Annotated in this window: 87 protein-coding genes, 2 tRNA genes and 1 pseudogene (2 of these 90 only partly in view); 34 read left to right on the forward strand and 56 right to left on the reverse strand. The window is 42.4% G+C overall.

Features of this window, described 5'->3' with window-relative positions; translation table 11 throughout:
- Both HMPREF9009_RS20065 and HMPREF9009_RS20070 read right to left on the reverse strand, forming a co-directional pair.
- On the reverse strand, window positions 1-316 hold the 5' portion of the coding sequence (locus tag HMPREF9009_RS20065) for a DMP19 family protein (RefSeq protein WP_008021714.1). The gene continues 185 nt to the left of window position 1, outside the view; the window shows 316 of its 501 coding nt (coding positions 1-316); its start codon is at window positions 314-316; the stop codon falls past the left edge of the window.
- A 436-nt stretch (window positions 317-752) separates the two neighbouring features.
- Window positions 753-1,157 (reverse strand): HsmA family protein, encoded by a 405-nt coding sequence (locus tag HMPREF9009_RS20070; protein ID WP_049703110.1) that lies wholly within the window; start codon window positions 1,155-1,157, stop codon window positions 753-755.
- A gap of 237 nt (window positions 1,158-1,394) precedes the next feature.
- On the opposite strand from HMPREF9009_RS20070, the gene HMPREF9009_RS20075 reads away from it, so the two are divergent.
- The 6 genes and pseudogenes from HMPREF9009_RS20075 to HMPREF9009_RS20100 all read left to right on the forward strand — a co-directional run bounded on the left by HMPREF9009_RS20075 (window position 1,395) and on the right by HMPREF9009_RS20100 (window position 5,402).
- Window positions 1,395-2,096 (forward strand): iron-sulfur cluster assembly scaffold protein, encoded by a 702-nt coding sequence (locus HMPREF9009_RS20075; protein WP_007759112.1) that lies wholly within the window; start codon window positions 1,395-1,397, stop codon window positions 2,094-2,096.
- Window positions 2,097-2,115: 19 nt separating this feature from the next.
- Complete coding sequence (locus tag HMPREF9009_RS20080) at window positions 2,116-3,126, forward strand: GGGtGRT protein (RefSeq protein WP_008021709.1); 1,011 nt, start codon at window positions 2,116-2,118, stop codon at window positions 3,124-3,126.
- Window positions 3,127-3,434: 308 nt separating this feature from the next.
- Window positions 3,435-3,734, forward strand: a complete 300-nt coding sequence (locus HMPREF9009_RS20085) for a nucleotidyltransferase family protein (RefSeq protein ID WP_008021707.1) — start codon at window positions 3,435-3,437, stop codon at window positions 3,732-3,734.
- Window positions 3,727-4,065, forward strand: a complete 339-nt coding sequence (locus HMPREF9009_RS20090) for a HepT-like ribonuclease domain-containing protein (RefSeq protein ID WP_049703111.1) — start codon at window positions 3,727-3,729, stop codon at window positions 4,063-4,065. The genes HMPREF9009_RS20085 and HMPREF9009_RS20090 overlap by 8 nt, the downstream gene beginning before the upstream one ends.
- A gap of 142 nt (window positions 4,066-4,207) precedes the next feature.
- Window positions 4,208-4,381 (forward strand): annotated as a pseudogene (locus HMPREF9009_RS25440) (GGGtGRT protein); the annotation flags it as partial.
- 658 nt (window positions 4,382-5,039) lie between these two features.
- The gene (locus tag HMPREF9009_RS20100) at window positions 5,040-5,402 is read left to right on the forward strand and encodes a DUF1622 domain-containing protein (protein WP_049703112.1); all 363 of its coding nucleotides are present in this window, start codon (window positions 5,040-5,042) and stop codon (window positions 5,400-5,402) included.
- Between the two features lie 152 nt (window positions 5,403-5,554).
- On the opposite strand, the gene HMPREF9009_RS20105 is transcribed toward HMPREF9009_RS20100, so the two are convergent.
- The gene (locus tag HMPREF9009_RS20105; RefSeq protein WP_008021699.1) at window positions 5,555-5,956 is read right to left on the reverse strand and encodes an FKBP-type peptidyl-prolyl cis-trans isomerase; all 402 of its coding nucleotides are present in this window, start codon (window positions 5,954-5,956) and stop codon (window positions 5,555-5,557) included.
- Between the two features lie 99 nt (window positions 5,957-6,055).
- On the opposite strand from HMPREF9009_RS20105, the gene HMPREF9009_RS20110 reads away from it, so the two are divergent.
- The 7 genes from HMPREF9009_RS20110 (at window position 6,056) to HMPREF9009_RS20140 (ending at window position 18,951) form a co-directional block, all read left to right on the forward strand.
- The gene (locus tag HMPREF9009_RS20110) at window positions 6,056-11,686 is read left to right on the forward strand and encodes an alpha-2-macroglobulin family protein (protein WP_049703113.1); all 5,631 of its coding nucleotides are present in this window, start codon (window positions 6,056-6,058) and stop codon (window positions 11,684-11,686) included.
- Between the two features lie 149 nt (window positions 11,687-11,835).
- On the forward strand, window positions 11,836-14,280 hold the full coding sequence (pbpC, locus tag HMPREF9009_RS20115; RefSeq protein WP_049703114.1) for a penicillin-binding protein 1C: 2,445 nt from the start codon (window positions 11,836-11,838) through the stop codon (window positions 14,278-14,280).
- A gap of 26 nt (window positions 14,281-14,306) precedes the next feature.
- Entirely contained in the window at window positions 14,307-15,482 is a 1,176-nt protein-coding gene (locus HMPREF9009_RS20120) for an MFS transporter (RefSeq protein WP_004315999.1), read from the forward strand.
- A 46-nt stretch (window positions 15,483-15,528) separates the two neighbouring features.
- Window positions 15,529-15,963, forward strand: a complete 435-nt coding sequence (locus HMPREF9009_RS20125; protein WP_008018526.1) for a hypothetical protein — start codon at window positions 15,529-15,531, stop codon at window positions 15,961-15,963.
- Window positions 15,964-16,117: 154 nt separating this feature from the next.
- Window positions 16,118-17,545, forward strand: coding sequence for a Na+/H+ antiporter NhaC (gene nhaC, locus HMPREF9009_RS20130; RefSeq protein ID WP_049703115.1), 1,428 nt, complete (start codon window positions 16,118-16,120; stop codon window positions 17,543-17,545).
- A 67-nt stretch (window positions 17,546-17,612) separates the two neighbouring features.
- Window positions 17,613-18,203 carry a DUF4251 domain-containing protein gene (locus HMPREF9009_RS20135; RefSeq protein WP_004305931.1) on the forward strand — a complete coding sequence of 197 codons (591 nt, stop codon included), beginning with the start codon at window positions 17,613-17,615 and terminating at the stop codon, window positions 18,201-18,203.
- 88 nt (window positions 18,204-18,291) lie between these two features.
- Complete coding sequence (locus tag HMPREF9009_RS20140; RefSeq protein WP_032811826.1) at window positions 18,292-18,951, forward strand: LuxR C-terminal-related transcriptional regulator; 660 nt, start codon at window positions 18,292-18,294, stop codon at window positions 18,949-18,951.
- 70 nt (window positions 18,952-19,021) lie between these two features.
- On the opposite strand, the gene HMPREF9009_RS20145 is transcribed toward HMPREF9009_RS20140, so the two are convergent.
- The 3 genes from HMPREF9009_RS20145 to mnmA form a co-directional block, all read right to left on the reverse strand.
- Entirely contained in the window at window positions 19,022-19,363 is a 342-nt protein-coding gene (locus tag HMPREF9009_RS20145; protein ID WP_008643242.1) for a type II toxin-antitoxin system RelE/ParE family toxin, read from the reverse strand.
- Complete coding sequence (locus tag HMPREF9009_RS20150; RefSeq protein ID WP_004316007.1) at window positions 19,353-19,607, reverse strand: hypothetical protein; 255 nt, start codon at window positions 19,605-19,607, stop codon at window positions 19,353-19,355. Before HMPREF9009_RS20150 ends, HMPREF9009_RS20145 begins: the two co-directional genes overlap by 11 nt.
- Before the next feature lie 88 nt (window positions 19,608-19,695).
- The gene (gene mnmA, locus HMPREF9009_RS20155; RefSeq protein ID WP_008021685.1) at window positions 19,696-20,763 is read right to left on the reverse strand and encodes a tRNA 2-thiouridine(34) synthase MnmA; all 1,068 of its coding nucleotides are present in this window, start codon (window positions 20,761-20,763) and stop codon (window positions 19,696-19,698) included.
- 180 nt (window positions 20,764-20,943) lie between these two features.
- On the opposite strand from mnmA, the gene HMPREF9009_RS20160 reads away from it, so the two are divergent.
- Together HMPREF9009_RS20160 and HMPREF9009_RS20165 are read left to right on the forward strand one after the other, a co-directional pair.
- A complete protein-coding gene (locus tag HMPREF9009_RS20160; protein ID WP_049703116.1) occupies window positions 20,944-22,422 on the forward strand; it encodes a S41 family peptidase in 1,479 nt (492 codons plus the stop codon).
- 6 nt (window positions 22,423-22,428) lie between these two features.
- The gene (locus tag HMPREF9009_RS20165; RefSeq protein ID WP_049703117.1) at window positions 22,429-23,223 is read left to right on the forward strand and encodes a DUF4595 domain-containing protein; all 795 of its coding nucleotides are present in this window, start codon (window positions 22,429-22,431) and stop codon (window positions 23,221-23,223) included.
- Window positions 23,224-23,631: 408 nt separating this feature from the next.
- Here HMPREF9009_RS20165 and HMPREF9009_RS20170 read toward each other — a convergent pair whose 3' ends face one another.
- Window positions 23,632-24,450 carry an alpha/beta hydrolase gene (locus tag HMPREF9009_RS20170; RefSeq protein ID WP_049703118.1) on the reverse strand — a complete coding sequence of 273 codons (819 nt, stop codon included), beginning with the start codon at window positions 24,448-24,450 and terminating at the stop codon, window positions 23,632-23,634.
- Between the two features lie 26 nt (window positions 24,451-24,476).
- Complete coding sequence (locus HMPREF9009_RS20175) at window positions 24,477-24,911, reverse strand: putative signal transducing protein (RefSeq protein ID WP_004319568.1); 435 nt, start codon at window positions 24,909-24,911, stop codon at window positions 24,477-24,479.
- A 181-nt stretch (window positions 24,912-25,092) separates the two neighbouring features.
- On the opposite strand from HMPREF9009_RS20175, the gene HMPREF9009_RS20180 reads away from it, so the two are divergent.
- The 4 genes from HMPREF9009_RS20180 (at window position 25,093) to HMPREF9009_RS20195 (ending at window position 30,345) form a co-directional block, all read left to right on the forward strand.
- A complete protein-coding gene (locus tag HMPREF9009_RS20180; RefSeq protein WP_049703119.1) occupies window positions 25,093-27,471 on the forward strand; it encodes a TonB-dependent receptor in 2,379 nt (792 codons plus the stop codon).
- A 33-nt stretch (window positions 27,472-27,504) separates the two neighbouring features.
- A complete protein-coding gene (locus HMPREF9009_RS20185) occupies window positions 27,505-28,290 on the forward strand; it encodes a M48 family metallopeptidase (protein WP_004296962.1) in 786 nt (261 codons plus the stop codon).
- 231 nt (window positions 28,291-28,521) lie between these two features.
- Entirely contained in the window at window positions 28,522-29,814 is a 1,293-nt protein-coding gene (locus tag HMPREF9009_RS20190) for a hemolysin family protein (RefSeq protein WP_049703120.1), read from the forward strand.
- A 57-nt stretch (window positions 29,815-29,871) separates the two neighbouring features.
- Window positions 29,872-30,345 carry a copper resistance protein NlpE N-terminal domain-containing protein gene (locus HMPREF9009_RS20195; protein ID WP_008021672.1) on the forward strand — a complete coding sequence of 158 codons (474 nt, stop codon included), beginning with the start codon at window positions 29,872-29,874 and terminating at the stop codon, window positions 30,343-30,345.
- A gap of 90 nt (window positions 30,346-30,435) precedes the next feature.
- Here HMPREF9009_RS20195 and HMPREF9009_RS20200 read toward each other — a convergent pair whose 3' ends face one another.
- The 20 genes from HMPREF9009_RS20200 to HMPREF9009_RS20295 form a co-directional block, all read right to left on the reverse strand.
- Entirely contained in the window at window positions 30,436-30,993 is a 558-nt protein-coding gene (locus tag HMPREF9009_RS20200) for a TlpA family protein disulfide reductase (protein ID WP_004296965.1), read from the reverse strand.
- A 64-nt stretch (window positions 30,994-31,057) separates the two neighbouring features.
- Entirely contained in the window at window positions 31,058-32,278 is a 1,221-nt protein-coding gene (locus HMPREF9009_RS20205; RefSeq protein WP_008021668.1) for a glycoside hydrolase family 88 protein, read from the reverse strand.
- A gap of 66 nt (window positions 32,279-32,344) precedes the next feature.
- Window positions 32,345-33,994 (reverse strand): glycoside hydrolase family 43 protein, encoded by a 1,650-nt coding sequence (locus HMPREF9009_RS20210; RefSeq protein ID WP_049703121.1) that lies wholly within the window; start codon window positions 33,992-33,994, stop codon window positions 32,345-32,347.
- A 249-nt stretch (window positions 33,995-34,243) separates the two neighbouring features.
- Window positions 34,244-35,647, reverse strand: coding sequence for an alginate lyase family protein (locus HMPREF9009_RS20215; RefSeq protein ID WP_004316018.1), 1,404 nt, complete (start codon window positions 35,645-35,647; stop codon window positions 34,244-34,246).
- 5 nt (window positions 35,648-35,652) lie between these two features.
- Entirely contained in the window at window positions 35,653-37,191 is a 1,539-nt protein-coding gene (locus tag HMPREF9009_RS20220; protein ID WP_008021663.1) for an Ig-like domain-containing protein, read from the reverse strand.
- A 31-nt stretch (window positions 37,192-37,222) separates the two neighbouring features.
- Complete coding sequence (locus HMPREF9009_RS20225; protein ID WP_032811730.1) at window positions 37,223-38,956, reverse strand: RagB/SusD family nutrient uptake outer membrane protein; 1,734 nt, start codon at window positions 38,954-38,956, stop codon at window positions 37,223-37,225.
- Window positions 38,957-38,959: 3 nt separating this feature from the next.
- Window positions 38,960-42,259 (reverse strand): SusC/RagA family TonB-linked outer membrane protein, encoded by a 3,300-nt coding sequence (locus HMPREF9009_RS20230; RefSeq protein ID WP_053095322.1) that lies wholly within the window; start codon window positions 42,257-42,259, stop codon window positions 38,960-38,962.
- 69 nt (window positions 42,260-42,328) lie between these two features.
- The gene (locus HMPREF9009_RS20235) at window positions 42,329-42,844 is read right to left on the reverse strand and encodes an RNA polymerase sigma-70 factor (protein ID WP_008021654.1); all 516 of its coding nucleotides are present in this window, start codon (window positions 42,842-42,844) and stop codon (window positions 42,329-42,331) included.
- Between the two features lie 680 nt (window positions 42,845-43,524).
- Window positions 43,525-46,359 carry a ligand-binding sensor domain-containing protein gene (locus HMPREF9009_RS20240; protein ID WP_049703122.1) on the reverse strand — a complete coding sequence of 945 codons (2,835 nt, stop codon included), beginning with the start codon at window positions 46,357-46,359 and terminating at the stop codon, window positions 43,525-43,527.
- Window positions 46,360-46,546: 187 nt separating this feature from the next.
- Window positions 46,547-49,702: a glycoside hydrolase family 2 TIM barrel-domain containing protein gene (locus HMPREF9009_RS20245; protein WP_053095328.1), complete on the reverse strand. Its 3,156-nt coding sequence runs from the start codon at window positions 49,700-49,702 to the stop codon at window positions 46,547-46,549.
- Between the two features lie 97 nt (window positions 49,703-49,799).
- Window positions 49,800-51,065 carry an alginate lyase family protein gene (locus HMPREF9009_RS20250; RefSeq protein WP_232313644.1) on the reverse strand — a complete coding sequence of 422 codons (1,266 nt, stop codon included), beginning with the start codon at window positions 51,063-51,065 and terminating at the stop codon, window positions 49,800-49,802.
- Between the two features lie 50 nt (window positions 51,066-51,115).
- Window positions 51,116-52,582, reverse strand: coding sequence for an Ig-like domain-containing protein (locus HMPREF9009_RS20255; protein WP_049703124.1), 1,467 nt, complete (start codon window positions 52,580-52,582; stop codon window positions 51,116-51,118).
- Between the two features lie 34 nt (window positions 52,583-52,616).
- A complete protein-coding gene (locus HMPREF9009_RS20260; protein WP_008021648.1) occupies window positions 52,617-54,338 on the reverse strand; it encodes a RagB/SusD family nutrient uptake outer membrane protein in 1,722 nt (573 codons plus the stop codon).
- Between the two features lie 27 nt (window positions 54,339-54,365).
- Window positions 54,366-57,575, reverse strand: coding sequence for a SusC/RagA family TonB-linked outer membrane protein (locus HMPREF9009_RS20265; RefSeq protein WP_049703403.1), 3,210 nt, complete (start codon window positions 57,573-57,575; stop codon window positions 54,366-54,368).
- A 44-nt stretch (window positions 57,576-57,619) separates the two neighbouring features.
- A complete protein-coding gene (locus HMPREF9009_RS20270; RefSeq protein ID WP_008021644.1) occupies window positions 57,620-58,135 on the reverse strand; it encodes a sigma-70 family RNA polymerase sigma factor in 516 nt (171 codons plus the stop codon).
- A 186-nt stretch (window positions 58,136-58,321) separates the two neighbouring features.
- Entirely contained in the window at window positions 58,322-61,093 is a 2,772-nt protein-coding gene (locus HMPREF9009_RS20275; protein ID WP_049703404.1) for a two-component regulator propeller domain-containing protein, read from the reverse strand.
- A gap of 101 nt (window positions 61,094-61,194) precedes the next feature.
- Window positions 61,195-63,474, reverse strand: coding sequence for a heparinase II/III domain-containing protein (locus HMPREF9009_RS20280; RefSeq protein WP_049703125.1), 2,280 nt, complete (start codon window positions 63,472-63,474; stop codon window positions 61,195-61,197).
- A gap of 44 nt (window positions 63,475-63,518) precedes the next feature.
- A complete protein-coding gene (locus HMPREF9009_RS20285) occupies window positions 63,519-65,441 on the reverse strand; it encodes an alpha/beta fold hydrolase (RefSeq protein WP_008021636.1) in 1,923 nt (640 codons plus the stop codon).
- A gap of 127 nt (window positions 65,442-65,568) precedes the next feature.
- Complete coding sequence (locus HMPREF9009_RS20290; RefSeq protein ID WP_049703126.1) at window positions 65,569-67,491, reverse strand: glycoside hydrolase family 127 protein; 1,923 nt, start codon at window positions 67,489-67,491, stop codon at window positions 65,569-65,571.
- An 82-nt stretch (window positions 67,492-67,573) separates the two neighbouring features.
- Window positions 67,574-69,184, reverse strand: a complete 1,611-nt coding sequence (locus tag HMPREF9009_RS20295) for a hypothetical protein (protein WP_049703405.1) — start codon at window positions 69,182-69,184, stop codon at window positions 67,574-67,576.
- Window positions 69,185-69,337: 153 nt separating this feature from the next.
- Here HMPREF9009_RS20295 and HMPREF9009_RS20300 point away from each other — a divergent pair, with 153 nt between their 5' ends.
- Together HMPREF9009_RS20300 and HMPREF9009_RS20305 are read left to right on the forward strand one after the other, a co-directional pair.
- The gene (locus HMPREF9009_RS20300) at window positions 69,338-70,120 is read left to right on the forward strand and encodes a HipA family kinase (protein ID WP_004316035.1); all 783 of its coding nucleotides are present in this window, start codon (window positions 69,338-69,340) and stop codon (window positions 70,118-70,120) included.
- Entirely contained in the window at window positions 70,098-70,481 is a 384-nt protein-coding gene (locus HMPREF9009_RS20305) for a DUF3037 domain-containing protein (RefSeq protein WP_004316036.1), read from the forward strand. The genes HMPREF9009_RS20300 and HMPREF9009_RS20305 overlap by 23 nt, the downstream gene beginning before the upstream one ends.
- 217 nt (window positions 70,482-70,698) lie before the next feature.
- Here the strand turns inward: HMPREF9009_RS20305 and HMPREF9009_RS20310 are convergent, their stop codons facing one another.
- On the reverse strand, window positions 70,699-72,648 hold the full coding sequence (locus tag HMPREF9009_RS20310; protein WP_008021629.1) for a glycoside hydrolase family 97 protein: 1,950 nt from the start codon (window positions 72,646-72,648) through the stop codon (window positions 70,699-70,701).
- 72 nt (window positions 72,649-72,720) lie between these two features.
- Window positions 72,721-73,602, reverse strand: a complete 882-nt coding sequence (locus HMPREF9009_RS20315) for an AraC family transcriptional regulator (RefSeq protein ID WP_008021627.1) — start codon at window positions 73,600-73,602, stop codon at window positions 72,721-72,723.
- Window positions 73,603-73,722: 120 nt separating this feature from the next.
- Between HMPREF9009_RS20315 and HMPREF9009_RS20320 the strand changes: the two genes are divergently transcribed.
- From HMPREF9009_RS20320 to HMPREF9009_RS20330, 3 genes are all read left to right on the forward strand, one after another.
- Window positions 73,723-74,538: an SDR family oxidoreductase gene (locus tag HMPREF9009_RS20320; protein ID WP_049703127.1), complete on the forward strand. Its 816-nt coding sequence runs from the start codon at window positions 73,723-73,725 to the stop codon at window positions 74,536-74,538.
- Between the two features lie 29 nt (window positions 74,539-74,567).
- The gene (uxuA, locus tag HMPREF9009_RS20325) at window positions 74,568-75,755 is read left to right on the forward strand and encodes a mannonate dehydratase (protein ID WP_008021624.1); all 1,188 of its coding nucleotides are present in this window, start codon (window positions 74,568-74,570) and stop codon (window positions 75,753-75,755) included.
- A gap of 77 nt (window positions 75,756-75,832) precedes the next feature.
- Entirely contained in the window at window positions 75,833-76,678 is an 846-nt protein-coding gene (locus HMPREF9009_RS20330) for a pilus assembly protein N-terminal domain-containing protein (RefSeq protein ID WP_049703128.1), read from the forward strand.
- 209 nt (window positions 76,679-76,887) lie between these two features.
- On the opposite strand, the gene HMPREF9009_RS20335 is transcribed toward HMPREF9009_RS20330, so the two are convergent.
- The 3 genes from HMPREF9009_RS20335 to HMPREF9009_RS20345 form a co-directional block, all read right to left on the reverse strand.
- Window positions 76,888-77,262: a hypothetical protein gene (locus HMPREF9009_RS20335; RefSeq protein WP_049703129.1), complete on the reverse strand. Its 375-nt coding sequence runs from the start codon at window positions 77,260-77,262 to the stop codon at window positions 76,888-76,890.
- A gap of 270 nt (window positions 77,263-77,532) precedes the next feature.
- On the reverse strand, window positions 77,533-78,945 hold the full coding sequence (locus HMPREF9009_RS20340; protein WP_049703406.1) for a glycosyl hydrolase family 28 protein: 1,413 nt from the start codon (window positions 78,943-78,945) through the stop codon (window positions 77,533-77,535).
- A gap of 130 nt (window positions 78,946-79,075) precedes the next feature.
- The gene (locus HMPREF9009_RS20345) at window positions 79,076-81,844 is read right to left on the reverse strand and encodes a heparinase II/III family protein (protein WP_049703130.1); all 2,769 of its coding nucleotides are present in this window, start codon (window positions 81,842-81,844) and stop codon (window positions 79,076-79,078) included.
- A gap of 160 nt (window positions 81,845-82,004) precedes the next feature.
- Between HMPREF9009_RS20345 and HMPREF9009_RS20350 the strand changes: the two genes are divergently transcribed.
- Genes HMPREF9009_RS20350 through nuoE form a run of 3 tightly spaced genes read left to right on the forward strand, consistent with a single transcriptional unit; the run spans window position 82,005 to window position 86,185 of the window.
- Entirely contained in the window at window positions 82,005-83,912 is a 1,908-nt protein-coding gene (locus tag HMPREF9009_RS20350) for an NADH-quinone oxidoreductase subunit NuoF (protein WP_049703131.1), read from the forward strand.
- A gap of 11 nt (window positions 83,913-83,923) precedes the next feature.
- Window positions 83,924-85,690, forward strand: a complete 1,767-nt coding sequence (locus tag HMPREF9009_RS20355; RefSeq protein WP_049703132.1) for an NADH-dependent [FeFe] hydrogenase, group A6 — start codon at window positions 83,924-83,926, stop codon at window positions 85,688-85,690.
- Window positions 85,691-85,708: 18 nt separating this feature from the next.
- Window positions 85,709-86,185 carry an NADH-quinone oxidoreductase subunit NuoE gene (nuoE, locus tag HMPREF9009_RS20360; RefSeq protein WP_008021615.1) on the forward strand — a complete coding sequence of 159 codons (477 nt, stop codon included), beginning with the start codon at window positions 85,709-85,711 and terminating at the stop codon, window positions 86,183-86,185.
- Between the two features lie 79 nt (window positions 86,186-86,264).
- On the opposite strand, the gene HMPREF9009_RS20365 is transcribed toward nuoE, so the two are convergent.
- Both HMPREF9009_RS20365 and HMPREF9009_RS20370 read right to left on the reverse strand, forming a co-directional pair.
- A tRNA-Ser gene (locus HMPREF9009_RS20365) sits at window positions 86,265-86,352 on the reverse strand.
- 78 nt (window positions 86,353-86,430) lie between these two features.
- Window positions 86,431-86,515: transfer RNA gene (locus tag HMPREF9009_RS20370), tRNA-Ser, on the reverse strand.
- A gap of 241 nt (window positions 86,516-86,756) precedes the next feature.
- Between HMPREF9009_RS20370 and pflB the strand changes: the two genes are divergently transcribed.
- Complete coding sequence (gene pflB / locus HMPREF9009_RS20375) at window positions 86,757-88,985, forward strand: formate C-acetyltransferase (RefSeq protein ID WP_004308785.1); 2,229 nt, start codon at window positions 86,757-86,759, stop codon at window positions 88,983-88,985.
- A 15-nt stretch (window positions 88,986-89,000) separates the two neighbouring features.
- Window positions 89,001-89,729 carry a pyruvate formate-lyase-activating protein gene (pflA, locus tag HMPREF9009_RS20380; RefSeq protein ID WP_004308786.1) on the forward strand — a complete coding sequence of 243 codons (729 nt, stop codon included), beginning with the start codon at window positions 89,001-89,003 and terminating at the stop codon, window positions 89,727-89,729.
- Between the two features lie 71 nt (window positions 89,730-89,800).
- Here the strand turns inward: pflA and HMPREF9009_RS20385 are convergent, their stop codons facing one another.
- Genes HMPREF9009_RS20385 through HMPREF9009_RS20395 form a run of 3 tightly spaced genes read right to left on the reverse strand, consistent with a single transcriptional unit; the run spans window position 89,801 to window position 90,925 of the window.
- Window positions 89,801-90,247 (reverse strand): N-acetylmuramoyl-L-alanine amidase, encoded by a 447-nt coding sequence (locus HMPREF9009_RS20385; protein WP_008774975.1) that lies wholly within the window; start codon window positions 90,245-90,247, stop codon window positions 89,801-89,803.
- Window positions 90,234-90,425 carry a hypothetical protein gene (locus HMPREF9009_RS20390; protein WP_004302306.1) on the reverse strand — a complete coding sequence of 64 codons (192 nt, stop codon included), beginning with the start codon at window positions 90,423-90,425 and terminating at the stop codon, window positions 90,234-90,236. The genes HMPREF9009_RS20385 and HMPREF9009_RS20390 overlap by 14 nt, the downstream gene beginning before the upstream one ends.
- Window positions 90,422-90,925 (reverse strand): HU family DNA-binding protein, encoded by a 504-nt coding sequence (locus tag HMPREF9009_RS20395; RefSeq protein ID WP_004305836.1) that lies wholly within the window; start codon window positions 90,923-90,925, stop codon window positions 90,422-90,424. The genes HMPREF9009_RS20390 and HMPREF9009_RS20395 overlap by 4 nt, the downstream gene beginning before the upstream one ends.
- A 193-nt stretch (window positions 90,926-91,118) precedes the next feature.
- Here HMPREF9009_RS20395 and HMPREF9009_RS20400 point away from each other — a divergent pair, with 193 nt between their 5' ends.
- The gene (locus tag HMPREF9009_RS20400; protein ID WP_004305834.1) at window positions 91,119-91,349 is read left to right on the forward strand and encodes a DUF4248 domain-containing protein; all 231 of its coding nucleotides are present in this window, start codon (window positions 91,119-91,121) and stop codon (window positions 91,347-91,349) included.
- Between the two features lie 87 nt (window positions 91,350-91,436).
- Window positions 91,437-93,554: a virulence-associated E family protein gene (locus tag HMPREF9009_RS20405; protein ID WP_008021582.1), complete on the forward strand. Its 2,118-nt coding sequence runs from the start codon at window positions 91,437-91,439 to the stop codon at window positions 93,552-93,554.
- A 238-nt stretch (window positions 93,555-93,792) separates the two neighbouring features.
- On the opposite strand, the gene HMPREF9009_RS20410 is transcribed toward HMPREF9009_RS20405, so the two are convergent.
- The 15 genes from HMPREF9009_RS20410 to HMPREF9009_RS20475 all read right to left on the reverse strand — a co-directional run bounded on the left by HMPREF9009_RS20410 (window position 93,793) and on the right by HMPREF9009_RS20475 (window position 110,783).
- Window positions 93,793-94,095: a helix-turn-helix domain-containing protein gene (locus HMPREF9009_RS20410; RefSeq protein ID WP_004302297.1), complete on the reverse strand. Its 303-nt coding sequence runs from the start codon at window positions 94,093-94,095 to the stop codon at window positions 93,793-93,795.
- Window positions 94,061-94,363, reverse strand: coding sequence for a type II toxin-antitoxin system RelE/ParE family toxin (locus tag HMPREF9009_RS20415; protein ID WP_049703407.1), 303 nt, complete (start codon window positions 94,361-94,363; stop codon window positions 94,061-94,063). Before HMPREF9009_RS20415 ends, HMPREF9009_RS20410 begins: the two co-directional genes overlap by 35 nt.
- Before the next feature lie 109 nt (window positions 94,364-94,472).
- Entirely contained in the window at window positions 94,473-94,718 is a 246-nt protein-coding gene (locus HMPREF9009_RS20420; protein WP_004315521.1) for a hypothetical protein, read from the reverse strand.
- An 8-nt stretch (window positions 94,719-94,726) separates the two neighbouring features.
- Window positions 94,727-94,861 carry a hypothetical protein gene (locus HMPREF9009_RS26330; protein ID WP_255353096.1) on the reverse strand — a complete coding sequence of 45 codons (135 nt, stop codon included), beginning with the start codon at window positions 94,859-94,861 and terminating at the stop codon, window positions 94,727-94,729.
- Window positions 94,862-94,987: 126 nt separating this feature from the next.
- The gene (locus tag HMPREF9009_RS20425; protein WP_008021578.1) at window positions 94,988-96,382 is read right to left on the reverse strand and encodes an MFS transporter; all 1,395 of its coding nucleotides are present in this window, start codon (window positions 96,380-96,382) and stop codon (window positions 94,988-94,990) included.
- A gap of 12 nt (window positions 96,383-96,394) precedes the next feature.
- Window positions 96,395-97,300 carry a glycerophosphodiester phosphodiesterase family protein gene (locus HMPREF9009_RS20430; protein ID WP_008021575.1) on the reverse strand — a complete coding sequence of 302 codons (906 nt, stop codon included), beginning with the start codon at window positions 97,298-97,300 and terminating at the stop codon, window positions 96,395-96,397.
- A gap of 11 nt (window positions 97,301-97,311) precedes the next feature.
- Window positions 97,312-99,075, reverse strand: coding sequence for a PKD domain-containing protein (locus HMPREF9009_RS20435; protein WP_049703133.1), 1,764 nt, complete (start codon window positions 99,073-99,075; stop codon window positions 97,312-97,314).
- 18 nt (window positions 99,076-99,093) lie between these two features.
- Window positions 99,094-100,245, reverse strand: coding sequence for a glycerophosphodiester phosphodiesterase family protein (locus HMPREF9009_RS20440; RefSeq protein ID WP_008021571.1), 1,152 nt, complete (start codon window positions 100,243-100,245; stop codon window positions 99,094-99,096).
- 12 nt (window positions 100,246-100,257) lie between these two features.
- Complete coding sequence (locus HMPREF9009_RS20445) at window positions 100,258-101,703, reverse strand: RagB/SusD family nutrient uptake outer membrane protein (RefSeq protein ID WP_008021570.1); 1,446 nt, start codon at window positions 101,701-101,703, stop codon at window positions 100,258-100,260.
- Window positions 101,704-101,722: 19 nt separating this feature from the next.
- Window positions 101,723-105,265 (reverse strand): TonB-dependent receptor, encoded by a 3,543-nt coding sequence (locus tag HMPREF9009_RS20450; protein ID WP_083444222.1) that lies wholly within the window; start codon window positions 105,263-105,265, stop codon window positions 101,723-101,725.
- A 171-nt stretch (window positions 105,266-105,436) separates the two neighbouring features.
- Window positions 105,437-106,996, reverse strand: a complete 1,560-nt coding sequence (locus HMPREF9009_RS20455) for an ATP-binding protein (protein WP_083444223.1) — start codon at window positions 106,994-106,996, stop codon at window positions 105,437-105,439.
- 76 nt (window positions 106,997-107,072) lie between these two features.
- Entirely contained in the window at window positions 107,073-108,053 is a 981-nt protein-coding gene (locus HMPREF9009_RS20460) for a FecR family protein (RefSeq protein ID WP_004314735.1), read from the reverse strand.
- 67 nt (window positions 108,054-108,120) lie between these two features.
- Entirely contained in the window at window positions 108,121-108,717 is a 597-nt protein-coding gene (locus HMPREF9009_RS20465; protein WP_049703134.1) for an RNA polymerase sigma-70 factor, read from the reverse strand.
- A 212-nt stretch (window positions 108,718-108,929) separates the two neighbouring features.
- Complete coding sequence (locus tag HMPREF9009_RS20470) at window positions 108,930-110,228, reverse strand: porin family protein (RefSeq protein ID WP_049703135.1); 1,299 nt, start codon at window positions 110,226-110,228, stop codon at window positions 108,930-108,932.
- A gap of 6 nt (window positions 110,229-110,234) precedes the next feature.
- A complete protein-coding gene (locus HMPREF9009_RS20475; RefSeq protein WP_049703136.1) occupies window positions 110,235-110,783 on the reverse strand; it encodes an RNA polymerase sigma factor in 549 nt (182 codons plus the stop codon).
- A gap of 176 nt (window positions 110,784-110,959) precedes the next feature.
- On the opposite strand from HMPREF9009_RS20475, the gene HMPREF9009_RS20480 reads away from it, so the two are divergent.
- Entirely contained in the window at window positions 110,960-111,682 is a 723-nt protein-coding gene (locus HMPREF9009_RS20480; RefSeq protein ID WP_004314739.1) for a NigD1/NigD2 family lipoprotein, read from the forward strand.
- 138 nt (window positions 111,683-111,820) lie between these two features.
- On the opposite strand, the gene HMPREF9009_RS20485 is transcribed toward HMPREF9009_RS20480, so the two are convergent.
- The gene (locus HMPREF9009_RS20485; RefSeq protein ID WP_004314740.1) at window positions 111,821-112,510 is read right to left on the reverse strand and encodes an MIP family channel protein; all 690 of its coding nucleotides are present in this window, start codon (window positions 112,508-112,510) and stop codon (window positions 111,821-111,823) included.
- Window positions 112,511-112,627: 117 nt separating this feature from the next.
- Here HMPREF9009_RS20485 and HMPREF9009_RS26035 point away from each other — a divergent pair, with 117 nt between their 5' ends.
- Entirely contained in the window at window positions 112,628-112,798 is a 171-nt protein-coding gene (locus tag HMPREF9009_RS26035; RefSeq protein WP_165450455.1) for a hypothetical protein, read from the forward strand.
- A gap of 24 nt (window positions 112,799-112,822) precedes the next feature.
- On the opposite strand, the gene HMPREF9009_RS20490 is transcribed toward HMPREF9009_RS26035, so the two are convergent.
- The gene (locus HMPREF9009_RS20490; protein ID WP_008643125.1) at window positions 112,823-113,749 is read right to left on the reverse strand and encodes a hydrogen peroxide-inducible genes activator; all 927 of its coding nucleotides are present in this window, start codon (window positions 113,747-113,749) and stop codon (window positions 112,823-112,825) included.
- Between the two features lie 138 nt (window positions 113,750-113,887).
- Here HMPREF9009_RS20490 and HMPREF9009_RS20495 point away from each other — a divergent pair, with 138 nt between their 5' ends.
- Window positions 113,888-114,364: a Dps family protein gene (locus HMPREF9009_RS20495; RefSeq protein ID WP_004314742.1), complete on the forward strand. Its 477-nt coding sequence runs from the start codon at window positions 113,888-113,890 to the stop codon at window positions 114,362-114,364.
- Window positions 114,365-114,674: 310 nt separating this feature from the next.
- On the opposite strand, the gene HMPREF9009_RS20500 is transcribed toward HMPREF9009_RS20495, so the two are convergent.
- A protein-coding gene (locus HMPREF9009_RS20500; RefSeq protein WP_008643122.1) for an AMP-binding protein crosses the window boundary here: on the reverse strand, window positions 114,675-115,343 show its 3' portion. Its footprint extends 468 nt past the window's final position; 669 of the gene's 1,137 nt are visible here — the last part of the coding sequence; its start codon lies off the right edge, out of view; it ends in the stop codon at window positions 114,675-114,677.

Here is a 115,343-nt window from a genome sequence, read left to right on the forward strand (position 1 = left end):
AGATTTTCTTAGCCTTATAAACTAATTTCGAAAACTCTTCCGCTCCCCACAAACGCATCACTTTCGCAAACGGATTATCAAAGATATAACCACCATAGCCATTCTGAATCAATTGACAGAACCCGCCAACCATCATCTCATCACGAAAAATCTGATAAGCCAGCAAAGAATGTTGTTCTCCCGTCAACAAAGGCATCGTCTCCGCAGTCAATTCACCACCGATTACCTCTTTATATTTATCTGTAAACGCCTGGATAAATTCATCCATTCCTTCACCCGCAGCCTTTTGTAAGGCTGATTCTACAACTTCGATCATAATCTTCTTTATATAATGATGCAGCAAAGCTACGAATTTTATTCTACATCCAGTAATAATCCCTCCATAATCTTGCCAATCTTAACTCCATTATCCGTCCTCCACGTTCTTCACACGATCCATATCATCTCATTTACAGACACTTCCTGTGAACAAATCATATAAAACACGGTATTCACATCCTTCACAGAATATGTATTTCACAGTTTCACCACATAGTGAGAACCAATACTTGCTATATTAATAGAAACAGGCAAATAGCATATATATCCCGAATGAAAAGCAACTGTTTAATAACAGACGACTCCAGTCGGCTATCCAGTCAACTCTAGTCGACTAATCAGACAACGATAGTTGTCCGAATGGCCGGCTAGAGTCAGCTGACAAGAATATTGTAAGGTGATTTATGAATTGCCGGCTCTATTCAGGCTGTTTATTATACATGTAATCGCATCCCCAAATAAACTCCTATTAGATAAGGTATAAGCCAAATGCACCAAACTACAATGCTGAAACGATTAAAATGTCTCTTTTCTATAGGCGTTCCCTTCACATAGGTCCATATCGCCCATAACGCATGTACAAACATCAGAAGAATAGCAATTGCCCCTATCACCGTATGCATTTCGTCATGCAAATGAGTCAGTTCGGCAATATGCTCCATCAGGCTTGTACCCACCGTGTCGGCCAGCAACCCGAGAAGAAAGAAAATGATATGCCAAAACTTTAATTTCCTTTGAAGACGTTCTACCCAAACACCTATCGTATAAAACACAAGCGCAGATGAAATAACGCAAATTGCCGCTATTAAATAATGTATATCTATCTGATTCAGTTCCATAAATTTTCTTTTTCTAATAACAACAAAGCACAGGATAGATAGTTCTCGCGGTCTCAATCTTTCACAAATGCAATCCCGACTTTACAAACGACGAAAAAACGTAAACAGATTTGTCTCTTTTCACAAAAAAGTAATAAAAGGCGATTTGCAGAAACAAATAAATCGACTACCTTTGTGGGCGATTTAGAGAATCGTGACTACGTATTTTTAATTATATCACTAAAAAAAGAGCTAATTATGACTTATTCACACGAAGTGGAACACATGTGTGTTGTAAAGAAGGGCCCTAACCACGGACCGGCTCCCATACCCGAAGAAGGCAAATGGGTAAAATCTAAAGAAATCGTTGATATTTCTGGTTTGACACACGGTATCGGTTGGTGCGCTCCTCAACAAGGTGCTTGTAAACTGACACTGAACGTTAAAGAAGGTATCATTCAGGAAGCTTTAGTTGAAACTATCGGATGTTCCGGTATGACTCACTCTGCTGCTATGGCTGCTGAAATTCTTCCGGGAAAAACGATCCTTGAAGCATTGAACACTGACCTTGTTTGCGACGCTATCAATACTGCAATGCGCGAACTTTTCTTGCAAATCGTATACGGACGTACTCAATCAGCTTTCTCTGAAGGTGGTTTGATTATCGGTGCAGGTTTGGAAGACTTGGGTAAAGGTCTTCGTAGCCAGGTAGGTACTCTTTATGGTACTTTGGCTAAAGGTCCTCGTTACCTTGAAATGGCAGAAGGTTATATCAAACAAATCTTCTTGGACAAGAACGACGAAATCTGCGGATACGAATTCGTACACATGGGTAAGTTCATGGACGAAATCAAGAAAGGTACTGATGCTAACGAAGCTTTGAAGAAAGTTACAGGTACTTACGGACGCGTAACAGCAGAACAGGGAGCAGTTAAATCTATTGATCCACGTCACGAATAATATAAGGAGGAAAGAAACAATGATTAGAGAAGTAAAATTCGAAAGCCAAGACCGTCGTATCAAACAGATTATCGCTGCTTTGAACGCTAACGGCATCAAAGATATCGAAGAAGCTAACGCTATCTGTGAAGCTCATGGACTTGATCCTTATAAAACGTGTGAAGAAACTCAGCCTATCTGTTTTGAAAATGCAAAATGGGCTTATGTTGTAGGTACTGCCATTGCTATTAAAAAAGGTTGTACAAACGCTGCTGAAGCTGCTGAAGCTATCGGTATCGGTCTGCAAGCATTCTGCATCCCGGGTTCTGTAGCTGACGACCGTAAAGTTGGTATCGGCCATGGTAACCTTGCTGCTATGTTGCTGCGTGAAGAAACTAAATGTTTCGCTTTCCTGGCAGGTCACGAATCTTTCGCTGCTGCTGAAGGTGCTATCAAAATCGCTGCTAAAGCAGACAAAGTACGTAAAGAACCGTTGCGTTGTATCTTGAACGGTCTTGGAAAAGACGCTGCTCAGATCATCTCTCGTATCAACGGCTTTACATACGTTCAGACTCAATTCGATTACTTTACTGGTGAACTGAAAGTTGTTCGCGAAATCGCTTACTCTGACGGTCCTCGTGCAAAAGTAAAATGTTATGGTGCTGACGACGTTCGCGAAGGTGTAGCTATCATGTGGAAAGAAGGTGTAGACGTATCTATCACAGGTAACTCTACTAACCCGACTCGTTTCCAACATCCAGTTGCAGGTACTTACAAGAAAGAACGTGTTCTTGCTGGTAAACCATATTTCTCTGTAGCTTCAGGTGGTGGTACAGGTCGTACTCTTCACCCGGATAACATGGCTGCCGGTCCTGCTTCATACGGTATGACAGATACGATGGGTCGTATGCACTCTGACGCTCAGTTCGCTGGTTCTTCATCAGTTCCTGCTCACGTGGAAATGATGGGCTTCCTGGGAATTGGTAACAATCCTATGGTAGGTTGTACTGTGGCTTGTGCTGTAGACGTAGCTCAGGCTTTGGGTAAGTAATTCAAATAATTACCATATAGTAAATCCCTGTAACTGATAAGGTTATGGGGATTTTTTATTTTCAGTATGTTCATAGATTGAACTGCTGATTTACCTCTCTCCTACCTTTCTAATATAGTTTAGTTTTGTATTCCTACCTAATACTGATTTCACTTTACTAAGATGGATATAGATACTACTTTAAACTAAAAAAGAAAGTATTTATTAGTCCAATGCAAAAAAAGTAGAGTATTAATACAACTATCCCTAATGATACCTTGTTAAAGTAAGAGTTATTAACTATCTTTGCATTGAAAGGAGATACACCTATGAAGCTGATTGAAAATAATATCCAAAAGATAATTGACCTATGCAAAAAACATAAGGTACATAAATTATTTGTCTTTGGTTCTGTTCTTACGAGTCGTTTTAATGACAACAGCGATGTTGATTTAGTTGTCGATTTCAATAAGGCAGAAGTAAGCGATTACTTTGATAATTTCTTTGATTTCAAATATGCTTTAGAAAATTTGTTTGGTAGAAAAGTAGACTTATTGGAAGAACAGACTATTAAGAATCCATATTTGAAGAAGAATGTGGATGCAACTAAAACTTTAATCTATGGATGAATTAATAAAGAAACACTTGCAAGATATTCTAACTGCCATTGAAGAAGTAGAAAGTTTCTTCGGCAATGCTCCTAAAGTTTATGATGACTTCTATGGTAACCTATGCCTTAGACGAGCCATTGAAAGAAACATAGAAATTATTGGTGAAGCAATGAATAGAATACTAAAAGTTGATAAAGATATAGCTATAACCAATTCTCGTAAAATAGTAGATGCCAGAAATTATATCATACATGGCTATGATAGTCTATCCGTAGATATACTTTGGAGTATGGTTATTAACCATTTACCAAAACTAAAAAATGAAGTAACAGCATTACTAAATATATAAGGTTTGTGACTTATTCACGACCATTTATTCAAAACAGAGAGATTTATAATCTGGAGCGTTCTTTAAAGCATTTCAATATTCACCTGTAAAACATTCATTTACGATTAATTTGATTGAATTATAGGGATGCAGTGTCGCTACTTCATACGGTATGACAGATACGATGGGTCGTATGCACTCAGACGCTCAGTTCACTGGTTCTTCATCTGTTCCTGCTCACGTAGAAATGATGGGATTCCTGGGAATTGGTAACAACCCGATGGTAGGTTGTACAGTAGCTTGTGCTGTTGACATAGCTCAGGCTTTGGGTAAGTAATTTATTACTTTTATACATAAGGAGAGTGTTCAATACAGCACTCTCCTATTTTTACTTAAAAACAAAAACTTTTGGAATAGCGTTTCCATTCTATATTTATTAAAAGATATTGGCATAAACACCAAAAAATTATTACACAACAATGCTAATTTATCAACTGAACTTTGTTGGATATAAACCTAATAACCATATCTGCATAAGCTCATAATCAATAAAATTATGGAATACATCAACGAATTTCACAAGCAATGGATAGAGCGTACTCGCAAGTCAATAGCATTATGGAGCAAGCAGCCAGCCTCATTAGAAGAAAAAAGGAAGCAACAAGAACGTTTGGACCAACAGAGAGCTATAAGAGAAGGCAAATTGAAGAGTTAATTTCATTTGCCAATTCAGACGATTTATGGATCCCCCCTCTAATTTGAATATAGAATTTTTAAGTAAAGGTGGAGAAAATGAAGTCTATACAGGAAATGAAGATATAGTTGTAAAGCTGAACAACTTTGAGTACGCAGGCGATGATTTATGGAATAGATGGAGATTTGTATTTTATTGATACACAAATTAGATTGAGAACTCAATCCTAACGAAAGATCTATTTGAGAACTAATATACAACTTCGCTTGTTTATATAACAGATACTAAACATTATACAACAATGCTACTCACATTCTTAAATACACTCGCTACTATCATCAGTGTCATCAGTTTACTGATTGTGACTTATGGCGTACTCGTCGGCTTCATTGCCTTCCTACGCAATGAGATAAAACGGTTCAACGGAACTTATACCATTAATAATATCCGGCAACTTAGAGCAGATTTCGGCAGTTACCTTTTGCTGGGACTGGAATTTCTAATCGCATCCGACATTCTGAAAACTGTAGTTGATCCTACTTTGGATGAGCTGGCAATCTTGGGCGGAGTTGTTGTAGTAAGAACTGTACTTTCCGTGTTTTTGAATAAAGAGATTAAAGAACTGGCAGAAGATGGTTCATCTAAGGAAATAAAGGAAATATAAGAAAGGTCAGCATTACTAACTTTCTCCAAAGCTGCATATTTTTATTACCGGATATTTCTACTTTTAGCTACCTTTGCAAAAGCAAATCCTTTATAAAGAAGCTAAAAGAAAAATATCCATGCATCTAATTATATATAGCTCATTTTTATACTCTATGCAACTCCAAGCAGTTCCACTTCGAATATCAATGTCGAGTAAGCAGGAATAGAATCAAAAGATTTAATACCATATCCCATTGCATAAGGTATATAGATAATCCATTTATCCCCAACATGCATTTTCTGAAGTGCTACCTGCCACCCTTCTATTACATCACTAAGACGTAAGGCATCGGGACAAGTACGTTCATAAGAATTATCAAATACCCGGCCATCAATCAGACTTCCTTTGTAATGCACGGTAACAATACTCCGCGCACCCGGAGAAATCGTACCTTCACCAGTTTCCAAAACTTTGTAATAAATTCCACACGGCAACGCAAAAACACCTTCCTGAAAAGACAGTTTTTTCAGAAATCGTCGATTGGCCTCTTTGTATTCTTTCTTTTTCCCCATAAATAAATTGATTAAGAACTTGCAAAAATAATCAGAATAACAAAGGATTTAGCATAAAAACTGTATATTTGTTTGTTGAACTATAAAAAACTCATCGCTATGGGACTAACAAAGACTACACGTAGCATTAGTGCTACCGGACTACTCCTACTTATCATGATGACTGTGGGCCTATATTCATGCACACGTACTCAAAAAGACATCATTCCTTCTGCCGATTATGCACCGTATGTAAATGCGTATACGGGAGGAGTTATTTCACAGAATTCAACCATACGCATAGAGTTGACCCATGACCAACCCATGGTGGATCTGAACAGTGAGTTAAAAAACAATCCGTTCAGCTTTTCCCCTTCATTAAAAGGAAAAGCATATTGGGTAAGCAACAACACCATTGAGTTTGTGCCGGAAGAAGGAACATTGAAACCGGGAACGCTCTACGAAGGAACTTTCCAACTGGGAGACTTCATCGAAGTGGACAAAAAACTAAAAGAGTTCAACTTCTCATTCCGTGTGCAGGAACGTAACTTCACTTTGCAGTTGGAGTCGTTACCAATTACAGCTACCCAACCGGATGAAATAAATATTAAAGGAGAAATACGCTTCAGCGATGTAGTGAAAAAAGAGGAAGTGGAAAAGATGCTGACTGCCAGCGATGGCAAGAAGAGTTATCCGGTAGAAGTCACCGCGACAGACAACCTTACCCGGTATCAGTTTAGCATCAGACAAATACCCAGAGAAGCTGATGATTACCCATTGACCATTACAGCCAATGGTAACCCGGCTGGCATTGACCGTAAACAAAGCGAAGAAGTGCTGATACCGGCTAAAGATTGCTTCCGTTTTATGTCTGCCGAACGCATTGAACAACCGGAAAACGGAATTGAGATTGTTTTCTCCGCTCCTTTATCCACTACCCAGGATTTAAAAGGACTGATTGAGATTCCGGAAGTCTCTTCATCTATCTTCCAAATCAGCGAGAACAGAATCTTCATCTATTTCGAAGCAAACACACAGAACAAACTGACGTTGAATATCCATGAAGGAGTCAAAGACAGTCAAGGTAAAGCGCTGGGAACTTCTCATACGATCTCGTTCAGTGAAGTAAGTCTGAAACCACAGGTAGAAATGTCTACCTCCGCCGCTATCCTGCCCGATTCGAAAAGTCTGATTATTCCTTTCAGGGCTGTCAATCTGTATGCCGTGGATTTGAGCGTGATCCGCATCTTCGAGAATAATGTATTGATGTTCATGCAAACCAATTCACTTGCTTCGGCCAATGAACTACGCCGCTCGGGAAGACTGGTTTACAAGAAAACGTTGTGGCTTGCCAAAGATGCGTCCAAAGACATTCATCATTGGGGAGATTACTCAATAGATCTTGCCGGGTTGATTCATCAGGAGCCGGGTGCCATATACCGTGTCATACTTTCATTCCGTCAGGAATACTCCGCTTATCCTTGTGGAGGAAACGAGAATCAGGATATGAAATTCGCCGACAATAACACACCCGACGGGTTGACCAAAGTAAGCGGAAGTGTCTTGTCTGAAGAAGATGAAGCCATTTGGAATACGCCCGAAGCTTACTATTATTACAACGGAGGAACAATGGACTGGAGCGTGTACCGATGGACGGAACGCGACAATCCATGCCATCCATCTTATTATATGAATTCAGACCGAATTGCTGCATGTAATGTATTTGCTTCCAATCTAGGAATGATTGTAAAACGGAATTCACTGAACAAACTATGGATTGCCGTAAGCAATATTTTGGACACCAAACCGATAGGAAAAGCACAAGTAACAGCATATAACTTCCAATTACAGCCCATAGGAAAGGGAGAGACCAATGGAGACGGGTTCGTTGAAATCACTCCGAAGGGTGTACCTTTCATTATCGTGGCAGAATCGGAAAAGCAAAAGGCATACGTGCGTGTCGTAGACGGTGAAGAGCAGTCCGTCAGCAGATTCGATGTAGGAGGAAAAGATATTCAAAAGGGATTGAAAGGATTCATATATGGCGAAAGAGGAGTATGGCGACCGGGAGACACATTGCACATTTCCTTTATATTGGAGGACCGCGAAAAGAGAATCCCCGACAAGCATCCCGTAGCACTGGAAATATACAATCCGAGAGGACAGTTCTACACCAAAATGATTTCAACGCAAGGAATGAACGGATTCTATACATTCGACGTTCCGACACAGGCTACAGATCCAACCGGGCTCTGGAATGCATATATTAAAGTAGGAGGAACCACCTTCCACAAAGGATTGCGCATCGAAACCATAAAGCCCAACCGCTTGAAAATAAACCTGGCATTGCCGAAGATTCTTCAAGCTACGGACAAGGATGTCTACGCCCCACTCACTTCAACCTGGCTGACAGGAGCCACTGCCTCCAAATTGAAAGCTAAAATAGAAATGTCTTTATCTAAAGTGAATACACAGTTTAAGAATTACGGACAATATATCTTCAATAATCCGGCCACGAATTTCACAACTATCAAAACAGATGTATTTGACGGTACACTGGATGCAGAAGGAAAAGCCAGCGTCACACTGAAAGTTCCGACTGCAACCGAAGCACCGGGTATGTTGAATGCAACTTTCACCACCCGTGTATTCGAACCGGGAGGAGATGCCAGCATCTACACCCAAACAATCCCGTTCTCGCCATTTACATCTTACGTCGGTATCAACTTGAACCAACCGAAAGGCAAATATATTGAAACGGACAAAGATCACGTATTCGATATTGTGACTGTAAACACGCAGGGACAGTTAGTGAACCGTACTAATCTGGAATACAAAATATACCGCATCGGCTGGAGCTGGTGGTGGGAGAACAGCGGTGAATCTTTTGGCACTTACATCAACAACAGTTCCATCACACCTGTTGCCAGCGGCAACTTACAGACAAGAGGCGGAAAAGCATCCTTCAAGTTCCGCGTCGATTATCCATCATGGGGACGCTACCTGGTTTACGTAAAAGACAAAGAGAGCGGACATGCCACCGGAGGAACCGTTTATATAGACTGGCCGGAATGGCGCGGACGTTCGAGCAAAACAGATCCCAGCGGCATCAAGATGCTTGCTTTCTCTCTGAACAAAGATTCATACGAAATTGGAGAAACAGCCACAGCCATTATTCCTGCGGCAGCGGGAGGACGTGCACTGGTATCCATTGAAAACGGTTCGACAGTTTTGCGTCAGGAATGGATAGAAGTCTCCAACGGAGGAGATACGAAATATACATTCAAGATTACGCCGGAGATGACTCCGAACGTATATTTGCATATCAGTCTGTTACAGCCTCACGCACAAACAGTCAATGACCTGCCTATCCGTATGTACGGCGTTGTTCCGGTATTTGTCACTAACAGTCAGACAGTATTGCAACCGCAGATACAGATGCCGGAAGTGTTACGCCCGGAAACCAACTTCAACGTGACCGTCAGCGAAAAGAGCGGTAAACCGATGACTTATACATTGGCGATCGTAGACGACGGTTTATTGGATCTTACCAACTTCAAGACACCGGACCCATGGAATGATTTCTATTCACGCGAAGCGCTTGGCATCCGGACATGGGATATGTATGATAATGTATTGGGAGCTTCTTCCGGAAGCTACAGTTCGCTTTTCAGCACAGGTGGAGACGCCACACTGAAACCTGCCGATGCTAAAGCAAACCGTTTTAAACCGGTAGTCAAGTTTATAGGTCCTTTCTATCTGGGAAAAGGAAAGAGCCAGACGCATACATTGAAACTTCCGATGTATGTGGGTTCGGTACGTGCCATGGTGGTTGCCGGACAGGACGGTGCTTATGGCAATGCGGAAAAGACTGCCTTCGTACGAACTCCATTGATGATGTTGTCTACTTTGCCCCGTGTGCTTAGTATTCAGGAAGAAATTACCGTTCCGGTCAATATCTTTGCGATGGAGAATCAAGTGAAGAATGTGACCGTATCACTTCAGGTATCCGGTGGAGGAGTACAGATTGTAGGAGCTAACCAACAATCGCTCAAATTCACCCAACCGGGAGACCAGCTTGTCTTCTTTACCTTAAAAACAGGCAGCAAAACCGGAAAGGCTACAATCCACCTGACAGCAAATGGCGGCGGACAACAAACCAAAGAAACCATTGAAATAGACGTACGCAATCCGAATCCGGTAGTAACCCTGCGCAACAGTCAATGGATAGAAGCCGGACAAAGCAAAGAATTGTCATACAACCTAAGCAGTTCTTCCGCAAATAATCAGATCAAGCTGGAAGTATCCCGCATACCTTCGGTAGATATCAGCCGTCGGTTCGACTTCTTATACAATTATCAGCACCATTGCACGGAGCAGTTGACTTCCAAGGCTCTGCCTCTTCTGTTTGTCGCTCAATTCAAGACGATAGATAAGACGGAAGCCGAAAAGATAAAGACGAATGTACAGGAAGCTATCCGGCAGATTTATGGTCGTCAGCTCCCCAACGGCGGATTTGTATATTGGCCGGGGAATGCTGTTGCCGACGAATGGATCAGTTCTTATGCAGGAATGTTCCTGACGCTGGCGCAAGAAAAAGGATATGCCGTTCATGCGAACGTACTGAACAAGTGGAAGCGCTTCCAACGTGCAGCCGCACAAAACTGGCGTATGCCGCAGGAAGCAAGCGGTTGGCAGCAATGGCAGTCGGAATTGCAACAAGCCTTCCGTTTATATACCCTTGCATTGGCAGGAGTACCGGAATATGGAGCCATGAACCGAATGAAAGAACAGACCGGATTATCTATTCAGGCCAAATGGAGACTGGCAGCCGCATACGCACTGACCGGAAAGATGAAACCGGCTGAAGAACTTGTGTATAATGTAGAAACAACGGTGAACCCCTACTCTTCCATGAATCAGATTTACGGTTCTTCCGATCGTGACGAAGCAATGATTTTGGAAACACTCATCCTGATGAACCGGGAACGGGATGCTTTACAACAAGCGAAAGTCGTTTCTAAGAATCTATCACAAGAGGATTGGTTCAGTACACAATCTACCGCTTTTGCTCTGATGGCAATGGGACGTCTGGCAGAAAAGCTGTCAGGCACACTGGATTTTGTGTGGTCATGGAACGATAAACAGCAGCCTGCTGTAAAATCAGCCAAAGCTGTGTTTGAAAAAGAGATCGCTACCACTCCAAAATCCGGCACTGTTTCTGTGAAGAATCAAGGAAAGGGAGCGCTTAGCGTAGACCTTATCACACGTACGCAGTTATTAAACGATACGTTACCGGCTATCAGCGATAACCTCCGCATGGATATAAGATATGCTAACCTGAACGGTACACCGCTCTCTGTCAATGACATCATACAGGGAACTGACTTTATGGCTATCACCTCAATATCCAATATCAGCGGTACTTCCGATTACACTAATCTGGCACTGACGCATATCATACCGTCCGGTTGGGAAATATACAATGAAAGAATGGTTGCTCCCAAAACGGAAAACGTAGCAGCCGACGGCTCCGGTCAATCAGTCAGCAAGTACAGCTATCAGGATATACGTGATGACAGGGTGTTGACCTATTTCAATCTGCGCCGCGGTGAGACAAAGGTATTCACTGTCAGGTTACAAGCGACCTATGCCGGTAACTTTATTCTCCCTGCCGTTCAATGTGAAGCGATGTATGATGTAAACGTACAGGCACGAAGCAAAGCAGGAAGAACAACTGTCAGTCGATAATATTAGGCACGGATTACACGGATTTCACGGTTCTACTCGTTCACTTAAACCGCGTAATCCGTGTAATCCGTGCCTAATTATTTCGTACCTTATTATTTCTTACTTAATTATTTGTCACAAAGATATGTCTCTTAGCTTTTAATATTTAAATGAATCCTATAAAATTCTTCAAACGATTATCTGTCACTAAGAAAGTAATGACTATAAGCATTACTCTTTTGATAATAGGATACATCTTTTGCCTTCCCCGGCAACTGTTTCATGTACCCTACTCTACCGTTGTGACTGATCGAAATGAAGAATTATTGGGAGCACGCATCGCCTCGGACGGTCAATGGCGGTTTCCTCCCCGAAAGACAACACCCGAAAAAATCAAGCAATGCCTCATTACCTTTGAAGACAAACACTTTTATCACCACTGGGGAGTTAATCCGTTAGCTACCGGAAGGGCACTCTATCAAAATTTAAAGAACAAACGTGTCGTAAGCGGAGGAAGTACTCTTACCATGCAAACCATTCGTCTCGCCCGGAACAAGCCCAGAACTCTCGGAGAGAAAGTCGTTGAAATGATATGGGCTACCCGTCTGGAATTTCGGGCTTCTAAAGAGGAAATCTTATCCATGTATGTCTCTCATGCGCCATTCGGAGGAAATGTTGTAGGATTGGATGCTGCTGCCTGGCGTTACTTCGGTCATTCTGCCGAAGATTTATCATGGGCGGAATCGGCTGTGCTGGCTGTCCTGCCCAATGCCCCCGCCATGATTCATCTATCCAAAGGACGGAAGACACTGCTTTCCAAACGCAACCGTTTATTAAAGCAACTTTTTGAAGAAGAGATTATCGATGCGTCCACCTACGAATTAGCTGTCAGCGAACCGTTACCCGACGAGCCGCATCCGCTTCCTCAAATAGCTCCCCACCTAGTCAGTCGTTTCTATCAGGAAAGAAACGGGCTATATACCCGTTCAACTATTGACAGAGGGATACAAACCCACATAGAGAGTTTGGCAGAACGGTGGAGCAACGAATTTAATCGAAGTGATATCCGCAACCTGGCAATTTTAGTTATCGACATTCCCACCAATCAAGTAGTAGCATACTGCGGAAATGTACATTTCGACCGTAAACAAGGAGGAAACCAGGTAGATGTGATCCAAGCTCCCAGAAGCACAGGCAGTATTTTAAAACCTTTTCTCTACAATGCCATGCTACAGGAAGGAAGTTTATTACCGAAAATGCTGTTACCGGATGTACCGGTTAATATCAACGGCTTTACTCCCCAAAACTTCAGTATGCAGTTTGAAGGAGCCGTTCCCGCTTCCGAAGCCCTTGCCCGTTCGTTGAATATCCCGGCTGTAACCATGTTACAAAGATATGGAGTACCCAAGTTTCACCATTTGTTGCAACAGATGGGATTCAAGACTATCAATCGGGCGGCTTCTCATTATGGTTTGTCACTGATTTTAGGAGGTGCAGAAGCAACATTATGGGATGTAACGAATGCCTATGCACAAATGGGACGAAGCCTTTCCAGCAATAGCCCCTCCCCGACCGTATCTCAAGGAAAGGAAGCACAGATACTACTGGAAACAGAAAATACAGAGCCAATAAACAATGATACGAAGCAAACAAGCCGTAATCATAAAAGCAATCATAACAAGCAGGAAAAACGAGAACAAAGTAACTCCAGTCCTATCTCCGTAGAAGAGGATTCGGAAGAAACCACTTCGGCTAATGCAGGAGCAGCCTGGCTTACCCTCTCCGCCTTAACAGAAGTCAACCGCCCCGAAGAGATTGACTGGAAATCAATTCCATCCATGCAGACCATCGCATGGAAAACCGGAACCAGCTACGGATTCCGTGATGCGTGGGCAGTGGGGGTGACTCCGCGCTATGCAGTAGGCGTATGGGTAGGCAATGCAACCGGAGAGGGAAAGCCCGGATTGGTTGGTGCACAAACAGCCGGTCCTGTATTATTCGATATATTCAGTTACCTCCCTTCTTCACCGTGGTTCGAACGTCCCACAGGCGTTTTCGTTGATGCAGAAATATGCCGCCAGTCCGGTCATCTGAAAGGACGTTTCTGTGAAGAAACTGATACCGTATTAATTCTTCCCGCCGAATTACGGACGGAGGCTTGTCCTTACCATCATCTCGTCACGCTATCCGCTGACGAAAGCCACCGCATCTATGAAAACTGTGCAAATACCGAACCTACCATTCAGAAATCATGGTTTGCCCTGCCACCTGTATGGGAATGGTACTATAAGCAGCACCATCCGGAATATAAACCACTGCCACCTTTCAAAGCCGGCTGTGGAGAAGATTCTTTCCAATCCATGCAGTTCATCTACCCTCCGATGAACGCCCACATCAAGTTACCCAAACAATTGGACGGCAGCAAAGGGTTTCTCACGGTCGAACTGGCACACAGCAACCCCAATGCGACTATCTTTTGGCATCTTGACGACACTTATCAGACACAGACGCAGGATTTCCACAAAATTTCCCTGCAACCCGCTCCCGGCAAACATTCCCTGACGGCAGTAGACGGAGAAGGCAACACAGTTTCCACTACTTTCTTCATCGAATAAACATCTTATTTTATTATCTTTGCCGCATGAAACAGCCATTAAAAGAAAACGGAGGACTACCGGCATCCATCCTCTGGACACTTGCTATTGTGGCAGGTGTCTCGGTAGCCAACATCTATTATATCCAACCTCTATTAAATATGATACGCCATGAACTTGGCATATCAGAGTTCAGAACTAACCTGATTGCCATGGTCACGCAAATAGGCTATGCAGCAGGACTGTTGTTCATCACCCCCTTAGGCGACTTATATCAACGAAAGAAAATCATCCTTGTCAATTTCACCGTCCTGATCTTCTCCCTCTTGACGATTGCCCTGACACACAGCTTCCATCTGATACTCATCGCTTCATTCCTCACTGGAGTCTGTTCCATGATTCCACAGATATTCATTCCCATAGCCGCGCAGTTTTCCCGTCCGGAACATAAAGGCAGAAACGTAGGAATTGTCTTATCAGGACTATTGACCGGTATTCTGGCTTCACGTGTCGTCAGCGGATTTATCGGTGAACTGATTGGCTGGCGGGAAATGTATCACATTGCTGCAGGCATGATGTTTATCTGCGCGATTGTTGTATTAAAAGTCCTTCCCGATATTCAAACCAACTTCCAAGGAAAATATAGCGACCTGATGAAATCTCTGTTAGCCTTAGTGAAAGAATATCCGCAACTACGCATTTATTCGATTCGGGCGGCACTGAATTTCGGTTCCCTCCTTGCCATGTGGTCCTGTCTGGCTTTTAAAATGGGACAAGCTCCGTTCTTCGCCAACAGCGATGTAATCGGTATGCTGGGACTTTGCGGAGTAGCCGGTGCACTGACTGCTTCTTTTGTCGGAAGATACGTAAAACGGGTAGGCGTACGCCGCTTCAACTTTATCGGCTGCGGTTTGATTCTCTTTGCATGGTTGTTGTTCTTCGTCGGTGAAAACACCTTTGTCGGTATCATCGCCGGTATCATCATCATTGACATAGGAATGCAATGTATTCAGCTAAGTAACCAGACAAGTATCTTCGAACTAAATCCGCGTGCTTCGAACCGTATTAATACAGTTTTCATGACTACTTACTTTATCGGTGGTTCTATGGGAACATTTCTGGCAGGCAGCTTTTGGCAACTGTATGGCTGGCACGGAGTTATCAGTACCGGAGTTGTTTTAACCGGGATTTCTTTATTAATTACGATTTTCTACAAGAAATGAGTCAACAAAACGAACACTCAAACCGTTTATTATAAAAAAAACGCCAATGAAATACGGAGTTAACAGACAAATCTTACTTATCACAGCCGGTGCCGTCTGGATTATAGCCGGTGCCAATATTCTGCGAATAGGAATTGTGACCTGGTTAAACACTTCCCAAGATTGGATGTTCAAAATAGGAGAAGCCACCGTGGTTTTCTTATTATTCTTCGTATTGGTTTTCAGAAGGCTCTACTATAAACATACCCAGCGAATCGAGCAAAAGAAAGAACGCCGGAATTGTCCGTTCTCCTTTTTCGATGTGAAAAGCTGGATTACAATGATATTCATGATTTCCCTGGGAATCACCATCCGTAGCTTCCACCTCCTGCCCGAAACGTTCATTTCTGTTTTCTATACCGGATTATCCATCGCCCTCATCCTGACAGGAGTGCTTTTCATCCGTTACTGGTGGATCAGGCGCAAGACTTTTGCCAGTTGAGCCGTCTCCTACATATTCCGATTAAATATAAACATCTAATAATTTTTATTACCTGATGTTTTGAAGCAAAAGATTTCATTCTTTTTTGTTGTATCTTTGCGCGGCTATCAACAAGCAGTAGCCGGAAAATAAATAAAAGGTTATAAGAATCAAGATGAAAAAAGCTCCCTCTCCCCTCGTATCGTTGATACCGATTGTTGTACTGGTGTTATTATTGTTTGCCACTATCCGTACCTTTGGCAGTGATGCCCTAAGCGGCGGAAGTCAAGTGTCATTGCTTACCACTACAGCCATTTGTATCCTGATTGGTATGGCGTTTTATAAGATTCCCTGGAAAGATTACGAGCTCGCCATCACCAACAATATTGCCGGAGTGGCAACAGCCATCATCATTCTGTTGATAATCGGTGCGTTGAGTGGCATTTGGATGATTAGCGGAGTAGTGCCGACCTTAATCTATTACGGGATGCAAATTATCCATCCCAGTTTCTTCCTGGCATCGACCTGCATCATCTGCGCGTTGATTTCTGTAATGACCGGAAGTTCGTGGACCACTATTGCCACTATCGGTATTGCATTGATGGGTATCGGAAAGGCGCAAGGCTTTGAAGATGGATGGATTGCCGGAGCTATCATTTCGGGGGCATACTTCGGGGATAAAATATCTCCTTTATCCGAAACCACTATCCTGGCGTCTTCCATCACAGACACTCCCCTGTTCCGTCACATTCGTTATATGATGATTACTACGGTACCGTCTCTTATCATCACGCTGATTATTTTCACAGTGGCAGGACTTTCCCATGATGCCAGCAATACACAACATATTGCGGAGGTGGCAACCGCTTTGAACGAAAAGTTTCATATCACTCCGTGGTTGTTAATAGTCCCTGTTGTAACCGGAATACTGATAGCACGGAAAGTACCCTCTATCGTTACGCTGTTCCTATCCACTCTGCTAGCTGGTGTCTTTGCTTTGATATTTCAGCCGGAGTTGTTGCAAGAGATTTCCGGAGTTGCCGTTTCCGGATTCGATTCTTTGTTCAAAGGACTGATGATGACCGTCTATGGAGCGACAAATTTACATACAGACAATGCCGTTCTGACAGATTTAATCGCTACACGTGGGATGGCGGGAATGATGAATACGATTTGGCTGATTCTGTGCGCCATGTGTTTTGGCGGGGCAATGACAGCAAGCGGTATGCTGGGAAGTATCACTTCCATCTTCGTCCGCTTCATGAAGAAAACAGTCAGCGTGGTTGGAGCGACAGTCTGCTCCGGCCTGTTTCTTAATCTGACAACTGCCGACCAATACATCAGTATCATTCTGACGGGAAATATGTTTCGCGATATTTATGCCAAGAAAGGGTATGAAAGTTGCTTACTAAGCCGTACGACGGAAGATGCAGTAACCGTTACATCCGTATTGATTCCGTGGAATAGTTGCGGAATGACACAAGCTACTATCTTGAGTGTACCCACACTTGTGTATCTACCTTATTGTTTTTTCAACATTATCAGCCCCTTAATGAGTATCACTGTGGCAGCCATCGGATATAAAATTGCAAGACGTTCGTGAACAATCTGGCATACACTTTGTTTTTGCAATAAACGAACAACGTATTAAACCTAAACAAAAAAAAGTTATGAAAAAGTTTATTGCATTAGTAGCATTAGTATTAGTAAGTGCAAGCACAATGATGTATGCACAAGAAAGTAACGCAGCAGCACGCCGCGCAGAAAGAAAAGCTCAAAGAGATGCAGAAAGAGCAAAACTCCGTGCCGAAGAAGAGGTGCAGGACATGGCAGCCTATCAACAAGCTGTACAGGCTTTGAAGAACAAGCAATTTGTATTGGAAGCTAATCAAGTTGTCTTCCGCAACGGTATGAGTGCTTTTGTTACTTCAAACACCAACTTCGTCTTGATGAACGGCAACAGAGCTACCGTACAGACTGCTTTCAACACTCCTTACCCAGGTCCTAACGGAATCGGTGGTGTTACAGTAGATGGTAATTCTTCGGATATGAAGATGAATATCGACAAAAAAGGAAATGTGAACTGCTCATTCAGCGTTCAGGGTATCGGCATCTCCGCTCAAGTATTTATCAATATGAGCAGCGGAAACAATACTGCTTCGGTTAGCATCAGCCCGAACTTCAGCAACAATAACCTGACATTGAACGGAAATATCGTTCCGCTTGACCAGTCAAATATCTTCAAAGGACGTTCCTGGTAATCCGGATACAAGAATCTTATCATAACTCCGCTACAAATCACGCAAAATGCGTACATTTGTAGCGGAGTTTTTTTATTCATCGTTGCTTATGAGAGAATTTATCATCGCAGACAATCAGGATATCAGTAAGGCAGGAATGATGTTCCTGCTAAGTAAACAAAAGGAAGTGTCCCTCCTTTTAGAAGCTGATAACAAGGCTGAACTGATTCAGCAGCTACGATTGCATCCGCAAGCGGTGATTGTATTGGATTATACACTGTTCAATTTTGCCGGGGCGGATGAATTGATTGTCTTGCAGGAAAGATTCAAGGAAGCCGACTGGATTCTATTCTCTGACGAACTTAGCCTGAACTTTCTCCGCCAGGTACTGTTCAGCAGTATGGCTTTCGGGGTAGTGATGAAAGATAACTCGAAAGAAGAAATCATGACTGCCATTCAATGTGCCACCCGCAAACAACGGTATATTTGCAATCATGTCAGCAATCTGTTGCTTTCAGGCACTTCTTCTCCGCTGGCTGCCTCAAGCGTAGACGATCATCTATTGACACAAACGGAGAAGAATATCCTAAAAGAAATTGCATTGGGAAAAACGACGAAAGAGATTGCAGCAGAGAAAAATCTTAGTTTCCATACGATAAACAGTCATCGTAAGAATATCTTTCGCAAATTGGGAGTAAATAATGTACATGAAGCTACTAAATATGCGATGAGGGCTGGGATTGTGGATTTAGCGGAATACTACATCTGAGATGCCGCCTTATAAGAATTACCCTACACATCCTATTAGCACAAACTAGTGAACAGTGCCTTTCTCTATTCTATTTCAATCCATTCTGTTTCAGAAGTTGTTCTATTTCCTTTTCTGATATAGACGCTCTATCTGCTTTATCATAAATATAGAGAAGATTCAAAACTGCATCTTGTTGAGAAACGACTAAAGTAAATGTTATAACCCTTGCTCCTCCACTTTTACCTTTTCCTTTTGAAGTTATTTTCATACGAACTTTGCGCAGTCCATGTCCCAAGTCCGTTCCTAGCAGAGGATTCTGTTCTAAATCATCAATCAATGAAACAAAATCCTCCTTAAAAGAGGAATAGTGTTTCGCCAGCCTTTTAGCCTCCCGCTGAAATGTCGGCTTAACTATAATTTCATAATTCATTAATGAACTCTCTTGCAGTCTTTACCTCCAACTTACCTTCCATTGAAAGTTTTACCTCTTTCAGTCCGGCGTCAATCCCTGCTAGAACTTCTTCTTTCGTGATTTCTTCCTCTTCTTTTTCAGCTTCCATTTTTTTCAGTCGTTTCAAATAGTTCTTCACTCGATTGAGCATCTCTTTGTCATTCAAACTCAGGAGTTCCTCCACCAAGTCCATCTTCAGACTTTTCAATTCCATCGTTGTCATAAGCAATCCTCCTTTATTTATATTCTACGAAACAAAAGTAGTGAAAAATCTCCTGATAATCCAATCTTCACCAATCAAAATAAACTATTTAACAGATGATTTCACCGCTCCCCACACAAACTTTTGCTTCTTCATCATAAATCACCCCAAACTGTCCCGGAGCAATGCCTTGCAACTTTTCGGACGACAAGATGTGAAACTGCTTCTCCCCTTCCTGTATCAGTTTTCCTTTTGTAAATTCGGGAGTGTGGCGAATCTTGAAAGTAATGTCTACCTCCTTCTCCTGACCTTTCCAAGGATTATCAGTAATGAAATGGAAATCATGCATCCGGAATTCATGACCGTATTGTGTCTCTACACCGTAGCCACGAGATACGTAGATAGTATTTTCCTCAATATCCTTCTTAACTACAAACCAGGGACCACCACTCAATCCGAGCCCTTTCCGCTGACCAATTGTGTGGAACCAATAGCCGCGATGTGTACCCACTTTCTTTCCGGTTTCCAGTTCAACAATCGCCCCTTCCTTTTCTCCTAAAAAACGACGAACGAAATCATTGTAGTTTATCTTTCCAAGAAAACAAATCCCCTGACTGTCTTTCCTTTTGGCACTAGGCAATCCGGCACGGTTTGCAATCTCACGTACCTCCTGCTTCATCAACCCTCCAATGGGAAACATGAGTTTGGAAACTTGCAGGTAATCAATCTGGGCGAGAAAGTCTGTCTGATCTTTCACGGGATCTTTTGCTGTGCCCAGCCAAGTTTTACCATCACATTGCAAGGTGGTGGCATAGTGACCGGTTGCCGTAAAGTCGAAATCTTTCCCGACACGCTGTTCAAAGCAGCCGAATTTGATAAGCTTATTACACATCACGTCCGGATTCGGTGTCAATCCCTGCCGAATTTTATCAATGGCATACGCCGCCACATTCTCCCAATACTCCTGATGCAGGTCCACCACTTCCAAAGACAGACCGTATTTACGTGCCGTTGCAGTAGATAATTCAATATCCTCCTCTGCCGAACAGTCCATATATTCCGCTCCGTCCATACCTATCTTAATGTAAAAAAGAGTAGGCTTATATCCTTGCTCACAAAGGAGATGTACAACAACCGAACTGTCGACACCTCCTGATAATAATGCAGCTATCTCCATGAATAAAAATCCGTCTATTAATAACTTTCTATATTTTAGCTAATACCTATCGAAAACTTTGATGTCACAAAGATAAGGCAAGATTCTCTAACACCCAATCACACATTGAAGGCATTTTTATACCATAAATGTGGTAGATAAGCAAAGTATTTCCTACATTTGCACAGTAAAAAGCTTTTTATGATGACGAAATTAAGAAAGATAATCCTCATACCTGCCCTGATCCTCGTATCTATCAGTGGTTTCTTCTCCTGTGGTGTCGACCGCTGGCCGGAGTATGCCCATCAAACTGCACTAGATACATGGATGCTGGACATTATGCAACAGAACTATCTGTGGTATCAAGATCTACCTTCCTACGATGATGTGAATCTGTTTCTAGAGCCTGCTTCGTTTTTATCTAAAGTGAAATCAAAAAACGACAGTTATTCGTTTGTGGACTCTGTGATGGAGACTCCGCTACCTACTTATGGATTTGATTATTCACTGGTTAGAAGTGCGGATATCGATACAGCTTATAATGCTCTGATTACTTATGTAATTCCCGGTTCACCAGCGGCAGACGCCGGATTGGTGCGTGGAGACTGGATTATGAAAGTGGACACTTCTTATATCAGCAAAAAATATGAGACTCAACTGCTACAAGGAATCCCAGCCCGAGATTTGGTGATGGGGGTATGGAAAGAAGTTCCTGTGGTAGAAGAGGAAGATAAAACAAAAGCCGATACGGAAGAAGGAGGAGAAGGAGAAACAGAATATGTGTACAAAGTAGTGCCTAACGGTAAAACCCTAAAACTACCTGCAGCACGAGTCGTTGAAGATAATCCGGTACATAAGTATACAGTACTTCCGGCAAAAGAGAATGGTCAAGAAATCGAAGTCGGTTATCTCATGTACAATAGCTTCACAGCCGGAACCAGCAGTGATCCAGAAAAATACAATAACGAACTACGCCAAGTTTCACAAGAATTCAAAACAGCAGGTGTGAAATATGTTATACTTGACCTACGTTACAACGCCGGAGGTTCATTGGATTGTGTTCAATTGTTAGGTACAATTTTAACTTCAGGGGAACGATATGACTCAAATGCCCCAATGGCTTATCTCGAATATAATGATAAAAACAGAGACAAGGATGCTACCATCCACTTTGATGGTGAAGTATTAAAGGGAGGAACTAACTTAAACCTCCCCGGTCTGTTTGTCATTACGAGTAGCACAACAGCTGGAGCTCCGGAAATGTTAATCAGAAGCCTTTATCTAAAAGATAGTTATCCCGTCGTAGCCATTGGTGGTGCTACTAAAGGACAAAATGTAGCAACGGAGCAATTCATTAATGAAGAATTTCTATGGTCAATCAACCCGGCAGTCTGCACGGTTTATGATTCTAATCATGATACCTACGGCTCTATATCACCTGCTACAGATCTTAAAGTCAGTGAGACAATCATTGATGGAATAACCAATTATAGCGAGTTTCTGCCATTCGGCAATAAAGATGAGAGACTGTTGAAAGTAGCTCTCGGTGTAATAGATGGAAGTTATCCACCAAAGGACGAGGAAACCGAAGAGACGACAAAAGCGCAATTCAAGATAGAGAAAAGCGTAATAAGTCCGGCAAGTAGACGTTTTAGTAGTAACGGATTACGATTAAAATAAGAAAGGATGAAAAAAATAGCTATTTTATTGCTGGCAATACTGACATTCAGTTGTTCGGATGATGACGAAAAGGGCACAGTAGAGGATAAAGGGCAATGGGCTATGATTTTCAATGAAACCGTCAAGAGCGATTCAAATCCTGTAGATAGAACAGAGAAGTTTATGTTCGATGGCGAGCGCCTGATTCAACATATTATAAAACAACGTTATTTCGAAGAAGAAATCAGTAACGAAGTAAACTTGAGCTACTCTGATAATCAGGTAACAGTTACCACTGACTATCTCACTTTAGTATATACATTAAATAGCGAAGGCTATGCCAGTCAATGTGTATGCAGTTTGTCTTCACAAAATCGTATTTATCAATTTTCTTACTCTGCAGAAGGATACTTAACCGGAATTGTCGAGAATATCGACGATATAGAATATTCATCAACATCACTTACATACGAGAACGGAGATATAACCTCTATCAGTTCCAAGATGAACGGCCTTGAAAACAAGTTCATTTATGAACCGGGAGAAGAAAGTTCGACATACCATTTGCCCTGCCTCGGTTTATTGGAAATACACCCTCTGACATTCCATATTGAAGCTCTTTACGCAGGGTTATTGGGTAAGGATCCGCACCATTTCACCATACGCAGTTGTCCTGCAGGAAGTAACGACGAAAAGACAGTCTATTCGTATGGGTTTGATAAAAAAGGAAATCCATCCAGGATGATTTGTCAGACGACCTACGCCGGAGGACAGGCCAGCTATTATCCATACACACGCAACATTTCGGTTTCTTTCGAATAATCTTTCATTCCGAACATCGAATTCTCTTTTAAAGTAGCATAATCACTCTATTTCTGTCAAGAGCAGAATTATAGATTCTTAACCTATAAAGATACTTTTCATGCCTCAACTTTGTTTATTCCGAAACAAAGGCTCTGATTTTACCTAACAAAGGCTCTAACTTCTCCTAACGCAGCGTTTAATGAGTCGTAACGCACCGTCTAATTTTCATAAAGCTGCGGTATAAAACACGTTAATCTCTGGTTTCATCCCTTTTATAAACCGGGATAAAGCTCACGACTCCCAAGGATACAACAAAAAAGGAGAAAGCTTCCGCTCCCTCCTTCTATCGTAGTTTAACCTCAATCTATTTTATGATTCTGTACCAAAGATACAACATTGAAAAGCCAAAGTCAAGTATTCCCGGTTTTATTTCTTGAAAAATTTATCGAAGAACAGAATCTGATAATCAATGGAGTTATTCCAATACTGCCCTGTATGTCCTCCCGGGCGGGTAATAAAATCATGATCGATCTTTCTTTCCAACAGGCGGTTATGCAAATCCTTGTTCACATTCAGGAAGAAATCTCCTTCTCCACAATCGACAATGATAGCCAAATCGCCATTCTCTATCTTATCAATCTGATTGATAACGGTGTGATTATCCCATACCTCCTTATTCGATTCATATTCTCCCAACTGCTTGGACATATCCCAGTTTTTAGGGAACGGGCGAATATCCATCCCTCCGCTTGTACTTCCACTGGCACCAAACGTATCTTTATGACGGATTGCATTCCACATCGCTCCGTGTCCACCCATACTCAATCCGGTGATGGCGCGTCCCTTACGGTCGGCAATCGTCTTGTAATGTTCGTCGATATACTTCACCAGTTCCGACGAAATAAAAGTTTCATAGCGGAAAGACGGGTTGACCGGACTATCCCAGTACCAGCTATTCTTTCCGTCCGGACAAACGAATATGATTCCTTTTTCGTCCGCAATTTGGGGAAGATTCGGTTTAATGCCAATCCATGTTTTAGCATTTCCACCATAACCGTGCAACAGATAAATAGTAGGACAAGCTACCGCTTTCTTTCCTGATGCAACATCCGGCGTAACAACGACCACTTGCACTTCCTTATTCATGGAAGGACTTTTAATTAACAAGGTATCTACTTTGGCAGCAAAAGAGGGAGCTACCCAAATTAAAAGAAGAGCAATTAATAGATTTTTTTTCTTTTCCATTGTGTGTTATAAATAGTTAGATATAATTATTCCTCTGGCTCTGCAGCAGGATTAAATTTAGCAACCGGCATTTCAAAGGTTTTATGACACTGTTTACAGGTATAGTTCCAGTGGTTGTCTCCCGGAGGAATGACCATTAATGCAGAAATGATAGCAGCCCCCATAGCACGCCAACGCTTTTCTTTTCTCAAAACCAACTGGATGTCCGATGAACCGCAGTACGGACAAAGCGTTAACTCTTCCGGCCAACTATCGTTATCCTTCAACACTTGGACAGCATTCTCGTAGTCTTCATCTGCCACCAATATATCCACCCCTGCTATACTACTCACGCAACTTTTATACAAAGTAGAGAAATTCTCATTGTGCAGAATAGACTCGATGCCTTCATTCTCCAATGCTCCCTGAAGGATATGTGCCTTCATCGCATCATTGCAAGTGATCAATTTTACAGTCTTCATAAGGAATCTGTTTTAATATGTCCCACAAAAATAAGATATAAAAATGAAATGTGAAACAAAACCCGACTAACTTTATCAGCAGGTAAAACGAACCAAATCAGAAGTGATTCTATTTTTATTCACGGAAGATATCATTATTTAATACTTTTTTCGTACTTTCGCAGCGACAATTGGCAATCACATGAAAAAACTATTGACACTGCTACTATTTTCCAACATCCTGTTTTCCCTGTTACAGGCACAACCTGTACATCAAATAAAGGGAACGGTGATTGAGAAAAACAGCCGTCAGCCATTAGAATTCATTAACGTAATGATTCTTGGGCTGAACAAAGGTGGTGTCACCAATGCGGAAGGTCATTTCACCATCGAACAAGTGCCTCCCGGCATCTACCGCCTACAAGCGACAGCCATCGGCTACAAGAGTGTCACTACTCCCGAATATATCTTATCTACCAAAGATCTGAACATTTCGATAGAAATGGAAGAGAACCTGACCGAACTCGCAGGAGTAACCGTCACCGCTTCTCCTTTCCGGCGCGACTTGGAAAGTCCGGTCAGCCTGCGCATCATCGGATTGCAGGAAATAGAAAAGAGTCCGGGAGCCAACCGGGACATTTCGCGTATTGTTCAGTCTTATCCGGGAGTTGCCTTCTCTCCTATCGGCTACCGCAATGACCTGATTGTACGCGGTGGTTCTCCTTCTGAAAACCGTTTCTATCTGGACGGAGTGGAAATACCCAATATCAATCACTTCAGCACGCAAGGAGCATCCGGCGGTCCGGTGGGAATCCTTAATGCCGACCTGATACGTGAAGTAAATTTCTATACAGGTGCTTTTCCCACTGACAGAGGAAACGCGCTTAGCTCCGTGCTTGATTTCAAATTGCGCGACGGAGACATGGAGCATAACTCACTAAAAGCTACCCTTGGAGCATCCGAAGTCTCTCTGGCCTCCAATGGGCATATTGGAAAAAAGACCTCGTATCTGGTATCCGTGCGTCAATCTTATCTGCAATTCCTGTTTGATATGCTCGACCTGCCTTTCCTGCCGACTTTCACCGATGCGCAATTCAAGTTGAAAACCCGGTTCAACGAACAGAACGAATTGACGGTATTGGGGCTTGGAGGAATCGACAATATGCGATTGAACACGAAAGCAGATAGCGAGGACAATGAATATATCCTTAGTTACCTGCCAAAAATCAAGCAGGAAACGTTTACCTTAGGTGCTGTATATCGTCACTATGCAGGGCCGCATGTGCAATCGGTGGTAGTCAGTCACAGTTATCTGAACAACCGCAATACCAAATACCGGCAGAATGATGAAAGCATTCCGGAGAATTTGATGCTCCGCCTCCGTTCTACCGAACAGGAAACGAAGTTCCGCTTCGAAAACAATTCTTCTTTCCGCAACTGGAAAGTCAATCTCGGAGTGAATCTGGATTATAGTCAATATACCAACACCACCTTTCAAAAGGCATATACCAATCAGGCACAAACGTTTGATTACCACACCTATTTGGGAATGATGCGTTGGGGACTTTTCGGCACTATCAGCTACTCTTCGATGGACGAACGTTTCACAGCTTCCTTGGGATTGAGAGCTGATGCCAACAATTATTCGTCGGCCATGAAGTCACTCTCCGATCAGCTTTCTCCCCGCATATCGCTTTCCTACCAACTTGCCGAGCACTGGTTCGTAAGCGGAAATGCAGGACTTTATTATCAGTTGCCTCCTTACACGGCACTCGGTTTTAAAGATAATAACGGAATGTATGTCAACAAATACAATCTGCGCTATATGAAAGTCAGCCAGGAAAGTCTGGGCATTAGTTGGCGCAAAGGAGATACGTTCGAAGTCTCCGTCGAAGGATTCTATAAAGACTATGACAAAATTCCGCTCTCCGTTGTAGACGATATTCCTCTTACCTGCAAAGGAAATGACTATGGAGTGATTGGCAATGAATTGCTGACTTCTACCGCTCAAGGACGTTCGTATGGCGCGGAGATTCTGGTAAAGTGGCTGATCGCCAAGAAACTGAATCTGGCTTCCTCCTTCACCATCTTTAAAAGTGAATACCGCAACGACAAAGAGAGCGAATACATCGCATCCGCATGGGACAACCGATATATTTTCAATTTACGGGGAACTTACAATCTGCCCCACCAATGGAGTGTCGGCATGAAAGTCAGTTGCATCGGTGGTGCTCCTTATACCCCATACGATGAAGAAAAGTCATCTTTGGTATCCGCCTGGGATGCACAAGGCAAAGCATATTACGACTATTCAAAATATAATAAGGAACGTCTTCCGGCCTTTGCACAGGTAGACCTCCGCATCGACAAGACATTTTATCTGAAACATTGCATGCTGGGATTCTATCTTGATTTGCAGAATATCACGGCCAGCAAACTGAAACAGCAGGATGTGCTGATGAGCACCGGCATCATCGAGAATCCGGAAGCTCCTGCCGACAGCCAACACTATAAAATGAAACGCCTCCAACAATCGAGCGGGACTTTGCTCCCCACATTAGGAATAACATTTGAGTATTAATTTATGCATAGAACATTAAACTAGAAAAAGAGTATGAAAAGAGAAATCGCTATGATTGCCTTCGTATTATTAGGCATGGGAATGACAGCTTCTGCACAATTCGGCAAGAAGATTAATTTAGGAAAAGCTTTACAAGCAGGTAAAGATGTAGTATCAGCCGTTACATTATCTGATGCGGACATTGCTAATATGAGTAAGGAATATATGGCATGGATGGACACTCATAATCCATTGACAAAACCTGATACCGAATACGGCAAACGTCTGGAGAAACTGACGGGACATATCAAAGAAGTGGACGGACTGAAACTTAACTTTGGCGTATATGAAGTAATAGACGTAAACGCCTTTGCCTGCGGTGACGGTAGTGTACGTATCTGCGCCGGTCTGATGGATGTTATGACGGATGAAGAAGTAATGGCAGTGGTAGGTCATGAAATCGGTCATGTGGTTCACACAGATTCCAAAGACGCTATGAAAAATGCCTACCTACGTTCAGCTGTGAAGAACGCAGCAGGTGCAGCCAACGACAAAGTAGCCAAACTGACAGACTCCGAACTGGGAGCCATGGCAGAAGCTCTTGCCGGTGCACAATTCTCACAAAAGCAAGAAAATGAAGCCGATGATTATGGTGTTGAATTCTGCGTAAAAAACGGCATCGACCCTTATGCAATGGCAAATGCCTTGAGTAAATTGGCAGAACTTGCAAAAGATGCTCCTAAAGCATCCTATGCACAAAGAATGTTCTCTTCACATCCGGACACTCAAAAGCGCATTGAACGTACAAAAGCCAAAGCAGACAGCTACGCTAAGAAGTAATAAACAAGACTTTCGTATGACTACTACCAGGCACGGAATTTTGTATAATTCCGTGCCTGAATATTTATCAATACAACCTATATTCAAATGCTTTAATATATCCCATATTCTCCTCCGTTTTGTAAAATACCGACATAGCGAAGCAAACAATTTTACCTAATTATCATTAATATATAAAGAGAGTATTCTTTTTTTATATAATTTCGAAGCAATAACCATTTTAATCCATTTATGGAATTTCTTATTATCGTTTTCTTACTTGTACTGAATGGCATTTTTGCCATGTATGAAATTGCGTTGGTATCATCCAGCAAAGCACGTCTTGAAACACTTGTCGCAAAAGGTAACAAATCAGCCCGAGGAGTTTTAAAACAATTGGAAGAACCGGAAAAGTTCTTGTCTACCATTCAGATTGGTATCACGCTGATCGGTATCGTATCCGGTGCGTATGGTGGTGTGGCTATTGCCGACGACCTCGTACCTTTCTTTTCTCTCATTCCGGGCGCAGAAGCATACGCACGCAACCTGGCAATGATTACTACCGTAGCAATCATCACCTATCTTTCTCTGATTATCGGAGAGCTGGTTCCTAAATCCATTGCTCTTAGTAATCCGGAGCGGTACGCCACTTTGTTCAGCCCGGTCATGATTTTGCTGACGAAGGTTTCTTATCCTTTTGTGTGGTTGCTAAGCGTCTCTACCCGGTTACTGAACAAACTTATCGGTCTGAAAAGCGAAGAACGCCCCATGACACAGGAGGAAATCAAAATGATCCTGCATCAAAGTTCGGAGCAGGGTGTGATTGACAAAGAGGAAACGGAAATGATACGCGACGTATTCCGTTTCTCTGATAAACGCGCCAACGAACTGATGACACATCGCAGAGATCTTATTATCCTTCATCCCGATGATACACAGGAAAAAGTGATGAAGATTATCGAAGAAGAACATTACAGTAAATATCTATTGGTAGATGAACGGAAAGATGAGATTATCGGTGTGGTTTCCGTAAAGGATATTATCCTGATGGTAGGCAACAAAAAGGTGTTTAACCTACGCGAAATTGCCCGTCCTCCCCTCTTTATTCCGGAAAGTTTGTATGCAAATAAAGTTTTAGAGCTATTTAAGAAGAACAAAAACAAGTTCGGAGTTGTTGTTAACGAGTATGGCAGCACAGAAGGCATTATCACACTGCACGACCTGACCGAAAGTATCTTCGGAGACATCCTTGAAGAGGATGAAATGGAAGAAGAAGAAATCGTCACTAGGCAGGATGGTTCAATGCTGGTGGAAGCTTCAATGAATATCGACGACTTCATGGAGGAAATGGGTATCCTATCCTACGAAGATCTGGAATCGGAAGACTTCACCACTCTGGGTGGATTGGCCATGTTCCTGATTGGTCGCATCCCGAAAGCTGGAGACATCTTCACCTACAAGAATCTGCAATTCGAAGTGGTGGACATGGACCGCGGACGAGTAGACAAACTGCTTGTCATCAAACGGGACGATGAACAGGAATAGGATAGCAAAAAACGAGCAATAGCTCACTATATTTATATTAACTTAAAGCACTTAACGATGAAAAAAGTAATTATGTTAGCAGCAGTCGTAGCTGCTTTGGCATCATGCCAATCAAAAGCAAACAAAGCCGCAGAGGCACAAGCAGACAGTCTAGCTCTTGCGATGACTCCGATTACCGAATTGACTGAAGTTTATGAAGGTACTCTTCCTGCTGCCGACGGTCCGGGTATTGACTATGTACTGACCCTGAACGCTGCAACTGACGGTGTGGATACTGCGTATACACTGGATATGACTTACCTCGATGCTGAAGGTCAAGGACAAAACAAGACTTTCACTTCAAAAGGAAAACAACAAACAGTACACAAGGTTGTGAACAAAAAACCTGTTACTGCTGTTAAGTTAACTCCGAAGGATGGTGAAGCTCCGATGTATTTCGTGGTTGTTAACGACACCACTCTTCGTTTGGTGAACGATAGCTTGCAAGAAGCTGTCAGCGATCTGAATTATGACATCATCAAGGTAAAATAATAAATAAGCCTAACCCTAACCAGTAAAAAAAGCTCTGTATAGAACCTTCGTTCTTGCAGAGCTTTTCCTTTTTGAGAGTCTTTCCTCATATTATTCCAAGTATTGTTTCAACTGATTCTTCAATTCCTCCGGATTGCTTGGTCTTTGTGCCTTATATTCTACAATAGTTCCCTCCCTATTAACAATAATAAACTGAGGAACTGAAAGCCCGGCGAAATTACCTTTCTCATCATAAGTGACAAACAACTTCTCCACTTCAACAGAAAATTTATTATTCTCAACACTATTCTCTGGTCGATGATAGGTGACAAAATACCCATTTAATAATCTTTCATCCAATCTTTTCAAACAGGCATTCCAATCCTTGGGTTCATCTATTGAAATAAAAAGTCTTACAATATCATTCTTTTTGAAAAAATCATCTGTTTTTTCATATTCTTTGAGTTCTGCCAGACAGGGTTTACACCAAGATGCCATTACATCAATATATACAATTTTTCCTTTAAAATGCCGAAGCAATAACTCAAACGAACTAGGATAATTCAAGCATTTGATATTAGACTGCACTGATTGCTCCTGTGCAGTAATGATTAATGATATCAAACAAAAAAAGAATAAAACCCCATTTGTTTTAATGCACTGTTTCATACAACATAGATTTATTGTTAAATAACTGTGATAAAGATAGTGTTTTATTCGATATAAATCTTCTTTATTTAATTACATTCTTTCCTTCTTGCAGACGTTTCAGCCTCAACAAGGCTTCGATATAATAATAATCTGCATAAATAATAGAAGCATCTATCTCGGAATGAGCCGGCCAATGTCCTACGCTATGAAGCAGGAAGGACGGTTTGCTCTTGCCACTCCGATAACTGTCAGAGTTCAGGCTTGCCAGCATTTCAATAGCAGCATCTTTATAACGTTTTCCTGTTCCATTCGGGAGGTAAGTGGATAATTCAAGCAAAGCAGAGGCCACCACTGCCGCAGCAGAAGCGTCACGCGGAGCATCCGGTATTCCCGGTGCACTGAAATCCCAATAAGGAACCTTGTCTTCCGGCAAACGTTCGAGATAGACATCTGTCACTTTCTGCGCGAAATCAAGATACTTAGGATCTTTCGTTTCACGATAAACTACCGTGTATCCATAGATTGCCCATGCCTGACCACGCGCCCACATGGTACTGTCGGCATAACCTTGGTGCGTTACTCCTTTTATCAGATTACCTGTAATGGTGTCGTATACCGCTACATGGTAAGATGTATAGTCGGGACGGAACTGGCATTTCATCGTTTTATCGGCATGAGAAACGGCAATATCATATAAATAAGGATTTCCACCATTCTTCGCTGCCCAGAAAAGCATTTCGAGGTTAATCATGTTATCCATGATGGTATTGTGCGGCCAGTTGCGGGGTTCCACTTCACGAGGCCATGAAAGGATGGTTCCTACGATAGGATTGAACAGAGTAGCCAACGTATCGGCTGTATCAAGAATCACTTGTTTGTAAGCCGGATTCTTGGTCAGGCGGTAACCATTTCCGTAGCTACAGAACACGAGGAAGCCCAAATCATGGTCGAAAGCCGGAGTCTTGGAAAGGAATTCTAGTGAGTTCGTGAACTTCTCCGCTTCTTTCTGAATCTGTTTATCTTTCGTATATTCGTAATCATACCACAATACTCCGGGCCAGAAACCGGCACACCATTCTTCCTTCGTCGCTTTCCGACAATTCCAATGATGTTCGTCAGTCATGATATTACGTGGCATCATTGTATAGTCGATGCCGGAGTCTGTTTTCAGTTCCGCAAGCGTACGTTGTGTCTGCTCTGCACAATAGTCCAATGCCTTATTCACATCCAATGTACCGGACGGCTGATGAACACACGTACAGAAACCTAACATCACAGCCAAACCTACTACAATCTTTTTCATCTTAATCTGATATCTTCGAGTTAATTCTTAATCTTTATTTCTCTTTGTCAATTATTGATTGGTCAATTACTTATTCATCCGAAACCAATCGACATCTGCCCATCCCCGATTGCCTTCATTCGGAGTCACACAGAATAGTCCGACTTTGGCTCCAATCCATTTGCCCTGACGGGCTGTGAAAGACTCTCCTACTGTCGTATATTTCTTCCCGTCCAGACTATAAGCAAATGTACAAACGGCTCCTTTCCGAACCTTTACTTGCAAGTAAACTGTTTGCCATTCATTATCTGCTACTCCCGGCATCTTTAGATATTTTACCGGAATGTTTGCCAATTCTTTTATCTGTTCGGGATTTTGCTGTTCCGCGTCCTTACAAACTGCCTGTTGCAGAATAAACTGATCCCCCGCTTTGCGAATAGAAAGATAACTATAATCCCATCCCATCACAATAATTCCGGCTTGTTCTCCATCCTGCTTGGCAGTAAATGTCAGCTTGGTCGTAGCTGTAAACTCTTCAGCCGGGAACTTTTGCATCAACAGATTAGGAACTTCCCAGAAGTTCACAAACTCTTTCGAAAGGCTGCCTGCATAAAGACGGATAAATCCCAAATCGGTAGTAAACCCGTAGGTGTCTTTTTTATTGGCATGCCATTGCCATTGTAATCCCAAATGCCGGGTATTGAATTCGTCACTCTCCGGCGGAGTAGCGATCGGATAGGTCTTTCCCACATTCGGTTTCTTATAAGTCGTTACAGGTTCACCGCAACCGTCTTTATCCTTGTCCACTCCAATTACAGGCCAGTCATTTACCCACATCATCGGATTCAGATGAATCACACGTCCGTAAGCACCTTTATCTTGAAAATGGACGAACCAGGATTCTCCTGTGTTGGTGTCTACCCAACCACCCTGATGAGGTCCGTTTATCGTTGTCTTTCCTTGTGCCATCACGATTTTCGATTCGTAAGGGCCATAGATGTTCTTTGAGCGAAGTACCAATTGCCAACCGGTTGCTACCCCTCCTGCCGGAGCAAAAATATAATAGTATCCGTTGCGTTTATAGAGCTTCGGTCCTTCTACGGTATGATTCTTTCCATCATTTCCGTCGAACACCATCACCGGATCGGAAATAACTTCTGTTCCTTCCGCATTCAGTTCGCAAATGACGAGGATACTGTTCACCCCACTACGGCTTCCGGCATAAGCATGTATCAGATATACTTTCCCGTCTTCGTCCCACAAAGGAGTTGCATCAATCATTCCTTTCCCTGCTTTTACCAATACAGGTTTGCTCCATTTTCCTTTCGGGTCTTTGGTTTTAATCATATAGATTCCATAATCCGGATCCCCCCAGTAAATATAAAATTCTCCGTTATGAAAACGAATGGCCGGTGCCCATACGCCTTTGCCATGCTGTGCCTTATCGAAGAAAGGTTCCGGCTCCTGAACCGGTAACGCATAGTTTACTAACGACCAATTAACCAAATCATTGGAATGAAGAATAGGAATTCCGGGAATACAATTAAAGCTGGATGCTGTCATATAGAAATCATCTCCGGCCGCACAGATATCCGGGTCTGAATAGTCAGCATGAAGAACCGGGTTCTGATAAGTTCCATTCCCCTTATCAGCCACCCAGGTCTTAGAAATTTCTTGTGCGCCTGCCAATGAACTGCAAGCCATCATTCCTGCTAAAAACAGAATCTTTTTACGCATATACCTTACTAATCAATTTCATTCAAAACTAGATTCGTTATTCCTAAAAACAGGTTCTTTCTACCTTATATAAAAACCAAACACTTTTAAAACTGAATCCTATCTCTGATTTCAAAACAATCTATTTACTGACCTATTTACTTATATATACGAAAGGGATTAGGTAAATACCTAATCCCTTTCCAACTTTTTTCTATTTATCTAAGATTATTGTAAAACAATCATGCTATATTACCAACAGCTTTTTCTTTACTCTTTTGCAAACATCAGGGTTCCGAAACCTAATTGGTCATAACCGCCGCTATTAGGTCCATAATCACCTGCCCCACCATCGGAATTTCCGCGTGATGCATTTTCACGCATTTTATCAACCCACATCTTAGCATAGATGCTTGATTTACCATAATCCTGCGCCAAACGATTCACCAGCTCCCACGCAGGACGCACTTCACCACGTGAATCCTTTCCCTCTCTTCTTTCCTGTGCAGAAATGGTATCCCAGCTTCCACTACAATTTGTATAAGTAGTATAAGGCAGATCATTATCTGTATACCTGAAACCGGTCATCTTCCAACTGGCACTTGAACTACCGGTTTCAGCACCACCGATATTGTATTTAGCCACATACTCACACATAGCCAATGCACGTCCGTCATCAAAGATGAAAAGGTCTTCACCTACATTCTTTGCCATCTGACAGAAAGCACCCAGCAGACTGACACACAAGGTAGCATGTCCCTGGTCACGACCTGATTCCTGACATTGTCCCAGCATTTCATTACTATCCGGATCTAAATGTATGAAAGGAACGCCATTTCCTATATTTCCCGAACCAATACCAAATTTGAAATATTGGATAGCTTCATTGATTTTAAAGTTATCATCCGCCAAAATACCGATAGAAAGTAAAGCTGTCATCGCAGATAAATCCCAATTGAGCCAATAATGAAGCGCACATTCATTTCCATTGTGCGTAGACAGGAATTTTGTGATATGAGGATAAAAGACATCTGCAATCCATGCTTTAAACTTAATGAAATCAGCTTCCTGCCATCCTGAATAAGAACGCATAATCTCCGCTGCATTTGCTATTTGATGTACCTGAATAAAAATCAAGAACTCGTTCGGATCTATAAATTCACCTTTATCATTCACGATAAATCCTGTACATGTTTTAGCCCAGTCATTCAAAATAGCAACAGCAGCATCTGCATACTGTGCACCGTCAGTCTCCGACAATTTCCATCGAAGGGCCAATTGATAGGCTGCGGCAGCGTCCTTCATCAACTTCGTGTAGTTATTCCAGTCATTGGGATATTTGCCTGCCCAATTATTTTGATCGAGACGCGCCAATAATTTCACCGGAGAAGCCTTATAATTTGATTGTGACAAGCTATTCCCACCACGACTTAAATGATCGAACGCATTTTTCCAAGGTTGCGCACCGGCTTGCACTTTTCCTTTTACAAACTCAAAATCCGTTTCTGTATGAAGCATACAAGGATGTTCCAAAGTCGTAACATAATCCTTCACTTCCGGCCAACTACTCATATCATTAGAGCCGTCTTCTATTTCGCTACATGCTAAAAGCGTGGTAGAAGTCAGGGCAAAAAGCCCTGCTCCTATTATTGTATATAATTTCATCTTATTCATGGTAGTTATTCGTTAGTATTGTTTTCACTATCTACAAAAGCTTGAAGTTCCTCTATGGATTTGAAAGAACGAATCCAGTAAAGATCATAAGTCTGAGCTGTTTCCGGGAAATCAGCAATTACAAACTTACATTGCGACAAATCAAAGACCTGATTCCAATCTGTAGGAGTCACTGTTTTATATCTTGCCTGCAAATCATAATACAACACATTAGGTTTTGTAATTGATATTTCACTTGTACCCAAAATGGCATACCTGTTATTTGCATCTCCAGCCGTACCCCAATATTCAGGACCAATTTTCTTAATGCCATCATCAAAAACTTCAAGTTTGATACAGCCCTGACTATTATTTCCAACATGTAATTGAGACTTAAATCCAATTTTAACAGCAAGATATCTATATTCAGCAGGAGTTATATTAACAACTTTTCCCTTACCGCTTCTCGCAAGCCATAAATCACCACGATACTTAACCTTACTATCAGGTCCACCCATCTGAACAGTGGTCTTATTTCCGTCAGATGAAACGACAGACGCATTGTTGCCATCCAAATACCAATTATTATCCAGTCCGTTACCCAAACCATTACCTAATGAATACCAGAAACGTCCATCGGCAACTGTGACAGTTACATTTTGTACAACAGGGCCATAAGAAGCTGTTATCACAGCAGAAGCGGCCTTAGTAGTATGTACTTTCAATTTACCAGTCTTATCCACACTAATCACCTCCGGATTATCACTCGTCCAAGTCAGCAGCGAAGCAGTAGCATCTACCGGTTCCAATGTGTACTTAACCTGATATTCCTGTCCATATCCCAATTGATTAAGTTCCGCATCTTCAGTAAACGTCATTCCGGTAATTGGAGTTACTATCTTAACCCCTATCTCGCAACTTGCAGACACCGGATTCGAACTGAAATCATCAGCCGTCACTATAATAATCGCATCCCCTTTGCTGATTCCGGTCACCAAACCTGTCTTTTCATCCACCGTAGCTACTTCCGGGTTACTACTTGTCCATTTATAACGCTTGAACGTAGTAGTTGCCGGTTCTGAAGAAACAGTTAATTGATATTCATCGCCTGCCGCAATCTCTTCTGCCGGAACATTAGTTATATTGATGGCTGACATATAGGTATATTCGTCCATAACTTCAACTGTTCTAGTGACGATCGTAGCCTCCGGACCGAAACCGATTTCCGGCGTTAATGTAATAATAGCTTTTCCTGCTTTATCCTTAGTCACGACCTTACCTTCCCGTGTAACAGCAACAATAGATTCATCCGACGAAGTCCATTGCACATTAGCATTGGTTGCATTTTCAGGTGCAATACTCCAAGAGAGTTGCAGTTCTTTGTTCTTCAGCAGACAAATTGTTTTATTCCCTGCATCATATTGAGTTTCGTTAAGAGTAATGGTGGATACTGTAATCATTTCGTCCATCTTTCCTCCTAAATCCTTATCATCATCACATGAAGTCAGACCTAAAAACGAACAAGCCGCCAGTCCAACAAAATATTTTATATAATCTCTTTTCATGATTCTTATTCTTTAAGTTATTCAGACTTGATTATTGCCATCCCGGATTCTGTCCTAAGTTCGGATTCAACTGACACTGATCTACCGGAAGCGGATACAGGTCATTTTTACCACCCCAGCGCCGACTATTTTCCAAGATCAAACAGCCATCGGAGTCTTTTGCCATATTAGAAGCGCCAGCCCATGAAGTCGCAAAATCAGTTCCTGTCCATTTCACTCCTAGAATAGGTTTAGGCATCTCTACAATAGCAGTATTCCAACGCTTCAAATCATCAACTCGGAAACCTTCATTGTACAATTCGATGGTACGTTCACGACGGATTTCCTCTCGCATATTCAAACTGTTTTCTGAAGCAAAAGACGTAGTCAGTTTAGGCATATCCGGGTTTACACGGAGACGAACCAAATTCAACGAGATATTCAAAGCATCATCCAAAGCTTTGCCGGTGGTTCCCAACTCATACATAGCTTCTGCATAATTCAATAAAACTTCTGCATAACGAATAATCGGAAAGTCGTAACCTTCAAATGTATCAGCCACCTTACGTTCCGTACCCCATTTTTGGTTTTGATAACCGGAACCTTGGAATACATTACATGTAATGGCATTGGTCGCATCTTCCCCATCCATACCTTTCCAGTCAATACGCGGTTTGTCGTTATCCCAATATTTAGTGCCATGAGCCAGAAGACAGTTCTTCATGCGATTATCACGATTTTCAAATTCCGTAGTCAGACCTCCATAACCTTTAAAGACATCAGCACTCTTGGCATGGTCAATAGGTAGCCCATTGCTACAAAGATACATATTCACAAATTTACGATTAATATATTGCACGTTCGCTACACAACCATGTGTGATATTAGTCCCGATCGGAGCAATCGTTTCATCATGACGACGATAGAATATATATTCTTTATTGGCACTCTTAGTCAGATTCGCAGGATTAGACTGTACATTCTCTAAAATGAACAGGTATTTATAAGCCATCTCTCCCAATGCTGCTGGTTTGAATAGCTCGAATTGCTTACTGTCGATAACTTTTTTCGCCGCATCCGCTGCAATACTCAACAATGCTTTGCCACGTTCTTCATTATTGCGGTTTTGTTGCCATGTGCCTTCATATAAAGCGACACGTGAAAGGAATGCATAAGCTCCCCATTTTGAAATACGCCCTTCATCGTCTGTCGTAATTGTTTCCGGCAATACTTCAGCCGCATCCTTCAAATCCTGAATCACGAAGTCAATCACTTCGCTACGGTCATTGCGGCTCATGCGTAACTCGGGTGAAGTAATATCCAACGGTTCTTTAGTGATAATCACATTGCCAAACAATTGCACCAAATCAAAATAAGAATAAGCACGGAAGAACTTCGCTTCTGCTACATAGCGACTAATATCACCGTTACCGGAAAAAGACGCCGCTTTTTGCAGCAACAAATTGCAACGGCGGATATGGGCATAATTGCTGGTATAGTTACCGTCTGAAGTAGGAATCGGATTACTACCATTGCTGTACATATTTACAGAACTGGAAGTCATCAAGTCCGAACGCCAGTCAGAATGTGCACCATCAGAAATAACAGACTTGAAATCACGGGTCCAACCATAGAAATTAGTTGCAAAATATTTAAAATCATCTGCTGCCCCCCATAAGTTGCCATCTGCCAGTTGGTCCTGCGGATCAAGATCCAGACACGAATTCAGTGTCAGACCAAGCGATAAAATTAAAAAAGCTTTCTTATATAGTTTCATATTCTTCATACATTAAAAAGTTAGATTTAATCCGAAAGTCACTGTACGGACAAAGGGGAAACGTCCTGCTGCTGATACCTTACGGCTAGCCTCCGGATCCCATCCGTCGTTAATTTTAGAATATTCCCAAAGATCAGCACCTGCTACATATACACGACAAGAACTAATTGCTTTCGTTTTAGCTAAAAAGGCAGAAGGTACATTGTATCCCAATGTCACATTTTTCAGACGAATGTAAGAACCATCTTCCACTGACCAGGAAGAAGCCTGATAGTTGTAGTCATTGATTTCATTCTTATTACTATATGTCGGATAATAAGCACCCCGGTTCTCCGGACTCCACGTGTTACCTACCGATTGATTCGAAGTGTTCAGATATAATGCTTTCATCGGTATACGCCAAATCTCATTACCGTTATTATCTCCCGTACGGAAGATTGTACGTTGAGCAGCACCCTGGAAAACCAATGATAAATCAAATCCCTTCCATTCTGCTCCTACATTAAAAGAGAAAGAGATTTTCGGATCATCTGTACCTAAATAAACAATATCATTCTGATCCAGTTTGCCGTCATTATTTACGTCAGCATACATATTATCTCCCAAACGGAAGTTTTGTTCTGTCAATCCGATAGTATTACCAGTCAGGAAGCGATATAGATATTTTTGACGTTCTTCTTCTGTCTGTGCTTTGCCGGCATAACGCAAACCAAAAATACTATTCAACGGATAACCTTGCTGTTTATCAACAAAACCGGATTTCAGAACTGAAACTGCACCAATATCCGTCAGTTTATTCGTATTAAAAGAATAAGTACCTCCTACATGATAAGTGAAGTCTTTTCCAATCTTATCAGACCAGTTTACCATGACTTCCCATCCATGTGATCTGAATTTTCCATTGTTTGACATACCTGCGTTATCACCCAGAACTCCCGGATAAGAAACATTAATCAACATATTATCATTACGTTTCATGTATACTTCGGCAGTACCTGTCAGACGGGAATTGAACAAGGAAAAATCCAATCCTAAATTATAGTTCTTAATGCGTTCCCATTCACGTCCCAGAGAAGCGATTTTACCATTCGTATCTATGATAGTGCCTTTGTTAGGACCGATATAAGCTCCGCTTTGAGATTCAAATTTATAGAATTGTGTACCATCATATCGATCAATACCACTCTGGTTACCAACTTCACCATAAGAAAGACGGATTTTCAAATCGTTCAACCATTTGATGTTCTTCATAAACGCCTCTTCCGTAATACGCCATCCACCGGATATTCCATAAAAGAAGTCCCAGCGATTTTCCGGTTTAAACTTGGAAGAACCATCATAACGCATATTTACTTCCAATAAGTATTTTGACTTATAATTATAGTTTAAACGAGAATAGTAGGACATCACAGCCTCATGCCACTTTGTACCATGTTTATCTGTCAGATTTACCAAACCTGCCCCATTTACAGTTTCCAACGAGTTCTGTATATCTTTCACCGATACACCAAAATAATCGTATTCTTTCAATTCATATTGAGCACCAACCATTGCACTTACATTATGATGCTGCGCAAATGTATTATGATAATCAACATAACCTGCCATAGAATAGAAGTCTGTACGCGAACTTGTTTTCTCGTAAGACGACTCTTCCTGTTTGTAACCGTCAGCCTTAGTGTTTATCTTGGTTCCCGCATAATTATAAGAAGTAATAGCCATCTTCTTTATATCACGTGAAGCTACTCCGGAGTTATAACCGAGATTTGCTACTACATCCAGATGTTTATTAATATTGTAAGTGAATTTCTCACTGATATTAATTTCAGATACTTTCAGTTTATTATCTCCACCCAGTTCGGCAAACCAAATCGGTGACAACCAAGTTCCCCACGAATAAGGTTTTCCATCAATCGTAGAAGCCGGAAGTCCCGGTTGCGGATAACTGGAAGTCAATGTTCTATTCAGTTGTGAAGGAGCCACCTGATCCTGACGGTTATAGGCTATCACAGATTCAATAGAAAAGTTATCAAAGACTTTCAGTTTATTAGTCAAACGAAGATTGAAACGCTGATTGTTATTATTTCCCCACTTCAAGTTACTGTCATCATACATATACCCTACGGACAAGCGATATAAATTCTTTTCTGTACCTCCGGAAACAGCTAAGTCATGTTGCGTAGAATAAGAATTGCCGAACAACACGTCTTGCCAGTTGGTATCCATGAACACGAAATCCATTACATCTGAATAGCTGGGAGCAAAAGGATTTGCACTGTGATCCAAATCAATGTATTTACCTTCATTAGCCAATGCCATTTTCGCATATTTCACCCATGAGTAAGAATCCGGCTGACCATCGTTCTGACAAGTCTGTAACACTGCATTTGCCCACTCGTTCATAGTCATCAGCTTCGGCTGCAATCCCACCATCTTGTAAGTGTATGAACCGCTATATTCTATTCTCGCTTTTCCTTCCTTTGCCTGCTTAGTGGTTACCAATACCACACCACCTGCAGCCCGGGAACCATAAATAGCAGCCGATGCATCTTTCAGAAAATTGATAGACTGAATATCAGAAGGGTTGATATTACGCAGTGCATTTACACCATCATAAGCAACTCCGTCAATAACGATCAATGGCTCCGCATTATTTGCAGAAACAGAACCACGCAATTTCAAGCCCCAGCTCTCATCTCCCGGAGCTGCCGAATTGCGAGTGATCGTAACACCCGGAACCTGACCTTGCATTGCCTGTAACGGACTTGACATCGTTCCTTTATTCTTCAACATTTTATCAGATACCACTGTTACAGCACCAGTCAATGTCTCCTTCTTTTGTGAACCGTATCCCACTACCACAACTTCGTCCAATACTTCGCTATCTTCCTGCAATTTTACATTTATCACAGTTTGTGCAGCCACATCTATAATTTGATCCTTATAACCAATATAGCTGAATTTCAACTTAGCTCCAGCAGGTACACCAATCGTATAATTTCCGTCAATATCCGTAATAGTTCCTTCTGTTCCTCCTATTACAGTAATATTCACACCAATCAATGGTTCGCCTGTTGCATCAACGACTTGACCTTTCACTTTCTTTTGAGCCTGTGCCACTACTTGACTATCTTTCATGTTTGTATCGGCCCACGCCTTTGAAACAGGACAAAGTCCCAGCATTAATCCTAACGCAAACACCGCTGTTTTGTTAGGTCGCGAATTAAATATTAATCCTCTTCGTTTCATAAAATTAAATTTGAGGTTTAAAAATAGTATTAAATTTTTGTTCTCTAAAATAAGGTGAGGCATACAAGTACCTCTTTGTAAATTCTGACTCCTTTTCCATAAGCACAAAGGGTTATTTATTAATGAATAAGATTATATACAATTCCGGAAAAACTCGCGCATTTCACGACGTCCCAGAAACAGATGGTTTTCCACCGTCCTGCAACTTAAATTCAGTTCATTTGCGATTTCCGGAGACGTTTTATTTTCGAAGCGGTTCAATGTATAAATTAACCGACGTTGTTCGGGCATAGCAGCCAAGCGGGTCCGTTCCATTGTCATTAAATCATCACCGATAATTTTTTCTTCGGTTTCATTGGTAGAAGTGGACATAGTATCATAGATGTAGCTGTCTATCTCCTGTTTCTTATAATAACGACGGATATAGTCGATCACAATATTGCGGGCAATGGTGAACAAGAAATATTTCACTGTGTCCGGACGGAGCATTTGCTTGTAGTCCAGCAGACGTACAAATACATCCTGGGTTAGATCCTCCGCTTCGTAGCGATGAGTGATACGATAAGTAATATAGGTAAGAATCACCTGATAATATTCTTCATAAGAACGGGTGATAATGTTGTCGGAAGTGTTAGCTGTTGTCTCCATAATACTATCTTTTTCGGTTTTGATCACGATGCAAATATAGAGGTGATTTTGGATATAACAGCCAGAAAATAAAGCAGATCAATCTCAATGAATCTAGGTAGACTCATTTAAACATACAATACTAATTATCAATATATTACGTTTACAAAAAGAGAGTATCACTTTATAAAATGAGACTCAAATCAACGTATCTTTGCTCCACTTATGCTCGTTTGCTCCCATCCTCTTCCCCTCTTCAATTTTATTATTTGATCGTTTCATTGTCACATCAAAGCTATTAATGAAGTACGAACATTAATAGATAAGTTCCGTTTCATTAAAGATAAACTTGCTTTGCACTTATTGCAAAGTTATGTTTGATTAAGGGCAAACTATAAATGAAAGCTTCAATTATATAATTGCAAGCTTTGTTTTTATAAACGAAAGTTTCATTTATAAAAACAAAGCTTGCGTTTATAGATTACTCCCTATAAAAAACAACTTTGCAATAGGACCAAAAGAAGTTTATATAGGGAGAAGAAGAACTTATCTATTAATAGATTACGAGAAAAAGACTAGTAAAAGGAAAATCCACTTGGTGAAGGGAGGTCCTTCACCCTCTAACCCCGATGAATAGGGCGGTGTGAAGGGTGAAAGGGATATGAGTATAAAATAGATTTCAGTGATAATAAGTCGAAAAGTTACTCTTCTTTGGCTGTTCCACCTATACTACGAATATATTCATTCGGAGTGACTCCCGTACTCTTTTTGAATGAGCGGAAGAAAGAAGCACGAGAACTGAAGCCGCAAAGTTCTGCCAGTGCAGTTAATGTATAGCGGGAATATTGACTATCCACCACCATTTTCTTGAATTGAGTGACGCGGTATTCGTTTATAAAATCATAATAAGACTGATTGAGATATTGATTCAAAAGATACGATAATGAATGCGAAGAAGTATCCAGAGCAGAAGCCAGGTCGCCCATTTTCAAATCAGGATTAATATATGGCTTTTCTTTCTCCACATAAGCAACCAGTTTCTTATGGAGCTCTTTACATTCTTCTTCAGTCAGCCTGTTGGTTTTATACTTTTCTTCGGTTGCAGCGATAGAAGACTCTTCAGATATCACTTCCGCTTGTTCTATCGTTCGGTCTTTCTGCTGTATCTTCTCTATGGACGCGGAGATGGACGATGCAGGAGAAGTAAGCAGGCGGCGCATACGATTCCACACATAATATCGTATAAAAGCAATAATGCCTACAACTAATAAAACAGAAAGTGCCCATCCCCACCAAGGTATCATAGGACGCACCGCCACTTGATAAACAGCTTCCGACTGTTCATTTCCCGGAAGGCGCACACGGAACGTATAAGTTCCGGAAGATAATCCATAATAGGAAACCTCATTCTGCGCAGCCAATAGTTTCCAGTCTTTATCCACTCCTTCCAACTGATATTCGTACAGTAAGGCAGAAGGCAGACCATAAGCAAAATCCGTAAAGCAGAAAGTCAGATTATTCTGATTATATTTTAAAGACGGGTTGGTAAAAGAAATGCCATTAGCCAATATATCCGTAAACACAATCGGGCGAACTTTACCACGCACTTCATCCACCCGCTTCGGATCGACATAAATCAAACCTTTGGTGTTGCCGAACCATAATATTCCTTTTTCATCTTTATAAGCAGCCCCATTCGTAAAGGTGGGTCCCGGTACTCCATCATTGAAAGTGAAGGCATCGTACTCTTCTCCTTCTTCCTTTATGCGTAACAATCCATCATTGCAAGCCACCCACAACCAACCTTGGTTATCTTCCACGATCGACATCAGCGAATTGTCCGGAAGCGTAGAAAAGACGGAACGGTTCCGAAAACGATCCATCGTTAAAGTAGAGGTAAACAGACTTCCCTTTTCACGAATAAAATAAAGGTCGTGTCCGGTATCTTCGTAAATGGTGCGCACCTTATCCCTATGCACAAATCCTTCAGGGAACACATTCGATCGTAAACTTTGAGAAGCAGGATCATATATACACATACCGGTTTCCGTGGCAATCCATCCTTTGCCGGTAGAGTCAAAACTAACTTCATAAACGTTACCTTCCGGCAATTGGGAATTGGCGCTGGTAAAGTGTTTGATCTGCTTTGCCTGTCTATTATAACAGAACAATCCCTGTGAAGTGCCTATCCAGAGATTTCCTTTTTCATCCGGTCGCACACAAAAGATATGTCCTTTCTGAAACAGCTCTGTATCTCCATCTCCTCCCTGGGCAAAATATTTTAGAGATAACGTCTCCGGATTCAACACCATCATGCCTCCGCCATACGTACCAATATAATATTCGCCTTCATAAAAACAGATAGTCAATATCAAATCCGAAGTCAAAACAGGTTTCACAAAACTCTTTACGACTCCGGTAGCTTCATTTATATAATACAAGCCGTCACGTGAACCGATGACTTTTTCGTGTCCTCTGTTGACAAAAGAACGAATGGAAAGATTGGCAGAGTTAAACAGAGGAGGATAAGCATAAGTTTGGAAAAGACCATTCTGATAAAGTGAGTAGTCCAAACCTGCCTGGAAGTGCCCCACCCAAACAGCACCTCTGTCATCCACCAATAGTGAATAAATGGAATTACTGCGAATACCTTCTTTATCACTCACATCGTGACAAAAACGACGTGTCACTTGTTGGGCTTTATGTGAAAGGAAATGAACGCCATTGCCATCTGTTGCTATATATACAGTCTCCTTTCCATCACTGGATATGTCGGAAATGACATCACAGCCTAAAGCCACTGTATGCGAAAAGCTCTTTTTGTTTATATCGAAACGAACTACTCCCTGGCTCATTGTACCTAGATAAAGGGTTTCTCCAATACGAGTCAGGCAGCGGAAGTAATCGGCCTCGGGAACATTCTCCTGAAAATGCCAGGAATCAATCTTACCATCTTTCAATGAATAAGAGAACAAACCTTGCACTGTAGCCAGCCATAACGCACTTTTATCTTCATTCAGACAGAGATCCATAATTCGATTACAGGCAGCCAGCATATTCCGGTCGGTCAATACTTGGAGCAATTGCCCATCCTTTTGGATGAACAGCCCTTTCTCCGTACCGATATAGAGAATATCTCCATCCGGAAGTAAGGTATTTACAGCAAAATCTATCTTTTCGGGAACAATTCTCTCCAGCTGGCCGTTTGCACGATTCAGACGCCAAAGTCCGATACCGTTTCCCACCCAAAGCTGATTGTCGGCTGTTTCCGTGATGCAGTTCACCCGTTTCTTCCTTCCGGAATCCACGCCTCGAAATTCATAATGTCGAACTTTCACACCATCAAAACGATCGAGACAATTATCTGTTCCTAGCCAGACAAAACCTTCCGAGTCTTTATAAATGGCGTTCACCAATAGCCCGGACAGTCCATCGGACATGACTACATTACGAAATGTATAATTCTGGGCTTGCAGATTTACACCACAAACCAAGTATATGATTAAAAGAATCAGATATTTAATCGTGTTCTTCACTTACAACCGTTTCCTTTCATATTAAACATGTGACAAACATACATAAAAATCTCCAAAAGAGCACATTCCTTTATACAAAAAAATAGTCCCTTCGTATTTGTTATATATGGAAAACAAATACGAAGGGGAGAATTTATTTACTCAATGCTATTGAAGATTTTATCTGCCACTGATTCAAACAATAGCCTTAATCTGATTTTTTTTCTACCAATTCAATCATATAGCTATAAGTATATTTCTTGTCAAGCAAGCGATATTCATTGTGCGGATACATTCCCCAACTATTATCGCCGCCTAACCCGCGTTGCTTCAAGTCAACGTGCAGAAAGATATTCTTTTGCGGAACAATGTCGATAGTATGCTGCAATTTACGGGTCAGGCCGGGATCAAGGTCTTCCGGTGAGAAATGCAAAGCGGAAAATGCGATAGGTTGCAAGCCTGTAATTCTCACTCCTTGCCCTTCGCTATCCAATAAGGTCAGCCAACGAACGTCTGTCTTATTTCCTGTTTCCTGCGGACGTATATACCAATAGAACTGATTTTCAACCTTATCCTCATATCGTCCGATGAAAGAACTCGAATAACGGTCGATATAATTCTCCAAAGGGCCTCTACCGTAATAGGTCAAGTTTTCATAAGGTTGATGCAATTCCATACGCATACCAAAACGGGGAAGTTCGGGAAGTTTCGTTCCTGTCAGGTCGATACTGCCTGTCACAACAATAGCACCATTATTACAGATCAAATATTCCATCATATAAGGAACCTGAATATCATTTAATATCCAATCAATCCTGATGGATAATCCTTTTTCATTCTGTTCGTCTATTGTCACTTTCTTCACATAACGGTTGACATGAGCTGTCCGCCAAACACCTGCCAAAGTGGGCATTGTATTTCCAAAATCATTATCAATCGGAGCACGCCAAAAGGCTGGTTCGGGATATTGCCTGATAGGTTGCTCGCCATTTATCATATAATCAAATAAGATTCCCTTTTTCAAATCAATCTTACCAGAAACGCCCCCCGATTGAAAAGACAAAATATTGTCTTTTGTTTCATAAGATAGTTTTCCCGAACAAGGCGGAAGCGATGTGAAGAAACTACTTTTATTTAATTGCATCTGCTCTCTAGCTACTTCATAGCCGGCAGGTACTAAATCGGTAGCAACCCGGGTGTGCGCATAGAGATTAAGGAAATACTCATTCCCGTCTTCCGGAATAACAGGAAGAGATAAACGTATCTCTTTCTCTTCGTGAGGTATTAAATCAACGTTGAAATCCCCTGTAGATATTTTTTCTCCGTTTTTGTATATTTCCCACATGAAAGCATACTCATCCAGATTGGTAAAGTCATAACGGTTTTTAATGGAAATAATTCCTTTCCCCAAGTCTTTTGCGCTAAACTGAATGTACTGATACACTTTCTTCACTTCATACGCTTGTGGTTTGGGAATACCATTGGCAGAAATCAAACCGTCAGTTCCCGTGTTTAGTTCCCCTTTCTTATCTTCCAGCCATTTATAGCTCCCCATCTTACCATTATACGTCCAATAAGTACGTCCGTCTCTTGGTTCGGTCTTTACCTTAAATCCCTGATCCATAAAATCCCAGATAAAACCGCCTTGCAAGTTAGGGCTGTCATAAATAATATCCCAAAGGTCTTTAAAATTGCCATTGCTGTTTCCTTGGGCGTGAGCATACTCACACATGATAAACGGTCGCTGTTTGCCGGACTTCCCATATTCTGTTATTTTCCACATATTAGGGTACATCGGACAGACAATATCTGTATTCCAATCTTCCCAAGCCTGCTCGAACTGTACAAAACGACCGGGGTCATATTTCTTCAAACGCTTATACTCATCGTGGAACACAATTCCATTACCACATTCGTTTCCTAATGACCATCCGATAACACATGAATGATTTTTATCCCTTTCCACCATTCGGGTGATACGGTCGACGTGGGCTGCAACCCATTCGGGACGATAAGCAGGATGTGGGATGGTATCTTTGAAATAAGGAACCGAACCCATTCCATGAGTTTCAATATTGGCTTCATCCACTACATAGATACCATATTGGTCACACAATTGATAGAATAACGGATGATTTGGATAATGACTGGTACGAACAGCGTTCATGTTCAGTTGTTTAATCAGTCGCAAATCATTCATTATGATTTCGCGGGTCTGCACATGTCCCAACGTATCATTGTGTTCGTGACGGTTGACACCTTTTATATAGGTGGGTACACCATTTACCAGTAGCCGCGCATTCTTAATCTCAATGCGGCGGAATCCGACTTTATGAGCCACTACCGTCTGTTGCTTGTCGCCATCGGATCGAAGTGTCAGGATACAGTCGTAGAGCGAAGGGTGTTCGGCGCTCCATTTCCGCACATTGCGCACAGTGCCTTCGAAAGTAAGTGTAGTACTTATGTCTGAGATACAATATACTTTCTGCGCAGATAGGACAGTCTTCCCCCCTGCGTCCTTCAAATCAAGTGTAAGTGTCCCCTTTTGCAGGGTTGCATTGGTATTGAAAGAACGCAAGTCTACAGTAGCCCGGAATTGCCCGTGTCGGTAGGTATCGTCCAGTCCTGCATGCAGAAAGAAATCCCAAATGGTCGTTTGGGGATAAGCGGTCAGAAAAACATCGCGTTCGATACCGCTTAGACGCCAAAAATCCTGGTCTTCCATATAGCTGCCATCGTGCCAGCGATACACCTGTACAGCAAGCAAGTTCTCTCCTTTTTTCAAATAGTTTGTCACATTAAATTCTGCCGGAGTCTTGGATGCTTTAGTCATCCCCACCTGCTGCCCGTTCACATAGATACGGGCGTAGCCGCTGATGGAACCGAAGTGCAACAACACTTCACGCCCCTGCCAGTTTTGAGGAACCGTAAATGTGCGCCGGTAAGTCCCCACAGGATTATCAACGTCGATATAAGGTGGATTGGGTGAAAACACATACTGAATGTTGCGGATTATCGGCTCACCGAATCCTTGGATTTCCCAGTTGGAAGGGACAATAATTGTATCCCAATCATTGTCGGATAAATCTGTACGATAAAAATCTTTTATGCTTTCTGCGATAGAGGGAGCATAAACAAATTTCCACGTACCATTCAACGAGTATTGCCAAGGCGATTTTTGGGGATTATCGTTCACTGCATCATCTGCGCGCTCGTAGAGGCGAAAGTCAGCGTGTGGTTTCTCTTTGTTCCACTCATATTGGGTGGGATTTTCCCACTCGTTGTTTTGCGCCTTTGCCGTTGGGGACAAACCACAAAAAAGACAGGAAAGGAATAATAAGGTAGAAAATAATCTATTTATCATAAGATAAAGGGTTGTAAGGGTTTCCATTGAGTAACGTCAAGGAGTTAAGAAGCCTAACCTCTTAACTCCTTGAAATCAGTAGGAAAATCTCAAAAAGTTATTCTTCAGTATACAATAATGTTCCAAACCCCAAATCACCGGCTTCGGCAGTACCACGCTCGCCATATCCTTCGGGGCGTTCTTTTTCGGCAAAAGCTTGCGAATATGGAGCATTCATACCTTTCACCTTGGCATAATGGTTGTAAAGGAGTTCCCATCCCGGACGGGCACGCCCCTTACCGTCGGCCGACACCTTCTCATGCCAACCGTATTTAGGGTGATAGTAAGGTTCGAAAGGCATTTCCACATCTTCGGTCGAAGTTAAGTTATACTTAGCCGTATATTCGCAGAGGTCGAGAATGATGTTGTCGTTGTAGGCAAAAAGGTCGATGCCCATGTTATAGGCTGTACGGCAGAAGTAAGCATGTAAGCCTACGTTGAGAGTAGCGTGCCCCTGGTCGCGTCCCATCTCTTGGCTCTGTGCCAAATGTCTGCCTTTCACTTTTCCCGCAGGATCCTCGTGCATACCTTTCACCGACCATTCGATACAGCCCATACCTTTTCCGTGATAGAAAAATTCCAAGGCTTGTTTAATCTTGGCATCGTCATCGTTCAGCACGCCGATAGAAAGAATAGTGAGCATGGCGGGCAAATCCCAACTCATCCAGCCCGAAATGGCTGAAGAATTAAAGTGGTTATCCAAGAAATCATCACAGATGGGATAGAAAGTTTTATCTATCCATTTCTTGAAGACTTCAAAATCTTCGGTTTTCCAACCTTCGTAATCCCGCATCAATTCAGCGGGAGCAGCAAACTGGTATCCGATAAATCCGGCGGCAAGCAGGCGATGGCTGTCGTCGGGCCATGTTTTATAATTCACCCCCTTACAAGTCTTAGCCCATCCGTTCAGAATTTTAACAGCTGCCTTGGCATAATCTTCATCTCCCGAAATTTTCCAGCGTACAGCCAACTGATAAGCGGCACCGGCATCGAAAGCGGCCGTATTGAAGTTGCCGCCTTGCGAGTGACGTACAATTTCTTCTTGCGGGTTTGCGTTGTAGCTCAGTTGGGCAAATCGGCTTTCGCACAATTTTTCCCAACCGCTAATCCAAGGTTCGGCACGTTCGTTCACTTTGCGGCGTGCGCGTTCAAAGTCGGCTTCGGTGTTCACCAGACAAGGATGCTTGATGGTGTACTCATAATTTTCATTGGGGTTGATTTCGCGTTGCCATGGTTCGGGAGTTCCGTTCTCGAACTCAGCACTACAGCTGGTCAGCAACACAAGCGTTACGCTGCCCACGAAGGTATAAATAAGATTTTTCATACATTCAATTTTCATTTTGTTATTCAATCAGTTTCCAGAGAAAGTAGATGCTATTGTTTACCACTTTCGTTCTTTATCAAATCTTTCAGTTCTTGTTCCGATTCGAAAGTCTTTATCCAATCCACATAGATGCTGCCTGTTTCATTGGCTTCATACCAGATTTTCCAAAATTGAAGTTCCACCGTGTCGTACTTCGTCAATGAGGTAGGCATATACTGTTGATTTTTGCCAAGGAATTTCTTCGTGAAGTCGGCGTAGAATACTTTGTATTCACCGCAATCTACCACAGTCATGGCATTTTTTCCTTTATCGGTATCTTCGCCATATTTACCGGCTACGGTAATGCCGCTTCCGCCCCAAATGTCTAGATACCACTCTATACTTGTCGATGCTTCGAACACATTTTCGGGGAATTTCATTTTAAAGGCCAAGATGGGATAGTTGGTTACGTTGAACCCAAAACCGCCGTTGCGACAAATGCGGACAGCTTTGTAAGTCTTATCTTCACCGGGGAAAATACGAAGTACTCCGTCATTCTCCATCCATTCAAATTCCCGGTGAGTAAAGTTTCCGAATGGCTGCCAGATGTTCTCGACAGTAAACTGGTCGTTCATTAAACCTTCGCTCACGTTGACACTCATCGTAGCTTTGACAGGTTTACCGTCACCATAGTCGGCCAAAGCGGTAATTACTGCATTGCCATAAGCCTTCGCCACGAACCGGCCTTTTTCATCAATCTCTACAACATCCGGCTTACTGCTTTCCCATACGATGTACGAAAGCGTAGCATCTATCGGCGTTACATTCATCTGCGGAGTGTAGGTTTCGCCCAAAGCCAGTTTGTCTGTTTCTTTCACAAATTCCATACTTTCGATATAGATAATGGGCTTCACCTTAATTTCAAACTCTTTCGTGAAATGTTTGTCGTCGGTAGCGGTAACTTGGATGCGTGCCTTTCCTTCGGCTATGCCCTTCACCTCGCCTTTTTCATTGACAGTGGCTTTATCGGGAGTAAGGCTTTTCCAAATCAACCCGGGGTAAGTGGGGTCGGCCGGAGTAGTCTGCCAAGTAAGGGGCAAAGTTGAGGTTACAAACACTTCGAGATCTTCGTTAGTGAGATTGATATCAGTGATGTGAATAATTTCGTTTACCACCTTCACATTGATAGTCGAAGTGGCAGAATAGCCCACAGCCGGCTTGGCCGAAATTACTGTACTACCGGCCTTCACTGCCGTGATGCGTCCTTCGGCATCTACGGTAGCCACATCGGGCACAGTCGATTTCCATACCACCTCTTTGTTGAAAGCCTCATCAGGACCTACGGTATATTTTATCAAAGTGTCAGTGCCTATCAGCAGAGGCAGTTCGGGGGTCACTTCAAGGTTGATTTCCTTAACGAGCACTCTCTCTTCTAAAACAGGGGATACATCGTCATCGTTGCACGAAACGGTCATCATTAAGCCAGCCGTCATCAGTGCTGCAAACGCACCCTTTTGAAGTATATTTTTGTATGTCATAATTCGATTACTTTATAAATGAATAATGAATGGATTATTGGTTCCAACCCGGATTTTGTTTCAAGTTGGAGTTCAGTTTGAGCTGGTCGGTGGGCAGCGGCAATAAGTAATGCTTTTCGTGCCAGTTGCGTCCTTTCTCGTGGATAATGCAACCTTCACCATCTTTCTCCTTAAAGGAAGCATCAGGCCATCTGTTTTCAAAATCGGTACCTTTCCACTTCACACCGGTGAGATTCATCGGCATTTCGTCTTCGGCCGTTTTCCAACGCTTCAGATCATCAATGCGGAAATTCTCATCGAAAAATTCGATGGTACGCTCACGACGAATCTCTGTGCGCATATCCAAATTATTTGCCGTAACAAAGTCGTTAGTCAAGTCAGGCATTTCGGGGTTGATGCGTTTGCGTGTCAAGTTCAAACTGATGGCTAAGTCTTCATCCGATATTTGTCCATCGCGTTCAAACACGGCTTCGGCATAGTTCAGCAATACCTCAGCATAGCGGATGATGGGGAAGTCATAGGCTTCCATACCGGTAGGCACTCCGTCGCGTTCGCTACACCACTTGTGGGGAAAGTAGCCTGTACCCGTTTGAGGTATGAAGTTCCTATGCGAGGCATTGGCTATTTCGGCAGCATTGCCGCTCCAATCGATGCGTCCGCCGTTTGTACCCCAGTAAGTTTGTCCGGGCACCATAAGCTGATTGTTCATGCGGTTGTCGCGATTTTTATATTCATCATCCACTTTCGTGTAATTCCACGTTTGGGGATTGATGGGCAACCCATTGCTTTGCAGATACATATTAGCCATTTTGCGAGTAACGTACAAGGCATTGCCCAAACGCCCTTGGGTGATGTTGAACCCGATAGAATTGATAACAGGGTCGTGGCGGCGGGTAAAGATATACTCTTTATTACCTGTTTTATTGATACTGGCAGGGTTCGACTTTTCATTCTCCAAGATAAAGAGATATTTGTAGGCTTCCGTACCCAATTCTTGAGGAGCAAAAAGCTCGAATGCTCCGCCCGCCATTACATCATGAGCCGCCTGTGCTGCGGTATTGAGCAAATCTTTTGTACGTTCGGTATTTTGACCGCCATTATGGAATTTCTCCCATGTACCTTCATAGAGGGCTACACGCGAAAGAAATGCCAAAGCGGCTTCGCTGGAGAGGCGACCTTCATCGCTGCTGCTGATAGCCTTATCGACGGGTAATAGTTTAGCGGCTTCTTTCAAGTCGTCAATGATGAAGTCAGCTACCTCGGTACGCGGATTGCGGGCCTTCTGCATCTCAGGCGAGTTGATGTCGAGCGGCGTGCGGGTAATGATAAGGTCACCGTAGGCCTGCAACAACTCGAAGTAACAATAAGCACGGAAGAAACGGGCTTCCCCCACCGAAATGGCGATGTCGGCTTGTTGTTCATACGCATCGGCTTGTTGCAATAAAGTATTGGTTTGACGAATACGATTGTAATTGTCGGTATAATGTTTGTCGGATGACGGAATACTGTTTGTTCCGTTGCTATAGATGTTCACCGTGCTACCGGCAAACAAGTCCGAGCGAATATCAGCGTGCTGACTGTCGTCGAGCCATCGAAAGTCGGCCGACCAGCCGTAGAACTGGGTGGCAAAAAGTTTGAAGTGTTCGGGCGACTTCCAATAGTTGGTATCCGCCAATTGCGTCTTGGGCTCAAGGTCTAAACACGACTGCATGGTCATGGCGCAAATGATTCCTAAAATATATGCTATTTTTTTCATTGTTATCTTCAATATTAAGAATAAAAATTAGAATGTGGCATTCACACCGAAAGTCACGGTGCGGTTAAACGGATAGCGTTGCTTGTTTTCCACTTTGCGGGTGGCTTCGGGATCCCAACCATCGGTGATATATGATTTTTCCCACAAGTCGGCGCCCGATACATAAATACGCAGGTTGCTGATGAAACCGCTCTTATTCATCCATGCCTTTGGCAATGTATAACCTAGTACAATCTCTTTGAGACGCAGGTATGCTCCATTATCGGCCGACCAGGTAGAGGGAATGTAGTTATAGTTATTGATGTCATTACTGTTTGAATAAGTAGGAAAATGGTTGTTAGGAGTTTCAGGACTCCATACATTACCTACCGACTGGTTGGTAGTGTTCAGCCAAATAGCTTTGAAAGGCACTTTCCAAGAGTCAATTTCACGATAGATGGTACGCTTGCCCACACCTTGGAACACGGTATTGAAATCGAATCCTTTCCACTCGCATCCGAAATTAAACGAGAACGAATATTTGGGGTCGTCGGAACCAAGAAATACAAGGTCGTCTTGTGTCAGTTTACCATCTTTGTTCACATCTTCATACATGTGGTCGCCCAAACGCAAGTTGGCAGGTAGGGCAATAGAGTTGCTGCCCACATATTTGTCCACGTAATAGTCCAGTTGGTCTTGGTTTTGTACTTTGCCCACGTAGCGGTAGCCAAATACCGAGTTGAGTGGATAACCATTCACGGCTTCGTTATAACCTGCGCTCACCACGATGTTACCTCCATCAACGAGTTTGTTGGTCATATAAGTTAACGTACCGCCAACATGGTAGTTGAAACTGCCTATCTTGTCACGCCAAGTCAAGCTGGCATCGTAACCATTGGCTTCAAACTTACCGCTATTAGTGCTGGGAGCAGTTCCACCCAATACACCGGGGTGCAGACGCGAAACCAGCATATTGTCGTTTTTCTTTTTAAAGACCTCGAACGTACCCGTAAGGCGATTGTTGAGGAATCCAAAGTCAATCCCCAAGTTATAGTTGTAGATACGTTCCCAAGTACGCACGGTGCTCACCAGTCCGGCAGATTCCACATAGGTTCCTTTCGAGTTGCCCAACAAAGCGCCGCTGTTCGATTTGTAGTTGTAAAGTTGGATGCCGTCATAGCGTCCGATACCATTTTGGTTACCTACCTCACCATATGAGGCACGTAATTTCAGTTCATTCACATAGTCACGCAAGTTCTCCATGAATTTTTCTTCAGTAATACGCCATCCGGCTGATGCGCCCCAGAAGAAGTTCCAGCGATTCTTGGGCAAGAATTTCGAAGAGCCGTCGTAGCGAGCATTCACTTCGACCATATATCTCGACTTGTAGTTATAATTCAAGCGACCGAAATAAGAGAGAATGGCTTCCTCCCAACGGTCTACTTTGTCTATGTAGATTTGTCCTTTACCGTTAAGCGATTCGATTGACGCTTCCACGTCCATTGCTTTGGTGCCGCTATAATCGTAAGCGGCATAGTCGTATTGCACACCTCCCATAAGCGATATGTCGTGAACCTCATCAAATAATTTCTTATAAGTGAGGAAAGCTGATGCCGTGTAATTGTCGGTACGCGCAGAACTTTTAGTATACGATGATTTTTCTTTTGCGGGATAGGGAGAGTTCTCATTCAGAATCGGAGTGCCGTCGTATTGATACCAATCAACCGAAAGATATTGTTCGTCACGGACCGCATTGTTCGTTGAGTAACCCAAAGTGCCTTGAAAATCAAGACCATCCAAAATGTTCACTTTCAAAATTTCGTTCACATTCATAGTGGTCACCACAAGTTTGTTGTCACCACCCAATTCGGCCGACCAGTTGGGAGTATGAATGCCTCCCCACGCATACGGTTTGCCATCAATGGTCGAAACCGGTAGCCCTGGCTGCGGTATGCTACTACCTAATATACTACCAATCTGTGTAGGAGCCACCTGATGCTGACGACTGGCTGACATGTTGGTTTCCAGGCTGATACGGTTGTTTATCTTGAAACTGTTGAATAAACGTACGTTATAGCGTTCGTTCGAGTTGTTCCCCCATTGCAGCGTCCCTTGGTCGTTCAAATAACCCAATGAAAGTCGGTAGGTCGATTTTTCCGAACCTCCGCTTACGCTGAGGTTATGCTGGGTAGAAGTGGCATTTCCCCACAGCACATCAGTCCAGTTCATATCGTGAAACACAAAGTCGGCCACACCGCGGAATCCTCCCGGGATAGGATCTTCATCGGGGTTGTTTCCACCATGCAGATTAATCCAACTCCCCTTCATGGCTTTAGCCAAACGGGCATAGCGCACCCAGTTGTCGTCTTCGCCATAGCCGTCATTCAAACGTGCTTGAAGCACACCGTCCGTCCATTCGTCCATGCTCATCATGCGGGGCTGCAAACCCACAATTTTACGTGTAACCGAACCGCTATATTCCACTCTGGTTTTGCCGGCATCGGGACGTTTGGTAGTTACCAAAATCACACCACCCGCTGCTTTTGCGCCATAAATAGCAGCCGAAGCATCTTTCAGGAAGTTAATGGTTTCGATGTCGTCCGCATTGAGTTGAGCCATCTCACTCAAACCACTGGCTGGTACACCGTCAATAATCAAAAGAGGTTCTACCTTGTTCTTTGAGACAGAGCCACGGATTGAGACACCCCATCCTTCTTCGCCGGGAGCAGCCGACGAGCGGGTGATGCGTAAGCCCGGAACCTGACCTTGCATAGCTGAGAGCGGATTGGCCACTGTACCTTTGTCCTTAAAAAGTTTTTGGTCGACCACTGTTACCGAGCCTGTCAACGATTCTTTTTTCTGAGTACCATAACCTACCACGACAACCTCATCCAGCACCTCTGTATCTTCGTGCATGATAATTTTAGTCAGATTCGTCCCTTTTACAAAAACTTCCAACGTCTTATAACCAATAAAAGAAATCACCAACGTACCACCTGATACATTATTCAAAGTAAAGTTTCCATCCATATCCGTTATCGTACCATTAGTAGTGCCTTTCACTTTGACATTGGCACCAATAACAGGTTCGCCATAGGAATCCACGATTTTACCTTTGATTGCCCCAGTCTGCGAAACAGCCTGCACTTCTCCCACATTGGCAAATACCGCCTGCGGAGCACCTGTTACAAGGACAGAGGCCATCACCGTAGAGAATAGAAATCTTCTCGATGAGAATCTGAAGAGATTTTTTTTCATATACATAAAATTTAAAACTAACATTTATACTATTTATTCTAATATTAGATACACTGTTGGATATACTCACGGATTTCTTTCCGACTGATAAACAAGTGGTTTTCCACCGTACGGGAAGAAATTCCCAATTGGGCGGCAATATCAGCCGAGGATTTATTTTCGAAACGACTCATGATATAAATCTTCCGACGTTGTTCAGGAAGCTGATTGGCTCTCTCCCATTCGCATGTCAATAGATTATTGGCAATAATCTGGCTCTCCACTTCATTGGTACAAGTAGGAATCCGGTCGAAAAGATAGGAAGTTACTTCTTGAGCTTTGTAAAAACGACGCAAATAGTCCGTTACCAGATTCCGGCAAATCGCGAATATAAAATGTTTCACTGTTTCCGGACGCAATATCTGCTTATAGTCCATCAAACGCAAAAAGACATCTTGTGACAGATCTTTTGCTTCTTCGTCCTTACCTATTTTATAATAGATATAAAGATAAACGGAATGATGATAACTCTTATAAGAGTCAGCAACCAGTTGAGTGGATTTCATGTTTATATTTTCCATTGCTTAGATTTTTGTTTATCATTACGCTGGCAAATATAAATGGTAAATACGGAAAAGAAACAATAAAAAAGGGCGGATAGATTTCATCCTATTGGAAGGAAAACAGAAGTCGTAATACTCACTGATAATCAATCAATTAGACAATCACAAACTGGAGTCTCAAATTATTATATGAGACTCCGATAATCAATCTTCATTAGTTCGTCCTATACTTTGGACGTATTCGTTCGGGGTTATTCCAGTTGTCTTTTTAAAATAACGGAAAAAGGAAGTACGAGAACTAAAACCACACAGTTCAGCTAAAGCACTTAAGGTATATTTTGAATATTCATCCTCATTAAGCAATCGTTTAAACTCAGCTATGCGGTAATCATTCAGATAATCATAATAATTCTTGTTCAAGAACTGATTAAACACGTAGGACAATGTATATGGAGAGACGTTCAATACTGACGCCAAATCCGCAATCTTTAAATCAGGGTTAACATACAGTCTTTTTTCCTGCATCAGCATGTCCAGTTCGTCTGCCAGCCGATGACATTCTTCCATACTCACATTGCTCTTTCTGTATTTTTCTTCAACTACCGGTTTCCCGGTTTCTATGGCGTCCGCCGCAAGAGCCGGAGAGTTCTTTTTTCTCCGGTAATAAGCATAGCTTAAGCATATTATTGCAATCAATAATAGAATTGTTCCCCATAAGGTCGCGTTAAAAGAGGAAGCAATAGTCACTGATAAACAGATTTCCGAACCGGGCTCACCAATCCGACGGATTTTGAATTGATATTTCCCGGAAGACAAGTCATAGTAGGTCAGTTCGGATTTACCACCCAACAACTGCCAATCATCATCCATCCCTTCCATTTTATATTCATAAGACATATATGCAGGGTCGGAATAGGTAAATCCGGAGAAACAGATAGTCAGATTCTTGTGCGACGATTCCAAAGAGACTTTATAGAGATGCTGTTCTCTCTGTATAGCAGGATGATAAGGTTCTTTACCATTCACATATACATCTGTAATAGCCAGGGGATAACTGTTTTCTTCATTTATATCACGTAAATCCCTGGTCAAATAAATCAATCCTTTGGAATTGCCAAACCAGATTGTTCCCGAAGCATCTATAACAGGGCAACAGGTAATAAAAACAGAACTCGGTAATCCATCTACAAAAGTATAAGGAACAATTGTACATTTTTTATCATAACGGTACAGGCCCAGATTCGTACCAATCCACAGCCACCCTTCACGGTCTTCGATCATAAACATGGCATCTTTCCCTTCCAAAAGAGTGCCCGGCTGGAATCTTCGGAAATGAGTCATTGACAAATCGGAAATAAAAATAGGGCCTTTATCCGGAAGGAAATAGAGCTCGTGGGAAGAATCTTCATATACTGTCCTGATTTTCTCTTTATGTATAAAACCTTCGGGGAATACATCTGATTTAATACTATGAGTGGAAGGATCCCAGATACATAAACCGGTAGCCGTACAAATCCAGCCCTTTCCTGTAGAATCAAAGCAAATATCAAGCACATTCCCTTCCGGGAGTTTGGAGTTCGAACTGGTATAGTGATTGAGTTGTTCGCCATCTTTATACTGATACAAGCCCATTGAAGTGGCAATCCACAGACAACCGTCATTGTCCGACTTGATGCAGAAAACATGCCCTTTCACAAAAGGAGTCTCCGAAGGTTCAAAATCATGGATAGTTAATGTAGAAGAATCCAGTATATACATGCCACCACCATACGTACCGATATAATACTTTCCTTGAAACGGGTAAATGCACATTATCATATTAGAGCGTAATTGGGGTGACTTGAAACTCCTAAAACGCCGTTTCGTCTCATCAACATAGAAGAGGCCATTGCGGGAACCTATCAATCTTTCATTCTCATTGATAGCTATGGCCCGTACCGGTATGTCTTTTGAATCAAAATAAGGAGAATAAGAATAGGTAGAGAAAAGCCCGCTCTGATACAGTGTATAATCAAGTCCCAACTGATAGAATCCAACCCATATCAATCCTTCCCTGTCCACCAGCAATGAATAGACAGAGTTAGAGCGGATTCCACCATTAGTACCGGGTTCATAGCAGAAAGATTTCATAACCTTATTTTCCTTGACAGATACAAAATGTACTCCATTTCCGTCTGTTCCAACATAAAGTATATCTTTTCCGTCACCCGACAAAGAGGAAATTACATTGCATCCCAAATCAATCCAATTATCCCTGAACTTCCCTGTCGATATATCGAAAACAACCACTCCATGTTCCATTGTCCCTAAATAGAGCCTGGAACCAATTCGTACCATTTTCCGATAAGTATAATCCTGTCTATCATTGTCACCGTATGGACATAAAGTTATTTTTCGGGTAGACAGATTCATTGAATATAGTTTGGAGCGGGTCAGAATCCATAATGTATCTTTTTCTCCCATATTCAAATCGACTATGAAATTATCCGATGACCACATATCCGCATTGATAGTAATCTGCTCCAATTCATTATTTTTGCAGACAAACAATCCTTTTTCGCTGCCAATATATAAGGTTCCCTGCGCATCGGTCAATAAAGAACGAACTCCGAATTTTATCACTTCAGCAACAAACGGTTCTAATTTACCTGATTCTTTATTTATCCGCCAAAGGCCCATATCGTTTCCCACCAAAATCTGATTGCCTTGCGTTTCCGCAATCACATTCACCCATTTCAGTTTTTCATCATCTCCGAATATCGGATAATGCTTGAAACGAAAACCATCAAAACATTCAACAGACGTAGCTGTTCCAATCCAAAGATAACCTACGGAGTCTTTATACAAGGCACTGACCGTTAAATCAGATAATCCATTTGTTTCTGACAGACCACGAAAAGAATAAGAAATCGGATAGGCAGACAGAGAAAGAGAAATAAATATAAGGCTTGTTATATGTCGTATCAGATTATTCATAGGATTCATATTTGATGAAACAATGCAAACCTACATAAAATATCCCGAATTTTATGTAGGTTTATACAAAAACAAAACACACTCCTCAATAAAAATGAGTGTTAATCTACCAGCTTTATACTCAATTGGGATTGTTTATACACAACTGGAATTCTCTTATTATTAACCTCTACTCTTATTGGCTTCTTCTTACTCCTGAAACTAGCATGGATCTTCGGTTGCCCGTCTATCCAAAGATTGAGTTTCTTATCTTCTTCCTTTTGAATGACAAACAACTTGGCCAAAGAAGAAAAATAAGTCTCCTTATCACGTCTCAATGCACTGCCATGACAGATAAAGAAATCTTTTGCATCAGCAGCTTCAGTACCTTCGGGATAAGAGACAGCAAACATATAAGCATCTGTCATCCAGCCGTCCGGCATAATCCATGAGTTGCTGTGCATTAGCCTGCCGTCCGCTAATTGATTAATATAAAGATCGGTCACTTTCCCTTTATGACGGATACGAAGCCCAATCCAATCTTGTCCTTCCCGCCGTTCCATTTGTGGCAAGTCTTTCTCATTAGGAGTCTCCTTTAATATAATAGCTGTCAGCCCTTTTACACGATTGACTTCTGCCGGCAAATGAAATGAATAATAGGTTTCAGTGCCTTTCAAATCTTCAGTGGGAGCTTCTATTTCTTCCCAATACAAATCTTCCGGGTAGTCATGCACAAAATCGGATTTAGCCAGCAAACGAGGATATAACGGACGAATCACAACCGATGAGTTACCATTCGTCACATTCACGTCAACTCCCGACTTTTTATATGTCCCGTTCGTATGCCATAACCATTCAAATTGCCCTATTTTATGTGTTTTCAAATCATCAATCATATAAATAACATTATCCATCCAAAGGAAATGACGGAAATTACGACTGAAATTATTAGATACAGGACCTGTTCCATTAGCCAGAACATACTTCACATTTCCCGCATCCAGAAGATGATATAAATATCCTCTCAAAGTAGAACCGCTGTACTGCTGCTCACGAGGTTGTCCCTCTCCATTAAACAATACTACATTATGCGCCTGACTTTGAAAGAAATAATTCCGATAAGCAGGATTAGGATACCAGCAGTTTCCCCCGTCTTTAATAATATCCACCCCTTTATGAAAGACAATAAATGAATTGGCATCTGCGTGAGAATGATTCCATGTATGACCGCTTTTTACAGCCAGCATCGTAGCATCCTTTTCCCACGAATCACGCATCGTAGCCCAACCAAAATCGGCAAATAATTGAGAAGTCGGCAGTTGAGGGACAGCGGGCGCCTTACTCAAATCAGGAGTGTAAAAGAAGCCCATGGGACGATTCAGGAAAAAGCCATCACGATGTTGTCCTTGTTCCACCTGGGCTATATACCACAAAATAGTTGGATCTTTCACCCCCAATGCATACAATAACATCATGCTGGATTCTGCTGATACATTTTTATGGCTATCTCCAAAATTCAAACTATGCAGCATACCTGTACGCGGATAGCAGACTTGTGAGAAGTAACTCGGCAATTTTGCCAATTGAGGAATATCACCCGGATTCTGTCCGGGATGAGTATTTATCCAAGCGATCCTAAACAACAAAGCTTCCTGAATACCAAAGTTGGCGTAATTCAGACTTTCATACATTCCACCGGCCTCATCAAAACTCTTTGCTTTCTGTTGCAATACATCACCGGCAAAATCAAACCACTCGGGAAGTGATTCGTGAAGTTGCTCCACCCATTCTTTTACTTCGGGAAGTTCATTTTGAAGACTCAAAGCCAATATTCCACCCTGACAAACACAGGAGGTCCACCAATTATGTCCCATCGAATTCAATGAGTGAATACGGGTCGGTTCCAACAGCCAGTCTCCCAATGCCGGTTCTACGGCTAACCGTTTCAATCCTTCGGCTATCTTTTTTCTTTCTGAAGAAGACATGACATTGTATGCAGCATCATACCCCACCGCGGAAAGAAAACTCTTATGAGCCATACCCAGTTGTGAACGCCATGCAGGAATACGTGCCATCATTTCCACATCTCCCCATGATTCGGCTTCCACAGTTTTCAGGAGGATTTCTTTGATTACGTCTGCATACTCCTTATTATCAGTCATCAAATAAGCTAATGACAAATAGTCCAATCGATTAAAATCTTTCTTTTGCAAAGCTTCATCTGCTGTTCTCTTAATATCTCCCCATGCTTCCTGCAATTTAGGTTCATGCTGCATACGCTGTTTCACTTGCTGTATGCGTTGTGGAGTATACAGTAATGAAGGATGATTTATTTTTTGTGCTTGTATATATAATGAAGAAACACACAAAAAACAGATAACAGCAATAATAGTTTGTTTCATGGTACTTAGTCTATTCTATATATAATCAGTTACAATATTATTCTTTATTGAACGTTTTTCAAAAATTCTTCCAATGCTGCATTAAATTCTTCCGGGCGTTCCATATTCAGCATGTGTCCGCAATCGTCAATTACTTTCAGTTTTCCATTGGGAAGATATTGTAAAATGGGAGGTTCTTTTGAGAATCGGTTGCCGGAAGAATGACCTTCAACAATTAAAGCAGGTACATCGGGATGATTCTTTTTCAATTCCTCGATGGCATCCAAACCAGCTACCACCCGTACTTCTTTGTGTAAAGGTTGCCACGCATCCCACTCATCGATCATTTGCCAAAGAGACTCACGCATTCGTTCCCGCTGACTTCCTCCTGACTTCATCAATCCTTCAAACCACTCTTTCTTCATCACATCTACCCCTTTCTCTTTCAAAGCAGCAATCTCCTTATCACGTACTCTTGCTTCTTCCGGAGTCATCGGTTCACTGGGACCTTTCGATTTTCTTATGTTCCCACTGGCTAAAAAAGCAGATAACATCCGATCCGGGAAGTACGCCAACATATCGGCAGTAATAAAACCACCTAAAGAAAGTCCGACGATATGCGCTTTTTTGATGTGCAAAGAATCCATCAAAGTAACTAAATCTTCAGCGTGTGTGAATTGATAGTCTTCCGTTTGTGAAGACGAAATGCCATATCCTCTCAAATCATAGCGGATCACACGATATTTTTTTGCCAGTACGGAAAATTGTTCATCCCACATACGATGATCCAAAGAATGACCATGAACAAAGATTATCGGTTCACCTTGACCGGCTTCTTCATAGTATAAAGAGCCATTTCCTACATTGACACGTCCTTGTTTAATGACCAATGAATTGCCTTTCAGTATTTCTGAAACGGTCCGCGAAATCACAGGACTGCCATAGAAAGAGGAAAAGCCGTCTTCCTTAGCGGAAGAACCTGCTACATGGGCAATAAAGAAGCCGTAAACACTATCACGTTTATTTATCCAGGGGTAAGCGCCAGCCCAACCCGGAGAACTGATTTGATAGGCTTCGCCCGTCTTCTTATCTATTAATTCACGCCATTCGCCCAATCCGTAGATTCCATTGTGGGATTGTCCTAGCCCTTTCGCTACATAATTATCCGAGTTATTCGAAGGGATTATTGCATCTTTCACTTGGTCGGCCTGCATTTCTTTTACAGTTTGTGCAGATATAATTCGCTTATCGTTATACATTCCATCGTGATAAATCATTGATAGGAAATGAATATAATCGTTCAAGGTAGTACACAGACCACCACCTAACATCGGGGCATGCCCGCCATCTGTATTTATCGGAGTAAAATGAGAATTCTTCATTTCTAATGGCTGTGCTAATAATTCCTGAAAAAGAGTTTCAAACTCTTTCCCCATTGCCACTTCCGCCATTCTTCCAGCAATCTGCATGGCAAGTCCTCCATATTGGAACCGGCTTCCCGGAGTAAAAACCGTATCTAACGGCAATATCTCAATAATGGCGGAATCCAGATGATTGTAATTATCTACGCGCGGTTCAGGAAGATAGGGACACACTCCGGAAGTATGAGATAACAATTGTCGCAAAAGGATTTTACCTTTGGCATCTCCTTTAAATTCCGGCAACCACTTCTCCACTGGATCATCCCAGTCCAAACTGGTACTGTCCACTACCGCTCCGATAACAGCAGCCGCCACCCATTTTCCGGCAGAGGCTACGTATACTTTTGTGTCAGGAGTATAGCTACCATAGTTCTTCTGAAAAATGACAGAATCATTCTTTACTACACAGATAGAAGCACCGGGATAGTACTCTTTACTCACCCAGCCTTGAATAACAGAATCTAATGAAGAGAAGTTATAACGACTCCCTTGTACGGATGATACATTGCAGGAACCTGCAATAAAACAGATACTTATAAAAATTATGATTAATAATCTTCCCTTCATTTTCGTTATCTATTAACTTCGTATTAAACACAAATTACACGAACTACGCTGTTGTTTGATGCAGTTATATTTGATGCAATTATAATTATAAAACCGCGCAATTCGTGTAATTCGTTCTTAAAATTTTCTATTTCGACTGCAAATCCCAATATACCACATAACGCTGATGATGCAAATCATAAAGCGGACGAATCACATCTCCTTGTTCTGTTGTAAATTTCAGGTCTTTTCCTGTACGCTGCAAAGTACGTTCCGGATGTTTCATATCTACTTTCAATGAGGTACGCAAATCGGCAGGCACATGGAAATTATAAGTATAATAATCATTATAAAGAGCAGGATTAGAGAAAGGTGCGGGAGCCTGCATACCTTCTGTACCCCGTTCTCCGGCAAGCACTAACGGGCCATACAATAAAGCCACTTTATTCGGATTATCGGGAGTGGCTTCCAATTCAATCTGCATCGGGTAAGTAGCCGAGATACGGTCATTGTCTTTCCAGTCACGGGTGATAGCGATGTAAGAACCTGGCTTTTGTTTTACTGCTACTTTTTTACCGTTCACAAGAACTTCCGCTTTTTTACTCCATGAAGGATATCTTAGATAAACAGTAGTACGAACCGGTTTCTCGGCACGAATAGTTAACAGGGTCGTTTCCTCTTTCGGAAATTCCGTTTCCTGGAGAAGGGTTACCCCTTTTTCTTTCCAGGTGACTTGGGAAGGAATAAACAGATTTACGTAGATTCCCTGGTTGTTGTGGTAGTAGATAGCTTCTCCATATTTAGCATGATTTTCAAATCCACTGCCGACACAACACCAGAAAGAGTTCTCTTTGGTACTATACAGTTTATGTGAACCCGAAAGTAAGGGTAAGAAATAAGTGACCATTCCTGTTTCCGGATCTTGCTGTCCCAGGATATGATTATATAGTGCCCTTTCATAATAATCGGCAATAGATGAATCGCCCGTCCAACAGAAAAGATGACGACTAAGCTTCAACATATTATAAGTACAGCAGGTTTCTCCGGTATAGCCGGTCAAGTGTTTAGAGAATTTCTTCGGGTCGAAAAAATGCTCCTTATCACTACTGCATCCCGGAGCAAAAGTATGGTGGTCAATCATGGTATGCCAGAAGAATTCCGAGAGCTTTTTGCTGGTCTCATTCTCTGTCAGTTCATAGTTACGCGCTTCGGCTATGACTTTCGGGATAAACGTATTTGTATGTTTGGTTCCCAAATCGTCCCGAAGTTCTTTCAACGGGTCAATTACATCATTATGGTAGAAATATTCAGCCAACCAACGGTAACGTTCATCTCCTGTGATAGCATACAAATTGTAGAATGATTCATTGACACCTCCAAACTCATTGCGTATCATGAGTTTGCGGGTTTCTTCACTAAGTGGTTTCAGTTTGTTATAAGCCCAGTCGCCCATTTTGGTCACTGTTTTCAAAGCCTGCTGATTATCCGCATACAGATATTGATCTATCAGACCGGAATAAAGTTTATGCAAGGTGTACCAAGGTGCCCAAACACTCTTTCCCCGGATATTACGGTTTATCAGTTCTTCGGGAAAAGCACTTAAATATCCGCCTTTCAAAGCGTTCTGAACTTCGGTCAGCCCGTTGACAAGGCTATCCCCTTTCAACTTGAAAATCTCACTTCCGGTAGCGGCATACATCAAAGCGTAAGCCGAAAGCAGATGTCCGGTAGTATGGCCGCGAAGCTCACAGTCCAAAGATTCCCAGCCACCAAGTTTTTTCACTGTCATATAACCGCCTTCACGACCGGCAAAGACTCCGGCATTTGTCCGGAAACTATGCAACAGGCGACTTACGTCGATAGAGGTCATCCATGCGGAATCCCGCAACATATTGTCACGAAAGCGACTCGGTAATAAACGGACGTCTTTCAAATCAAAACTTTCTACCCGAACAGGAGCCACTGTCTCTTTTTTCATTTTCCCCTGGTGCTGTCCGGGGTACACAGATTGAGCCGACGATATAGCCGATACTGCCAATAATGCGATTGCAACTAAAGATTTCTTATTCATAATCATTTTTAATATCCTTATTTATTATTGGATACGAATAGACTCCGCCTATTACTCAATGCAAAAATACGAATTTAATATTTCATGGATAAATGAAAAAACTCCGTTCTACCGGTTCGGCAGTCTGTACTTCTCCTGCCAATCCATATTGCCATGCCACCACAGTCACTTTCAACGGGAACTTACTGCGTGGGGGAATTCGAGTAAATACCAACTTGTTTCCCTCTATTTCTGCCGGTCCTTCTTTCACGTAGTAATATACGGGTAGCCCGCAATCGGAAGTTGCCTGTAAAGAGATAGTTTCCGTGCCTTTCTTCACATCGTCAAGACCCGGAAAAAGAATATACTGGCGTTTACCTTCCGTATTGCGATAGGGAATCCGGAAACTAAGTTCCTGAACAGTGCTTTTATAGTGCTTGTCACCATCATTACCGGCTAGAAGGCAAATATCTCCCGTACGACGCTGATTGTACATTCCCATACGGTAGAAACGGACAGTAAAGGTTGTGTCGTTCACTTTCTGAACCGGGCCACAGATACGGGTTATTTCAGGAGAAGTGAGCGAATGTTCGCCAGAAATTGCAGTATGCAAGCTATCCGTATATACAGCTTTCAGATGAAAAGTCAATCCGTCTTTTTCCGGCAGGAAGCGGGCGGCAACTTTCACATGGGATTTGGGATTATATGTGAGTAATTGCCCCTTTTGTACGAAACCTAAGTATTGTGGTTTCTTCCCTCTCTCCCGGCGATAGCGTTCTTCCGTCATTTCAGCCATTTCCTTATCGAAATACCAGAATGCATCGTGCGAGTCTCCTTTATACTCTTTATAAGGAGCAGCTTTTGCACGTTTCTTCTGATTCGGATGCCACCTTTCGGCAAGCCAGCCATTCTGCGGATTCAGCTTCTTCAATTCCACAGGCTTATTCAAATCATACGTTGCGGGTATACGATATTCCAGTGCTTTCTTTAAGAACAACGCGATATAACCAGCGGTGCGGTCGGCTATATCGAAATGTCCTCGTCCTGTGTCGCAAAGGAAAGAGACACAACTTTTAGGATACATCATACGGAATGCCAAAGCCGGATTTACACGGTCTTCCCACCATTCGTATTCGCCTTCAATCATCAATCCAGGGATGCCGTCAATCGTACGTTTCCCCCACTCCATATTGTCACGACCATATCCGGTAAGGTTAGTGCGTGGCGCATCTCCATGCAAAGAGATAATGGCTAATGTGCGGTCGGGATTCCAAGCAGCGAAGTTCCACGGATAGGTAGCCATTGCCGAATGTCCTAAAGGGACAATAGGCGCATATTTCAATTCACTATAGCCACTGACATTCGCAAAATCCTCCATCATCTTTTCAAAAGCTTCCTGACATCCGGTAGTTATATCCCATCTTTGATCCCATCCGGGAGTAATCCATATCAGTGCTATACCCGCTTCTGATAATCTTTCACGAAATAGAGAATTTTCAAACAAAGTTTCCTCTGTCATATTATGATTGCCTATTATCACAGCTTTCAATTGAGTACAATCGGAAGGTATCCACAAGAATGCTTGCGGATGATCGTTCGTTTCGTTGGAAATAATACTTGGTAGTTGTACAGACCACTGCCATTCGGCTGCTATAATGCTGGGTAACAGAATAACGGACATTATTCCAAACACCAAAAATCGAAGTAGTTTCATGTTTAATTCATTTATCATTGTTTTATATAATACGTAGCAGGAAGAAAGTATACTCAACCGAAAAATATAAAAAAACTATTATTATAGGAAGCCTTTCACTGACTATTCCATAAAAACGTTGTATCTTTATTCTCAATTTAAGAAAGGAGTGATATGGATTTACGTACAGCAAACGTAACAAGATATATTCTTCCCTTGCGGGAAGGAGGGTCATTGCCGGCTTTGGCTGAAGCGGATGATGAATTTAAATATGTCGTAAAATTCAGAGGAGCAGGACATGGGACTAAAGCCCTTATTGCCGAATTGATAGGGGGAGAAATAGCCCGTACACTGGGATTCAGAGTTCCGGAGATTATATTTTTGAATCTGGATGAGGCTTTCGGACGGACAGAAGCGGATGAAGAAATACAGGATTTACTGCAATGGAGCCGTGGGTTGAACATGGGTCTGCATTTCCTGTCCGGTTCATTGACGTTCGACCCTGTTGTGCATAAGGTGGACGGTAAAACTGCTTCGCAAATTGTGTGGCTGGATGCGTTATTGACCAATGTAGACCGTACAATCAAGAATACGAATATGCTGATGTGGCATAAAGAATTGTGGTTAATCGATCATGGAGCTTCCCTTTATTTCCATCATTCGTGGACGAATTGGCAGAAACACGCACTTAGTCCGTTCGTACAAATAAAAGATCATGTACTATTGCCGTTTGCCGATCAACTGGAAGAAGTAGACGCAACATTCAAACAACTACTTACCGATGACAAGATACGAGAGATAGTCAATGCCGTCCCTGACGACTGGCTGAACTGGACGGAAGGACAGGAAACTCCGCAAGACTTGAGAGATGTTTATATTCAATTTTTAGAAGAAAGGATCAAGCATTCCGAAATATTTGTAAATGAAGCGCAAAATGCAAGAAAGGCACTTATATGAATACGCAGTTATCCGTTTCGTTCCTAAAGTAGAACGTGAGGAATTTATTAATGTAGGTATTGTACTGTTTTCCAAACGGTGCAAATATCTCAAATCTCTTTATACAATAGATGAAAACAAATTGAAACTGTTCTCTTCCGAATTGGACATCAACTGTCTGATAGAAGGTCTGAAAGTCTTCGACAAGATTTGTCAGGGAAATAAAGAAGGAGGAGTTATTGCCAATATGGATATTCCGGACCGCTTCCGGTGGCTGACTGCGGTAAAAAGCTCCTGTATTCAAGTGTCCCGTCCTCATCCGGGATTCTCTACAGATTTAGATAATACTTTAGAAAGGTTGTTCAAGGAATTAGTTCTTTAATTCCTTGAATAACCTTTCCACTCAATGAATGAGAAAACTCTCCTCTTCTCTCATTACGACCCGGAAATGGTGAAGTGGTTGATTAATTATAGCAAATAATACCTCACTATATTTTTCAGGCACGGATTACACGGATTTCACGGTTTTAGAAATGATGGTTGCATAAAGCAACAGTGTAATCTGCGTTATCCGTGCCTAAAAAGAAACATAAACTTGCCTACTTAAACGGAATAAAATGCAATGCAGCTCCGCCACTTGCTTTTAGCTTCAAAACAAGCTTATCTCCGGCTTTTATCTTCTTATGAGTACTGCGTACTTTCGTTCGTGTATTCAGCTTGTCATCATCTTCGTACAGGTGAAGCATATACTTCTTACCCGGTTCCAGAAAATCCGTAGTCAATGTAATTGTGCGGGCTTCCGTATTCGTCATTGCTCCTACAAACCAGTCATTCCCCGAACGACGTGCCTGAACGATATATTCACCAACCTCTCCATCTAACGCGCGGCTGTCATCCCATACACTCGGAATTGCTTTCCAAAATTCCAGTTCTTCTTCTCCCTGGTAGAATTCCGGTCTGTCATACCAAAACATAAATTGCAAAGGACTGTAATACACAGCTGCCATCGCCAACTGATGTGCTTTCGTATTCTTCACCCGATTATTGAAATAGCAAAGCGTATAGTCTCCTGCACCTGCCAGATAGCGGGTGAAAGGAAGAGTCGTATTGTGTGTGGCATCCGGCATTTCTTCATTTCCACGAATACCTTCCTGCGTCATCAGGTTAGGATAAGTACGGCTGAAACCTGTCGGACGATATTCGTCATGAATATCTACCATCAGACCATATTCTCCACATTTACGAACTGCATCATGCAGCCAGGTACTCCAACGCTGATTACCTATCTGTACAAAACCGAACTTGACACCTTTCAGTCCCCATTTTTTATACAAAGGCAACAGAGTATCCAACTGCTGCACTAATGCACGCTGATTGACATACACCATAAGTCCGATTCCTTTCGATTCGGCATACTGGCACAAAGCTGGTATATCAAGGTCTTTATCCGGAGAAACGGTAGTAGCGTCCGAACTCATCTTCATTTCCGGCCCATACCATCCTGCATCCATGTGCACATACTGAATACCACGTTCTGCCGCAAAGTCAATGGCTGCTTTTACTCTATCTTGTTTCAAGTCGCCCGAACGGAATACCTTCCCGGGGTTAATCCAAGAAGTATCAGCCAGTTTGCAAGCCGGATTCAGATTCAAGACAATATCATTGTTATTAATTAAATCGACCGGACGTTCGCCAACCATGATTACACGCCACGGAGTACTGTAAGGAGAAATAATATCGGCACTACTATACAGGCTTGTCTCCAAAGTGGAAGGTTTCTCTGCCGATAAACGGAATTTACCACGAACATAATCCACCATTTCCGCTTCCAACAAGGCTACAGATAATCCATCAGGCAGTTTCAAGGTCAAAGGACGCTCACTCTCCTCTTTGCCCCATCCTTCCAACGGACGAAGTTCATAAGGTCCTTGCGCCCAACGTTCATAATACGCCATCGTTCCTTCAGGCATTGTGAAGCTAGTCTGCTCACCAACGATATGCAAGAAAAGCCCGTTTGTCATTTCCGGAAAATGATAGCGGAAAGCAACTCCTTCATTATAGGCACGAACTATGATATTCATAAAGTAATTCTTACGCTTATCATAACCACCGTCCTGATTGCCATTTCCTTCTCCCTTCTTGAGTTTCAAAGTCATCTCATTGTAGCAATCACGTACTTCCGCACGTTCGCCATATACAGGCTTCCATCTCTCGTCCGTCTTTTGATGTTCAGTCTCTGTCAACTTCAGATTCTCACACCAAAAATGACAAGTATCATTCGGTATACCCAACGCCGATTCAAATAACTGATTTTCAATCAGAACACCCAGTTTACTTTCTTCAATCACCGGACGATTCTTATAAGTCAAGGTATAATACATTTGTGCATTATCCTCTCCCACCGCACGTTGATAAAAGGTAAAACGATAAGCTCCATCAGGAGACGTCAGTTCCTGACGGGTTTCTGTCATCACATCTTGCGCTTTTACCAATGCCGGTATCACCAACAACAAAAGCAAAATTCTTTTCTTCATTCTATTTACGTTCATGTTTATTCATCTTTCCTAATTATATACGAACGAGGAAGAAATTATACTCAAATGTTTATTGCCTGAAAAAGCTTATTCCATCTGTTCCCTATAAAAAGTAGGTGTCATTCCTGTCACCCTTTTAAAGATACGGTTAAAATGTACAGGTGATTCAAATCCGCAAGTAGCACTGATTTGAGATATATTCATCATACTACTATTCAATAGTTTACAAGCATATCCGATACGCATATCAAGTACATACTCTTTAAATGTCTTTCCTGTGTTTTCTTTAAAGTATCGGCAGAAAGCAGCAGGATTCATCGCTGTATAAGAAGCAATTTCATCCAGACCGATAGACTCGGTATAATGTTTATTCAAATAGGCAATCACCTTTTCCATTCTTTCATTACGCATAATAGAAGGGAACGGAGTATAATGAGAAGTAGTCAGATATTTCTTATGATTACTGGTAGCCATCATCTGTAGAAGTGAAAGCAACAGGATGATTTGATCTGCTCCTTTAGCAGAAGGTATTTGTTCCAATAATTTAATGATTTTCCCCGAACGGGTAATTGTGAATTTAATTCCTCTGCAAGCATCCTCCAATAAATTCCTGATAGGAATAAACTGAGAGTATTGAGAAATAGAATAATGCATAAAATCTTTCTCAAACTGAATATTGACTCCTCTTACTTTCGGTTCGGATTTTTCTTCGTTATCAGATTCTTCCCCGCCGTCCGGTGGACTTTGCATACTATGAGGCAGTTCGGAACCGAAAAGAATCAGGTCACCTTTTGAATAGGAGATAATGCTGTCACCCACCAGACAATCCCCCTCTCCCTTCTCCACATAAATAATTTCATACTCACTATGAAAATGCCACGGATACGTGAAACGTGGATATTCATAAAAGCGGGCACGGACGGGATTAGAAGTCGTAATAGTCAACTTCTCATTCATTATCTTCTTCATAAATCTCCTTTCTAAACTGCTTTTGCAAAGATAGGTAAATATCTTGCAAAAATACGCATCATAGTATGTATAAAAACCCGCTATTTTTGCATCCATTCATAAAAACATTTGATAGAAACCATGAACGAATTATTTAGTATTGCCGGTAAAGTTGCTGTTATTACCGGAGCAGGTGGTGTACTGGGCGGAAATATTGCCCAACACTTTGTACAGCAGGGAGCAAAAGTTGTAGCTATTGACATTCGTCAGGAGCAACTGGACAATCGTGTAGCTGAACTCAAACAATATGGTGACGATGTAATCGGTATTATCGGCAATGTCCTTGACATTGCCAGTCTAGAAAAAGTAGCCGAAGAAGTCGTAGCCAAATGGGAACAGATCGATATTCTATTGAACATTGCCGGTGGAAATATGCCGGGAGCTACTCTCGAACCGGATCAGCACTTCTATGATATGGACATCTCTTGCTGGGAAAAAGTGACTAACCTGAATATGAACGGTACAGTTTATCCGTCTATGATATTCGGTAAGGTAATGGCAAAACAGAAGAAAGGATGCATCATCAATGTATCTTCTATGGCTGCTTATAGCGCTATCACCCGTGTACCGGGATATTCGGCCGCTAAAACGGCAGTAGCCAACTTCACCCAATGGCTGGCAAGCGAAATGGCACTGAAATATGGTGATGGTATCCGTGTAAATGCTATCGCTCCGGGATTCTTTATCGGTGACCAAAACCGTCGTGTACTAATCAATCCGGATGGTTCATTGACCGACAGAAGTAAAAAGGTGTTAGCCAAAACTCCGATGAATCGTTTCGGTGACATCAAAGAATTGAATGGTGCTGTACAATTCCTGTGCAGTGAAGCCGCTAGTTTCGTAACGGGAGCTATGTTGCCTATCGATGGTGGTTTCAGTGCATTCAGCGGCGTTTAATATTTAATCTTTTAATTTATTCAAACGCTATGATGGAAAAAACATGGAGATGGTTCGGCAAGAAAGATAAAATCACCTTGCCGATGCTCCGTCAGATAGGTGTTGAAGGAATCGTCACTGCATTACACGAGGTACCGAACGGAGAGATTTGGACAGTAGAAGCCATCAACGATTTAAAATCGTATATTGAATCGTATGGGTTGCGCTGGTCGGTCGTGGAAAGTCTTCCGGTTTGTGAGGCAATCAAGTATGCGGGTACGGAACGTGAACAGTTGATTGAAAATTATAAAGTAAGTCTTGCCAACTTGGGTAAATGCGGAGTGAAAACAGTCTGTTACAACTTCATGCCGGTAATCGACTGGATACGTACGGATTTACAGTACCCTTGGCCGGACGGTACCAGTTCGCTTTACTACGACCGTATTCGTTTCGCTTACTTCGACATCAAAATACTGGAACGTGAAGGAGCTGAAAAAGACTATACAGAAGAAGAACTGCATAAAGTTGCCGAACTGGACAAAGTGATTACAGATACCGAAAAGGACAATTTGATTGATACTATTATCGTCAAGACACAAGGATTTGTAAACGGTAATATCAAAGAAGGAGATAAAAACCCGGTTGCTATATTCAAACGTCTGTTAGGTTTATATAAAGACATAGACCGGGACGCTTTACGAGAGAATATGTGTTACTTCCTTTCTGCAATTATGCCTGTATGCGATGAATATGGTATCAACATGTGCGTACACCCGGATGATCCTCCATTCCAGGTTCTCGGCCTACCCCGTATTGTCACCAATGAAGAAGATATAGCCTGGTTCCTGAATGCCGTAGACAATCCGCATAATGGGCTGACTTTCTGTGCAGGTTCTCTTAGCGCAGGCGCACATAATGATACTCGTGAATTGGCAAAGAAGTTTGCAGGAAGAACTCATTTCGTTCATCTACGCAGTACAGAGGCCATGCCGGGTGGAAACTTCATCGAAAGTTCTCATCTATCAGGAAGAGGACATCTGATTGATCTCATCCGCATTTTCGAGAAAGAGAATCCGGGACTTCCCATGCGCGTAGATCATGGACGAATGATGCTCGGAGATGAGGATAAAGGCTACAATGCCGGTTATTCTTTCCACGGACGTATGCTGGCTTTAGCACAGGTAGAAGGAATGATGGCTGTGGTGGATGATGAGAAACAACATAAGATAGAGTTTTAATCTTATTTTTCATCAATATACTTTGAAATACAGGAAAGGAGCTTTACTTTTGTGAAGAAATAAAAAAGAAGAATATCATGAAAGCAAAAATGACGAAGCTCTGTCTACTATTTATTCTATTATGCTCCCTTCCTGTATTTTATTCATGCAGCGACGAAGCTGATGCTTTTTACCTATATGAATATTGGGAAGTGATGTTCGACCCGGAACCTCCTATCAGTGAAACCAGTTTACCAATTACAGGAGGTACAAAGTTGGGAATTAAGGGTGGCGTAGCTCCTTATACTGCTGAAATAGCCGATGGGCAAATAGCAACAGCTTATATAGACGAAAACAATGATATTCAAATCAGCTCTATAAAACTGGGCAGCACGTCATTGATGGTAAAAGACGCTGATGGGAGAATCATAAAAATAGGGCTAAAGGTCGTCAACGGCAAACAATCTTTTTCAGTGAATTCTGTGGAAGCAAGAATCACAGGAATAGATAAAAGTCTGTTGGATGAACAACAAAAAGAAAAACTAGAAGCGGTCATAAAAAAGATAAAGGATGAAGCGGGTATACAAGCTACAGGAGGAATAGCTTTCTCTTATGACCAAAAAAGTAGTGGTAAAGTGACAATTGTTACTAGTAAAGATAATACTCCGAAAATAGAAGGAAGCTTCTCCCGCTCCACATCAGAGTCAGGCACTACATTCCAAATTACAATCAATGGTAAAGAGTATGACTGCAAATTTAAACTTCCCGAACGTTCCGATACTTCAAAGAGTATCACCACACGAGACCTTGGACCGATTCCTTATTGGTTAGTGGAAGATGTGACTGAAGATTATAAATCAGATGTGACCGACCTATTCGGAATAAATGCCACCTCCCTGAAAATAGAACGCATTTATATAGGTTCATTCACTCCTTTACGCTAGGTTGTAAACGCCATTTTCTTTCGCAAACACACTACAAGCTAATATGAAGTAATGATTTCCTACGTAGGAACTAGAGTTTCCAGCCATAGACTGAAGTTTCTCAATACAAAATCCAACCGTCACAACAATAAAAAGGGGACGCCGTTACATTTAGCGACTCCCCTGTTCTTATATTTGCATGGATAAAAGCTGTCATCCGGAAAGATTCATTATTTGTTTTCCTGAAATGCTTGGAAATCCGGTATACGTTTTACGTTCGCCCCTTTCATCACACCTCTTTTGATAGCTTCATTCGTATCGGTGATTTCTTTCTTCACACATTTATAGTATTCTTTTGTCAAGCCTTTCTCAATCGCTTCCGATTCTGTTACAGCCCACAAATACTGGTAATCCATCAACATCAGATCTGGAGCAACAATTTTAAAGAAAATACTATCCCCCTCAAACTTCTCACGCAAATCACCTAAATAAATAGTATCTGCCGGATTTACCTCTTGAGCGTTTGCGTTCCCTTTCGAACTACTACCTCCACAAGAAGCCAACAACAAACTTCCGACCAATGAAATAAGAACTAATACTTTCATATAATATCGATTAAAAATTAAAGATTAAAATTTAAAAGTCTGCGACACTATGTCCATTAGACAGGCTTTCAAATAAGCAAATCGTTGCAAAAGTAATAAATCATATTACAGTCTGAACTTTTTCATCATTCTTTTTTCTCATGCTCTTCTATATACCGCTTAAGTAACATTCCAAACATCCCTTTACAATCCGGATAGTCACGCATTAGTTTTGCAACATCTATCGGTAGTCTCTTTTTTCTGCTATGTCTTACTTACGAACAAAGATAATTATTTTACTTTAATTCCTTTCACAAATTCATTCGTTATAAAGCTATCGATATTCTTCATCTTCACCCCATTTATCATCACATTATCAAAAGTCACATTTTTTATTTTACGATTCTCATCTAATCCTTTCAATAGAGAGGGATTCTCGCCTACTCCATTATAGGTTATATTACGGAAAATAACATCCTCAATACCCCTTCCGGGCTGCTTGTCATATTTCGGATTGAAGCGGACATTGACATGGAACAAACGTCCTTCCTGAATACTTTCTACTCTTATATTATCGAACAAGATATTACGTACCAGATTCTTATCACCGCAATCTATCGTCATGCATCCCTGATAAAGAGGATCATCTTCATCATGTTCCAGAATATCGATATTGCGGACAGTTATGTTTTCTACTGTCTCTCCCACTTCATCCGCCGAATTGCCATGTCCGCCGATATTGACAGGGTGTGCAATATCAGCCCAAAGGATAGAATTCTGTAAAGTGATATTTTTACTTCCGCCGTAATAATTCCAACGATGTGCATAAACAGCAATGCAGTCATCACTATTTCGCATGAAAACATTATCAATCAATACCTCATTGCAACACATCAGATCAATGCCGTCGCTCCATCCTTTACAACTGAAAGATTTCAGGTTCTTGATGGTCAAGCCGGTGGTTTCACCTCCGAAAACCGTATAATGATCGGGATTTACAATGGTTATTCCATCAACCAATACATTTTTAGAATAAGTTACTTCAATGCCGCGTAGTGGATGATCGAGGATTCCACGACCAATGATACGTACATTCTCGGCTTTATCTATCAATAATTTTGCTTTTACGACAGCGCCCGGTGCCAGATAAACTGTTGTATTAGAAGGGATCCGAATTTGATTATTGGGAACATCCTGGGGACGATGTATTCCCGGTCCAAAATACATGACGTCCGCACTACTTTCCGAGTAAGTTTCTGTCTCCAAAGGATTAGCAAACAGATGAAGATTATGCAAGCGGTCACCATTAAATTCCACGGATATATATCGTGGTTTTTCTAAAGTAAATAAAATAGTGTTCTGATTTACCGTATGCCGGATTCCATTTACCAAAGGTCGGATTTGTACATCTTGAATCAGCCCGTTATTCTTCTTTACCATCACCTCAACAGGACTGCCCATATCAAACTGTACCATAGAAGCTGATTGTACATTGTCCATATCCACACTGACATTATATTCAAACAAGTCTTTCCATTCTCCACCCGGCACACGTACCCGGACAGTATAATCGTCATTATGTTGCATCCCTGCTTTCAATCCTTCCGGATAAGTCACCAGTTGCGCATTTGCAAAAATTGAAAATGCAATAAATGTGAGCAATAGCCCCTTCTTTCTACCTTGTAATATCCTAAATAGATCCATCTTTGTTATTTCCATATATAATCCTCCCATCACAGAAAAGACACATTTTGTCCTACCCTGTTTAATTCCATCATAAGTATCATTAATCCCCCCACACTAGATATGCTTTTTTCATTCAGAATCATTTTAATCAGACAGGTAATAACGTGAGTTGCGATGTTATTCCTGATTTTATCTTCTTTCCATTAATAACCACCGTACAAGGAACAGAAGAAAGGATATACCATTTTCCCTGTTTCTTTTCGAGTAACACATTGCCCGCCTGATCCGTATGAACGGTCACCCCGGGTGCAACAAGTTGTGTTCCGTTCCCCAGGAATAAAGTCCGGTTTCCTGCATATTCATTGCTGACAACTGCATAGTCTGCTTTTACTTTCATTCCTTGATAAGTGGCGGTCTGCGTAGCATCAGACAAGGAGAAAATATGATCTGTACGCCCATTTTTGCTTTTCACACAGATACCGGCAAAGTCTTTCAAAACAGTTTCTTCCGCATCAAAATAGGATACAGACTGAATGGCAGACGGTTCTTTCTTCGTACTCGGTTCATAGACTGCGACAAAAGGACGAGTCCATGCTTCTCCATGCTGACGGGCCACGAAAGTCAATGTAGGTTGTTCTTTTATATTATATGGCATACCAGGCGTACGACTTAAACCTTCGGTCATCGGTGACAAGGCCGTAAAAACTTCACGATCCGGTTCCCCTTTCATCCAGAGATTCATTACTATATCATCCCCACCTTTATCTTTCATGTCGATGGTAAAGGTCGCTTTTACATCTTTACCGGTAGCTGCAACTTTCTTGTCATATAAATAAGAATAACCATACAGATGCGCTCCAGCAAAAGCAAGTTCTTCTGTCGGTTGCAGATTTAGGTCTGTACCATCAGCTGCTGTCAATGTCATGGTCTGTCCGAGATTATGATAGAAATAATCATGCATCTTATCCCCTCCACGCTCTTTCCGGCTCCGGAATACATCTACATAATATCCTGTCTCGGGTCCGGTAGTAACAATGCTCATCATTCGGGTCTGATCCGCCCTGCTTTCCGGTTCACGAAAATAGACATTGCTGTAAGTCACAGAAGTAAACTCCTTTCCCGGTTCTGCCGAAGCAGGAAAACAGGAAAGCAAGTCAAAAGAATGATTGCTTTTCATTACCGGATAGCTCGATATTCCATCTACGCATACTGTATTGTGACTTGGAAATTGAGAGTAATATTCGGCATAATCCAGGCCGCTATACAAAGTCAGACCAATTCCTGCATCTGGCCCAAGCACATATCCTTTTCCATAAAGTTCCATGGAGATGCCGTTAGCGTGCATGTGATTTCCCTCACTGGCATTCAGAGAAATCATCAGGCTATGACGCGGATGCATTCCGTTCCGCTGCACCAGCCATGACACATTGGGAGCATAGAATAAAGGAGAAACATAGTCCTCTATCTTCCCTGCTTTCACTTTCGGATTCAGACTTAACGGTTTATCTTCAAAGAAAGAATTGACAGATACACGCACGTTATTCTTCTCTCCCTTTTCATTATCAATTTCGGGATTCAAGCATTTCAGCAAAGCAGTGAAGTAGTTCTCCTGTTCCGTCTTACCGTTTGCCTGCGCATTCTGTATCATGCGGATAAAGAAGTTCGTATTCAAATAGCTTGGATGCGTATCTCCGAACCCACAAATCATCCGGTTGGGAAAAAGATATTGCGGAGTGGCTGCCACAGCTTTCGACAGTACAGGCATAGCCTTTACCAAATCATATTTTAAGTTGTTATCAAACTGATTGGCAAAATTAGCATAATCGTTGATTACCACACTGCTATATCCCGGACACTCTGCCCAGATACCAGTTGTTGAATCAAAGCCATAATCGGCAAGACGAGTCAGACTCCATTGACGGATACTGGAACGGTTCAACACATAATCAATATAATATTCACGTCCTTTTCCATCTGCATACTCTTTATTATCTTCAAGCACCAGTCCCACATTCATGATATATCGTGCCTGCAATAAATCCCAGTTATTATGAGGGACTCCATTCGCTATGATGTTATCCGCCCATTTCTTAAATGCACCGGCATAGATATCCATCTTTTCCGGATAGTTGGTCTTCAGGTAATTATAAAGAAAATCATACAAGGGAACAACGATATGCAGGGCATCTTCGTGAATCACTTCAAAAGAAGTCAATCCCACCAATGTCTGTTGATGACCATGATTCAGATCAATGGGAACATTTCTGTAATAAATTCCAGTCATATACGTATCAAACACACCGGCAGCCAGTTTCGCGAATTTTTCCTCATCTGTCATCCAATAGAGGAAAGCTGCATCACAAGCTATTCCCAGAATTTCCCGGTTCAGACTTTCGATATTCCGTCCCGTTTTTGACGGATGTACACTTTCCAAAGGACGTTCCGGCAATGCATTATTGCAAAAAGTCACATTTCCGTTTTCGTCATCGTCATAAGGCACTACATCTGCCAGTTTGGGACGGCCATGAGTAGCAGCCGTTCCACGTGTCCCTGTATAACGGACAGTCGGATAAGGAGCTTTTTCACCTCCTGCATGATCGTAAGTCTCACCTTTCACATATACCTCGGTTGCATGAGATTTCCAATACATGGCCAGACGCGATAACAACCATGCGGGTTGAGCATCCGTCAGATTGGTATATACTTCGGTTCGTTCCTTCAATTTATTGAATACGTCTTTCGCCCATTTCTCTTTTTTAATCAGCTCCCACGTATCCTGCTTTCCATCCGGTGTAGTCAACACTCTCGGATGTTCTTGCGGCATTTTCTCCGGCAACGGAATTTCCCGTCCGTTTTCCTGTCCGGATACATTATTCAATAAGCAAAGAAGACATAGTCCCAGTAAAATTTGTCTCATACTTTATATTTCATTTTTAGGTTTACTACCTATTAAATACGAAGATAGAGAATTATTTACCTAATTACTTTCATTAAGACCTGTTTTATTTGCCCGAACGCTGCTTTTATTCAAACAAAGAGCTATATTTGCAAAAAACCGACTAACAATTCTGATACTTATGAAAATTTTATCTATCCATGATTTGGCAACAATCAGGAAGAGAGCAGAGCACAATCTTTCATTGCGCGAAGAAAGTAATGAAAAGGTGACTGAAAAGTGTTACGGACTGGCATCCGGTGCGCAACATCTTCAGATTCTGATCTGTGGTGGTACAGGCTGTAAGGCATCTTCCAGCCAGGGTATTACAGACAATCTTCTAAAAGCCATCCAAAAGAACGAAATCACCGACAAAGTAGAAGTCATCACCGTAGGCTGTTTCGGCTTCTGTGAAAAAGGTCCTATCGTGAAAATTATCCCTGATAATACCTTTTACACCCAAGTCACTCCCGAAGATGCGGAAGAAATCATCAACGAGCATATCATCGGAGGACGAAGAATCGAACGGTTGCTGTATGTAGATCCTAAAACGGAACATACCGTCAGCGACTCCAAGCACATGGATTTCTACCGGAAACAACTCCGCATCGCATTGCGTAACTGTGGTTTTATCGATCCCGAAAATATTGAAGAGTATATCGTCCGTGAAGGATACTTTGCATTGGCCGATTGCCTGCTTAACAAACAGCCGACGGACGTTATTGATATTATCAAACGTTCGGGACTTCGCGGACGTGGCGGTGGCGGTTTCCCGACGGGACTGAAATGGGAATTTGCCAACAAACAACAGTCGGATGTCAAATACGTGGTTTGTAACGCCGACGAAGGAGATCCCGGTGCATTCATGGACCGTTCCATTATGGAGGGCGACCCACACTCGATTGTAGAAGCGATGTGTGTCTGCGGTTATTCCATCGGGTCCACCAAAGGATTAGTATATATCCGTGCCGAATATCCGCTAGCTATCAACCGACTGAAAACAGCTATCAATCAGGCACGCGAATACGGATTACTGGGAGATCATATCTTAGGAACAGATTTCAGTTTCGACATAGAAATACGATACGGAGCCGGAGCTTTTGTCTGCGGAGAAGAAACTGCCCTTATTCATTCGATGGAAGGAAAACGAGGAGAGCCGACTCTGAAACCTCCCTTCCCTGCCGAATCCGGTTATCTGGGAAAACCAACCAATGTAAATAATGTGGAAACGCTTGCCAATATTCCTATTATTCTAACCAAAGGAGCCGACTGGTTTGCAACGATTGGCACAGAACGTTCCAAAGGAACCAAAGTGTTTGCTCTTGCCGGAAAGATTAATAATGTAGGGCTGATCGAAGTGCCAATGGGAACTACTCTTCGGGAAGTAATCTACGAAATCGGAGGAGGCATCAAAGGCGGAAAGAAATTCAAAGCTGTACAAACAGGAGGACCGTCAGGCGGCTGTCTGACAGAAAAACATCTGGACACTCCCATTGACTTTGACAACCTTCTCTCGGCCGGTTCCATGATGGGTTCAGGAGGGATGATTGTCATGGATGAGGACGACTGCATGGTATCCGTAGCCCGCTTTTATCTGGATTTTACAGTGGAAGAGTCCTGCGGGAAATGCACACCTTGCCGCATTGGAAACAAACGTCTGCTGGAACTACTGAACAAGATTACGGAAGGAAAAGGCACAGAAAAAGACCTGGACACACTTGCCACTTTGGGACAAGTCATCAAAGATACGGCCCTCTGCGGACTGGGACAAACCTCTCCGAATCCTGTTTTATCCACATTGGATAACTTCTACGATGAATATATGGAACACGTGCGGGATAAGACTTGTCGTTCCAAGCAATGTAAATCACTATTAACGTATACCATCAGTCCGGAACGTTGCATTGGTTGTCATCTATGCGCCAAAAACTGTCCGGCGGATGCTATCAGCGGGCTGGTGCGCAAGCCACATGTCATAGCTCCCGATAAATGTATCAAATGCGGCATGTGTATGGCACGCTGCAAATTCAACGCTATTCTTGTCTGCTAAAATCGATTACTATGGAAGATAAACAAATCACCCTCCAGATAGACGGTCATTTCATCACCGTCCCCGAAGGAAGTACCATCCTTGAAGCTGCCACGAAAATCGGCATCAACATACCTACTTTGTGTCACATCGACCTGAAAGGCACCTGCATAAAGAACAATCCTGCTTCCTGTCGCATCTGCGTGGTCGAGGTTATAGGACGCCGCAATCTGGCTCCTGCCTGCGCTACCCGTTGCACGGAAGGAATGGTAGTGAAAACCAGTACGCTACGTGTGATGAACGCACGCAAAGTGGTAGCCGAACTTATCCTGTCGGATCATCCCAACGACTGTCTCACCTGCCCCAAATGTGGCAATTGCGAACTTCAGACATTAGCGCTACGCTTTAATATCCGCGAAATGCCTTTCAATGGAGGCGAGCTCTCTCCCCGCAAGCGGGAAATCACTGCCTCCATCGTGCGCAACATGGATAAATGTATTTTCTGTCGCCGCTGCGAAAGTGTCTGTAACGATGTTCAGACAGTCGGTGCGCTCGGTGCCATCCGTCGCGGATTCAACACGACGATAGCCCCTGCCTTCGACCGGATGATGACGGAAAGCGAATGTACCTATTGCGGACAATGCGTAGCTGTCTGTCCGGTGGGTGCACTGACCGAACGCGATTATACGAACCGCCTGCTCGACGACTTAGCTAACCCGGATAAAGTGGTGATTGTGCAAACAGCCCCTGCCGTACGTGCTGCCCTGGGCGAAGAATTCGGTTTTCCTCCCGGCACACTGGTAACCGGAAAAATGGTTTATGCCCTGCGTGAACTGGGATTCGACTATGTATTCGATACTGACTTTGCCGCCGACCTCACCATCATGGAAGAAGGATCGGAAATACTAAACCGTCTGACGCGCTATCTCAACGGAGATAAGTCCGTACGGTTACCTATCCTGACCTCCTGCTGTCCGGCATGGGTGAACTTCTTCGAACATCACTTCCCGGATATGCTGGACATTCCATCCACCGCCCGTTCACCGCAACAGATGTTCGGCTCTATCGCCAAATCCTATTGGGCGGAAAAGATGGGAATTCCCAGAGAAAAGCTGGTAGTCGTATCCATCATGCCCTGTCTGGCAAAGAAGTACGAGTGTGCCCGCGATGAATTTAAAGTGAACGGTATTCCCGACGTAGATTATTCTATTTCCACCCGCGAACTGGCACGACTGATTAAACGCGCCAATATCGGCTTCCCGCTGGTACTGGACAGCCCGTTTGACAACCCTATGCGTGAGTCGACCGGTGCCGGCGTTATTTTCGGTACAACAGGTGGTGTAATGGAAGCCGCCCTCCGTTCTGTTTATGAAATCTATACCGGAGAATCTCTGAAAAATGTAAACTTCGAACAAGTACGCGGACTTAACGGTGTCCGGCGTGCTACCATCAACCTAAACGGATTTGAATTAAAAGTAGGCATCGCACACGGACTAGGCAACGCCCGCCATCTATTGGAAGACATACGGAACGGGCACAACGAATATCATGTAATCGAAATTATGGCTTGCCCCGGAGGTTGCATCGGAGGAGGCGGACAGCCGTTGCATCACGGCAACTCGGAAATATTGTATGCACGCGCCAACGCACTCTACCGCGAAGACGCCAACAAGCCTTTGCGCAAATCGCACGAGAATCCGTACATCAAGACCTTGTACGAAGAATATCTCGGCAAACCACTGGGCGAGATATCGGAAACGCTATTGCACACGCACTATTTCAACAAATCTATGGATTAACTTTAAACGAAGAGTATTATGTCAGATATAAAACTAGCCTGCGATGTGGCAGAACAAGTCCGAACGATTTGCGACAAGCACGGAAACAACCCGGGCGAACTAATCAATATTTTGCACGAAGCGCAACACCTGCACGGCTACCTGCCCGAAGAGATGCAACGCATCATCGCTTCCAAACTCAATATCCCCGTATCGAAAGTATATGGAGTGGTCACCTTCTATACCTTCTTCACCATGACCCCGAAAGGGAAACATCCCATCTCCGTCTGCATGGGTACGGCATGTTACGTGCGCGGCTCCGAGAAGTTGCTCGAAGAATTCAAACGCGTACTAGGCATCGAAGTCGGCGAAACCACACCGGATGGAAAATTCTCATTGGACTGCCTGCGCTGCGTAGGTGCCTGCGGACTGGCTCCGGTAGTGATGATTGGCGAGAAAGTGTACGGAAGATTGCAACCGATAGATGTGAAGAAGATTATCGAAGAGTTGGAATAAATGTCCGGAATAAAAAGTGGCTGCTTTGAAAAATCAAGGCAGCCGCTTTCAAACATTTTTTTAACAACAAACAAAAAAGCGGAGAGAACGAGATTCGAACTCGTGATACCCTTTAGGAGTATACACGCTTTCCAGGCGTGCCTCTTCAACCACTCGAGCACCTCTCCTTATTTTCCAATAAGGAAACAAACAATGGAAATATATTTTCCACAAAAGAAATAGCAGCTTAAAAGCTGCTATCCTAGCGGAGAGACAGGGATTCGAACCCCGGGTACCTCGCAGTACAACGGTTTTCAAGACCGCCGCAATCGACCACTCTGCCACCTCTCCAAAACTTCTTTATCAGAAGTGCTTTTCGTTAAAAGCGGTGCAAAGGTACGAATATATTTTAAACTTACAAGAGTTTTCACAAAAAAAAATCACGAACATCATTTCCAAAGAATAGCAATATCTAGGTATTTTATGTTGAAAAGCATAAAATAGAGCATATTTATGCTGATTATATGAAAAAACGTTGTAACTTTGTGCGCTCTAAAGAAAAGGATAACTACAACCTCTAATTTTATCATTTATGGAATTAAATAAGATCTTTAAAGACGGTCTTTGGAGCACAGAAATCAACGTAAGAGATTTCGTTAGTCACAACATCACTCCGTATTATGGAGATGCTTCTTTCCTCGAAGGACCTACCGAACGCACAAAAGCTGTATGGAACCGCTGCCTCGAAGCACTGGCAGAAGAAAGAGCCAATAACGGAGTACGCTCACTGGATAATGTCACCGTCTCAACCATCACTTCTCATAAAGCCGGATATATCGACAAAGAAAACGAACTGATCGTCGGTCTGCAAACAGACGAACTTCTGAAACGTGCAATCAAACCTTTCGGAGGTATCAACGTGGTGAGCAAAGCCTGCCACGAAAACGGCGTGGAAGTGGACGACCGTGTAAAAGATATATTCACTCACTACCGCAAGACGCACAATGACGGAGTATTTGACGTATATACCGAAGAAATCCGTTCGTTCCGTTCTCTGGGATTCCTCACCGGACTTCCTGACAACTATGCCCGCGGACGTATCATCGGCGACTACCGCCGTATGGCTCTCTATGGTATCGACCGACTGATTGAGGCAAAAAAAGAAGATTTGCGTAACCTTACCGGTCCGATGACCGAAGCCCGCATCCGCCTGCGCGAAGAAGTGGCAGAGCAAATCAAGGCATTGAAGGACATGAAGGTAATGGGCGAATACTACGGACTCGACTTGAGCCGTCCTGCCTACACCGCACAAGAAGCAGTACAATGGGTGTACATGGCTTACCTTGCTGCCGTAAAAGAACAAGACGGTGCTGCCATGTCACTGGGTAACGTCTCTTCGTTCCTCGACATTTATATGGAATATGAATTGAGCAAAGGAACCATCACAGAATCTTTCGCACAGGAGCTGATCGACCAGTTTGTCATCAAACTGCGTATGGTGCGCCACCTGCGTATGCAATCTTACAACGACATCTTTGCCGGCGACCCGACATGGGTAACCGAATCTCTGGGCGGACGCCTCAACGACGGACGTACCAAGGTGACAAAGACTTCTTTCCGCTTCCTGCAAACACTCTACAACCTCGGCCCTTCACCGGAACCGAACCTGACTGTATTGTGGAGCCCGGAACTGCCGGAAGGATTCAAAGAATTCTGCGCAAAAGTATCTATCGACACTTCTTCCATCCAATATGAAAACGACGACCTGATGCGTGAAGTGCGCCAGTCTGACGATTACGGAATCGCATGCTGCGTATCTTATCAGGAAATCGGAAAACAAATCCAATTCTTCGGCGCACGTTGCAACCTGGCAAAAGCCCTGCTGCTTGCCATCAACGGCGGACGTTGCGAAAACACCGGTACGGTAATGGTGAAAAATATCCCCGTACTAACCAGCGACACACTGAACTTCGAAGAAGTAATGAGCAACTACAAGAAGGTATTGACAGAAATCGCCCGTGTTTACAACGAAGCGATGAACATCATCCATTATATGCATGATAAGTATTACTACGAAAAAGCCCAAATGGCTCTTGTAGATACCAACCCACGCATCAACCTTGCTTATGGTGTAGCCGGACTTTCTATCGCCCTCGATTCACTGTCGGCCATCAAATATGCCAAAGTAACCGCACGCCGCAACGACATCGGTCTGACAGAAGGTTTCGATATTCAAGGCGAATTCCCTTGCTTCGGTAATGACAACGACAAGGTAGACCACCTGGGTGTTGACCTGGTCTATTTCTTCAGCGAAGAATTGAAGAAACTTCCGGTTTACAAAAATGCCCGTCCTACTTTATCTTTGCTCACCATCACTTCCAACGTGATGTATGGCAAGAAGACAGGTGCTACTCCCGACGGACGCGCCAAAGGTGTCGCTTTTGCTCCGGGAGCCAACCCGATGCACGGACGTGACAAGAACGGTGCTATCGCCTCTTTGAGTTCCGTAGCGAAATTACGTTACCGCGACTCACAAGACGGTATCAGCAACACCTTCTCCATCGTTCCGAAATCTCTGGGAGCTACTGAAGAGGATCGCGTAGAAAATCTGGTGACAATGATGGATGGTTACTTCACCAAAGGCGCTCACCACCTGAACGTGAACGTACTGAACCGTGAAATGCTTTACGACGCCATGGAACATCCGGAAAAATATCCGCAGCTTACCATCCGTGTTTCCGGTTATGCCGTAAACTTCGTGAAGTTGAGCCGCGAACATCAATTGGAAGTAATCAGCCGTAGCTTCCACGAACGTATGTAATCAGATCTACTCAATATGACGATAAACGTACATTCATACGAAAGTATGGGAACATTCGACGGGCCGGGCTTACGGCTCGTCGTTTTTCTTCAAGGATGCAATTTCCGCTGCCTGTATTGTGCCAATCCCGACACGATAGCCGGAAAAGGAGGTACACCTACCCCACCGGAAGAAATCGTCCGCATGGCTATGAGCCAACGTCCTTTTTTCGGGAAACGCGGAGGAGTCACTTTCTCCGGAGGAGAACCTACGTTTCAGGCCAAAGCACTGGTTCCTCTGGTGCGTGAACTGAAAGAAAAGGGAATACATGTATGCATAGACAGCAACGGCGGTATCTGGAACGAAGAAGTAGAAGAACTTTTCAAACTGACGGATCTTGTATTGCTGGATATTAAAGAGTTCAATCCGGCACGCCATCAGGCACTGACCGGAAGAAGTAACGAGCAAACCATCCGCACGGCAGCATGGCTGGAAGAAAACGAGAAACCTTTCTGGCTGCGTTATGTATTAGTGCCCGGATACAGCGATTTCGAAGAAGACATCCGCCGTTTAGGAGAGGCTCTGGGAAAATATAAGATGGTGCAACGAGTGGAAATCCTGCCTTATCATACATTAGGCGTACATAAGTATGAAGCGATGGAGCAGGAATACAAACTGAAAGACGTAAAAGAAAATACCCCCGAACAACTTGAAAAAGCCGCGGAGGTATTTAAAGAGTATTTCACTACTGTGGTGGTCAATTAGTTGAAGAAGTTGAGAATTGAGAGTTAACTATGCAGTATAACAGTGCGCAGCCAACTCTCAACTCTCCATTCTCAACTCTCAAATTCTTCAATCACCTCAAAACAGGGACATTCTTTGATCCGTTCCCAGGGGTCTACAATTCCGTTGTAGTTGGTGTCAGGGCTCAAGTCCCGGTGACCGACCACCTTTGCATCCGGATAACGCTGCAACAACTCGCTTACCAGACGATGCATCGCCTCTTTCTGGCGGGAAGTACGTGTATCCGCTGCCTTTCCGTTCTCATCCAGCCCGCCTTCATAGCACACCCCTAAACTAATCGCATTAAAACCGCGTGCATGAGCACCCACCGTATCTTCATCCCTCATCGGTTCTATCTGTCCCGACTTGCGGATATAATAATGATACCCCCAACACGAAAAGCCCCGAAAGCGATGGGCAGTGTCCACATCCTTCGCCGTGAAGTCGCGATCGACACGGGTAGCAGAGCAGTGAATCACAATCAGACTAATCTTTCTCATCGTCCTTCTCCCTTTCCGTCGTTTTCACATTACACACTTCTTTATGGGTAGCATTGAAGCGCACCTCTCTCACAATTCTGTTCCGCTTTCTTTTTCCGAAGAAAGGCACAAGGAACATGATTACATCCAAAATCTTAGTTACAATTTCTTTCATTTGATCCAATATTAAAGTTATCATGCTGCCGGATCCGGAGCTTCTCCGCTTCCACCACCGTCTGAACCGCCACCGGAACCTTTGTCATCGTCTTCTCCTTCATTGCCGCTACCGCCCGTTTGAGCCACCGCACGCGTCGTTACTTGCTGGTAGCTAAGAATCTTCGTGATGTCCGCCAACGTCTTTCCGGGACGGAAAATAATATGGGCAGCCGTAATCAGCGAACTTGAAAACTCCTTGACCGACACAGCTCCTTCACTGTTCAACCCGATCTGCAAACTGCCCAAATCACCCAGCCGGACTATTCTTCCCGCTTTCAACGCACGCTTCGCCTCATAAAGAATACCCGAAATGGCGGCACGCACATCTGTCTCCGTACAGGTAGACCGACTCGTGATTCCCTCGCACAACTCTTCAAAATCCAACTCTCCCGAAGCCTGTGCCTGCGCATAATACTTTGCCGACTCATCCTTTTTGGCAGGATTCTTGCGCGGCACTACTGAATAAGTTACTGTCATTGCCATAATAAAATAATTTTAAGATTTCACACATTTCGAACGCGTTCCTTATTTGTTAACGACATAAAGATAACACATTTTTCACCCTCCGGATTCCCCAACGAAGTTTCCTGATATTCTATGAATAATAATGACGTTATTCTTTTAATAAACCATTAATTTTCAGTAACTTTATAGCATAAATCAAACATTATTCATCATGTATTATCCGGATCAGCCGTTTCATATCCGCACTTATAAAAAGTCGGAACTAGCTCATCTTTACAACCCCAACGTATGCCTTAAAGTAGCCTTACAAATACTACGTCGTTGGATTGTCTACAACCTTCCGCTCCTGCAAGAACTCGAACAAGAAGGCTATCGTGCCCGCAACCGCCTTCTCTCTCCCCGGCAAGTGGCAACGATCATACGCTATTTGGGAGAACCCTAGGAACTTAATCAAAAAAACGAAAAGTTCCATTCTATTATTTTACAAACAAATTTCTTTGCAACCGCAAATTAAAAAGAACAAACCAACATGGAGCATTTTACCATCTTTCAAGACTTTTACCGCGTCATAGCCGAAATGACAGAAGAAGAAATCGTATCGGCCATCAGCAACGGCACATACCGGGAAACAGTGGAGGACGTGCGCCGAATCTTCGCGGAACAAGGCGAGAAAGCAGCAAACGAAAAGAAAATAGAACTACCGGAAATCACCTTTTCAGCCAACTACCGGGGAGGACGTTCAAACGCAACTCTCGTCAAGTATCTGGGATACATCGTGGTAGACATCGACCATCAGACACAGGAAGCATTGGCACGCATCCTCGCACTGGCAAAAAAGTGTGCCCACACCCGCATCGCTTTCATCAGTCCCAAAGGAATGGGACTGAAAATCGTGGTACGTGTATGCCGGACGGACGGGACATTGCCCGAAACGATTCAGGAAATTGAAGATTTCCATCATGCCGCTTATCACAAAATCGCTTCCTTTTATGCCCAGCTCTGCGGAGTTGAGGTCGACACTTCCGGACAAGATGTCAGCCGCACTTGCCTGTTCTCTTACGATCCGGATATTTATTTCAATCCCGATGCCACAGCTGTCATCGTGGAACAGCCACCGATGTTCTTCAAGTCTCAAAAGAAGAAAAGGGCATCCGGCAAAAAGAAAAAGACGACAGCACCAGACAACAATCCCCTCACCGAACAAGTGGCACTCAACTACCATTCCTCGCACGCTTCCTTAATGGTGACTCTGAACTATTATCACAATAAATCCGAAAAGTACGTCACCGGCAACCGGAACAACTACCTGCATTGCCTGGCTTGTATGTACAATCGCTACGGCGTCCCCCAGGAAGAGGCGGCAGCTTTTATCAAGAGCCAGTTCACCGATCTTCCCGCGGATGAAATGGACGCACTGATCGGGAGTGCTTACGGACACAATGAGGAATTCGACACCCGCAAGCTGAATAGTACGCAGAAGCGAATATTACAGATTGAGCAACATATCAAAGAAAATTACGATACACGCTACAACGAAGTGCTTCATATCATGGAATATCGCAGAAGGAAAACGGACACGGAGCAACCGGAACCTTTCCATATTCTCGACGAAATGATGGAAAACAGCATTTGGATGGAGATGAACGAACTAGGCTATTCGTGCACCGTCAAGACGATTCAAAATCTGATCTACTCCGACTTCAGCAGCACCTACCATCCTATTCGCGAGTATTTAGACTCGCTGCCTGAATGGGACGGAACGGATTATATCGGTATCCTTGCCAACAGCGTGCATACTAGTCACCAGAAATTTTGGGTAGAATGTCTGGAACGTTATCTGGTGGGAATGTGCGCTGCCGCCACACAAGACGATGTGGTGAACCACACTGTTTTGTTGCTTTGCAGCGAAATACAGAACATCGGAAAGACTACGTTTATCAACAACCTGCTGCCGCCCGAATTGCGCGCCTATCTTTCTACCGGTCTTATTAACCCGAACAACAAGGATGATCTGGCCAAAATAGCGCAGGCAATGCTTATCAATCTGGATGAGTTTGAAGGGATGAACGGACGGGAACTGAATATCTTCAAGGATTTAGTTACCCGCAAAGTAATCAGCATCCGCCTGCCATACGCGCGGCGTTCGCAGAACTTTCCTCACACGGCTTCTTTTGCCGGCACATGCAATTATCAGGAAGTGCTTCACGACACCACAGGTAACCGCCGTTTTCTCTGCTTTCATGTCAACTCGATGGAGTTTATCAAAATAAACTACGCGCAGTTGTATGCACAAATCAAGTATCTGCTCAACAAGCCGGGGTATCAGTATTGGTTCACCCAGTCGGAAAACTCACGGATTGAAGAGAACAACGAGGATTTCATTTTCCACTCACCGGAAGAAGAACTGGTGTTGACACATATCCGCAAACCGGAACGTTTCGAAAAGGTGCATTATCTGACGGTCACTGAAATTGCGGAATTGATTCGCGAACGGACGGGGTATCAATATTCTCACGGAACCAAAGCCCAACTAGGAAAAGTGATGTCCAAACACGGCTTCGAATTTCATAAGGGAAAAAACGGGAGAAGATACACTGTATTCATTATTGATACGGAACAGGTGAAATCAAACAGGCTATATGAATAAGATTTCATCTCCTTCGCACGCAAAAAGGTGAGGGTTGGTGAGGGTACTTTTGCAACTTTTCATTTTTATATTTCTTATTTCTATTCTTCTATTTTCTTCTAAAAAAAAATACGAATGTTAGAAATTTACCCTCACCTACCCTCACCTTTTCCTTTTTCTTCCTCAAAAAAACGGTGGGAAATTTGAAAAAGACAGTTATCTTTTTCAAATTTCCCACCATGTTTTTTTTAATCGCTTCTTATAAAGACATCGAAAATTCGATCCTACAACCTAACGCATTCATGATGCGATAGAAAGTAGAAACCTTAGGTTCTGTCTGACCACTTTCCACTCTTGAAATATAAGAACGGTCGGAACCGATACGCCGGGCTAACTCTGCTTGAGTAATCTTAGCCTTTTTCCTTGCGTCTTCGATAATTTGCCCGGTGTAGAAAGCATACGCTTTTTCTTCTGCTTCCGCACGTTCGGGAGTACCTTCTGCTCCAAATTTCGCATCAAGAACAGCGTCATAATCTACTATTTGATGATTGTTTATCTGCATAATATTCCTCCTTTATTTTTAATGCTTTATCTATTTCACTACCCGGTGTTTTTTGCGACTTCTTTTGAAAGCCATTAAACAACACTACAATATTTCCATCATCAAAAATGAAAAATACCCGGTATATATTACCATTATATTCTGTACGAAGTTCAAAAACTCCGTCCTGAACAAATTTTACAAATTTAGTGGAGAGTCTTTCTTGTGTTTTCAACAAGAGTAGTCCATACTGGATTTTATCTTGTTCCTTTTCGGTTAAAGTCTCCATGAAAGCCTCAACGTAACCTCCGTATGTACGGAGGTTACGTTGAGGCTTTCCATACTGCAAATATGCGAATTGTTGTTCAACTATACAACAATCATCTTTTTATTTTATATTATTTTTCCTCAAATTCTCCTGCACGCTTTTTCTTCTCATAAGACACCAGCGTCTCTACACTAAGCGTTTTCCCATTCTTAGGGCTTATCACATCTACAACGCTTGCTAACGCACGAAAAGTCTGTTCGCAATTTGCTACTCCGTCATACGTCAACCTACCCAGATTGATGGCATCGAGCACAACAGAGACATATTGCTTCGGATTTCCCCGATACTCGATGATGACAGGCGTGAGATGCGACATCTCTCGAGTCAGTTGACCAACGATTCTTTTTTTTGGTCGAGCAGATCCATTAATTTTTCACTATGCACATTGATTTGTGCAGTTACTTCACGAAGTTCATCTTTCAATGAACACAATAATTCATCATTCAATGAATTTTCCATAAAACTTTTTATTTAATTGATTATAAAAAAGCCATTCCAGAAAGATAAGCAATCATTACTTACTTCCCGGAATGGTGTCTAATACCTCGAAAACAAAGACTTATATTCTAACCTAATGTACTCACTTTAATCCACTTCTTTTGATTTTGCATTCCATACCAGCAAAGCAAACAACACAGAAAGCAAAGCAGCACCAATCCAAAACCAATTGATATAGGTGAAGTCATAAACATCTACTCCATTCTGAACAGTCTTTTGCCCTTCTATCAGTATACCGCTCATCACGTCCTGCAATCCGGCACCGATGTAACTGGCAATGCCGACTACTCCCAATGCAGCACCCGAAGCATTACGGGGAGCAATATCCACTGCCATCAAACCACCCAGAAAACAGATCAAAACTCCGATACCTAAACCGAAAAGAACCATTGCCAACACGTCTATCCAAAAATGAGCTCCCGGAACTAAGAGAAACAAACAAAGAGCAAACACATTCATCAATCCGAAAATTAACGCAGGAACATTGCGACGTCCACCAAATAACTTATCAGAAATAACACCTGAAAACATAGTACCGATTATACCACAGACCGGACAAATAGAAATGATAAAACTGGCATCCAATGTGGAATACCCCTTTTGGGCTTCCAAATAAAAAACGCCCCAACTATTGATAGCATAACGACTGATATACATAAAAGCACTCGAAAGAGCCAGTATCCAAATGGCAGGCATCAGCAATACCTGACGCTGTGCTTTATTAAAATCAGCCGTTTCTGTCTCACTCATTTCCTTTTTCTGTTTGGGAACATTCACCGAAGGGAATCCCATGCTTTCGGGAGTATCATGGAAGAACTTCCAGACGATCAACGCTCCTATCAATCCCACTATACCGGCTCCGAAGAAACCATACCGCCAGCCCAACACACTGACAATTGAGGCTATTATCAGAAAAGTCAACGCTTCGCCGATATTATGGCTCGCAGACCAAAAGCCATAGTATGAACCGCGTTCCTTATCCGTAAACCAACGGGAAAGCCCTACTACACAAGAGGCTGCTCCCATAGATTGAAACCAGCCGCTAATCCCCCAAAGGATAGCGAACAGGATAAAAGAATTAGTAAAACCGAGACAAAGATTAACCAAAGCAGTTATCAATAAACCGGTAGTCATAAAACGGTTGATATTGCTGCGGTCGGCAAGGAAACCGTTCGTGAATTTCCCGATCGCATAGGTGAAAAACAATACGGAACCTATGATGCCTAACTCTGTTTCCGAAAAAATTCCTTCATCTACAATAGGTTTCTTTACGACATTCAGGCTAAGACGGCACACATAATACATACCGTAACCGAAAGTCGCTGAAAGAAAGGTAGACCATTTCAGGTATTTCAGACGACGACTATCGGAATTTATACGGGTATCGGAATCCAAACGACATTTGTCGAATGAAGACAAAGTTTCCCTGTTGCAAGGTCTCGGTGAAGAGACCTTGTAAAAATTAATTAGTTGTTTCAACATGGAGAAATTCTTTTAGTCGTGGAGCTTCTTGGTTCGTAAATACTCCAATAGAAGAACAGGACGGTCTGTTTGAATCAGCTTAGCACCCTGATTGATAATCCATCCCCAACTTTCATCCGGTTGGTGAAGTTCTACTGCACGGTCATCATCGTGACCACCACATAATTCTGGCCATAGAGAATTAATGAAAAGGTTGGCACCTGTAGCACGCACTTTCTGAATCAAATCGAGAACCGGCTGACTATCATTATCAAATACCAGTTCATAGGCAGCAGGTTTCATGTGCTTCTGATAGCTGTCAATAATAGCTTCGGCTCCTTCTTTATGAAGCTGTACGACAGGCATGAAAATGACTTTATCCAGCACATCTCCATTTTCTGCTTTCACTTGTTCATAAGGAAGCCCGGCTTTGATAATGCATTGTTGAACTGTCCCGGTCTTTTCAAGAATGGCGTAAGCTTCTTTAAAATAATCATAACCTTTATCAATATTAACCAGAATCTTGCCTTTACAAAGTAACATTACCTCTTCCAGAGTAGGTATCAGGTGAGCCGTTTTATGTCCGGTACCACTTTTTAAGCGGAACTGTCGCAGTTCTTCAAGAGTATAGTCGGCAGGATACCCTTTTCCAGTAGTCGTACGGTCAATCTTTTTATCATGCATCAGAATCAGATGTCCGTCTTTGGTTTTCTTTAAATCAATTTCGATCACATCTACTCCCATATCAATACAGTTCTGAATGGCTTGCAACGAGTTCTCTGGGGCATTACGCCAATCAGCACGATGAGATACGACCAAGACCGAACGAGCGGCCGGTTCTTGAAGATTCGCAATAATTTGATCCGAATGGTTCTGGGCTTTTAACCCTCCTGCCAACAGGAGGGTTAAAGCTATCAATAAATTTATTTTCCTAAGCATATCTTTCTATTTTATTTTTGTAAGGCATTTCTTTTTGCATTCTGTCCGCGCTGTGCCCATGGAGAATTAGCAGGCCCTTCAATTCCGCAGTCAATAGCCACCAATTTACAGGCTCCGTTCTCTTCATAAGTGACATATACGATACCATAATCCGCAATTACAGGAGATGACCAAATCTTAGTTCCCAATTGCTGTCTGTATTTCTCTGTTCCATCAGCATTCAGAACAATATAATTGCCTCCATCATCACAGATGTGGATATTACCTTCACTATCCACAGCCGGAGTTGTTCCTATTTCGGCAGAAGATGCATAACTCCATTTCTTCGTTCCTCCCTTAGTCAAAGCTATTACTTGAGCATTCGGATTTTTCGTTCCCACATAGATCGTACCATCTGCACCGATAGCCGGACCACCTTGGTCAATCTTACCGATAGTGCCGGTAGCCGGGTATCTCCACAACTCATTCCCCTGATCGTCATAAGCGGCAATTACTCCTTCCGAGAACGCAACATAGACATTTCCTTGCGCATCAATAGCCGGATATACGGCGGCGGCAGTATTTCCCTTGCCCAGATTAGGAGACAGGTTCACACCATCCTCGGTGGTACGGGCAAATCCGTTTGCACCCGACAAGGCTGAATAAACAACCCCGTTTTGGCCTACTGATATACCTCCGTTAGCACCACCGTTAGGAGATTTACGTCTCCAAAGTTGTCTGCCGGAACTACGGTCTACCATGTGTACCGATCCGTCTGTTCCCCTATTACCGATCAAGATGTTACCATCACGGGCCAAAGCCGGAGAGATATACGGAATATTTGTTCCAATGCCTATCTCATATCTCCATTTTTGCGTCCCGTCGGGATGAATGGCATATAAACTACTACTGATATTCTTATTTGTAGTGCTTGAACCGATATAAATCGTTCCGTCAGCATCCACCATCGGGGATGAACCTTGGTCACCAGCTCCTCCGTCTTTACTCAAATCAAAAGCCCATTTCTGATCTCCCGACGGTGAATAAGCGTAAAGGTGAAGAGCGTTGGATGACACATACACATCTCCATTGTCACCCACAGCAGGGGATATAGACCTCAAGGAAGAGGAAGTTTCAAATGTTTTTGTCCAAAGGATTTGTAATCCTGAAACAGAAGTGTTACGAACATACAGCGTAGCCTGTTTGGTATTCGTTGCTCCACGATCATCGGTAGCCGTCAGTTTGACAGTCACAAACCCTGCTGTTGTGAACGTCACTTCCGGGTCTTTTTCCTGCGAGGTTTGCCCGTTTCCAAAATCCCATTCATAAGCGACTACTTCTCCGTCTTCATCCGTTGACTTGTCTGTGAATTTCACTTTCTCATTCACTTTGCAAATAGCAGGATTATAACTAAAGTCCGCCATCGGCGGCCTATTTGTCGGGCGAATCACAACCGTATGTGATGCCGTCGCATATCCTCCGAATTCATCTGTTACCGTCAATTTAACGACATAAGTCCCTGCTTTCTTATACAGGACGGACGCGTCTTTGGTCGTAGCCCGATTTCCTTCACCATCAAATCCGAAATGCCAAAAGTATTCGGCTATCTGACCTTCTGTTTCAACAGATTCGTCAGTCAGATAAACAATATCACCTAGTGTATATTCTTCCTTATCAGTTGTAAAAGCAACTTCAGGGGACTTTGTTTGCCGCACTTTCTCATCGTCTTTGCAGGAGAATAAGCAAACGGCTACCAGCATCAGAAATATATATTTTTTCATCATTACTTTATTCATTATTAAAGATTGAACAAATTATCTTTTCCCTTTTTGTTTCAAATAAGCGTCCAGCAGTTGGGGATGATCGGTCTGTATCATACTGATTCCTTTTAACAAGATCAAATCGACACCTGTATAATTGCCTTGCGTCATTTGAGTGTCATACGTATAGCCGTTCATATCGAGCATATTGGTTGACACGAACAAACCTTTGGAAGAGATGGCCGCAGGCAGTCCACCATTTAAAGTTTTGCTTAAAGAAATCTGGGTAAAAATCACTCCCGGCTGTTGTGACAGGAAATCAGCATGTTCTTCATCCTCACATTGGGGATAGGGTATCGGCGCAGGAGAATAATTCAGGATATTCTGCAATACATCCCGATTATTGGAGGTATAGAAAAAAACACGGTCCAACATTCCACAACTTTTCACGACATCATAGAGCTCTTTGGGAGATACTTTATTTAGAAAGTCCAAATCGAAAAAGATCTTTCCACGTCCTGCCACCAGTGCGTCGTATAATGAAGGTACTGTATGATTGGTTATCGTTCCATCTGCCAGTTTAAGACGATAGGACTGAATCTGCTCATAAGTCAAATCTTTCACTTTCCCTGTTCCGGTAGTGGTCCGGTCTATCGTTTCATCGTGCATCAACACGATGATACCGTCTTTGGTCATACGCGGATCGACTTCCACAATGTCAACAGCTCCGTTCAACGCGATACAACTTTCAATACCGGCAATAGAGTTTTCCGGAATATTGGGATCGGAAGAATTTCCTCGGTGTCCCATGATCCAAACTTTAGCCGGGTCAAAGTTCTGTAAAGCATAACGCAGGCTCTTTCCTTCCACTTGTAACTTCTGCAAAGCAGCCGCCACATTACCTGCATTGTCTGTCACTCTCACCGAAACATTGTAGATTCCTTCTTTTTTGAAAACGTATTTCAATTCAGACTCTTCTCCCAACGTTTGCCCCTCCATTGTCCAGACAACAGATTTAATGTCTGTACCACCGCTAATGTTAACTTTCAAAATGACGTTCTCTTCCAACGCCGGATAAGCATTGCTCGCTATTATTTTTGCGGCAATAGTGCCCTCTCCCTGTTCATTATTCGTGTTATCATCACCACAGGAAAACAGGACCACAGCCGATAGGAATATACATATGATATTTGTAATCTTCTTCATCACCGTATTTTTTTAATTATATCCTTCATTCTGGTACATTCTCACAGGGTCCAATTTGTGTTCATCATACGGAACAGGTAAAAGAAAATCTTTCTCTGAAAAGTTGGGATTCTTTGCCTTCATATGATTCAGTAACTCCTGACGGGAATATAAACGTAGTAGATCATACCAATATTGTCCCTCGTAAGCGAGTTCCACTCTTCTCTCGTGGAGAATTGCATCCCGGAGATTACTTCCAGAATAATCGTCTAGCCCGGCACGTTCACGCACCATATTCAAATAACTGGCAGCATCGCTCTCACCCAAGTGCATCTTTACTTCCGCCAACATCAAAGCAACGTCGGCATAACGTAGTACGATCCAGTTGTTGGCACCATAACCATTCACATCGTCAAGATCGGTGTACTTTTTCACATAATTGACGTTTTGAGACGTTCCGCATGAAATAGCTTTCCGTATATCACCCGCTTCATAAGTGCCCATCATCTCATCCGTCGGTATGTTATTACCTGTTCCCGACTTTTGTGAAGTCAATCCTGTCTGGGAAGTAGGTTGAAAAATATAGGCATAATTCGATGCTAAACTGGAATTTCCTCCTTTATACATGACTTGAAAGATATTTTCCGGACAGAATGTCTGTGCATCTTTATCAAATAGATCAGTATACGGTATATCTTTCAAATTAGTAAAAGGTTTCACATTCCAAGCTGCAACCAAATGAGTCTTTGCCGATTGTAAATTGTCATGTCTATCTGACTGAAAATCCGTATCGGCTGCCATCGTCAGATATACTTTACCCAGCAGGGCATGAGCTGCTGCCTTCGAAGCACGTCCTACCCCATTCCCTGTCTGAATATCAGGCAACTCACTATGAATCACTTGAGTCAGATCGGAGATTATCAGCGCATAAACCTCACTTTTAGGCTGACGTGCCGTATGTTTCTGGATTTCGTCTTTCGTCTTCAATTCTTTTGTCACGATGGGCACATCACCAAATTGCAGTACAAGATGAAAATAGGTCAATCCACGCAAGAAGTACATTTCCGCCTTTTGCTGATTCTTTACTGTTTCATCCTTGAAAGGAATATCGTCAATCTGGTCTAATATGATATTCGCCCTTGTTACGCATTTGTACAGATCTGCCCAATGTGTTTTCACCTGTGCATTATCAGTGGTTAACGTGTAATTGAAAAACTGGTAGTTTACACCGTTTCCCGCTCCGGGATCTTGCAAAGTCGTATTCTCCGAACGGACATCGGTATATAAGTACATGTTTTTATAATATCCGTTTCCTCTCAAAGCGGCGTATGCGCCATTGGCTGCCATTGCGATATCATTTTCTGTCTGATAGAATGTACTTGCTGGAATTTTATTGGGGTTTGTCTCCTCCAAAAAACTTGTGCAACTACTGCAAAGCAACAGAGAACTTACTACGCTCCATATCATGTATTTTTTCATAATCTAATTCTTTAGTGAGTTAAAATGTTATTTTTGCTCCAATACTGTATGTACGCGCCAAAGGATAAACTCCCCAATCAAAACCGGGTAAGAGGTTGTCACCTTTATAATCGACTTCCGGATTATATCCTTCATAATCTGTCAGAGTAAACAAATTATCAACGCTTACATAGATTCTCAATGCCTGAATGCCTGCCTTCTTCATCCAATTAGCCGGAAAATTATAACCTAAAGTGATATTGGCACAACGGAAGAAAGAAGCATCATCTACCATATAGGAACTAAGCCGCTGACTTGTATTAGGCGTGGAACTACGCGCGGCACGGAATACTCCGCCAGAACCCGGATTATCGTCAGAACGCCAACGGTTCAAGACTGAAACTAACTGATTACCCGACCCTTCCATATTATACAGGTAATACTTTTGGAAGTTAATGACTTTCGCTCCTTCTGAACCAGTAAACGTAGCTCTCAAATCAAAGTTTTTGTATGAGAAATCGGTGCTGATGCCATACGTGAAGTCAGGATAAGCATTTCCTAAAATATCACGGTCGTTTTCTGTGATTGTGCCATTCTTATCAACATCTTTCCATTTCACATCTCCCGGATGCACGTTGTTATAATTGGGAACCGCCGGCCCTACTAATTGATAGCCTTCCGGGAATTTTCCGTTAACCTGGTTACTCTTGTCGATCATAATATTCGTATAATCTTTCTCTGAAATAATGCCATCAGCGATATAGCCATAGAAAGAGCCGATAGGAAGTCCAGAACGAGTGACGTGACTCACAACATTACGCTCGCTTACCAAATATAAATCATTAATACCACCCAAATCAACAACCTTATTCCGGTTTACCGATATATTGGCACTCATATTCCACTTAAATTCTCCGGTCAGGATACGGGCATCTACCTGAAAATCAACTCCACTATTCCGTACTTTGGCATTCTTCAAGTTTGTTTTCACACTGGAAGAACCGGAAATGGAAGATATAGGTTGATCGTACAGCAAATCATACGAAAGACTATTATAATAGTTACCTATTAAATTTACGCGTCCATTGAATAAGCCTAAATCGAATCCGGCATTATATTGGGAGGTCTTTTCCCAACCAATAGCCGCATCTCTGAAAGTACCTTGCCAATAGGCTGTTTCCACTGAATTTCCAAACACATAGCCGCCTTGGGACATAGTAGCTGTATGTTCATAATTACCGATATTATTGTTTCCACTTAATCCCCAGCTTGCACGAAGTTTGAAGGATGAGTTGTTTCCCAATAGATTCTGATAGAATTTCTCATTGGATACAGTCCAACCTAAAGATATGGAGGGAAACCATCCCCAACGATTTTCCTGACCAAAGCGGGAAGAACCGTCGGTTCTTACAGTACCGGTCACCACATAACGATTGTCGAATGAATAATTGACGCGTGCCAGATAAGACATCATTGTCCATGCAGCTTTTCTCGTATCACTACTATACAAGCCTACGTCCGAGGCATTGGGACCATGTGCCGTTACTTCATGAATACGGTCATCAGGAAAACCGGTGGCCTCAATGGCTACGCGGTCATACGTCTTTTTCTGTAATGTGTAACCTACTAAAGCATTCAATCGGTGCTTTCCATATTCACCATTATAATTTAATGTGAACTCTCCCAGACGATCGACATCGCGATTGGTTATATCACGAGCTTTCACACGGGCTTGAATGGCATCTGAATTTGGCATATCGCCATCTTGCCCCACCGTACGCGGACGGTAATAATTATATCGGGAGGTGTAATATTGCGTACCCAGATTGGCTTTAAATTGGAGTTGCTTCAGTATATCGTATGTAATATTAGCGTTGAAATTCATTCGGCTTGATTTATTCCGAATATCTATTTCATGAGCAAGTGCCACGGGATTCTCCACCATCTGATAACCGTCCGCTTTCATTGCAATCTGATTTCCTACGGCATAACTTCCATCGGTATTGTATACAGGAAATTGAGGAAACATCAATAATGCACTCTGCACGATACCATCATTTATATAACGCCCGTCTGCCTGAACCTGTCGTTCGGAAACATCAACAAATGAAAAGTTTACTCCGACCTTCAAACGTTTGGTGACTTCTGCATCTACATTGGCACGAACATTCAGCCGTTTATGATTGGAAGGGGCAATAATACCGTCCTGTTCGAGATACCCCAGACTAAAACGGTATTTTAAGAAGTCTTGTCCACCGGTCACAGATAAATTGTGACGATGCATCGGGGCATTTCCGTAGATCGCATCTTGCCAGTCTGTATTGTATGCGGGTTCAACGGGCTTGCCGGTCGTAAAATCAAAAAACAAGTCAGAGATGCCTACTTCATTCAAATTGAATCCTTTAGAAGCTCTGATCGCATTATCATCCAAAGGGTTCCATGACTTTCCGGCAGCTTCCGCTTTGTCACGATAAGAGTTGTTACGGGCGTCGATGACCAAATCTCTAAACTGATATGCATCCAATAATTTTATTTTACGTTCAACTTGTTGTACACTAAACTGATAATCGTAATCGATACGTGCTTTTCCCGAATTACCGCGTTTGGTAGTAATAAGTACAACGCCACTGGCACCACGAGATCCGTAGATGGCCGCTGAAGCTGCATCCTTCAATACATCAATCGTTTCAATATCTTCCGGATTGATATATACGTCTTCCGAAGCCGGATAACCATCAATTACGTATAATGGAGTGGTACTGGCAGAAAGCGAATTGGTTCCACGCACTTTGATCTTGACTCCTTCTCCCGGTGCTCCACTCGTCTGCATCACCTGCACACCTGCCACTTTACCTACCAAAGCCTGTCCGGCAGTCGCTGCCGATAGGGAAAGTTCACTAGCCTTAACACTTGCCAAAGAGCCTGTAAAGTCACTTTTCCGCATGGGAGTATAACCAACCACTACCACTTCGTCTATCAGTTTACTATCTTCCTGTAGCACCACTTTTGACAGATTCTTGTCGGTAGCCCGAAGTTGAACAGCTTTGTAGCCAATATATGAAACGGTTAGTTGAGCCGTTTCAGGAACATCATTGATAGAGAAGTTTCCGTCTAAATCTGTTATCGTTCCATTGGAGGTTCCTTTAACAAGAACACTGGCACCAATAATGGGATCTCCGTTCGAATCTACCACCGTTCCGAAAACTTTTATATCTCGTTGCTTCTGTTGTTCTTTACGAACCAAAACGATGACATTTTCTTGTTCTTGTTTGTAAGTGAGTTCCATTTTCCCCAGAAGTTGCTTCATGACCTGCTCAATGGTTGCATTCTGCACATTTAACGAAACTTTCTGATTTAATTCAGGGAGATTCTCATTGTAGAAAAACTTGTAATTGCTTACTTGCTCGATTTTCTTCAAAGAGGCTCTCAAAGAAAGGGCTTTCACGTTCACCGTTATTTGAGAATAAGCCGTAAAAGAGAGGCTTAGGAACAATGTCAGGCAAATGGCCCGTAGTGTTCTCCAGTTCTTACTTCTCCCTGCGTCAGTTTGAGGGAGCCTTACAAAGGTTGTTCTGTGTTTCATATATCAAAACTTTTAAGTTATTTGATAGGTATACAGACTGCTCTGTCCTCTCGTCCAAGCGCCTATCTATTTTTAACTCTTGTTAACCAATACGGTTTTATGAATAAAAAAGCCATTCCTAAGTTGTGGGCTCTGGAATGGCTCAATTCTATATTATACTCAATGAACGATTTATACGACTTTGTACTCACCAATATTACGTTCTTCAGCATTGAAGGAAACTCCCACTTTTACTAGCTCACGCCCGTCTGTCCGGTAAGGTAACAAATATCCTTTTTCATCTATTTGTTTCAGAGCTTCGTCTACTGTTCCTTCCAGTTTAAACTCAAAAACATAAATACGGTCTTTCGTTTTCACCACGGCATCGGCACGGCCTTTTGCGCTACGGACTTCTGCATCCACATATTGTCCCATCAACTTAAAGACGAGATAAAAGATAACCTGATAATGACGTTCGGTCTTTGTGTTCAATTCGTAAGGAATGTCGGCAAAGAATGATTTCATACGTTCCATAAAGGAATGAACGTCACCCGACTGAAGTTCACGGACAAACTTAACTGCATTAAAATCCGTTTCATCAGAAGAGATGGGGGTATAATAGGGGATCAGGAATTTAAGAAAGCCATATTTTACCTCATCATTCGGAAAACCTAGCGTATATAGGTTCAATGATTTATCAAAGTTTTTAATTGTCAGATAACCACTTTGGTAGATCATCGGAAGGGGATTCTTTGTCTCTGCACGGTATTCGGCAAATCCGGAACTTCCTACTTCCAAGCCATCTATCAGCAAACGTAAATCATAATCACTTTGTTTCAGCAGGTCTACAAGATAGGTAGGAGTACCGGTCTGGAACCAGTAATTATCAAACATTAATCCATCAAATACATTGAGGACACTGAAGGGGTTAAACAATCCATCTTCGCTATATGTAAAGTGATAGCCATCGTACATCGCCGTCATTTTATTGACAGTATCTTCAAAAGACATCTCCTGCACTTCTGCCAACCGCTCCAACTCGGGAGTAAATGTGGATACTAACTCCTTTTTAGTAATACCACAAATATTGGCGTATGGAATTTTCATACTTATATCATTCAGCTGATTCAAATCACTGAACACACTTACTTGGGCAAATTTTGTGACTCCTGTCAAGAATATAAACCGAAGATAGCGGTCGGAACTTTTCAGTACACCATAAAAGGCTTTCAGAATACGACGGTATTCATCCAACAGGTTCTCATCTAAAAGGGCTTGCAGCAAAGGTTTATCATACTCATCAACCAATACCACAACTCCTTTTCCTGTTTTCAGATAGGCTTGCTCAATGATATAACTAAAACGTTCTTCAGGACTACGGTCTTTCTTCTCATCACCATATACGGCTTCCCATTTCTCCAAATACTGGTTTAGCATGGCAACCAAATCTGCCGCCGTCTCATATTTCTTCGCATTCAAATCAAGATGCAGAACCGGATATTGCTCCCACTTCGTCTCTAACTTTTCAATTGCCAAGCCTTCAAAAAGGTCTTTACGACCCTGAAAATAGGCTTCAAAAGTGGAAATTAGCAGACTTTTGCCAAAACGACGGGGACGACTAAGAAAATAAGGCACTTTAGTAGCTGCTATCTGATATATAATGGCTGTTTTATCCACATACAAACACCCCTCTGCACGCATCTTTTCAAATGTCTGTATCCCTATCGGCAATTTACGTTCCAATGTATTCATTGCATCTTCAAATTAGTGTACCACAAATATAGACGTTATTCAATGAATAAACAAAGATACTCTATGAAAGTTCCACTTATTTCTCTTTCAAAACAATCACCGAACCGTCCATTTCATAATAGAAAGGTGAAGTAAGCATCAGGATATTCAATGCATTCTGTATGCCACCTCCCGGAATAGTTCCGGTGAAATATTCATTAGGTAGTTTATTGGAGTCGAAACGAATCTCTACGTCATAGATGCGTGAAAGGGTTTTCATTATATTTTCCAAAGATTCTTTCTCAAAATAAATATTTCCTTTTGTCCATTCAATATAGTCACTCGGGTGTACTTGAGTGGCTGTTATCTTATGAGTGGCTTTATTATATTCTATTTTGTCGCCGGGCTTCATGATATGCGACATTTTCTGCGCATAGACCCCTACTTTTCCTTCCAAAAGAACGACTGTCACGTCTTTGGCATCTTCATAGGCAGATACATTAAAAGAAGTACCGAGCACTTTCACTTCCAAATCCCCGACCTGCACTATAAAGGCATGTTTTTCATCATGAGCTACTTTGAAATAGGCTTCACCATTCAGTTGCACACGACGCACATTTTCTCCGAAGTTATTCAGATAGCTTAATTGTGAAGCTGAATTGAGAACGACATTCGTTCCGTCCGGCAATTCGATGGTTGCTTTATCTCCTTTATCGGCTTTTACTATAAAGGGCGCTCCCACTGTTTGCGAAGAATCTATAAGATAGTAGGTGAAGAAGGCAATACAAATGGGTAAAACGATGGCGGCAGCCCATTTCCAAAGATTCATGCGAATAGTTCTTGGTTTCTCTTTTCCCTGTGTCTCTTCTTTTCCCTGCGTCTGTTCTTTGATTCGGGCAAATAGTTTGTCGCGCAGTACCGGATTAATACCGGCATCCGATTTGGAAAATTCTTCTTCCCACCAGTTCTGTAAATGGCGGTCGTTCTTTATCCAATCGGAAAGTTCTTTAATCTCCGCATCCGTTATATTTCCATCGAAATACTTTTCAATCAGTTCTTTATAATATATCTTATCCATCTTCTTTCCTGCTTATTTACAAGTATACATTTTCATCCTATCTACTATCCAAAAACGTGTATTACAATTACATTTCATTAACAAAAAAGGCGATCAGAAGCGCAATTACCTTATCGTAATGCTTCATCAACTGCTCACGCATAAATTTCACCGCCAAAGATAATTGTGTGGCGACTGTACTTTCAGAAATACCCATCATTTCAGCAATTTCCTTATTCGTATAGTTCTGACGCTTACTTAAGATAAAGACTTTCTTTCGCTGTGCCGGCAATTCTTCCGCTAATGAGTCGATATAGTCGTTCAAGAAATGAAGATCAATATTCTCTTCTGTTTGCGAATCACGATCCACACTGCTTTTCAGCAGATATTCATTGTAAACATATTCAACGGTCTGACGTTGGTACATGTTCATCAGTAAATTTTTGGCTATCGTACAAAGAAAAGAAATAAATGAAGCGTTGGTATCGACTTTCTCACGTACTTCCCATATACGGATAAAAGTGGATTGCACCACTTCTTCAGCCATATATTGATTGCCGGAAGAAAGCCGCATAATGAAATTGTACAGTTTACCGCTGTACATATTATACAATCTTTCAAATGCTTGAAAAGAACCGCCTTTTAAATCGATTAATAAATGTTTTTCATCTGTAAAATTCACCATAGCTTAGAATTTTGCAACAAAGGTATGCAACCATAGACCATTAACAGGTGACAATATTATTAATATTTTCTCAATTATCCGATTTTTATGAGGAAAAAGATACTAATATCAGGATAGTGACGCCATCCGGTCAAGATAGTGACGCTATCTAATCAGGATAGTGACGCTATCTTGAACGGATACCGTCACTATGTTCAGTATGGTAATTCGCATTAATAAGTCAAACGGATACCAGCCTGTATATTGAAGTTAAACGGATTCTCTTTACGTATGGTCTGTATATCCGAACCATCATCAAAATAATAAGCAACACCGGGTTCTACATAGATACCCAGACGTTTCGTTGCGTTCACCTGTGCACCTACCGCACCGGATACCGAGAATTGCAGAGGTTTCACCGTTTCTTTCTCGGAACCGAGCTTTCCATAGACACATTTCTCCACCATACCTCCACCGGAAACGTAAAGAGTGATGAGTTTTTTATCAAGGAAATTCCAGTTGGCACGCAGCGGAATACCTACATAATGAAGTTTTTGTTCTATCTGCTGATCTTCACCCGCCAGTTTCGCATCCGAAGAAAGCAATGTGTAAGTCAATCCCGTTTCGAGAGAGAATCCTTTGGCCAGTCCTTTACGGACAGACAATCCGAAAGAAATAGGTTGATGGTGCTTAATGTCGACCACTTGTTTTGCCTGACGCAAATAAGGCACTCCATCTTCAAAAACCAATGTCTGATCGTTAGGTATCTCCATCAGACCGTTGGAAACAGAAAGCATACTCACACGAGACATATAAGCATGAGAGCCGGCACCGACTTCTGTGGATGCTCCGCCCGAATTTCCGACCGAGAGTCCCATGGACCATGTTCCTTTTTGAGATGCTCTTTTTTCTGCCGGAATATGCAGCTTGTCTCTGCCGGAAGGGCGACGCGGCCTGTTGTTCGGCCGTTCGGTGTCCTGTGACTGTGTAGCCTGACCCACATTTTCACTGTCAACCTGCCTTGCTTCATTTTTCGTCTGTTCCGTCTCACCTTTGAGCGTCTGATCTTTCTCAATCACAGGATTATTTTCATTCCCTGTTACAGGTTCGTTGCTATTTTCTATTGCAGATTGGTCTGCATTTGTTTTCTGTTCTGTAAGATTCTTATCAATTTTCGCCAAACGGTCTTCACGAGCCACTGGTCGCAAGACGGGTTCTACGGAAGTGCCCTGCACATCCGGTTGTTGCACACCCGGCAACGCATCGGGTGTAGATGCCAATGCCGGAGTCTTTATATGACGTATTTCATCCGCAGCCGGTGTCCCCAGAAAATATAGACTTACCGACGAAACGACGGCTAACAATATAACAGCTGCAGCAGCCATCATCCATTTTCGATAAGGATATATTTTCTTCTCCACAGGAGGCATAAGTTCTTTCTCCAGTTGTTCCCAACCGGAAGCAGGCACCGGCTCGGAATAATCCGCGAGCTTCTCCTTCAACTTATTCATCCACAATTCTTTCTCTTCCATCTCTATCTATCCATTATGCGTTATCCATTCTTTTACTCTTTTTGCCAATACACTCTTCGCACGAAATAGTTGCGAAGCCGAAGATTTTTCATTAATACCTAATTCCTGTGCGATTTCTTTATGCGATTTGTCTTCGAATGTATAAAGGTTAAACACTGTACGATATCCGGCAGGTAGTTCTTCTATAAACTGCATCAACACTTTCTGTGGAATAGCTTCTACATCAGAAGCATCCGGTTCTTCATATTCTTCAGGCAACTCTTCTAATGGTGCCGACTGATTGATTACATCATTTTTCCGGAGATATTGCAAAGCTGTGTTGACCATCACCCTTTCCATCCAGGCCCGCAGGGAGCCTTCACCCCTCCAGGTGAACTTGTCGAAGGAATCGAATATCTTTAAAAAACCGTCGTGAAGCAGATCCTGGGCTGTATCACGGTCGCCGGTATAACGAAGACAGATGCCAAGCATACGTCCCGCATACTGCTCATACAGTTCTTTGCGAGCTTGGTTATTGCCTAGCCTGCATTGTTCCGACAACTCTAATTCTTCCATTCTCTTATACACGTGTTTAACTTATAAATGCAGCAAAGATAGAAATACTGCATAGAGAGAACAACTCTTTTATCACTTTTGTTTCTTTAACAGATTCAAATGCAATATTTTCTATCCCATTGCATTTTCACAATACAAAGGAACCATTTTATATAATCTAAAACTTAAATAAGTATATGAAGAAATTTAAATTCATTGCCTTTATCTTTGCTATTATGACTACAATGCCGATTCTCCAGTCATGTTTGGACGACGATGACAACCCGTCCGATCTTCTGGTTGTCAGTACCATCAATATGATTAGCCAGGATAGCAAGGAATTTTATTTCACTTTGGATGACGGGAAAAAAATGTATCCCAGCAATGCGCAAGGATGGAGTAATAAAGATTGGGTGGAAGGACAACGAGCTTTTGTGATATTCAACGAGCTGGAAGAGCCTGTGAATGGATACGACCTTAATATTCAGGTGAGAGGTATCAATCCAATCTTAACTAAAGACATCATCACGATGGGTGAAGATGACAACGATGAAGAAAAAGTCGGAGATGACAAGATCAACACGACTTATATGTGGATCAACAAGGATAATAAATATCTAACGATTGAATTCCAATATTATGGAACGCATAGTGAAGATAAAAAACATTTCCTGAATCTCGTAATCAACGACAAAGAAGAGTCTGCTCCCACTGCTGACGAAGACAGTGCGGAGGACGAATATATCAATCTGGAATTCCGTCATAACAGTGAAGGTGATTATCCTCAAAGCCTGGGCGAAGGATATGTATCTTTCAAACTGGATAAGATTAAAAACCGGATGGAAGGGAAAAAAGGATTAAGGATCCGCGTCAACACTTTATATGGCGGACCGAAAACTTATGAAGTAAAGTTTCCCTAAGATTATAAATCTAATGTAAACGTGCAAAACACACTCTTTTTTAATATAATATATTAATTACGCAAAAGAGGGCGGTAGTTGTGAAACTGCCGCCCTTTTATCTTCTCCTTTATATAAGGAGTTATTCTTATAAAAGATTTATTTCTTTTCTTCCTTATCTCCCAGATAATTCCAAACTACCGCACTCAACGCAGCTCCTACAAATGGAGCAATGATGAACAGCCACAACTGCGACAATGCTTCTCCTCCCTGGAATAATGCCGGAGCAATACTACGTGCCGGGTTTACAGAAGTCCCTGTGATAGGAATACATACAATATGTACCAATACAAGAGTCAAACCGATGGCAAGTCCTGCCAGATTGCCTGCTCCCTTCTTCGAGTCGGTAGAGCCGAGCACCACTAATACAAAAATGAAAGTAAATACTGCTTCCGCAATGAATGCCTGCAACATTTCTCCATCGCCAAAACCATTGGAACCTGTAGCCGTAGGTCCGTCATGAGCACCGGTGGAAACTAAAGCAAAAAGAATAGCCGAGCCGATAATAGCTCCGATTACCTGGAAAATCATATACATACCTGCATCTTTTCCGTTCATACGCCCAGTTAAGAACACTCCTAATGTAATAGCAGGATTAATGTGACATCCTGAAATACCTCCGATAGCATACGCCATCGCTACTACTGAAAGACCAAATGCTAAAGCTACGCCGACTGTTCCCACGCCAGCACCTACCGTACCGGTTACACTACCGGCAAAAACGGCACTTCCGCATCCCATAAGAACGAGCACCATCGTTCCAATCATTTCTGCAATGTACTTTTTCATAACTATAAATAATGGTTAATGCATCAAATATAGAGAATTAACCCAAGAAAACAAAGCCTACGTGCCTAAATTATTATTGCTTTCGCAACATTTTTGAATAAAAGGCAAGCAAATAAAATGAAAAAAGGACTTTTGCACGCCATATTAGCCTCTACCTTATGGGCCATCGTAAACTCTCTTATCAAGCAAGGATTGAGCAATGACGTCACTCCGATGAATTTCTCCGAAACCCGCTTTGCCACTGTTGGAGTTATTCTTTTCGCTTATACCCGGTACAAGGGTATATGACAGGAATCATCTCAACCTCTATTATTATAGCAAACACTGTATGGACTGCAAAGTAAGCATTTCTTTGGGGACTGCAGCTTTTATTTCCTCTTTCAGAACACATAGCAGGCTGTGACGAATAAAATCTCTATTTGTCGCCAACACCACTTGCCGCGTCGGTCGGGGGATAGCAAACGGACGTACTAATTGTCGCTGTTCTTCCGTCAATTGAGCCACTGCCAGTTCGGGAATAAAAGTGATTCCTTTTCCGCTTTCTACCATTCTCATAAAGGTTTCCATGCTTCCCAGGCGATAAGCCATCTGACTAACCTTCACCGCTTCCATCTGACAGAAACGGACAAGTTGGTCACGAAAACAATGTCCTTCGTCCAAAAGCCAAAGATGTTCGCCGGTTATATCGGAAGTGCGGATAACGTCATGTTTGAACGAAGGTTCTTTCCGTGATACATAAGCATAGAATTGCTCATAGAAGAGAGTTTCTTCCGTCAAGAATGTGTCTTCTAATTTACTGGCAATAATCCCTGCATCCAAATCGCCGGCATGCAAAGCTTGCTGAATATCCTGGGTTTTCATCTCCGTGACACGAATATCCAGTTCGGGATATTTCTCCATCAGTTGAGGGAAAAAGCGGGGTAGCAAATAAGGAGCGATAGTGGGTAATACTCCCAAACGGAATACACCTGATAATGATTGCTTATCTTCACTGATGATTTCTTTTACTTGAGCTGCCTGCGCCAGAATCACACGAGCCTGGTCTATCACTTTCTGCCCGATGGGTGTCGGGCAGACGGGTTGCACTGTCCTATCGAATAACTTTACTCCCAATTCATCTTCCAGCTTCTGAATCATGGCACTCAAAGTAGGTTGCGTCACACGGCAATATTCGGCTGCCCGTGCGAAATGCCTGAACTGGTCTACGGCTAGTATATATTCTAATTGTTGTATCGTCATCTATCAAATCATATTAAGTTATAGATTTCATCTATGCAAAGATAGAAATTTTCAGTTTGACAACAAGCATTTTCCGCCTTATCTTTGCAGTACAGAAAAAAAAGAAAACAAGTATAAATCATTAAAAATAAAAAGAATATGAAAACTTTAGAATTTATCAAACTGAATGAATCGGGAGCAAACAACGTAGTAGCATCTTTGCAACAACTATTAGCAGACTTCCAAGTGTATTACACCAATCTCCGCGGTTTCCACTGGAATATCAAAGGACATGATTTCTTTGTTCTCCACAGCCAATTCGAAAAGATGTATGATGACACAGCCGAAAAGGTAGACGAAATTGCAGAACGTATCTTGATGTTGGGCGGTACTCCTGCCAATAAATTCAGCGATTATTTGAAAGTAGCAAATATCAGTGAAGTAGATAAGGTGAGCAACGGCGAACAGGCACTGAACAATATCCTTCAGAGTATCAGTTATCTGATTGGTGAAGAACGTAAAATCTTGTCTATCGCTTCTCAAGCCGGAGATGAAGTAACCGTTTCGATGATGAGCGATTATCTGAAAGAACAGGAAAAACTAGTTTGGATGTTGACGGCTTATAATAGCAAATAATTAAGATAAAAGGTTTAGGTTTTTAAGTGAGAAAGAGAGGATATTTCCGTAAAAGGAATATTCTCTCTTTATTATTTCCAGTGTACTAGTACTATCTAAATACGTTCATTCGCTGATATTATTAAAAAAATTAGTTTTGTTCTTTATTTATCAAGATTTATAAAAGTAAGCAACAACTTTCAAAAGATGAAACTTATTCTACTGAAATAAAATGTCTTACCCTGAATTTTGTTGACTCTAATAAGTCTCAACTAAAACTAGGGTAAGACAATTAGAGGCCCCTGAAACGTTGATGAATAAAGGATTTCAATCAAGGTGTGAGAGTGTGAGTGTAAAACGTCGTCAACATTTGTTTGGCTAAAATACGACACTTCGCACGATTAACCTTGCCGTTTTCTGTTTGCGGAATACAATCTGTCGTCCATATGTACTTGGGACGATAATAAGGTTCCAATATTTCCTGTAGTTTGTTTCCGATTTCTTTAGTGTCCGGCTGACCTTCCAATAATTCTGGCTGACCTTCCAATAGTAAGGTTACAGCCTGCCCTAAACGCTGGTCCGGAACTGAAGTAATAACAAATGGCACAGGAATAAAAGAACGAAGCAATTTCTCCATTTCCTCCGCCTGAATCTTAATTCCTCCACTATTTATCACATTGTCTTTCCGACCCAAAATCATAAAACTTCCATCGGGATAGATGCGTGCAATGTCATTGGTTTGCAATATTTCATCACATACCAAAGGGGCATCAATAATTAACGTATTCTCTACAGATAAAGACAGTTTTACTGAAGAAAACGGATAATAATGTTCCGAAGCCAATGTTCCGTTCAGCCGACGAAGAGCAATATGAGATAAAGTTTCAGTCATGCCATAGGTAGAATAGACGGCAGTCGGAAGATGTTTGATCTCCGCCTCTAAAGCCTCATCAATAGCTCCACCACCTATAATCAAAATATCCGTCTGTTTCAATCGTTC

Origin of the sequence: Bacteroides sp. 3_1_13 (assembly GCF_001185845.1) — a bacterium.
Classification (GTDB): domain Bacteria; phylum Bacteroidota; class Bacteroidia; order Bacteroidales; family Bacteroidaceae; genus Bacteroides; species Bacteroides xylanisolvens.

What these genes read in the sequence shown, in the direction of transcription:
- HMPREF9009_RS20070 (WP_049703110.1), bottom strand. Translation starts at nt 1,157, where the DNA reads ATGGAACTGAATCAGATAGATATACATTATTTAATAGCGGCAATTTGC.
- HMPREF9009_RS20075 (WP_007759112.1), top strand. Translation starts at nt 1,395, where the DNA reads ATGACTTATTCACACGAAGTGGAACACATGTGTGTTGTAAAGAAGGGC.
- HMPREF9009_RS20080 (WP_008021709.1), top strand. Translation starts at nt 2,116, where the DNA reads ATGATTAGAGAAGTAAAATTCGAAAGCCAAGACCGTCGTATCAAACAG.
- HMPREF9009_RS20085 (WP_008021707.1), top strand. Translation starts at nt 3,435, where the DNA reads ATGAAGCTGATTGAAAATAATATCCAAAAGATAATTGACCTATGCAAA.
- HMPREF9009_RS20090 (WP_049703111.1), top strand. Translation starts at nt 3,727, where the DNA reads ATGGATGAATTAATAAAGAAACACTTGCAAGATATTCTAACTGCCATT.
- HMPREF9009_RS20100 (WP_049703112.1), top strand. Translation starts at nt 5,040, where the DNA reads ATGCTACTCACATTCTTAAATACACTCGCTACTATCATCAGTGTCATC.
- HMPREF9009_RS20105 (WP_008021699.1), bottom strand. Translation starts at nt 5,956, where the DNA reads ATGGGGAAAAAGAAAGAATACAAAGAGGCCAATCGACGATTTCTGAAA.
- HMPREF9009_RS20110 (WP_049703113.1), top strand. Translation starts at nt 6,056, where the DNA reads ATGGGACTAACAAAGACTACACGTAGCATTAGTGCTACCGGACTACTC.
- pbpC (WP_049703114.1), top strand. Translation starts at nt 11,836, where the DNA reads ATGAATCCTATAAAATTCTTCAAACGATTATCTGTCACTAAGAAAGTA.
- HMPREF9009_RS20120 (WP_004315999.1), top strand. Translation starts at nt 14,307, where the DNA reads ATGAAACAGCCATTAAAAGAAAACGGAGGACTACCGGCATCCATCCTC.
- HMPREF9009_RS20125 (WP_008018526.1), top strand. Translation starts at nt 15,529, where the DNA reads ATGAAATACGGAGTTAACAGACAAATCTTACTTATCACAGCCGGTGCC.
- nhaC (WP_049703115.1), top strand. Translation starts at nt 16,118, where the DNA reads ATGAAAAAAGCTCCCTCTCCCCTCGTATCGTTGATACCGATTGTTGTA.
- HMPREF9009_RS20135 (WP_004305931.1), top strand. Translation starts at nt 17,613, where the DNA reads ATGAAAAAGTTTATTGCATTAGTAGCATTAGTATTAGTAAGTGCAAGC.
- HMPREF9009_RS20140 (WP_032811826.1), top strand. Translation starts at nt 18,292, where the DNA reads ATGAGAGAATTTATCATCGCAGACAATCAGGATATCAGTAAGGCAGGA.
- HMPREF9009_RS20145 (WP_008643242.1), bottom strand. Translation starts at nt 19,363, where the DNA reads ATGAATTATGAAATTATAGTTAAGCCGACATTTCAGCGGGAGGCTAAA.
- HMPREF9009_RS20150 (WP_004316007.1), bottom strand. Translation starts at nt 19,607, where the DNA reads ATGACAACGATGGAATTGAAAAGTCTGAAGATGGACTTGGTGGAGGAA.
- mnmA (WP_008021685.1), bottom strand. Translation starts at nt 20,763, where the DNA reads ATGGAGATAGCTGCATTATTATCAGGAGGTGTCGACAGTTCGGTTGTT.
- HMPREF9009_RS20160 (WP_049703116.1), top strand. Translation starts at nt 20,944, where the DNA reads ATGATGACGAAATTAAGAAAGATAATCCTCATACCTGCCCTGATCCTC.
- HMPREF9009_RS20165 (WP_049703117.1), top strand. Translation starts at nt 22,429, where the DNA reads ATGAAAAAAATAGCTATTTTATTGCTGGCAATACTGACATTCAGTTGT.
- HMPREF9009_RS20170 (WP_049703118.1), bottom strand. Translation starts at nt 24,450, where the DNA reads ATGGAAAAGAAAAAAAATCTATTAATTGCTCTTCTTTTAATTTGGGTA.
- HMPREF9009_RS20175 (WP_004319568.1), bottom strand. Translation starts at nt 24,911, where the DNA reads ATGAAGACTGTAAAATTGATCACTTGCAATGATGCGATGAAGGCACAT.
- HMPREF9009_RS20180 (WP_049703119.1), top strand. Translation starts at nt 25,093, where the DNA reads ATGAAAAAACTATTGACACTGCTACTATTTTCCAACATCCTGTTTTCC.
- HMPREF9009_RS20185 (WP_004296962.1), top strand. Translation starts at nt 27,505, where the DNA reads ATGAAAAGAGAAATCGCTATGATTGCCTTCGTATTATTAGGCATGGGA.
- HMPREF9009_RS20190 (WP_049703120.1), top strand. Translation starts at nt 28,522, where the DNA reads ATGGAATTTCTTATTATCGTTTTCTTACTTGTACTGAATGGCATTTTT.
- HMPREF9009_RS20195 (WP_008021672.1), top strand. Translation starts at nt 29,872, where the DNA reads ATGAAAAAAGTAATTATGTTAGCAGCAGTCGTAGCTGCTTTGGCATCA.
- HMPREF9009_RS20200 (WP_004296965.1), bottom strand. Translation starts at nt 30,993, where the DNA reads ATGAAACAGTGCATTAAAACAAATGGGGTTTTATTCTTTTTTTGTTTG.
- HMPREF9009_RS20205 (WP_008021668.1), bottom strand. Translation starts at nt 32,278, where the DNA reads ATGAAAAAGATTGTAGTAGGTTTGGCTGTGATGTTAGGTTTCTGTACG.
- HMPREF9009_RS20210 (WP_049703121.1), bottom strand. Translation starts at nt 33,994, where the DNA reads ATGCGTAAAAAGATTCTGTTTTTAGCAGGAATGATGGCTTGCAGTTCA.
- HMPREF9009_RS20215 (WP_004316018.1), bottom strand. Translation starts at nt 35,647, where the DNA reads ATGAATAAGATGAAATTATATACAATAATAGGAGCAGGGCTTTTTGCC.
- HMPREF9009_RS20220 (WP_008021663.1), bottom strand. Translation starts at nt 37,191, where the DNA reads ATGAAAAGAGATTATATAAAATATTTTGTTGGACTGGCGGCTTGTTCG.
- HMPREF9009_RS20225 (WP_032811730.1), bottom strand. Translation starts at nt 38,956, where the DNA reads ATGAAGAATATGAAACTATATAAGAAAGCTTTTTTAATTTTATCGCTT.
- HMPREF9009_RS20230 (WP_053095322.1), bottom strand. Translation starts at nt 42,259, where the DNA reads ATGCCTCACCTTATTTTAGAGAACAAAAATTTAATACTATTTTTAAAC.
- HMPREF9009_RS20235 (WP_008021654.1), bottom strand. Translation starts at nt 42,844, where the DNA reads ATGGAGACAACAGCTAACACTTCCGACAACATTATCACCCGTTCTTAT.
- HMPREF9009_RS20245 (WP_053095328.1), bottom strand. Translation starts at nt 49,702, where the DNA reads ATGATAAATAGATTATTTTCTACCTTATTATTCCTTTCCTGTCTTTTT.
- HMPREF9009_RS20250 (WP_232313644.1), bottom strand. Translation starts at nt 51,065, where the DNA reads ATGAAAAATCTTATTTATACCTTCGTGGGCAGCGTAACGCTTGTGTTG.
- HMPREF9009_RS20255 (WP_049703124.1), bottom strand. Translation starts at nt 52,582, where the DNA reads ATGACATACAAAAATATACTTCAAAAGGGTGCGTTTGCAGCACTGATG.
- HMPREF9009_RS20260 (WP_008021648.1), bottom strand. Translation starts at nt 54,338, where the DNA reads ATGAAAAAAATAGCATATATTTTAGGAATCATTTGCGCCATGACCATG.
- HMPREF9009_RS20265 (WP_049703403.1), bottom strand. Translation starts at nt 57,575, where the DNA reads ATGAAAAAAAATCTCTTCAGATTCTCATCGAGAAGATTTCTATTCTCT.
- HMPREF9009_RS20270 (WP_008021644.1), bottom strand. Translation starts at nt 58,135, where the DNA reads ATGGAAAATATAAACATGAAATCCACTCAACTGGTTGCTGACTCTTAT.
- HMPREF9009_RS20275 (WP_049703404.1), bottom strand. Translation starts at nt 61,093, where the DNA reads ATGAATAATCTGATACGACATATAACAAGCCTTATATTTATTTCTCTT.
- HMPREF9009_RS20280 (WP_049703125.1), bottom strand. Translation starts at nt 63,474, where the DNA reads ATGAAACAAACTATTATTGCTGTTATCTGTTTTTTGTGTGTTTCTTCA.
- HMPREF9009_RS20285 (WP_008021636.1), bottom strand. Translation starts at nt 65,441, where the DNA reads ATGAAGGGAAGATTATTAATCATAATTTTTATAAGTATCTGTTTTATT.
- HMPREF9009_RS20290 (WP_049703126.1), bottom strand. Translation starts at nt 67,491, where the DNA reads ATGAATAAGAAATCTTTAGTTGCAATCGCATTATTGGCAGTATCGGCT.
- HMPREF9009_RS20295 (WP_049703405.1), bottom strand. Translation starts at nt 69,184, where the DNA reads ATGAAACTACTTCGATTTTTGGTGTTTGGAATAATGTCCGTTATTCTG.
- HMPREF9009_RS20300 (WP_004316035.1), top strand. Translation starts at nt 69,338, where the DNA reads ATGGATTTACGTACAGCAAACGTAACAAGATATATTCTTCCCTTGCGG.
- HMPREF9009_RS20305 (WP_004316036.1), top strand. Translation starts at nt 70,098, where the DNA reads ATGCAAGAAAGGCACTTATATGAATACGCAGTTATCCGTTTCGTTCCT.
- HMPREF9009_RS20310 (WP_008021629.1), bottom strand. Translation starts at nt 72,648, where the DNA reads ATGAACGTAAATAGAATGAAGAAAAGAATTTTGCTTTTGTTGTTGGTG.
- HMPREF9009_RS20315 (WP_008021627.1), bottom strand. Translation starts at nt 73,602, where the DNA reads ATGAAGAAGATAATGAATGAGAAGTTGACTATTACGACTTCTAATCCC.
- HMPREF9009_RS20320 (WP_049703127.1), top strand. Translation starts at nt 73,723, where the DNA reads ATGAACGAATTATTTAGTATTGCCGGTAAAGTTGCTGTTATTACCGGA.
- uxuA (WP_008021624.1), top strand. Translation starts at nt 74,568, where the DNA reads ATGATGGAAAAAACATGGAGATGGTTCGGCAAGAAAGATAAAATCACC.
- HMPREF9009_RS20330 (WP_049703128.1), top strand. Translation starts at nt 75,833, where the DNA reads ATGAAAGCAAAAATGACGAAGCTCTGTCTACTATTTATTCTATTATGC.
- HMPREF9009_RS20335 (WP_049703129.1), bottom strand. Translation starts at nt 77,262, where the DNA reads ATGAAAGTATTAGTTCTTATTTCATTGGTCGGAAGTTTGTTGTTGGCT.
- HMPREF9009_RS20340 (WP_049703406.1), bottom strand. Translation starts at nt 78,945, where the DNA reads ATGGATCTATTTAGGATATTACAAGGTAGAAAGAAGGGGCTATTGCTC.
- HMPREF9009_RS20345 (WP_049703130.1), bottom strand. Translation starts at nt 81,844, where the DNA reads ATGAGACAAATTTTACTGGGACTATGTCTTCTTTGCTTATTGAATAAT.
- HMPREF9009_RS20350 (WP_049703131.1), top strand. Translation starts at nt 82,005, where the DNA reads ATGAAAATTTTATCTATCCATGATTTGGCAACAATCAGGAAGAGAGCA.
- HMPREF9009_RS20355 (WP_049703132.1), top strand. Translation starts at nt 83,924, where the DNA reads ATGGAAGATAAACAAATCACCCTCCAGATAGACGGTCATTTCATCACC.
- nuoE (WP_008021615.1), top strand. Translation starts at nt 85,709, where the DNA reads ATGTCAGATATAAAACTAGCCTGCGATGTGGCAGAACAAGTCCGAACG.
- pflB (WP_004308785.1), top strand. Translation starts at nt 86,757, where the DNA reads ATGGAATTAAATAAGATCTTTAAAGACGGTCTTTGGAGCACAGAAATC.
- pflA (WP_004308786.1), top strand. Translation starts at nt 89,001, where the DNA reads ATGACGATAAACGTACATTCATACGAAAGTATGGGAACATTCGACGGG.
- HMPREF9009_RS20385 (WP_008774975.1), bottom strand. Translation starts at nt 90,247, where the DNA reads ATGAGAAAGATTAGTCTGATTGTGATTCACTGCTCTGCTACCCGTGTC.
- HMPREF9009_RS20390 (WP_004302306.1), bottom strand. Translation starts at nt 90,425, where the DNA reads ATGATAACTTTAATATTGGATCAAATGAAAGAAATTGTAACTAAGATT.
- HMPREF9009_RS20395 (WP_004305836.1), bottom strand. Translation starts at nt 90,925, where the DNA reads ATGGCAATGACAGTAACTTATTCAGTAGTGCCGCGCAAGAATCCTGCC.
- HMPREF9009_RS20400 (WP_004305834.1), top strand. Translation starts at nt 91,119, where the DNA reads ATGTATTATCCGGATCAGCCGTTTCATATCCGCACTTATAAAAAGTCG.
- HMPREF9009_RS20405 (WP_008021582.1), top strand. Translation starts at nt 91,437, where the DNA reads ATGGAGCATTTTACCATCTTTCAAGACTTTTACCGCGTCATAGCCGAA.
- HMPREF9009_RS20410 (WP_004302297.1), bottom strand. Translation starts at nt 94,095, where the DNA reads ATGCAGATAAACAATCATCAAATAGTAGATTATGACGCTGTTCTTGAT.
- HMPREF9009_RS20415 (WP_049703407.1), bottom strand. Translation starts at nt 94,363, where the DNA reads ATGGAGACTTTAACCGAAAAGGAACAAGATAAAATCCAGTATGGACTA.
- HMPREF9009_RS20420 (WP_004315521.1), bottom strand. Translation starts at nt 94,718, where the DNA reads ATGTCGCATCTCACGCCTGTCATCATCGAGTATCGGGGAAATCCGAAG.
- HMPREF9009_RS26330 (WP_255353096.1), bottom strand. Translation starts at nt 94,861, where the DNA reads ATGGAAAATTCATTGAATGATGAATTATTGTGTTCATTGAAAGATGAA.
- HMPREF9009_RS20425 (WP_008021578.1), bottom strand. Translation starts at nt 96,382, where the DNA reads ATGTTGAAACAACTAATTAATTTTTACAAGGTCTCTTCACCGAGACCT.
- HMPREF9009_RS20430 (WP_008021575.1), bottom strand. Translation starts at nt 97,300, where the DNA reads ATGCTTAGGAAAATAAATTTATTGATAGCTTTAACCCTCCTGTTGGCA.
- HMPREF9009_RS20435 (WP_049703133.1), bottom strand. Translation starts at nt 99,075, where the DNA reads ATGAATAAAGTAATGATGAAAAAATATATATTTCTGATGCTGGTAGCC.
- HMPREF9009_RS20440 (WP_008021571.1), bottom strand. Translation starts at nt 100,245, where the DNA reads ATGAAGAAGATTACAAATATCATATGTATATTCCTATCGGCTGTGGTC.
- HMPREF9009_RS20445 (WP_008021570.1), bottom strand. Translation starts at nt 101,703, where the DNA reads ATGAAAAAATACATGATATGGAGCGTAGTAAGTTCTCTGTTGCTTTGC.
- HMPREF9009_RS20450 (WP_083444222.1), bottom strand. Translation starts at nt 105,265, where the DNA reads ATGAAACACAGAACAACCTTTGTAAGGCTCCCTCAAACTGACGCAGGG.
- HMPREF9009_RS20455 (WP_083444223.1), bottom strand. Translation starts at nt 106,996, where the DNA reads ATGAATACATTGGAACGTAAATTGCCGATAGGGATACAGACATTTGAA.
- HMPREF9009_RS20460 (WP_004314735.1), bottom strand. Translation starts at nt 108,053, where the DNA reads ATGGATAAGATATATTATAAAGAACTGATTGAAAAGTATTTCGATGGA.
- HMPREF9009_RS20465 (WP_049703134.1), bottom strand. Translation starts at nt 108,717, where the DNA reads ATGGTGAATTTTACAGATGAAAAACATTTATTAATCGATTTAAAAGGC.
- HMPREF9009_RS20470 (WP_049703135.1), bottom strand. Translation starts at nt 110,228, where the DNA reads ATGGAAGAGAAAGAATTGTGGATGAATAAGTTGAAGGAGAAGCTCGCG.
- HMPREF9009_RS20475 (WP_049703136.1), bottom strand. Translation starts at nt 110,783, where the DNA reads ATGGAAGAATTAGAGTTGTCGGAACAATGCAGGCTAGGCAATAACCAA.
- HMPREF9009_RS20480 (WP_004314739.1), top strand. Translation starts at nt 110,960, where the DNA reads ATGAAGAAATTTAAATTCATTGCCTTTATCTTTGCTATTATGACTACA.
- HMPREF9009_RS20485 (WP_004314740.1), bottom strand. Translation starts at nt 112,510, where the DNA reads ATGAAAAAGTACATTGCAGAAATGATTGGAACGATGGTGCTCGTTCTT.
- HMPREF9009_RS26035 (WP_165450455.1), top strand. Translation starts at nt 112,628, where the DNA reads ATGAAAAAAGGACTTTTGCACGCCATATTAGCCTCTACCTTATGGGCC.
- HMPREF9009_RS20490 (WP_008643125.1), bottom strand. Translation starts at nt 113,749, where the DNA reads ATGACGATACAACAATTAGAATATATACTAGCCGTAGACCAGTTCAGG.
- HMPREF9009_RS20495 (WP_004314742.1), top strand. Translation starts at nt 113,888, where the DNA reads ATGAAAACTTTAGAATTTATCAAACTGAATGAATCGGGAGCAAACAAC.